This is a genomic window from Halomonas sp. HG01 (assembly GCF_000968715.2).
In the GTDB taxonomy this organism is placed as follows: Bacteria; Pseudomonadota; Gammaproteobacteria; order Pseudomonadales; family Halomonadaceae; genus Halomonas; species Halomonas halophila.
Map to the genome: position 1 here is coordinate 618487 of NZ_CP022134.1, position 115343 is coordinate 733829.

The window sequence follows — 115343 nt, forward strand, 5'->3', positions numbered from 1 at the left end:
TCCTGCGCGAACAGGGCACGCTCAACTGGTACAGCCTGGCCTACTGGAGCCGCGAGCTGGACGTCGACATCCTGGCGCTCAAGCGCGAGGTTCAGCACCTGATCGGCCTGCGCAGCGACGCCCTGGACTTCCTGCGCTGGCTGAAGCGCGCCCATCCGCGCGTGGTGCTGGCCACCAACGCCGACCGCGAGAGCCTGGCGCTGAAGCTGCCGCTCACCGGGCTCGAGGACTACCTGGACGCCATCGTCTCCTCCGCCGACCTCGGCGTGCCCAAGGAGGCCCAGGAATTCTGGTTCTCGCTGCAGGAGGTCGAGCCCTTCGACCCGGCCCGCACGCTGTTCATCGACGACAACGCGGCGGTGCTGGAGAGCGCCCGCGAGTACGGCATCCGCCACCTGCTGGGCATCAAGCAGCCCGACAGCCGGCGACCCGAGAAGGCGCTCGAGGAATTCATCGCCCTGGACCGCTTCGCCGCCATCCTGCCCGAGGAGCGGCCCGACGACGAGGAGAACGCATGAGCGGCGTGCGTCTCGACAAGTGGCTATGGGCGGCGCGCTTCTTCAAGACCCGGGCGCTGGCCAAGAAGGCCATCGAGGGTGGCAAGGTCCATTACAACGGCGGCCGCGCCAAGACCAGCAAGACCGTGGAAGTCGGCGCCCTGATCCGCGTGCCCCAGGGCTGGGACACCTGGGAGGTCGAGGTGGTGGCGCTGTCCGAGCAGCGCCGTGGTGCCCCGGAGGCCCGCGAGCTCTACCAGGAGACCGCGGAGAGCCAGGCGCGCCGGACCAAGGAAGCCGAGAGCCGTCGCCAGGCCAACCAGGCCATGCAGCATCCGCTCAAGCGCCCCGACAAGAAGCAGCGACGCGAGATCAAGCGCTTCATGCGTGGCGACTGAGCCGAGCGGCGCGAGACACCGGGGTCGCCAGAGAGGGAAGACGCGCAGGGCGCGTCTTCTTCGCTCCAGTGTCGTGCCCCGTCCAACCTTCATTCCGTATTCCCGATTTCATTACGATCAGGCAAGCATCATGAGTGATCAGATTCAGCGTTTCCTCTTCGAGGAGACCAATGTCCGCGGCGAGATCGTCACCCTCCAGGAGGCGCACGCCGAGGTCATGGAGCGCCACGAGTATCCGCCGGCGGTGACCCGCCAGCTGGGCGAACTGCTGGCCGCGGTGGCCCTGCTCACCGAGACCGTCAAGCTCGACGGCACCATGAGCATCGAGGTGCGCGGCGACGGCCCGCTGTCGCTGCTGATGGCCGAGTCCAACCCGGGCGGCGAACTGCGCGCCATCGCCCGGCTCGACGAGGAGGCGGCGATCCCCGCCGAGGACGCGAGCTTCACCGAGCTGGTCGGCGAGGGCAAGGTGACCATCACCCTGGACCCGCGCGAGGGCCATCGCTACCAGGGCATCGTGGCGCTGACCCGCGACAGCCTGGCCGGCTGCCTGGAGGACTACTTCGCCCAGTCCGAGCAGCTGCCGACTCGCCTGTGGCTGGCCGACGACGGTCAGCGCGCCGCCGGCCTGCTGCTCCAGCGCCTGCCCGACGAGGCGCAGAATCAGGACGATGACGCCTGGGAGCGCACCGTTCACCTGGCCTCGACCCTCACCGACGCCGAGCTGCTCGAGGTGGAGCAGCGCGAACTGCTGCATCGCCTCTATCACGAGGAGACCGTGCGGGTCTTCGACCCCAAGGCACTGCGTTTCGCCTGCACCTGCTCCCGCGAACGCATCGCCGGCGCCCTGCTGTCGCTGGGCAGCGCCGAGCTGCGCGACATCCTCGCCGAGCAGGGCGGCATCGCCACCCAGTGCCACTTCTGCCACACCCGCTACGAGTTCACCCTCGCCGAGGTGGAAGCGATGCTCGAGGACCCCGAGGGTCCGCCTCCCACCGTCCACTGAGCCGGCGCCGGTGTGCTAGTAAAGTTACGAGAAAGTCGTTGATCTGACGGCATTTCCTGCCGCTCGACTTGTTTGCCATACTCCCCGGACTCATCCGCGTTCCGGTCGTCGCCTCACAAGACGGTCAACCGCATGCGGCCACCGGGGATGGGTCGAGACCGCATCGCGGACGCCCGGCAAACGAGAGAGAACGGCCTCGAGGCCCAGGAACTGCCACATGACAACGACACGACACGCGACCACCCACCTCAACCTGTCCCGCGCCGAGCTGATCGAGCGGGCGCTGGCGGCCGGCGAGGGCCGCCTGTCCGCCCAGGGGGCGCTGGTGGTCAATACCGGCGCGCGCACCGGACGTTCACCCAGTGACCGCTTCATCGTCGACGAGCCCTCGACCCGGGGCGAGATCGACTGGGGCAGCGTCAACCGGCCCTTCGACGCCGAGCGGTTCGAGACGCTGTGGACGCGCGTCGAGGCCTTCCTGGCCGACGGCGAGCGCTACGTCTCCGAGCTCCATGTGGGCAGTGATCCGGCTCACTACCAGCCGGTTCGGGTGACCACCGAGACCGCCTGGCACAACCTCTTCGGCCGTACCCTGTTCGTGCGCCCCGAGGCCTTCAATCCCTCGTCGAAGCCCGAGTGGCGCATCCTCAATGCGCCTGGCTTCGAATGCGATCCGGCACGGGACGGCACGAACTCCGAAGGCTGCGTGATTCTCGACTTCGCCGGCCGGCGGGTGCTGATCGCCGGCATGCGCTACGCCGGCGAGATGAAGAAGGCCATGTTCTCGGTGCAGAACTTCCTGCTGCCCGAGGCCGACGTGCTGCCCATGCACTGCAGTGCCAACGTCGGCGAGAACGGCGAGACCACGCTGTTCTTCGGCCTCTCCGGCACCGGCAAGACGACCCTCTCCGCCGACCCGTCGCGCTACCTGATCGGCGACGACGAGCACGGCTGGGGACCGGGCACCGTGTTCAACATCGAGGGCGGCTGCTACGCCAAGTGCATCGACCTCTCGGCGAAGAACGAGCCGGTGATCTGGAACGCCATCCGCTTCGGCACTGTGCTGGAGAACGTGGTGCTCGACGAGCACCGCGTGCCGGATTACACCGACGATCGCCTGACCCAGAACTCCCGCGCCGCCTATCCGCTCGAGCACATCGACAAGCGCGTCGCCGAGAACCGCGCCGGCGAGCCCAGCGCCATCGTCTTCCTGACCTGCGACATGAGCGGCGTGCTGCCGCCGGTCTCTGTGCTTTCCAAGGAGGCCGCGGCCTACCACTTCCTGTCCGGCTACACCGCCAAGGTGGGCTCCACCGAGATGGGCGCCTCCGAGGGCCTGGAAGCGACCTTCTCGACCTGCTTCGGCGCGCCGTTCTTCCCGCGGCCGGCCCGGGTCTACGCCGATCTGCTGGTCAAGCGCGTGGCCGAACAGGAGGCTCAGGTCTACCTGGTCAACACCGGCTGGACCGGCGGCGCCTACGGCGAGGGCGGCGAGCGCTTCTCGATTCCCACCACCCGGGCCATCGTCGAGGCGATCCAGAGCGGGGCGCTGCGCGGCGTGGAGACCCGCCGACTCGAGGGTCTCAATCTCGACGTGCCCACCGCCGTGCCCGGCGTGGACGCCACGCTGCTCGACCCGCGCGAGACCTGGGTCGACAAGGCCGCCTACGACCGCCGCCGCGACGACCTGGTCGCGCGCTTCGTCGACAACTTCCGCAAGTTCGAGGGCGTGAGCCCGGCGATCGTCGAGGCCGGGCCGCGATCCGCCTAACGCGGCCCGGCCGAACGCGGCCCGGCCGAACGCGGCCCGGCCCGATCGTTCGATGAACCGGCGCCTCGGTGTCGGGTCCCAGAGGGAGGCGCCATCCGGCGGCTCCCTCTCGTTTTTTCGGCAGAGAATCCGTCGGGAAGGTAAGGATGTCGTGATGGGGCCGACCAAGGGCCATCTCGCATCAACGGAGGCGCATCATGAAACGACGCATCTTTCTCGGGTTGCTGGGGATCGGCGGCCTGGCCGGCGCGATGCCGGGGCTGGTCTCGGCGCGGCCCAAGCTCGATCTCGCGCGTGCTCCGGGCATCGAGCCGCTCGCGCTCAGCGAGGCCGAGTGGCGCGAGCGGCTGTCCGAGGCTCGCTTCGAGATCCTGCGCGAGGCCGGTACCGAGCGGGCCTTCTCGAGCCCGCTGGACAAGGAGACCCGTGACGGCGAGTACCGCTGCGCCGGGTGCGATCTGCTGCTGTTCACCAGCGACATGAAGTACGACTCCGGCACCGGCTGGCCGAGCTTCTTCACCCATGTGGAAGGGCATCTGCTCACCGAGCTCGACCTGGTGATGCTGATTCCGCGCACCGAGTACCACTGCGCCCGCTGCGGCGGCCACCAGGGCCACGTGTTCGAGGACGGTCCCGAGCCCACCGGGCTGCGCTGGTGCAACAACGGCCTGGCGCTGCGCTTCGTGCCCGCCACCAGCGGCTAGGCAGCCCACAGGCGCCTGCGCCTCCCGGCGCCGCCGGGGGTGTGATACCTTGTCGCGATCGTCTGTCCCGGATTGCCAAGGATTACATGGACGCACAAGCCAAGATCATCGATCGTCTCGCCGAGGAACTCGGCGTTCGCGGCCCTCAGGTTTCGGCCACCGTGGAACTGCTCGACGGCGGCGCCACCGTGCCCTTCATCGCCCGCTATCGCAAGGAAGTCACCGGCGGGCTGGATGACACCCAGCTGCGCCAGCTGCACGAGCGGCTGGGCTATCTGCGCGAGCTGGAGGAGCGCCGCGAGGCGGTGCTGGCCAGCATCGACGAGCAGGGCAAGCTGACGCCCGAGCTGACCGCCAGCATTCGCGCCGCCGATACCAAGCAGCGTCTGGAAGACCTCTACCTGCCGTATCGCAAGAAGCGTCGCACCAAGGCGCAGATCGCCCGCGAGGCCGGCCTCGAGCCGCTGGCGGATGCGCTGCTGGCCGATCCCACGCTCGACCCCGAGGCCGAAGCCGCCCGCTACCTGCGTGCCGCCGATGGCGACATCCCGGCCATCGAGGACGCCAAGGCCGCCCTGGACGGCGCCAAGCAGATCCTGATGGAGCGCTTCGCCGAGGAGGCCGAGCTGGTCGGCCGTCTCCGCGAACGGCTGTGGAGCGACGGCGAGCTCTCCTCGCGGCTGATCGCCGGCAAGGAGCAGGAGGGCGCCAAGTTTTCCGACTACTTCGAGCACGACGAGCCGCTGGCCAAGGTGCCATCGCATCGGGCGCTGGCGATGTTCCGCGGCCGCAACGAGGGCGTGCTGGCGCTGACCCTGCGCCTGCCCGGCGAGGACGAGGCCCCGCTGCATCCGGCCCAGGTGGCGATCGCCAGGCACTTCGAGATCGCCGACCGCGGCCGTCCCGCCGATCGCTGGCTGGCCGAGGTGGTGCGCTGGACCTGGCGCGTCAAGCTCTACACCCATCTCGAGACCGAGCTGATGGGCCGGCTGCGCGAGCGCGCCGAGCTCGAGGCCATCGAGGTGTTCGCCGCCAACCTCAAGGATCTGCTGCTGGCCGCACCGGCGGGCCAGAAGGCGACGCTGGCCATCGACCCGGGCCTGCGTACCGGCTGCAAGGTCGCGGTGGTCGACGCCACCGGGCGTTTCCTCGAGCACGCCACCATCTTCCCCCATGCCCCGCGCAACCAGTGGGACGAGTCGCTGGCCGCGCTGGCACGGCTGGTGAACAAGCACGACGTGACCCTGGTGGCGGTGGGCAACGGCACCGCCAGCCGCGAGACCGACAAACTGGCGGGCGACCTGGTCAAGGCCCTCTCTTCAAGCACCGGGGCCAGTCAGAAGCGGCTGTCCAAGGTGATGGTCAGCGAAGCCGGCGCCTCGGTGTACTCGGCCTCGGAATACGCCGCCCGGGAGCTGCCCGAGCTCGACGTGACCATCCGCGGTGCGGTCTCCATCGCCCGTCGGCTGCAGGACCCGCTGGCCGAGCTGGTCAAGATCGAGCCCAAGTCGATCGGCGTCGGTCAGTACCAGCACGACGTCTCCCAGGTGCAGCTGTCGCGCAGCCTGGAGGCGGTGATCGAGGACTGCGTCAACGCCGTGGGCGTCGATCTCAACACCGCCTCCAGCGCGCTGCTGTCGCGGGTGGCCGGCCTCAACGCGGGGCTGGCCGAGAACATCGTCGCCCGTCGCGACGCCGAGGGAGCCTTCGCCAGCCGCAAGCAGCTGCTCGACGTCAGCCGCCTGGGGCCGAAGACCTTCGAGCAGTGCGCCGGCTTCCTGCGCATCATGGGCGGCGACAATCCGCTGGATGCCAGTGCCGTGCACCCCGAGGCCTACCCGCTGGTCGAGCGCATCGCCAAGCAAAGCCAGCGCGAGCTGGGCGGGCTGATCGGCGACAGCGCGACCCTCAAGGCCCTCAAGCCCGCCGACTTCGCCGACGAGCGCTTCGGCGTGCCCACCGTCAGCGATATCCTCAAGGAGCTCGACAAGCCGGGTCGCGACCCGCGTCCCGAGTTCAAGGCGGCCGAGTTCCGCGAGGGCGTCGAGACGCTCAAGGACCTGGAGCCCGGGATGGTGCTCGAGGGCAGCGTCACCAACGTCACCCACTTCGGCGCCTTCGTCGACATCGGCGTGCACCAGGACGGCCTGGTGCACATCTCGGCGCTGTCCGACACGTTCGTCGAGGATCCGCGCTCGGTGGTCAAGGCCGGCGACATCGTCAAGGTCAAGGTGATGAGCGTGGATCTCGAGCGCGCCCGCGTCGGGCTCTCCATGCGCCTCGACGACCAGCCCGGCGAAGACGGCCAGCCGACCCGGCGCGGCGGCGAGCGCCAGGGCCAGAAGGCCCCACGCAAGGGCGGCGGTCGAGGCCAAGGTCAGGGTAGCAAGGCCCAGGGCGGCAAGGGCCAGCAGGGCGGCGGCCAGAACGACGGCCAGCTCGGTGCCCTGGGCGCGGCGCTGCTCAAGGCCAAGAAGGGGCAGTAGGCCGGGCGATCGATTAGCCGGCTTACCTTGAATCGCCGAGTTTCGGCACCATAATCTGAGGTCTTTGCGGGTGCCGCGGCGCCCGAAACGTCCACCGGGACGCCGGCATCGGCGTCCCCGACACGGGGTGATCACCTTGTCCGAATCGCTTTCCCCCCACATCGAGCGCCTCGGCCGGCTGGCCGACCAGGGGCGTTTCGGTCGTCTGCGCCGCGGTATCGAGAAGGAAGGGCTGCGCGTCGACGGCGCGGGGCGCATCGCTCAGAGCCCGCATCCCCGGGCGCTGGGCTCCAAGCTCACCCATCCGCACATCACCACCGACTATTCCGAAGCGCTGCTGGAGTACATCACCCCGGTCTACAGCCGCCCGGAAGACGCCCTGGATTTCCTCGCCGACCTGCATCGCTTCAGCTATCGCCAGCTGGGCGAGGAGCGGATCTGGCCGGCCAGCATGCCGGCCCGGCTCGACGGCAACGACAGCGTGCCGATCGCCGACTACGGCGACTCCAACGTGGGTCGCATGAAACACGTCTATCGCCGCGGCCTGGACGTGCGCTACGGGCGCATCATGCAGGCGATCGCCGGGGTGCACTACAACGTCTCGCTGCCCGACGACCTGTTCGCGCTGCTGCGCGAACTCGACGGCGAGGGCGAGACGGCGATACAGGACTATCGCTCGGCGCGCTATTTCGCGCTGATCCGCAACTTCCGCCGCCACAGCTGGCTGCTGCTGTACCTGTTCGGCGCCTCGCCGGCGGTGGACCGCAGCTTCCTGCCCGACGGTCGGGTGCCGGAGGGGCTCGAGCCCCACGCTGACCAGACGCTGGTCTCGCGCTACGCCACCAGCCTGCGCATGTCCGACCTGGGCTACCAGAACAAGGTGCAGGAGCAGCTCAAGATCTGCTTCAACTCGCTGTCGAACTACGTCAACACCCTGCGCCACGCTATCTTCACGCCCTGGCCGGACTATGAGGCCCGCGGCGTGCGCGTGGACGACGAGTGGCGCCAGCTCAATGCCAACATCCTGCAGATCGAGAACGAGTACTACAGCGACATCCGGCCCAAGCGGGTGGCGCGCCACGACGAGACGCCCAGCCAGGCGCTGGAGGCCCGCGGCGTGGAGTACATCGAGGTGCGCTGCCTCGACCTCAACCCCTTCGATCCGCTCGGCATCGACGCCCACCAGAGCCGTTTCATCGACGTCTTCCTGCTGTGGTGCCTGCTCACCGAGAGCCCCTGGATCTCCGACGAGGAGTGCGAGCACCTGGACTTCAACCGCCGCCTGGTGGTGTCCCGCGGGCGCGATCCCGAGCTGCGCCTCGATCACCATGGCGCCAAGCGCTCCATCGCCGACTGGGGCGGCGATATCTTCAAGGGGCTCGGCGAGATCGCCGCGCTGCTGGATCGTCTCGAGGAGGGTGCGCCCCACGCCGCCGCCCTGGCGGCACTGGCGCCACGCCTCGAGGATCCGTCGCTGACGCCGTCCGGGCGGATGCTCGAGCGCCTGGAAACCGGCGGCGAGGAGTTCGTGGAGGCGATCCTGGCGCTGGCCGGCGAGCAGGGCGAGCGCCTGCGGGAGGAGCCCATCGAGCGCGCCCGCGAGGCGCTGTTCGACCAGCTGGTGGAGACCTCCCATCAGCAGCAGGGCGACATCGAGGCCGCCGACGTCGAACCCTTCGCCGACTTCCTGGCCGACTACTTCGCCCGGGCGCGTGAGTCTCGCGCCTTCAGCCCGCTGCGTTCGGGGGGTGCAGCATGATCGATGCGATGCGCGAGGCGCGCGTGCGCGGCTGGAGCCTGGTGGGCCTGGCCTTCTGCGTGATGATGATGGCGGTGGCCCTGGGCCTCGAGCACCTCGGTGGGCTAGAGCCCTGCCCGCTGTGCATCTTCCAGCGGGTGGCGGTGATCGCCGCCGGTGTGGTGTTCGCCGTGGCGGCACTGCACGACCCGAAAGGGCGCCTCGGTGGGGCGCTCTACGGGTTGCTGTCGCTGGGGGCGGTGGGCACCGGCATCGGCCTGGCCTGGCGTCACCTGTGGCTGCAGTCGCTGCCCGCCGACGAGGTGCCGAGCTGCGGCCCCGGCCTCGACTACATGATGGAGGTGCTGCCCCTGCAGCAGGTGGTGTCCATGGTGCTCAACGCCTCCGGCGAGTGTGCCGAGATCAGCGCGCGCTTCCTGGGGCTGTCGCTGCCGGGCTGGACGCTGATCGGCTTCGTGATGCTGGCGGTGGTGCCGCTGGGGCTGCTGTGGCGTGCCTGCCGGTCGCGCACCGGCTATCGTTGGTCGGAGGATGCGCCGCAGGATTGACAGCGCCCGCCCCCAGGGAGGACTCTGAGTCTCCACCGGGCGGTTGGGTGTCCGAGGTCGGATTCATCGAGCGAGGGAAGCACCATGCTGGAAGACTGCAAGAGCGCGCAGGAGCGCTGGGGAGGCGTTCACAGGCTGATCGATCGCTGGCTCGGCGAGCGGCGCACGCTACTGGCGCACTTCGACGAGCTCAAGGCGGCCTGTGACGCCGACCTGGAGGAGATCACCAAGCCACGCATCGATGCCTTCAGCGAGCTGCTGATGGACTACATCAGCGCCGGGCACTTCGAGATCTACCCCCAGCTCAAGGCCGAGGCCGAGGCCTTCGAGGACGGCGGCGCCCTCGAACTCGCCGATCGCCTGCTCGAGCGTCTCGAGATGTCCACCGAGCTGGTGCTGGCCTTCGACGAGGACTACGCCACGCCGGTCCGCTGCCAGCATTATCTGACGCGGCTGCCGGCCTGGCTGGATCGCCTGTCCAAGGGGCTCGGCGAGCGCTTCTCCCTGGAGGACCGCCTGATCGCCCGACTGCACGCGGCACACGCCCCCGAGGTTCGCGCCTCCAGCGGCGCCTGATCCTGGCCTCCTGCGAGTGCGTCGCACGTCGAATTGAGTTTTGTGCAGCGCAGGCATACCATTTCCCTCGGTTTTGATCCTGGCCGGGCCGCTCAGGCGCCCCGGCCGATCCTCACGGCGACAACCGAAGGAGCCACGATGAAAGACCCCGTCCGTATTGCCATTACCGGCGCTGCCGGCCAGATCAGCTACTCCCTGGCGTTCCGCATCGCCTCCGGCGACATGCTCGGCAAGGACCAGCCGGTCATCCTGCAGCTGCTCGAGATCACGCCGGCCATGGACGCGCTCAACGGTGTGGTGATGGAACTCAACGACTGCGCCTTCCCGCTGGTGCAGGACATCGTCGCCTCCGACGACCCCAACGTCGCCTTCAAGGATGCCGATTTCGCCCTGCTGGTCGGCGCCCGTCCGCGCGGTCCGGGCATGGAGCGCAAGGACCTGCTGGAAGCCAACGCCGCCATCTTCTCTGCCCAGGGCAAGGCCCTGAACGACGTCGCCAGCCGCGACGTGCGTGTGCTGGTGGTGGGCAACCCGGCCAACACCAATGCCCTGATCGCGTCCTGCAACGCGCCGGACCTCGATGCCGGCCAGTTCACCGCCATGATGCGTCTGGACCACAACCGCGCCCTGACCCAGCTGGCCCAGAAGACCGGCAAGCACAGCACCGACGTCGAGTCGATGATCGTGTGGGGCAACCACAGCGCCACCCAGTATCCGGATCTGGCCCACTGCAAGGTCGACGGCAAGCCGGCCCTGGAGCTGGTCGAGCGCGACTGGTACGAGAACGACTTCATCCCCACCGTGCAGCAGCGCGGCGCGGCCATCATCAAGGCCCGCGGTGCCTCTTCCGCCGCCTCCGCGGCGTCCGCGGCCATCGACCACATGCGTGACTGGGCGCTGGGCAGCGACGGCATCGTCAGCATGGGCATCCCGGCCGACGGCAGCTACGGCATCGAGCCGGGCATCATGTATTCCTACCCGGTGGTGTGCAAGGACGGCAAGTACGAGATCGTGCAGGACCTGGCGGTCGACGACTTCAGCCGCGAGCGCATGACCGCCACCGAGAACGAGCTGCGCGAAGAGCGTGCCGCGGTGGAGCATCTGCTTGGCTAAGCTCTAAGCCTGAAGCTTGAAGAGCGGCGCTGCGCGCCTGGAAGGAAAAACAGAAAACCCCGCTCAGGCGACTCCTGGCGGGGTTTTCTTATGGCTTCGAGCTTCGAGCTTCGAGCTTCCGGCGAAGCCGGGCCGGCTCAGTCCCGCAGGCTGATGATCCGCCAGTCGCGCTGCTCGGCGGCCTGGCGAAGCGAGTCGTCCGGGTCCACGGCCACCGGGTGGTCGACGAGCTCCAGCAGCGGCAGGTCGTTGTGGGAATCGCTGTAGAACCAGGCGCCGTGCAGGGAGAGTTCGCGTTGCTCGAGCCACTGCTCCAGGCGCGTCACCTTGCCTTCACGAAAGCTCGGTACGCCGCTGACCCGGCCGGTGTAGCGCCCGTCGACCATCTCCGGTTCCACGGCGATCAGCTCGTCGATGCCCAGGCGCTCGGCGATGGGGCCGGTGATGAAACGGTTGGTGGCGGTAACGATCAGCAGGGTGTCGCCGCTGGCCCGGTGGCGGGCGATCAGCTCTTCGCCGCGGGGCAGGATGTGCGGCTCGATCTTGCTGGCCATGAACTGCTGGTGCCAGGCCGCCAGCTGTGCAGGAGAGTTGTCGGCCAGAGGCTTGAGCGCCACCGCCAGGAATTCGTTCATGTCCAGGGTGCCGGCCTCGTAGTCGGCCATGAAGCGGTCGTTGGCTTCCTTGTAGGCCACCGGGTCCACGGCGCCCTGCTCGAGCAGGAACTCCCCCCAGGCGTGGTCGCTGTCGATGGAGAGCAGGGTGTTGTCCAGGTCGAAGATGGCGAGGCTCACGGCTTTCCTCTTGGTTGTCGGGCGCGCGTCGCGGGTTGGGGCGCGTCGGTATCGTTGTCGCGTCGAGCCCGGGATTATGGCAGAACCGCCCGGCCCCTACGAGCATGGCCCCATTGGTGTATTGATACGTTTCACGGCCTTGTGGAAGAATGCAGTGAAGACTGGATTCATAAGGTGAAGTCCGTGATCGACGCAGATGGCTTTCGCCCCAACGTTGGCATCATTCTCGCCAACGACGAAGGGCAACTGCTATGGGCGCGTCGGGTAGGGCAGAATGCGTGGCAGTTTCCCCAGGGAGGCATCAAGGCGAACGAGACACCGCAACAGGCACTGTTTCGCGAACTCTACGAGGAGGTCGGCCTGACGGCCGATGACGTCGAGGTGCTTGCCTGTACCCGAGGCTGGTTGCGCTACCGCCTACCGCGCCGCATGGTAAGAACCCGTTCCCGGCCGGTGTGCATCGGCCAGAAGCAGAAGTGGTTCCTGCTCAGGATCCGCTGTGGCGAGACCCGCATCAGCATGGATGGCGGTGCGGCCAAACCGGAGTTCGACGGCTGGCGCTGGGTCAGCTACTGGTACCCGCTGGGCCAGGTGGTGCCCTTCAAGCGCGAGGTCTACCGGCGCGCGCTGCGCGAGCTGTCACCGCGCGCCCAGCGCCTGGCGCTGGGGCATGGCTGACGCCACGACACGCGCCGGGCTCGGCCCCGGCTATACCCTCAGCGAGGCATAACGACAATGGACAGTAAAACGCCGATGCTCGAGGTACTGCGCCGCATCATCCTGGAGGTCAACGGGGCTCGCAATCTGGAGGCCGCCCTGTCGACCATGGTGCGGCGCATCCGCAAGGCCATGCGTACCGACGTATGCTCCTTCTACCTCTTCGATACCCAGCTCGACCGCCTGGTGCTGATGGAGACCATCGGCCTGCGCACCCAGGCCGTGGGCCATGTGAGCCTGCCGGTGGGCGAGGGCTTGGTCGGGCTGGTGGCCCAGCGGGAGGAACCCCTCAATCTCGAGGACGCCCGGGCCCATCCCTATTTCCGCTACTTCGAGACCACCGGCGAGGAGCGCTATTCCAGCTTCCTCGGCGTGCCGATCATCCATCAGCGTCGCATGCTCGGCGTGCTGGTGGTTCAGCAGGCCGACAAGCGTCGCTTCGACGAGGCTGACGAGGCCTTCCTGGTCACCATGGCCGCACAGCTCGCCGGCGTGCTGGCTCATGCGCTGGCCACCGGCAGCCTGACTCGGCCGTCGCTGCCCGGCGGTCAGGCCACCTTCACCGGGGTCGCGGCCTCGCCGGGCATGGCCATCGGCGAGGCGGTGGTGATCGCGCCGCCCGCCGATCTCGACAGCGTGCCCGACCTCATTCCCACCGACGAAGAGTACGAGATCGAGCGGCTCAGCGAGGCGATCGGTCGGGTTCGCGACGAGATACGCGCCGCCGGCGAGCGCCTGGCCAACCGCATTTCCGCCCAAGAACTGGCGCTGTTCGACGTCTATCAGCAGATGCTCGGCGAGGAGGCGCTGTTCCAGGAGGTGGTCAAGCGCATCCGCGAGGGACAGTGGGCCCCCGGGGCGCTGGCCGACGTGGTGCGTCGCCACGTGCAGTACCTGGAGCGAGTGAGCGACGACTACCTGCGCGAACGGGCGGCGGACGTGCGCGACCTGGGGCGGCGCGTGCTGGCCCATCTGCAGGAAAACACCTCCGCGACGCCCGACGTGTATCCGGAGCGCACCGTGCTGGTCAGCGACGAGATCAGCGTGGCGATGCTCGGCGAGGTGCCGCGGGACAAGCTGGCGGGCATCGTCTCGGTGCGCGGCTCCAGCACGTCCCATGTGGCGATCGTGGCCCGCGCCATGGGTATTCCCACCGTGCTGGGCATGGTCGATCTGCCGCTGCCCAGGCTCAACGGCGCCAGACTGGTGCTCGACGGCCACCGCGGGCGGCTGTTCGTGCGTCCGAGCCCCGATATCGAGAGCCACTACGAAGGCCTGATCGAGGAGGAGCGGGCGCTCTCGGAGCTGCTCGAGCACGAACAGGATCTGCCGAGTCGCACGCCGGACGGTCACGACGTGCGGCTGCTGGTCAACACCGGCCTCGCGGTGGACGCCATGGCATCGCTCAAGTCGCGGATCGGCGGGGTGGGGCTGTATCGCACCGAAGTGCCGTTCATGATCACCGAACGTTTCCCCGGGGAGCAGGAGCAGACCCGGCTCTACCGCGAGCAGCTGGAGGGCTTCGCCCCGCTGCCGGTGGTGATGCGCACCCTGGACATCGGCGGCGACAAGGACCTGCCCTATTTCCCCATCGAGGAGGCCAACCCCTTCCTCGGCTGGCGCGGCATCCGCGTCACCCTGGATCACCCCGAGGTGCTGATGGTCCAGCTGCGGGCCATGCTGCGGGCGTCACAGGGGCTCGATAACCTGCAGATCCTGCTGCCGATGATCACCAACGTCGACGAGGTCGACGACGCCCTGCGGCTGCTGGAACGGGCCATTCGCGAGCTCGGCGAGGACGGCGTCGAGGTGGCCAGGCCTCAGGTCGGGGCGATGATCGAGGTGCCGGCGACCCTCTATCAGCTCGATGCGCTGGCCGAGCGGGTGGACTTCTTCTCGGTGGGCAGCAACGACCTGACCCAGTACCTGCTGGCGGTGGATCGCAACAACCCCCGGGTGGCGGATCTCTACGACGCCTGTCATCCGGCGGTGCTGTCGGCCATGGCGCGTCTGGCGCGGGAGGCGACGGCGCTGAAGGTGCCGATCTCGGTGTGCGGCGAGCTGGCGGCCGATCCGGCCGGGGCGCTGTTGCTGATGGGCATGGGCTTCGATGCGCTGTCGATGAACGCGCCGAGCCTGCCCAAGGTGCGGGCCGCCATCCGCCGCGTCAGCCTGACGTCGGCGCAGACGCTGGTGGAAGACGCCCTGGCCGAATCCTCGCCGCTGGGCGTCAGGCGCTGCCTGGAGGCGAGCATGAGCGATTGGCAGCTCGCCCACCTGCTGCCGCCCAAGGATGCCTGACGCTCGGTCAGGCGCCAGTGCCGCCGGCAGGCGGTGGCGTGTCGAGCGTCAGCCGATGCTCGCCGAGTGAGGTGCCGTTCGGACCGAAGCGCCGTTCGCCGAGGGTCAGTCGGCCGTCGGCGCGCCATTCCAGCCAGCTGGTGGCCCGGGTACCGTAGTCTTCACCGACGATGAACGCCGCCGAGAGGCGGCGTTCGAGTGCCTGGCCCACGCCGGTATCCGGCAGCCGTGCGTCCTCTGCCTCGCGAGCGTCGGCGAGCGGCGCCAGGGCGTCATCCGGCCAGCGTCTGTTGCCCAGGCTGTCGGCAAGCCCGCGGCGCGCGGCCATCAGCTTCGGCCAGGGCGTGTCCCGTTCGGCATTGGAGAGGCCGTGCAGGCCGGGGGCGAGGCGCTCGAGCCGAACACGATCGCGGCCGCGATGGAGATACCACAGTCGCTGGCCGTCGCCGACCAGCAGGTTGAAACCCGCGTAGCGTCGGGCGTCGCCGTCGGCGAGCGCGCCCAGCCAGCCTTCGAGATCATCGGCCTCCAGGGCCGAGCGCACCAGGTCGCCGCGGCTGGGGGCGTCTTCGGGGGCCGAAAGCGCCGGGTCGCGGACGTTGGTCACGGCGGAGAAGCGTCCGCGCCGGTGCACGGCGAGCCAGCCGCCGCCGGCCTGCAGGTCGCGGCCGCCGACGATGCCGGGAGCGTCGTCCCACGCCGCCAGCGGCGCGGTGGGGCGGGCGTGGAACTCGTCACGGTTGGCCACCAGGCGCAGCACGACGGAGGCGTCGGGCCGGTGGGCGAGGGCAATCAGGCACATGGCTGCCAGACTACCCCGCTCGTCGGCACGCGCAAAGCCCCGTCATGACAGGGTCGGCCCGGCATCGTACACTCTGCCGACGACAATCGACGCGATACAGGGATGACAATGAGTGTCGAGACAAGCAAGGAGCGAGCCTGGCCACGTCTGGTCACGCCGATTCTCTGGCCATTGCTGGCCCTCCAGGTGGTGCTGGTGGGGCTGTGGCTGGCGGTAGGACTGAGCGGCCGCTGGCCGGTGCTGTCCCCGGTCTCCTGGGGCGATACGTTCTGGTGGCTGCTGGTGCTGGCGGTCGGCAGCGGCCTCAACGTGACGGCCTTCCTGATGCTGCTGCGCCAGCGCCTCCGCGCCGAGGAAGCCCGAGTCGAGGCGGCCTTCGGCCGGCTCAACGAGCGGCTGGTCGCCATCGGTGGCGACGATGCCCCCGGGGCGGGACGGCTCCAGGATGCCGGCCTGCCGCTCGAGCGACGCCTCGAGGCCGTGGCGGAGAGCTGCGATGCCCTCGGCGCACGCTGGCGGGCCGAGCTGGAGGCCGTGCGCGGCGTGGAGCGTCGCCTCAATGATGATCTTCAGGCCCAGCAGGGCCGCCTGGCTCGGCTCGAGACCGGACGCGTGCGCGCCCAGGAGGAGTCGCGGCTCAAGTCCGGCTATCTCAGCCACCTGCAACAGATGCTGCAGCCGCTGATGGCTTCCGTGTCCGAGGTGTTGCAGGGCGAGCGTTTTCAGCGCCCGGACGGAGACGCCGAGCGCAACGCTCTGGCGGGGCTGCGGGAGCGGCTGGCGGAGACCGCGGTGCTGCTGGAGAACCTCGGCGACCCGGAACCGACGGAGGCAGCGCTGCCGACAGCGTCCGCCCCCCGGGTGCTGGTCGTCGACGATGGTCCGGTCAACCTGATGCTGGCGCGCAAGGTGCTGGAGGGGCGGGGGCTCGAGGTGGTCACGGCCACCAGCGGCCGGGAAGCCCTCGACAGCCTGGAGGCGTCGCCTTTCGACATGGTCTTCCTGGATATCTACATGGCCGGCCTGGACGGCGTGGAGACCTGTCGTGCCTGGCGGACCCGGGAAGCCGAGCGTGGCGATCGGGGGCGCAGCGTGCTGGTGGCCTTGACCGCCAATGCCGGCGAAAGCGATCGCCGCCGCTTCCGCGAGGCCGGCATGGATGACTACCTGGCCAAGCCTTATCGTCCCCAGGACCTGCTGGATCGCGTGCAACACTGGTTGCCCGGGCGCCTGATGGGGGAGGAAGACGCATGAGCCGCCTCCCGTTCGCCAGCGGTGCCTCTCCTTCGCCGGCCAGCCGGTGACGGTCGCCCCCGGCTTGCTGCTATGATCCCGACCGCGGCGCCACCGCGGTCTGCCCCTGTCCTTACCTTTCTTCCCCGCATCGTTCGAGGCCCCCATGCTGCGCTATCCCGATATCGACCCCGTGGCCATCTCGCTTGGTCCGCTCCAGGTTCACTGGTATGGCCTGATGTACGTCATCGGCTTCATCGCCGCCTGGTGGCTGGGCCGCCGCCGCGCCGCTCGCATCGGCCTCAATGGCGACGATGTGGGTGACCTGATCTTCTATGCCGCCCTGGGCGTGGTGCTCGGCGGACGGCTGGGCTATGCGCTGTTCTACGGCCTCGACCAGTGGCTGGGCGATCCGCTTTGGATCCTGCGCGTCTGGGACGGCGGCATGAGCTTCCACGGCGGCCTGATTGGCGTGCTACTGGCCTCGCTCTACTTCGCTCGCAAGAAGCGGCTGGCGTTCTTCACCCTCACCGATTTCGTCGCCCCGCTGGTGCCGATCGGCCTGGGAGCCGGGCGCATCGGCAACTTCATCAACCACGAGCTGCCGGGCCGGGTCACCGACCTGCCCTGGGGGCTGGTGTTCCCCGGTCTGGGGAACGAGCCGCGCCATCCTTCATCGCTGTATGAGGCGGTGCTGGAAGGGGCGGTGCTGTTCGCGGTGCTGTGGTGGGTCTCGGCCACGCCGCGCCGTCGCGGCCTGGTGTCGGGGCTGTTCCTGACGCTCTACGGCGTGTTCCGCTTCGGCGTGGAGTTCGTGCGTCGCCCGGACCCGCAGCTCGGCTTCATCGCCTTCGACTGGCTGACCATGGGCATGCTGCTGTCGCTGCCGATGATCATCGCCGGCGTGGCGCTGATGGCCTGGTCCCGCGGCCGGCCAGTGGATGCCAGGGTCGACGCTGCGGCCTGAGCGCAGCAGGGCGGTGGCCGCTATGGGCGGCCACCGCCCGGGCATGTAGAATGTGTGGCCCATTTTCAGCCGTCGACCATGCCCGTGACCGCCAACGCCCCTCCCGCCCTCGAACAGCCCTATCTGGACCTGATGCGCGCCGTGCTCGATCACGGCGTGGAGCGCGACGACCGCACCGGCGTCGGCACCCGCTCGCTGTTCGGCCACCAGATGCGCTTCGACCTGTCCCGTGGTTTCCCGCTCGTCACCACCAAGAAGCTGCACCTGCGCTCGATCATCCACGAGCTGCTGTGGTTCCTGGCCGGCGATACCAACATCGCCTACCTCAAGGACAACGGGGTGCGCATCTGGGACGAGTGGGCCGACGAGAACGGCGAGCTGGGCCCGGTCTATGGCTATCAGTGGCGTAGCTGGCCGGACCCGCGCGGCGGGCACGTCGACCAGATCGCCAATCTGCTGGAGCAGCTGCGGACCAATCCGCGCTCGCGCCGGCTGATCGTCTCGGCCTGGAATCCGGCGCTGGTCGACGAGATGGCGCTGCCGCCGTGCCACTGCCTGTTCCAGTTCTACGTGGCCGACGGCAAGCTCTCCTGCCAGCTCTACCAGCGCAGCGCCGACATCTTCCTCGGCGTGCCCTTCAATATCGCCAGCTACGCGCTGCTGACGCAGATGATCGCCCAGGTGGCAGGCCTCGAGCCCGGCGACTTCGTGCACACCCTGGGCGACGCCCATCTCTATCTGAATCACCTGGACCAGGCCCGGGAGCAGCTGTCGCGTGACCCGCGCCCGGCGCCGCGACTGGCGCTCGACCCGAGCGTGACCGATCTGTTCGACTTCCACTTCGAGCACATCGCCATCGAGGGCTACGACCCGCACCCCCACATCAAGGCAGAGGTGGCCGTATGAACGACGAGACGCTCGTCCCGGTGGCGATGATCGCCGCGATGTCCGCGAACCGGGTCATCGGCGTGGACAACCAGCTGCCCTGGTACCTGCCCGAGGACCTGAAGTTCTTCAAGCGCATGACCCAGTCCAAGCCGCTGGTCATGGGGCGCAAGACGTTCGAGTCCATCGGCCGGCCGCTGCCCGGGCGGCTCAACATCGTCGTCACGCGTGATTCCGGTTTCCAGCCCGAGGGCGTGCGGGTCTGCCACGACCTCGATGAAGCGCTGGCGCTGGCCGACCGGCAGGCCACCATCGACGGCGTCGACGAGATCATGGTGATGGGCGGCGGCCAGATCTATGCCCAGGCGCTGCCGAAGGCGAGCCGGCTCTATCTCACCGAGGTGGGCGTCGAGGTGGAGGGCGATGCCCGCTTCCCCGAACTGGACGAGGCCGAGTGGGAAGAGCGGCAGCGCGTGCCGGGCCAGCCCGCCGAGGGGCAGCCGGCCTATGACTTCGTGCAATACCGGCGCCGGGGTTTGCCAGACGCCGCGGAGTGACACAGACTGACGACTGGCGCCGCCGGCCCTGAGGCGACGTCATATGGACCCCAGTCGTCTTACCCCGGGCATGCATGGAGGATCCGGAGTTGATCGATGAACGCCCCCGTCGTCTCATGGCGACCCTGGAATCTCGCGTCGAGGCATTGCTCGAGGCGCGCGTCGAGGGTCGGGTGCAGCATCAGGCCCTGCAGAACCGGCTGAGCGAACTGGAGCAGAACCGTCAGGCCCTGGAAGCGCGCAACGCCGAGCTGCAGGCGCGATCCGTGGCGGCCCAGGAGCAGCGCGATGAGCTGGCGCGGCGCATCAAGGCGCTGGAGGCGACGCTGGCCGAGTCCGAGGCGGCGCGGCTGGAACTCGTCGAGGAGAACCGCGAGCTCGATGAGCAGGGCCGTGAACTCGAGGCGCATGCCCAGCGGCTCCAGGCCCGGCTCGACGAGACCGTGGCGGAGCCGCCCGTTTCGACGCACCGCCAGGGCCTCGGGCTCTCCGCCCTGATGGGGCATCATCGTGCCGCGGCGCCGGCGGCCGATGAGGCGGATGCCGAAGAGACTGCCGCCGTTTCCGCCTCGTCCGATGCCCCACAGCAGGCCGCGCTGCCCGTCGAGGAGGCGCCTTCTCCCCAGGCCCTGCTCGCCCAGTGGTATCAGCGCTACGGCGACGCCTTCTTCAAGGGCCATACCCGGCCGCTCAAGGTCGGCATCCACGAGGATCTGAGCGCCCTGGAGCCCTGGCCCGAGAAGCTGGTACGCCGCGCCCTGGCCTGCTACGTCAACCTGCCGCGCTACCTGAAATCGGTGCGTGAGGGTGCCGAGCGGATCGACCTCGAGGGGTCGCCGGCGGGGGTGGTGGATCGCGGTGCCGCCGAGCATGCTCACCGGAAGCTGGAACGCCTGCAGGCCGAGCGTCAGCGCAAGGGCAAGCCGGCGAAGGCGCGCAAGCCTCGCCAGTCGCGTACCGACGAGCCTTCCTCTCAGCCGAAGGAAGCCAGCGGCGCGCCCGATGCTGCCTCGCCTGCCGCCGCTCGAGCGACGGCCGAGCCTTCCCCCCAGGACGAGCCCGCCGATGACCGGCTTCACCGCAAGCTCGGTGAGCTGATGGCACGCCATAACGGGCGTTGAAGAGGGGGCCGCCAGCGTTGACGGTGGGCCTTGTTTCATCGTTCGTCTGACTTGAAACCGTCATATCCCCGGGGCATGATGAGTCCGCTCATCGCTGCCGAACGCTGTTTTAGGACACGGTGAAGCGTGGCGAGGTGCCGTTGCCCTGCCGCGCTTGACGAACGGTAGCGGCGGAGAGGCGCCGTGAGGCGACTCGGCCTCGATCGTGGCGGGAACTGACGGTGATCGGGGGATGTGACGAAGGAAAACAGTGTTTTTTTCTTGTTGCGCTCCTGCAAATCCCGGTATAGAGTTTCTTCTGCGAGCATTGGACTATAACAAGGTTTCGCCGTGGTCAGGCTCGCTGCTGCCGCTTCCCGAGAGGAGGCGAGCAACAACGAGAACCGGCACCAAGACCGGCAAACCCGCCGCAAAGACTCGAAAAGAGCGCGCGGCTATCGATCGAAACAGCAAGCTAGTCAAAAGGATTATCGCAATGAAAAAGACACTGTTAGCGACTGCCATCGCCGGTGCCATGGCTGCCTCCGGCGCCCAGGCCGCCACCGTCTACAACCAGGACGGCACCAAGCTCGACATCTACGGCAACATCCAGCTGGCTGTGGCCAGCTTCGATGAGGCCGAGCGTGATGAGGCTGGTAACCTGAGCTCCGAGAGCACTGACTCCCTCTTCGATAACGGCTCGACCTTCGGCTTCGCCGCCGAGCACGTGATCTACGACGGTCTGACCGGCTACCTGAAGCTCGAGTTCGACGACTTCCAGGCCGACGAGAAGAAGATCACCGGTCGTGATACTGGTGACCAGGCTTATATTGGTCTGAAGGGCAACTTCGGTGACGTTCGCCTTGGTTCTTACGATCCGCTGATCGACGACTGGTCTCAGGACTGGATCACCAACAACGAACTGGCCGATGTGTCAGACTCGACCACTGACCTGGGCAACGCTTTCGATTTCCTGGGTATTGACGGCGGTGATCGTGAAGGCGACAAGCTGACCTACACTTCCCCGGTGTTCAATGGCCTGCAGTTCGCCCTGGGTACTCAGTATAAAGGCGATGGCGAAGACGTTAACTCCAACTTCAAGTATGACTCCAGCGGTCGCATGGAGCGTAATGCCTCCTTCTTCGGCGGCGTGAAGTATACGGTTGGCAACCTGCAGCTTTCTGCCGTCTATGACGATCTCGAGACTCATAGCGTCGAGGTCGGTAGCAATGACATTGCCGATTTTGATGCCTACAGCTTCGCTGCCAACTACTCCATGAACGCACTGCGCCTGTCCTTCAAGTATGAGCGCACCGATATCGACTTCATGGATGAGTCTGGTGAGATCGATCGTTATGGCCTGGGTGCTCGCTACGGTTACGGTCCCGGCGATGTCTACCTGGCCTACCAGCGCGTCGAGGCAGATGACGATCTGGCGGGGGTTGTTGCCAACCCCAATGGCTTCAACCCGGTGTCCGGCCAGTATGAAGGTGATGACTCCTTCAACGAAGTGCTGGGCGGCGTGACCTATAACATCTCCGATGCCATGTATGTCTTCGGTGAGGCCGGCGTCTACGACCGTTCTGGCGATGACGGTGACTTCATCGGTACCGGTGTCGTATACCTGTTCTGATCCCATGCGCAGGGTTACCCTGCACTAGGGTGTGAACATCGAAAGCCGATCCCCCGGGGTCGGCTTTTTTCATTGAATGCAAAGCAAGTCATCAAGTGAGGTGTTATGAAACGGCCGATCGTGACCGCGAGCCTGCTGGCGCTGGGCGTGGCGCTCTCCGCCGGGACGGCGCTTGCCAGCGAGATGGAAGAGCGCTTCCGCGAGGAAGGCAAGGGCATGGACCTGACGGGCTTCTTCAATGCCGAGACCGATGCCCATAGCCGCAGCTTCCTGTTCGGTAGTACCAACGAGCATGCCTTCGAAGTCACCGAGGCGGGGAACTATCGCTTCACCAGCCGGGTGACCTCCGGCTACTCAGACGACTACCGCATCGCCGCGGTGCTGGAAGACGAGAACGGTGACGTGATCGCTCGCGGCGAGGCGCTGGGCCAGAACGGCGGCCTGGAGATGCGCCAGCGGCTGGCGCCCGGCGACTACGTGCTGCGCGTCGAGGGGCAACGCTTCGGCACCCGTGGCCGTGCTGGCGACGGCTACTCCGTGCATGTGGCCGGGCTGGACGACCAGGGTCGCGTCATCGAGGACAGCGTCAGCGACGGCGAGGGCATCTTCTTCACCGGCACGAACCGGCAGGGCGGCGATTCCGTATTCGTGCGCGGTGATGACGCCGTGGCCACCCTCGGCGGCGGCGCCGCTGGGGCTCAAGCCGAGGCGACGGCCTCGGCCGGTGAGGCCGCCAACGCTTCCGCAAGCGCCGAGCCGGTGGCTCAGAGCACACAAGAGGGCGAATCCGCCCAGCGCTCCGGCTTCGAGACCATCGTCACCGACGTCAAGATCCGCGCCCGCGGTAAGGTCATGACCTTCGAAATGGCCGAGCAGGGCAGGGTCGCCATCACCACCTCGACTTTCCCCACCGGTTACGAGGACACCTACCGGATCGAACTCGAGGTGCTCGACGACGCGGGCCGAGTGGTGGCCGAAGGCGCCGGGCAGGGCTTCGACGGCGATGTCGACCTGACCACCGAGCTGGCGCCGGGACAGTATCGCATCCAAGTGCAGGGGCAGAAATTCGGTTCAGGGATGACAGGCGTCAATAACTACGAGCTTCGCGTCGAGAAGCGCTGAGTGGCAGGCGGGGCGACCGGTCGTCCCGCCTCTTTCGTGTTTTCCATCATCCTGCCGGCCTGCCGGTGGAGTCACCTAATCCGTGCTGCGGGCTTCGATGCGTTGCTCGGCGTTTAGGCTTCTGCTGCTGAGCTTCTCGTCCGGCTTTCCTCTGCGGTCTTCGAATACCCTGACATGGCGTGCAGTGCCGATTATCGGTGCGCATGGTGATGTTCACGGGGCCCCGGGTTGCGTAACGTGCGCGGCCTCCGAATCTTTCCCTGTCGGGCATCCTTGCCATGCCGTCTTTCCTTGCCCTTGCGTTGCCGTTTCCGCCTGGGGCGGGGATCAATCGGTGGCTTGTGTCAGGTGCCGACAAAAGGGGAGAAGTAAGTTTAGTTTAGTCTGATACAGTAGTGACGGCCCCGTCATATGGAGGTGATCCGTGCCGTTCCGACTCTCGACCTACTGGCGCCATGCCCAGTCGCTGAAGGGCCGTCTGATGCTGGGCCTGCTGTCGACTTGGATCGTCGTCATGGCCCTGTTGCTCACCTTTGGATGGCGAACCGGCGACAGGCTGCTCGAATCCTCCAGCAACACGCATCTGCGCTATGAGGCTCGGCTGATCGCCGATGACCTGACGAGCCAGGTGGCGTCGCGCCTCCGTTCGCTGGAGCGTCTGGCGACTCGGCTCGACGTGGATCGCGTTCCGTCGCCACAGCACGGACTTCGTCATAGCGAGGCGCTGCTCGAGTGGTTCGACTGGCTCATGGTCACCGATGCCGAGGGAAGGGTCTCGGCGCTTTGGCCGGAAAATCGGGATATGCAGGGGGTCGATCTGTCGTTTCGCGACTACTTCCAGCACGTTCGTGCCTTTCGTCGCCCCTACGTCAGCGAGCCTTTTCACTCGTTGCTGAGTGACATCCCGATGGTCGTGTTCGCCGTGCCGAGGCGGGACGAGCTTGGACGTTTCCAGGGCATGGTCGGCGGTGCGTTGCGGCTGAACGGGGGCAGCCAGGGGGGCGGGCTCTTCCAGCGACTGGATCGCCTTCGGCTGGGTGAACAGGGCTATGCCAGCGTGATGAGCGACAACGGAACCTACCTCTACCACCCCCGGGACGACAAGGTGTTGCACACGCTGCCCGAGGAGGAGCGGACGGACTGGCAGGAGCTGGCCCTGATGGGCTGGGAAGGCGAGGCGAGCGAGCTGCTGTCGGGCGAACGGGCGGGTTACAAGGCCTATCGTCAGATCTGGCCGGCGGGCTGGATCGTCAGCGTGACGCTGCCGCGCGACCAGGTGATCGCGCCGCTGGAAGGATGGCTGAGGCGCCTGGGGGGGGTGGTTCGTGTTGGTCGCCGGCCTGCTGCTGCCGCTCATTGGCTGGCTGCTGTGGCGGCTGTTGAGCCCTCTGTTACGGCTGAAGCGCCAGATGCAGGAGGTCGGGAGAGGGCATCGGCAACGGGTGTCGCTCGATACGCGCATGCACGAGCTCCAGCAGGTGGCCGATACCTTCAATCACGTCGAGGTGGAGCGCAGCCAGGCGCTGGCCAGCCTGGAAGGTCGCCAGGCCTTTCTGGATGCGGTGCTCGCCAGCTCGCCGGTCGGCATGTTCGTGACCGACACCGAAGGCGCCCTGACCTACATGAACCAGGCCCTCGTCGAGCTGACCGGCTTCAAGGTGTACCAGGAGGCACGTCACGAGTGGATGCGCCATATCCATCCTGACGATAGCGCCACGGTGCTGGAACTCTGGCATCACAGCATGGCGAGCGGCGAGGACTTCCTGCAGCAGTTTCGCTATTACCGTCGAAGCGGCGAGCCGCTTTGGCTCGAGGTGCATACTCGCCCCGCGATGGCGGAGGATCGTGTGCTGGGATTCGTCGGCACGGTGAAGGACATCACCGAGCGGCGCGAGGAGGAGGCGCTTCGTCAGTGGGAGGCCGAGCATGATCCCCTGACCGGACTGCTCAACCGCCGCGGCTTCGAGCGACGCCTCGAGGAAGCCCTGGCGGACTGGCGCAAGACCGGCAATCCGGCTTCCCTGATTCTCTTCGACCTGGATCACTTCAAGCCGATCAACGACGAGGGCGGGCATGCCCTGGGTGACGAGATGCTCAGGCGCATCGCCCAGGTGGTGGCGTGGGAAGTGCGCCGCAGCGATCACGTGGCGCGCCAGGGCGGCGACGAGTTCGCGGTCCTGCTGCCCAGCTGCACGGTGGCCCATGCCGAGCAGCTGGCCCAGTCGCTGGTAGAGGCGGTCGGCGAGGTCGAGGTCTCCCAGGGCGGGCGCGATTTCCGTGTCACGCTGAGCCTCGGCCTGACCAGCTTTCAGGAAGGGGACGAGCGTATCGCCACGGTCATCGAGCGCGCCGATGCTGCCGCTTACCGGGCCAAGCGGGAAGGGCGCAATCGTGCCGTCACCTGCGAGGTGTCTGCCGAGAGCGACGACGGCTAGGATGTTCTCGCGCTAAATGATAGAAAACGAAGGGGTTGTCCAGCAGGTGCATCGTCTCCATATCTCTCGTCAGGCTGATGCGGCTCTCGATCTGCATGCTGATGAGAGATCGCTCAGATCACCAGATTCTGTGCAAGGAGACGCGACATGTCCGTCGATACCCTGTTGACCCCGTTTCGCCTCGGCGAGCTGACGATGCCCAATCGTATCCTCATGGCGCCGCTGACTCGCGCCCGCACGCCGGACAGCGTGCCCGGCGAAGCGCAGCAGGCCTACTACGGTCAGCGTGCCGGGGCCGGGATGATCATCAGCGAGGCGACCAATATCTCACCCACGGCGCGCGGCTACGTCTACACGCCGGGCATCTGGACCGACGAGCAGGAAGCCGGCTGGAAGGGCGTCGTCCAGGCGGTGCATGCCAAGGGCGGGCGCATCGCGCTGCAGCTGTGGCACGTCGGCCGGGTCTCCCACGAATGGGTGCAGCCGGACGGCCAGGCCCCGGTGGCGCCCAGCGCGCTCGACGCCGAAGGCGCGCAGTGTTTCGTCGAGTTTCCGGACGGCAGCGCCGGCCGCCATCCCACCAGCACGCCCCGGGCGCTCGAGATCGATGAGCTGCCGGGCATCGTCGAGGACTATCGCCAGGCGGCACGCCGCGCCGATCGCGCCGGCTTCGACATGGTCGAGGTGCATGCGGCCAACGCCTACCTGCTCAACCAGTTCCTGGCCACCGGCACCAACCATCGCACCGACCGCTACGGTGGCACGCTCGAGAACCGGGCCCGCTTCCCGCTGGAGGTCATCGACGCCGTGGCCGAGGAAGTCGGTCCGCAGCGCGTCGGCGTGCGCCTGACGCCCTTCATCGAACTGTTCGGCCTCACCGATGACGAGTCCGAGGCCATGGCGCACTATCTGGCCGAGCAGCTCTCCGCCCGTGGCATTGCCTACCTGCACCTCAACGAGCCCGACTGGGCCGGCGGCGAGATCCAGTTCACCGACGACTTCCGCCGCAGCATGCGCGAGCGTTTCTCCGGCAGCCTGATCTTCTGCGGCCACTACGACGCCGAGCGCGCCGAGCGCCTGATCGAGGCGGGCATCGCCGACGCCGTAGCGATCGGCCGGCCCTATATCGCCAACCCCGACCTGGTCGAGCGCATTCGTACCGGAGCGGCCTGGAACGAGCCCAATCCCGACACCTTCTACGGTGGTGGCCTGGAGGGCTATACGGACTATCCGTTCCTCGGCAACGGCCACGACCGTCTGGGCCGCGAGGGCTGAATCGTCTTGCCGGCCGTCGGCGCTGTGGCGTCGGCGGTCGAGATCATCGGCGTGACTGTCGAGAAGCGCACGGTTTTACCGGCGAGCAGCACGGGCATCTTGTCGATAGCAGGACGTGTCGAGAGAAATGAAGAGGGGAGGAAGGCGTGGCGCCCCCATCAGGATTCGAACCTGAGACCTTCCCCTTAGGAGGGGGACGCTCTATCCAGCTGAGCTATAGGGGCGAAACGAGCGCTAGTATAAGCGCCTGAGCGGGCGAGATAAACCCGTCGCAGCGGTGCCGTGGCGGCGCCTTCCCGGGTAGAATGCCGGCATCACTCATGCGGATGACGTGGCATGCCCGAGCATTTTCTTTCCCCGGCGGGAGACCGCCACTTCGATGGCCTGGCCGACAAGTTCGCAGCCAGCCTCTACGGTGGCCTGCGCGGCGAGCTGCGCCTGGCGCTGCTCGACCGCCTGCTGCCCGAGATGCTCGATCTGCACGGCCAGCCGGCGCTGGAGGTCGGCGGCGGGCTCGGTCAGCTGGCCGGCTGGCTCGCCGAGCGCGGCCATGACGTGACCCTGTGCGAGCCCGCCGCCGAGATGCGCGAGCGCGCCCGGGAAGCGCTGGCCGGTCGTCCGGTGCGTTTCGTCGAGGCGCCGCTGCAGGCGCTGACCGAGGCGGCCCCGGGCCCCTGGCCGCTGATCACCTGTCACGCGGTGCTGGAGTGGCTGGGCGACCCGCGGGCGGCGCTGGCCACCCTGGCCGGCCTGCTGGCCCCCGGCGGCCAGCTGTCGCTGATGGTCTTCAATCGTGATGCGCTCAGGCTCTCCAACGTGGTCAAGGGCAACCTCGAGAAGGCCCTGGCCGACCGCCTGGAGGGCAAGGGGCAGCGCAAGCGCCTGACGCCCATCTCGCCGCTGACCCACGACCAGATCGTGACCTGGGCCGCGGAGCTGGGTCTCGAGGTGCACGCCACGGCCGGCGTGCGCGTCTTCCACGACTACCTGCGCCAGCCGCCGCAGACCGAGGCCGAGCGCCGCGACCTGCTGGCGCTGGAATGGCAGTACTGCCGCATCGATCCCCACTGGCGGCTGGGCCGCTATCTGCTCTACACCCTGATTCGCCCCGAGGAGCCCGTGCGATGAATGCCGAGACCCCCGTCTGCCAGCTGCTGCAGCGCCAGGACGCCGACTACCGCGGCTGGCTGTGGGTGGCGCCGCCCCGCGATGCCTGGCTGGAGGGCGGCGAGGGCGTGCTGCTGGCCGCCGATCAGGCGGTGCTGGCGGCCTGGCGCCAGCGCGGTCGCCCGGCGCTCTCGCCCTTCGACGACGACGCCCCGGCACCGCCAGGCGTGGTGCTGTTCTGGCCCAAGGCCCACGCCCTGGGCGAGTGGTGGCTGCTGTGGCTGTGCGCGCGGCTGCCGGCGGGCACGCCGCTGCAGGTGGTCGGAGAGAATCAGGGCGGTATCAAGCGGGTGCTCAAGGTGCTGGCGGCGCTGGGCCTGGGATGCCGCAAGGTCGACAGCGCGCGACGCTGCACCCTGTTCGCCTCCAGCCTCGACCGCGTCGCCCTCGAACCCGATGCGGCCTGGACCTCGTTCGAGGCGGAGATCGGCAGCGAGCGCCTGACGCTGGCCAGCCATCCCGGCGTGTTCGGCCACGGCAAGCTGGACGACGGCACCCGGCTGTTGCTCGAGCAGCTGCCCGCGGCATTGCCGGCGACGGGCGAGGTGCTGGACCTGGGCTGCGGCGACGGCATTCTCGCCGCCTGGCTGGCGCACCGCGGCCACGGGGTGACCGCCGTCGACGTCAACGGCTTCGCGGTCGAGGCCACGCGGCGCACCCTGGCCGTCAACGGACTCGATGGCGAGGTGCTGGCCGGCGATGTCTTCGACGGCCTGGGCGAGCGGCGCGGCGGCGCCCGGCGCTTCGATGCCATCGTCAGCAACCCGCCCTTCCATCAGGAGCGGGCCATCGACTACGGGCCGGCGGGGCGACTGATCGCCGAGGCGCCCAGGCATCTGCGCCCTGGCGGGCGGCTGGTGCTGGTGGCGAACGCCTTCCTGCCCTATCCCGACCTGCTCGAGCGGGCCTTCGGCGGCTTCGAGGTACTCGCCGATGACCGCCGCTTCAAGGTCTATTCGGCCCGGGTCTGATCGTGGCTCGTGCCCGATACCGCCCACGCCCGCCGGGCGTCCCCGGCGGGCGTGGGTCGAACGGGCCTGAGGGCCGGGCGTGCGGCCTACTGGGCGGTGGACTGACCGGCGGAGCCGCTCATTTCCGTGGAGCCGCTCATCTCGCCGGCGCCGCTCATGTCACCCGAGCCGGTCATGCTTCCCGAGCCACTCAGGCCGGCCGAGCCGCCCATCTCGCTCGAGCCGTTCATGCTGCCGTCGGCACCGCCGGGCAGCGACTGGCGCGCCGCCTCGTATTCCTCGCGGCTGAGGGCGCCGTCGCCGTTGGTATCCGCGGTTTCGAGGTCGATGCCGTCCACGGTGAGGGCTTCCTCGGCGCTCAGCATGCCGTCACCGTTGAGATCCAGCCGATCGAAGGACGGCGGGTTGGCGACGGCGGCGCCGGCACCGAGCAGGGCGAAGGTGAGCAGGGTCGTCTTCAGCAGCGTTTTCATGGGAATCCTCCTGGAATGCGTGCTTGGCGTACCACGAGCCGATGGGCTCGTCTGCTTCCTATCAAGCCAGTCTCATGCCATTGATGAGGTTTCTTCTTGCATAACATGAGGTTGTGTTTCATGGCATGGGGCCGTGTCGGGTGTCTGCCGCGCTTCGAGCGACGCAAGGCGTTGGCGTGTGGCGACGATGCCGCAAGTGCCATAAATACAGGTCACTGAATTTCAAGATGTTATTTCTGTCGCCATGGCGCGTCGCGGGGCGCTTGACGGCCTTCCCGCTAAGGCTGGCGGTAGTCGATCTCGGTGATGATGTAGGTGGTCTCGCCGCCCGGTGCGGCCACCGTCACCTCGTCGTCCAGCGGGCGGCCGAGCAGGGCCTTGGCCAGCGGCGCGTCGACGCTGATCCAGTGCTTGCCGGTATCGGTCTCGTCGTGGCCGACGATGCGCAGGCGCATCTCCTCGCCGTCCTCGTCCTCCAGGGTCACGAAGGCGCCGAAGAACACCCGCTCGGTGTCCTCGGGCAGCCGGTCCACCACCGTGAGTTCGTCGAGCCGCTTGGTCAGGTAGCGGATCCGGGCGATCACCCGGTTGAGCTCCTTCTTGTTGTAGGTGTAGTCGGCGTTCTCGCTGCGATCGCCCAAGGCAGCGGCTTCGCCGACCTTGGTCGAGAGGGCGGGACGCTTGACCCGCGACAGGTGATCCAGGATGCCGCGCAGGCGCTCGGCGCCCTCGGCGGTGATCAGGTTGCTCTTGGGCTCCTGGCGCGGGTCCTTGGCGGGATCGCGCCAGCGAGTCATGTTGCGGCCTTTCATCGGCAGCGCCCTCCTGTGGGATGCGAAGCAAAGGCCTTCATTGTGAGGCGAGGGCACGGTCGAGGCCAGACTGGCGGCTGATTCAAACGTTCGTTACATTCTCGTGGTGTCGCCTCGACCATCACAACCACAATGCATGAGGAAAGCGCCATGTCTGCACGCCGCCTGCCGACCGTCGTTCTCGGGATGGGGCTCGCGTTCGCCCCGCTGCTCCAGGCCCAGACGCCGCAGGACGACCTGTTCTCGCTGCGCAGCCGCTGGGAGCACACCACCACCGCCATGCCGGAGACGCGTCGCGTCGACGCCCTCGAGGCCCTCGCCGCGGAGGCGAAGACCCTGGCCGAGTCTCATCCCGAGAGGGCGGAGGCGAGCGTGTGGCGCGGCATCATCCTGGCATCCCTGGCCCGGGAAAGCAGCGGCCTCGACGCCCTGGGGGCGGCCAAGGAGGCGCGTCGGGTGCTGGAGTCGGCCCTCGAGCGGGCCCCCGGCGGGCTCCAGGGGTCGGCCTATGTGACGCTCGGGGCGCTCTACGATCGTGCGCCGGGCTGGCCGGTGGCCTTCGGCGACGAGGAAACCGCCGAGCGGATGTTCCGGCGCGCCGAGGCGATCCGCCCCGAGGGCATCGACGTCCACCTCTACTACGCCGCCTTCCTCGAGGGTGAGGGACGGGAAGCCGAGGCGCTGGTGCATGCCCGGCGGGCCGTCGATGGCCCCCTGCGCGAGGGGCGTGAGGCCTCCGATGCGGCGCTGCGTGACGAGGCCAGGGCCATGGTCGCTCGACTCGAAGAGTAGGGCGCGAGGCCGGCGGCGAGGTTGGCACGCCGTCGCCACGCCGGGATAATGAGCACTTTCGCGATCATCGGAGGGCTCATGTCGCAACACGATCCACACCAGGCCGCCGATGCCCTCGACGCCGCCCCCTTCGACGCCGGCGACGTGGAGCTGATCGAGCGGCGCTGCCTGCATCAGGGCTTCTTCCGGCTCGAGGAGCTGCACCTTCGGCACCGCCTCTTCGAGGGCGGTTGGAGCGCTCCGGTGGTGCGCGAGGTGCATCGCCGGCATGACGCCGTGGGCGTGCTGCTCTACGATGTGGAGCGGGACGCCGTAGCGCTGGTGGAGCAGTTCCGCGCCGGTGCCCTGGACGACCCTGCCTCGCCCTGGAAGCTGGAAATCGTGGCGGGGCTGGTCGAGCGCGGCGAGTGCCGCGCCGACGTCGCCCGCCGCGAGGCCGAGGAAGAGGCCGGCTGCCCGGTGGGCGAGCTGATCGAGCTGCATACCTACTACCCGAGCCCGGGCGCCTGCGACGAGCGGGTCACCCTGTTCTGCGGGCTCATCGACAGCCAGGGCCTGGGCGGCATTCACGGCCTCGACGAGGAGCACGAGGACATCCGCGTGCAGGTGATGCCCTTCGCCCGGGCCTGGGAACTCATGCGGGCCGGAAGACTCGACAATGCCATGTGCCTGATCGCCTTCCACTGGCTGGCGGCGGAGCGGGCCTCATTGCGAGCGAGGAGGTAGCGTGTCGAGAAACGCCTATGTGACTGACCTGAAGACCCTGCAGGGCGAGTGCACCGCCAACTACGTGCGGCTGACCCGTCTGCTGGGCGACATGGAGGTCGGCGAGACGCGCGAGGTGGAGCTGGTCAGCCATGGGCGCCGAGTCGGCGCGCTGTGCCTGGAGCTCCTCGAGCGAGCGCCCTACACCAGCATCGTGCGGGTCTCCCAGCGGGGCGTGCTCGACGGCGTGCTCGAATCGCCGCGCATGCGCGTGCACCTCTATCACGACGTGCGCATGGCCGAGGTCAACGACTTCCAGCGCCAGCGCCACTTCGATGGCCGCTACCGCTATCCCAACGCGCGCATGCACCAGCCCGACGAGAAGCTGCAGCTCAATCGTTTCCTGGGCGAATGGCTCGACCACGGCCTGGCCCACGGCCACTCCATGGACCTGCCCGAACTCCCTTGAACCTTCTGCCACTCCCAAGGCCCCGCCAGAGGGCCGTCATCAAGGACGCCCCGGCTCGATGCGACTGATCCAGATCACCGACTGTCATCTCCACGCCGATGCCCAGGCGCGCTCGCGCACCGGCCTGCCCCATCGCCAGCTCGAGCGCGTGGTGGCCGCCGCCGCCGGCCTGCGGCCCGACATGGTGCTGATGACCGGCGACATCAGCGAGGATCGCACCGCCGCCTCCTACGCCGAGGCAGAGCGACTGCTGGCGCCGCTGGCGTGCCCCTGGTTCTGGCTGCCCGGTAATCACGACGAGCCCGGCCTGATGGCCGACTGCCGGCCCTTCCACGAGACCCTGGACTTGGGCCGGCGCCGCCTGCTGCTGCTCGACACCCAGCGCATCGGTCAGGAGGCCGGCGAGCTCGGAGAGGCCCGGCTGACGGCCCTGGCGGAGCGTCTCGCCGAGGACGACCGGCCGACGCTCGTGGCCATGCATCATCCGCCGGTGGCGGTGGGCTCCGCCTGGATGGACGCGCTCGGCCTGACCGACGCCGACGCCTTCTGGGACGTCGTGGCCGGTCATGCGCACGTCGAGGCGGTGATCTGCGGGCATATCCATCAGGCCTTCGTCGGCCGTGGCCCCGAGAGCGCTGGCGGCGTGCCCGTCTACGGTTGCCCCTCGTCCAGCGACCAGTTCCTGCCCGGCGCCGAGGACTTCGCCGTGGACGAGGCCTCGCGCCCCGGCTTCCGGGTCATCGATCTGACGCGGGAAGGCCTCTCCACCTGGGTCGAGCGCGTCGACCTCTGAGGGAAAAGGCCAATAGCGCTTTTGCGTCTAAAAAGATAGATATTAATTCTTTTACGTTATTATTGCTTAGGCGGTAACCTGCGGCGCATGATCCTTTTTCCGCCCATGTCATGCGAGGTAGCCGGGCCATGAACAGTCTTCATGCACCGACACGCGAGAGTGCCGTCACGGCCGAAGGCAGCAGTGCCGCTGCCGGTCTGACGCCGCGGCGGCTGACGCATCTGCAGCAGCTGGAAGCCGAGTCCATCCACATCATCCGCGAGGTGGCGGCCGAGTTCGCCAACCCGGTGATGCTCTACTCCATCGGCAAGGACTCCTCGGTGATGCTGCACCTGGCGCGCAAGGCCTTCTATCCCGGGCCGCCGCCGTTCCCGCTGATGCACGTCAACACCACCTGGAAGTTCCGCGAGATGATCGAGTTCCGCGACCGCATGGCCGCGGAATCCGGCATGGAGCTGATCGAGCACATCAACCAGGAAGGCGTCGAGGCGGGCATCAACCCCTTCGATCACGGCTCCAGCGGCTACACCGACGTGATGAAGACCCAGTCGCTCAAGCAGGCGCTGGACAAGTACGGCTTCGATGCCGCCTTCGGCGGCGCGCGCCGCGACGAAGAGGCCAGCCGCGCCAAGGAGCGTGTGTTCTCCTTCCGCGACAAGCATCACCGCTGGGACCCGAAGAACCAGCGTCCCGAGCTGTGGAACCTCTACAACGCCCGCGTCAACAAGGGCGAGTCGATCCGCGCCTTCCCGCTCTCCAACTGGACCGAGCTGGACATCTGGCAGTACATCTACCTCGAGTCGATCCCGATCGTGCCGCTGTACTTCTCCGCGCCGCGTCCGGTGGTCGAGCGCGACGGCATGCAGATCATGGTCGACGACGACCGCCTGCCGCTCGAGGAGGGCGAGGTGCCGGAAGAGAAGTGGGTGCGTTTCCGCACGCTCGGCTGCTACCCGCTGACCGGCGCGGTGGAGTCCACCGCCACCACGCTGCCCGAGATCATCCAGGAAATGCTGCTGACCCGCACCAGCGAGCGCAGCGGCCGCGCCATCGACCACGACCAGGCCGGCTCGATGGAGAAGAAGAAGCGCGAGGGGTATTTCTAAACATGTCACATCAGTCCGAACTCATCGCCGACAACATCGAGCAGTACCTGCACGAGCACGAGAACAAGGACCTGCTGCGCTTCATTACCTGCGGCAGCGTCGACGACGGCAAGTCGACCCTGATCGGCCGGCTGCTGCACGACTCCAAGATGATCTTCGACGATCAGCTGGCGGCCATCACCCAGGCGTCGAAGAAGAGCGGCACCACCGGGGAAGAGGTGGATCTGGCGCTGCTGGTCGACGGCCTGCAGTCCGAGCGGGAGCAGGGCATCACCATCGACGTGGCCTATCGCTTCTTCTCCACCGACAAGCGCAAGTTCATCATCGCCGACACCCCGGGCCACGAGCAGTACACCCGCAACATGGCCACCGGCGCGTCTACCGCCGGCCTGGCGGTGATCCTGATCGACGCCCGCTACGGCGTGCAGACCCAGACCAAGCGCCACAGCTTCATCGCCGACCTGGTGGGCATCCGCCACCTGGTGATCGCGGTCAACAAGATGGACCTGGTCGAGTACAGCCAGGCGCGCTTCGACGAGATCGTCGCCGAGTACCGCGCCTTCGCCGAGCAGCTGGGCGCCGACGACATCCGCTTCGTGCCGCTGTCCGCGCTGAAGGGCGACAACGTCGTCAACCAGAGCGAGACCATGGGCTGGTACGACGGCCCGGCGCTGCTCGAGCTGCTCGAGAGCGTCGAGGTCCGCGCCGACCACAACCTCACCGACCTGCGCCTGCCGGTGCAGTACGTGAACCGCCCGAACCTGGACTTCCGCGGCTACGCCGGCACCCTGGAAGCGGGCGTGCTGCGCCCCGGCCAGGCGGTCAAGGTGCTGCCGTCCGGCAAGACCTCCACGGTCGAGCGCATCGTCACCTTCGACGGCGACCTGGACGACGCCTACCCGGGGCAGGCGATCACCGTGACCCTCGCCGACGAGATCGACATCTCCCGCGGCGACTGGATCGTGGCCGCCGATGCCGAGGTGACCGAGGCCGCGGCCTTCGACGCCGACATCGTGTGGATGAGCGAGCAGGCCCTCGAGCCGGGTCGCCAGGTCGACATCCGCCTCGCCGGCCGCTCGGTGGCGGGCAACGTCGACACCATTCACTACCAGGTGGACGTCAACACCCTGGAGCAGCATCAGGCCGAGCGCCTGGAGCTCAACGCCATCGCCCGCTGCCGCGTGGCGCTGACCGGCGAAGTGCCGATCGACAGCTACGACCGCAGCCCGGGCACCGGCAGCTTCATCGTCATCGACCGGCTGTCCAACATCACCGTGGGTGCGGGCATGATCCGCGGCGCTGCCGAGGCCGGCAGCGTGGCCGCGGGCGATGTCGACTGGGCCGGCTTCGAGGTCGAGCTCAACGCCCTGGTGCGCAAGTACTTCCCGCACTGGGAGGCCAAGGACATCAGCCAGCTGCTCGGCCGTTGATGCCCTGATCCGCCCTGCGGATAACACGAGGCCCCATCGCGCAAGCGACGGGGCCTCGTTGCTTTCAGGGCATGAAGGCACGGGCTTTTATGGGGTCAGACCCCGGCCAAGCCGCCAGGCCCGTCATGGTGCACTTCGCCCGCCGTATCGACGCCGCCGGGGTCTGACCCCATGGCGGCAGCCGAAAGCGGTATCAGCGTGGCCGGTTGGCGACCAGCACCGCGCGGCGCGGCGCGGGGTGGCCCTCGCGGGTCCTGGTCGGATCGTCGGGGTCGAGGAAGTCGGCCAGCGACTGGAAGGTCATCCACTCGGTGGCGCGCTGCTCGTCCAGCGAGGTGTCGGCCTCGTCGACCACCCGCACGTTGTCGAAGCCGGCGCGCTCGAGCCACTGGCACAGCGCGGCGGAGGAGGGCAGGAAGTAGACGTTGGGCATGGCGGCGTAGCGGTCGCCCGGCAGCAGCACCGTGGTGGCGTCGCCCTCGACCACCAGGGTCTCCAGCACCAGCTCGCCGCCTGGGCGCAGCGCGGCCTTGAGCTGGGCCAGATGCTCCAGCGGCGAGGGGCGGTGGTAGAGCACGCCCATCGAGAACACGGTGTCGAAGAAGGCCAGCGCCTCAGGCACGTCCTCGATGCCCACCGGCAGGAAGTGAACCGCACCGTCATCGGCGTCGCCGACGAAGTGGCGCACCGCCTGGAACTGCCAGTAGAAGCGCGGCGAGGGGTCGATCACCAGCACGAAGCCGGCGCCGTCGCCGGCCATGCGCCAGGCGTGATAGCCGTTGCCGCCGCCCACGTCGAGCACCCGCCGGCCGGCCAGCGGCGCCAGGTGCGGCGCCACCCGCTGCCATTTCCAGTCGGAGCGCCATTCGGTGTCGATGGTCACGCCGCCGAGCTTGTACGGCCCCTTGCGCCACGGCGCCAGCACGCGCAGCAGGCTCTCGCTCTGGCGGCGGCGCGAGGCGTCCAGCTCGGCGTCCACCGTGACGTGGTCGGCGTCGAGGCGCACCTCGCGCCGTTCCGGCAGCGGCGGCAGCTTGGCCACCGCCTTCTCCCAGGCCGGCAGGTCGCCGAAGCGCGAGCGGTCGAGGCCGCGGGCCAGCTGCTCGGGCAGCCGGGCCAGCCAGGTGTCGAGCCCCTGATCGAGGAAGGCCCGGTAGAGCGGGCGATGGGCATCGGGAATCGGCACGTCAGTCTTCCTTGAAGGCGATCAGCGAGGCGAAGTTCAGGTACTGGAACCACACCAGCGAGCGCGAGAAGCCGGCGCGGGCCAGCCGCTCCTTGTGCGCGTCCAGGGTGTCCGGCACCAGCACGTTCTCCAGCGCGGTGCGCTTCTGGCTGATTTCCAGGTCGCTGTAGCCGTTGGCGCGCTTGAAGTCGTGGTAGCGCTCCACCAGCCAGGCGTTCTCCTGCTCGTCGGCGGCCTTGATCTTCTCCGAGAGCACCAGCACGCCGCCGGGCTCCAGGGCCTCATAGAGCCGGGCGATCACGGCGTCGCGATCTTCCGGCGCCAGGAACTGCAGGGTGAAGTTGAGCAGGATCATCCCCGACGGCGCGTAGTCGAGGACGCGGATATCGCCCTCGATCACCGTCAGGTCGTGATCCGGGCTCTCGGTGGCCAGCGTCTCGCGGGCGCGCTCGACCATGGCCGGGGACAGGTCTACCCCGGTATAGCGAAAGGCCGCCGGCGGCAGCTGACCGGCCAGGGCGAGTCCGGAGGCGCCCAGCGAGCAGCCCAGGTCATAGACGTGGCCGCCGTGACGCAGGTGTCGCCGGGCCAGCGGGCCGAGCATGGCCAGTATCTGGCCATAGCCCGGCACCGAACGCCGGATCATGTCGGGGAAGCAGGAGACCACCCGCTCGTCGAACGAAAAGCGCGCCACCCGGTCCAGGGGTGTGGAAAAGATGGCGTCACGGTAAGATGCGTCACTCATATCGCAGGGATTCATGGGCTGGAAGCCCGACATTCTACTCCCCTGTTGTCGGCTACACGACAGGATGTCCAGGAGAAATTCCATGAGCCATACCCCCATCGATCAGCAGAGGGCCTGGTGTGCCCTCGCCGAGCATGCCGCGGGCATGGGGCGCCGGCACCTGCGCGACCTCTTCGACGAGCAGCCGAGCCGCTACGAGACCTTCGGCCGTAGCGCCGCGGGTCTGACCCTCGACCTTTCCAAGCAGCGTTGGACCGACCAGACCCTCGAGCTGCTGCTCGACCTGGCCCGCGAGGCCGACGTGCCCGAGGCGATCCGCGGCCTGCTGGCCGGCGAGCGCGTCAATCGCAGCGAGGACCGCCCGGCGCTGCACACCGCCCTGCGCCTGCCCGCCGACGCCCGCCTCGAGGTCGAGGGCCAGGATCTGGTCGCCTCGGTCCACGCTACCCTGGATCGCATGGAGGCCATGGTCGAGCGCTTCCACAACGGCCAGTGGCGCGGCGCCACCGGCAAGCCGATCCGCGACGTGGTCAACCTCGGGGTCGGCGGCTCCGATCTGGGGCCGCTGATGGTCACCCATGCCCTGGCCGACTATCGTCCCGACGTCGAGCAGCACATCGACGTGCACTTCGCCTCGACCATGGACGGCTCCCAGCTGGCCGACTATCTGGCGCGGCTGAATCCCGAGACCACGCTGTTCGTGCTGTCGTCGAAGTCCTTCACCACCATCGATACCCTGTCCAATGCGCGCACCGCGCGGGACTGGCTCAAGGCGCGGCTGCTGGGCGGCGCTCGCCAGGAGGGCGTCGACGAGGCGCTGCTGATGCGCCAGCACTTCATCGGCGTCTCGGCGAGCCCCGAGAAGATGAGCGAATGGGGCATCGCCGACGATCACCAGCTGGAGTTCTGGGAATGGGTCGGCGGGCGCTACTCGCTGTGGGGCGCCATCGGCCTGCCCATTGCCCTGGTGGTGGGCATGGAGCACTTCCGCGGCCTGCTGGCCGGCGCCCACGAGATGGACCGCCACTTCCGCGAGGCGGAGCTTGCCGACAACCTGCCGGTACTGCTGGCACTGGCCGGCATCTGGAACGTCAACTTCCTCGACATCCGCGCCCACTCCATCCTGCCCTACGACGGCCGGCTCGAGTATTTCGCCGCCTACCTCGAGCAGCTGGAGATGGAGTCCAACGGCAAATCGGTGACCCACGACGGCGAGAGCGTGAGCTACTCCACCTGCCCGGTGCTGTGGGGCCAGCTCGGGCCCAACGCCCAGCACGCCTTCTATCAGCTGCTGCACCAGGGCACCCAGGCCGTGGAGTGCGATTTCATCGCGCCCAAGGTGCGCTACGACGACGTGCCGGATCCGGCCACCCGCGACCATCTGATGGGCCAGCACCGGCTGACGCTCGCCAACTGCTTCGCCCAGTCCCGGGCGCTGATGCTCGGCGACGCCGCCGTGGCCGACGACGAGGACGGTCCGCGCCCGGGCCACCGTCGCTATCGCGGCAACCAGCCCTCCAGCACCCTGCTGCTGGATCGCCTCACGCCCCGGACCCTGGGCGCGCTGGTGGCGCTCTACGAGCACAAGGTGTTCGTGCAGGCGACGATCTGGGACATCAATCCCTTCGACCAGTGGGGCGTGGAGCTGGGCAAGACCATGGCCGGCGAGACCCAGCGCATCCTCCAGCACGAGGCCGGGCTCGAGGGCATGGACGACTCCACCCGCGGCCTGATCGAGGCGGTATGGGCGGCCGAGCCCCGGGCGGACGCGTGAGCGTCATGATGCCCGTTCCTCGTGACGGGCTGGCCATTTATACAGGGGTTCGGGTATGCTGAGCGCCGCTCTGCCGCGCGAGCCGGCCAGCGGCGTGCTCTACCTGCACGGCTTCAACAGCGGCGCCGCCTCGCCCAAGGCGGCGCTGATGCGCGAGGCCTGCGAGATGCTCGGCCTGCCCTGCGCCGCGCCGGACCTGCCGCATCGCCCCGATCGGGCCCTGGAAGCGGCCGAGGCCCGGCTCGCTGAACTGGGCGACCGGCCGCTGGTGGTCGGCAGTTCACTGGGTGGCTTTCTGGCCACGGTGCTCGCCGAGCGCCATGATCTGCCGGCGGCGCTGATCAATCCGGCGGTGGCGCCGGCGCGGCTGGTCGAGGCCTGGATCGGCGAGATCTTCGTCAACCCCTACCACGGCCAGCGCTTCACGGTGGACATCGCCCATCGGCGGGCGCTGGAGACGCTGGCCCCCGAGCGGGTCACGCCGGCACGCTACCTGCTGCTGCTGGGCACCGCCGACGAGACCCTGGACGCCGCCGACGCCTTCGCGCTCTATCGCGGCGCCCGGACGATCCTCGAGCCCGGCGGCGATCACGGTTTCTCGACGCTGGCCGACTACCTGCCGGCGATCTTCGCCCAGGGCGGCCATGCCCTGGAAGCCGGGCGGGTGGCGCCCCGCGGCTGAGCGTGCGGATTCGAACATGCATAGGACACAGACGACGCCATGACCCAATACAGTGCCAGCTCGATCGAGGTGCTCGCCGGGCTCGAACCGGTGCGCAAGCGCCCCGGGATGTACACCGACACCGCGCGCCCCAACCATCTGGTGCAGGAGGTCATCGACAACAGCGTCGACGAGGCGCTGGCCGGCCACGCAAAGAAGATCGGCGTGCGGCTGTTCGAGGACGGCGGCGTCGAGGTCAGCGACGACGGGCGTGGCATGCCCATCGACATCCACCCGGAGCACGGCGTCTCCGGCATCGAGCTGATCATGACCAAGCTTCACGCCGGCGGAAAGTTCTCCAACTCGAGCTACCGCTTCTCGGGCGGCCTGCACGGGGTCGGCGTCTCGGTGGTCAACGCGCTCTCCAAGCGCCTCGAGGTCGAGGTGCTCAAGGGCGGGGAGCGCCACGGCATGGCCTTCGAGCACGGCGAGCTGGCCTCGCCGCTGGAGGTGATCGGCAGCGCCGCCAAGCGCGCTACCGGCACCATCCTGCGCTTCTGGCCGGAGGCGAGCTACTTCGACTCGCCGAAGCTGTCGCTGTCGCGGCTCAAGCACCTGCTGCGCGCCAAGGCGGTGCTGTGCCCGGGACTCGAGGTCTCGCTGACCGAGGCCGACGGCACCCGGAGCGTGTGGCAGTTCGAGGACGGTCTGCGCGATTACCTGGCACAGGCCACCGACGGCTATGAGGTGCTGCCGGCCTCGCCCTTCGTCGGCCACTTCGCCGACGAGGAGCACGGCGTCGACTGGGCCGTGCAGTGGCTGCCGGAGGGCGGCGAGCCGCTGCTCGAGAGCTACGTCAACCTGATCCCCACGCCCCAGGGCGGCACCCACGTCAACGGCCTGCGGGCCGGGCTGCTCGAGGCGCTGCGCGAGTTCTGCGACTACCGAAGCCTGCTGCCGCGCGGCGTCAAGCTGACCGCCGAAGACCTGTGGGAGCGAGTCTCCTTCGTGCTCTCGGTGAAGATGCTCGACCCGCAGTTCGCCGGCCAGACCAAGGAGCGACTGTCGTCGCGCACCGTGGCGGGCTTCGTCTCCGGGGTGGTCAAGGACGCCTTCTCGCTGTGGCTCAACCACCACGTCGACCAGGCCGAGGCGCTGGCCGAGCTCGTCATCAGCGCCGCCCAGCGTCGTCAGAAGAGCGCCAAGAAGGTAGCGCGCAAGAAGGTCACCTCCGGCCCCGCGCTGCCCGGCAAGCTGGCCGACTGTTCCGGCCAGGATCCGGCGGCCAGCGAGCTGTTCCTGGTCGAGGGCGACTCGGCCGGCGGCAGCGCCAAGCAGGCCCGCGACCGCGATACCCAGGCCATCCTGCCGCTGCGCGGCAAGATCCTGAACACCTGGGAGGTGGAGTCCCACGACATCTACGGCTCCCAGGAAGTCCACGACATCGCCGTGGCGATCGGCATGGACCCGGGCAGCGACGATCTGGGCAAGCTGCGCTATCACAAGATCTGCATCCTCGCCGACGCCGATTCCGACGGCCTGCACATCGCCACGCTGCTGTGTGCGCTGTTCGTGCGCCACTTCCCGGCGCTGGTCGATGCCGGCCACGTCTTCGTCGCCATGCCGCCGCTGTACCGCATCGACCTCGGCAAGGAGGTCTTCTACGCCCTGGACGAGAGCGAGAAGGCGGCGATCCTCAAGCGCCTCGAAGGCAAGCGCGGCACGCCCAACGTGCAGCGCTTCAAGGGCCTCGGCGAGATGAGCCCACTGCAGCTGCGCGAGACCACCATGGCCGCCGATACCCGCCGGCTGGTGCAGCTGACCCGGGAGGAGGGCGACGGCACCCTCGAGATGATGGACATGCTGCTGGCCCGCAAACGCGCCTCCGACCGCAAGAGCTGGCTCGAGGATTACGGCAACCTCGCCGAGATCGAGGTGTGAGCTGGAAGCTTGAAGCCGGAAGCTGGAAGAAAGCCCGCAATGTTCCGGGGGCAACTTCCAGCTTCAAGCTTTCAGCTTCGAGCTTTTCCAGAACGTATCGTGCGGGCACGGCCCGCGAAGTTTCCATGATGGCAGATAGGGCCCCGAACCCATGACCATGGATATCCAGGTGGCGGAGGGCGACGTCGAGCGCCTGTCCCTCCGCGAGTACACCGAGAAGGCGTACCTCGACTACTCGATGTACGTCATCCTCGACCGGGCGTTGCCGCATATCGGCGACGGCATGAAGCCGGTCCAGCGGCGTATCGTCTACGCCATGCGCGAGCTGGCGCTGAACGCCAACGCCAAGTACAAGAAGTCGGCGCGCACCGTCGGCGACGTGCTCGGCAAGTTCCACCCCCACGGCGACAGCGCCTGCTACGAGGCCATGGTGCTGATGGCGCAGCCGTTCAGCTATCGCTATCCGCTGGTGGACGGCCAGGGCAACTGGGGCAGCCCCGACGACCCCAAGTCCTTCGCCGCCATGCGCTACACCGAGGCGCGGCTGTCCAAGTTCAGCGAGACCCTGCTCAGCGAGCTGGGGCAGGGCACCGTGGACTGGACCGCCAACTTCGACGGCACCATGCAGGAGCCGGTGGTGCTGCCCTCGCGGCTGCCCCATGTGCTGCTCAACGGCGGCACCGGCATCGCCGTGGGCATGGCCACCGATATCCCGCCGCACAACGTGGGCGAGGTGGTCGAGGCCACCTGCCACCTGCTGCGCCATCCCGAGGCCACCACCGTCGATCTGATGGAGCGCCTGCCGGGGCCGGACTTCCCCACTGCCGCCGAGGTCATCACCCCGCATCGCGAGCTGCGCAAGATCTACGAGAGCGGCCGCGGCTCGGTGAAGATGCGCGCCCGCTACGGCCTGGAGGAGGGCAGCGTGGTGATCTCCGCGCTGCCCTACCAGGTCAGCGGCGCCAAGGTGCTCGAGCAGATCGCCGCCCAGATGCAGGCCAAGAAGCTGCCCATGGTGGCCGACCTGCGCGACGAGTCGACCCACGAGGAGCCCACCCGGCTGGTCATCGAGCCGCGCTCCAACCGGGTCGACATCGAGGCGCTGATGGCGCACCTGTTCGCCACCACCGATCTCGAGAAGAACGTGCGCGTCAACATGAACGTGATCGGCCTCGACGGCCGGCCGCGGGTCATGCCGCTGCCCGACCTGCTCGGCGAGTGGCTGCGCTTCCGCCGCAGTACCGTGCGTCGTCGTCTCGAGCATCGGCTGGGCAAGGTCCAGGATCGCCTGCACATCCTCGAGGGCCTGCTCACGGCCTACCTCAACATCGACGAGGTGATCCGCATCATCCGCGAGGAGGACGAGCCCAAGGCCGCGCTGATCGAGGCCTTCGGGCTCAGCGAGCGCCAGGCCGAGGCGATCCTCGAGCTGCGCCTGCGCCACCTGGCCAAGCTCGAGGAGATGAAGATCCGCGGCGAGCAGGACGACCTCGAGGCCGAGCGCGCCCGCCTGGAGGAGCTGCTCGGCTCCGAGGCCGCGCTGACCGACCTGATCGAGGAAGAGCTGCGCCAGGCCGCCGCGGACTACGGCGACGCGCGTCGCTCGCCGCTGGTCGAGCGCGAGGAGGCCAAGGCGCTGTCCGAGGTCGAGCTGCTCGGCGCCGACCCGATCACCGTGGTGCTCTCCGAGAAGGGCTGGATCCGCGCCGCCAAGGGCCACGAGATCGATCCCGAGGGGCTCTCCTACAAGGCCGGCGACCGCTTCCACCTGGCCGCCCGCGGCAAGACCAACCAGCCGCTGGTGCTGCTCGACGACACCGGCCGCGCCTATACGTTGAGCGCCCACAACCTGCCCAGCGCGCGCAGCCAGGGCGAGCCGGTCACCGGCCGGGTCAACGTGGCCGCCGGCGCCCACATGGCCGGGGTGCTGCTGGCGCCACCGACCACCCGCTACCTGCTGGCCACCGACGGTGGTTACGGCTTCGTCGCCCACCTCGAGGCGCTGACCGCCAAGAACAAGGCCGGCAAGGCGGTGCTCAGCGTGCCCCAGGGCTGCAACGTGGTCGCGCCGCGGGCGGTGCCGGAAGGGGAAGGCGTCAGCGTGGCGGCGGTCTCCAACGAGGGGCGGCTGCTGGTGTTCCCGCTCGACCAGCTGCCGGAGATGGCCAAGGGCAAGGGCAACAAGATGCTCGACATCCCCGGCGCTCGGGCCGCGCGGCGCGAGGAGTTCCTGCGCGACCTGACGCTGCTGGCACCCGGCGATACCCTGGTGGTGCACGCCGGCAAGCGCAAGCTGACGCTCAAGGCCGACGATCTCGACTACTATCGAGGCGAGCGCGGCCGGCGCGGCAGCAAGCTGCCCCGGGGCCTGCAGAAGGTCGATCGACTCGAAAGCTTGAAGCAGGAAGCTTGAAGCGTGAAGAAAACCCGGCTCGGCGCTGGAAACCGGCACACTTCCGGCTTCCAGCTTCGAGCTTCTAGCTATCGGGGTTGCAATGACTAGACGACTACTCATCCGCGCCACCGGCGCCGCCCAGCCCGGTCAGCTGGCCGGCCTGGGCCGCGCCCTGGCCCAGAGCGGCGCGCGGCTGCTGGACATCAACCAGAGCGTGACCTTCGGCATCGTGTCGCTGGAGGCCCTGGTGGGGCTCGACCGCGACAGCGACCTGGAAGGCGCGCTGTCCGCCGCCGGCGATCGGCTGGGGCTCGACGTCCAGGCGATCCAGGTCGGCGCCGAGGACTATCACCGCTGGAGCGTGCAGGCCAGCCAGCCGCGGCTGATCCTGACTCTGCTGGCGCCTCATCTGCCGGCCGGCATCCTGGCCGAGGTCGGCGCGCTGACCGCCGAGCAGGGCCTGACCGTGGAGCTGATCCACCGGCTCTCCGGCCGTGAGCCGCTGGACGGCGGCGTGCCCGGCGAGCATGACGCCATCCAGGGCGCCTGCGTGGAGTGCTGGCTGCGCGGCGACAACGTCGATCTCGAGGCCCTGCGCGAGAAGGCGCTGGCGCTGGGCGCGGCCCACGGCGTCGACATCGCCCTGCAGGAAGATTCCATCTGGCGCCGCCATCGCCGGCTGGTGTGCTTCGACATGGATTCGACCCTGATCCAGGCCGAGGTGATCGACGAGCTGGCGCGCCGCCACGGCGTCTTTGAGGAGGTGGCCGAGGTCACCGAGCGGGCCATGCGCGGCGAGCTGGACTTCCAGCAGAGCTTCCGCGAGCGCATGAGCAAGCTCCGCGGCCTCGACGAGTCGGTGCTGGCCGAGATCGCCGAGGCACTGCCGCTGATGGACGGGCTGGAGCGGCTGATGAGCCAGCTCAAGCGGCTCGGCTATCGCACCGCGATCCTCTCCGGCGGCTTCACCTACTTCGCCCATTACCTCAAGGATCGCCTTGGTTTCGACGAAGTTCACGCCAACGAGCTGGTGATCGAGGACGGCAAGGTCACCGGCGAGGTGCGCGAGCCGATCGTCGACGCCGACCGCAAGGCCGAGCTGCTGTGTCAGATCGCCGAGCGCGAAGGGCTCTCCATGGAGCAGACCATCGCCGTGGGCGACGGCGCCAACGATCTGAAGATGCTGGCCGCGGCCGGCCTCGGCATCGCCTTCCGTGCCAAGCCGCTGGTCCGCCAGCAGGCCCGTCACTCGCTCTCGACCCTGGGGCTGGACGCGGTGCTCTACCTGATCGGTTATCGTCAGGGCGACCTGGAGGAGCGTTGAGGCGGTTTTCGCTGGCGTCGTCGGCTCAGTCGGGGTAGCGTCGAAGGAGGCTCACGACAATGACAAGGAATGCGCCATGCCTCAGCCCAGCTACACGCCGGAACTGCTAGACGAACTCAAGATGCTTGGTCTGTTCAATCCGAACAATCATCAGGAGGGCATCAAGGTGCACTCCAGCGCCGAGCCGGCGATGATCGAGGCCGCACGGCGTCTGCATCGCAAGGGCCTGGTGACACAGGACGATGGCGGCTATCTCACCGCCACCGGCCAGGAGGCTGCCGAGCATGCCCGCGACCTGCTGACCCTGCTCGGCACGGCAGATGCCACGACCTGAATGACGGCCCGTCGGCCGGCGAGAGTTGACAAGGCGTCCGCGGGCTGATTTTCTAGAGAGCATGAACATGACATCGTACAGCCTCGTCCTCGACCTACGACTACTAGCCCGCCGCTGAGCGCGCCGGGCGATGCCGTCTGCATCGCCCATCTGTCCAGGTCGAATTCGAGGTTGTCACATGTCCCGCACCGCTACCGTCATTCCCATGAACATTGCCCCTGTCTGTGTCGTACGCGCCGCCCGACCGGTCCGTGGGGTCGCGATGGTCATGACCGAACACTTCGACGACGCCCCGACTGCCTTACGGCAGTCGGGGCGTCGCCGTTTCTGAATCCGATAAACGCTCCGGGAGAACGCCGCCATGATGCTCGATAACCCCTCCGCCAAGTACCGTCCCTTCGTGGCCGTCGACCTGCCCGACCGCCAGTGGCCGAGCAAGCGCATCGAGACGCCGCCCCAGTGGTGCGCCGTCGACCTGCGCGACGGCAACCAGGCGCTGATCGATCCCATGGACCAGGAGCGCAAGCAGCGCTTGTTCGACCTGCTGGTGAAGATCGGCTTCAAGCAGATCGAGGTGGGCTTCCCCTCGGCCTCCCAGACCGACTTCGACTTCGTGCGTTCGCTGATCGAAGACGACAAGGTGCCGGAAGACGTCACCATCCAGGTGCTCACCCAGGCGCGCCCGCACCTGATCGATCGTACCTTCGAGGCGCTCAAGGGAGCGAGGAACGCTGTCGTCCACGTCTATAACGCCACCGATCCGGTGTTTCGCCGCGTGGTGTTCAACGTCAGCAAGCCCGAGTGCATCCAGATCGCGGTGGACGCCACCACCCGCATCCGCGAACACATGACGGCGGCCCCGGAGACCCACTGGACCTTCCAGTACTCGCCGGAGCTGTTCTCCACCACCGAGATGGACTTCGCGGTGGAGATCGTCGATGCCGTGGAGGCCACCTTCGGCGCCAGCGCCGACAAGCCGATGATCGTCAATCTGCCGGCCACCGTGGAGTGCGCCACGCCGAACAACTACGCCGACCAGGTGGAGTGGTTCTGCCGCCACGTCGCCAAGCGCGATCATCTGATCGTCAGCGTGCATCCGCACAACGACCGCGGCACCGGCGTGGCCGCCGCCGAGCTCGCGGTGATGGCCGGCGCCGACCGCGTCGAGGGCTGCCTGTTCGGCAACGGCGAGCGCACCGGCAACGTCGACCTCGTCACCCTGGCCATGAACCTCTACACCCAGGGCGTGCACCCGAACCTCGACTTCTCCAACATCACGCCGATCATGCGCGAGGTGGAGTACTGCAACCAGCTGCCCGTGCACCCGCGCCATCCCTATGTCGGCGATCTGGTGTTCACCGCCTTCTCCGGCTCCCACCAGGATGCGATCAAGAAGGGTATGGCCGAGCGTCGTGAGCACCCCGATGCCGTCTGGGCGGTGCCCTACCTGCCGATCGATCCGCTCGACGTGGGCCGCAGCTACGAGGCGGTGATCCGCGTCAACAGCCAGTCCGGGAAGGGCGGCGTCTCCTATCTGCTCGAGCAGGAGCATGGCATCGAGCTGCCGCGCCGCCTGTCGATCGAGTTCAGCCAGGTGGTGCAGGAAGTGGCCGATCGGCTGGGCAAGGAGATCACCTCCGAGATGATCTACCAGGCCTTCGTCGACGAGTACCTCGAGCAGCGCGAGCCCTTCGCCCTGATCAGCCATCGCATGTCCTCCGAGCCGGACAGCCCCACCGTGACCCTCGACGCGACCGTCGAGGAAGGCGGCGAGCGCCGCGTCATCCAGGGCCAGGGCAACGGTCCGCTGGCGGCCTTCGTCAAGGCGCTGGCCGGCGAGGGCCATGACGTCGAGATCATCGACTACCACGAGCACTCCCGCGGCCAGGGCGCCGATGCCGAGGCGATTGCCTACGTGGAGGTACGCGTCAACGGCGAGGCGGTGTTCGGCGTCGGCACCGACGAGAGCATCACCAGCGCCTCGATCAAGGGCGTGCTGAGCGCGATCAACCGCAAGCACTCCACCGAGGAGCCGGCGGCCAACGTGACCGCCGAAACGCTGGCTTAACAGCGCCAAGCTACAAGCGCCGAGCTACAAGAAAACCCGAAGGCCCAGACCTTCGGGTTTTCTTTAAGCCCGCTGTGGGGTCAGACCCTTAAGCCCCCTTAGGAACTCCGTTCCTAAGGATGCTTAAGGGTCTGACCCCGTGCCGCCATCCGCCACCCGTGCCGTCTTATCCGGGCCGCCTACAGCGGCGTCTTGCTCGCCTCGCCCGGCACCTCGCGGACCAGCGTCGGCATCAGGAAGCCGGGCAGATGCCGGCGCAGCTCGGCGACCAGCGCGCGGGCCGCCTCGTCGGTCACGTCGAAGTGGGCGGCGCCGGCCACCGGGTCCAGCACGTGCAGGTAGTAGGGCAGGATGCCGGCCTCGAACAGCCGCTCGGAGAGCTCGGCCAGCGACGCGACGTCGTCGTTGACCCCTCGCAGCAGCACGCTCTGGTTGAGTAGTGTCACGCCCGCGGCCTGCAGTCGTCGGCAGGCCTCGACCACCGTCTCGTCGATTTCCCGGGCGTGGTTGATATGCAGCACCATGACCTTCTGCAACCGCGTGCCGCCGAGCCACTCGAGCAGGGCGCCGTCGATGCGGTCGGGGATCACCACCGGCAGCCGGGTGTGGATCCGCAGCCGCCTGAGGTGCGGGATAGCCTCCAGGCGTTCGACCAGCCAGGAAAGCTGGCGGTCGCTGGCCGCCAGCGGGTCGCCGCCGGAGAAAATCGCCTCTTGAATGGAGGCGTCGTCGCGCAGGTAGGAAAGCGTCTCCTCCCACTGGGCACGCGAAGGCGCGTTCTCTTCATACGGGAAGTGGCGGCGGAAGCAGTAGCGGCAGTTCACCGCGCAGGCGGGACTCGCGATCAAGAGTACCCGGCCGGCGTACTTGTGGATCAGCCCGCGCCGAGGGCTATGGTCGGCCTCCTCGAGCGGGTCGGCGACGAAACCGGGGGCGGCCTCGGCCTCCTCGCCGAGCGGCAGCACCTGGCGCAGCAGTGGGTCGCTTGGGTCGCCGGGGCGGATGCGGGCGAGATAGGCTTCCGGCACCCGCACCTCGAACAGCGCATGGCCGGCCTCGGCGCCGGGCATCCACTCCGGGGCGAGGCCCAGGCGGCGGCAGAGTTCGTGCGGGTCGCGGATCGCGCCGGCCAGCTGCGCCTGCCAGGCGCCGGGCGCAGGCGTGGCGGGCCGGCACTGCAAAGGAATCGGGCTTCGGGTTATCATGCGGGGCACACTTCGAGGCGAGCGAGGGCTTGTCCCTCGGCCATTGTCATTTGCTTGCTCGCGCCCGCGGCTTCGGCCGCCGGCGCGCTGGAATATGGAACGATCATCATGGCGAACTATTCTACCAACGAATTCAAGGGCGGTCTGAAGGTCATGCTGGATGGCGACCCCTGCGCCATCCTCGAGAACGACTACGTCAAGCCGGGCAAGGGCCAGGCCTTCAATCGCGTCAAGCTGCGCAACCTGATGACCGGTCGCGTCTGGGAACGCACCTTCAAGTCCGGCGAGTCCCTGGAAGGCGCCGACGTGCTCGAGCTGGACATGGAGTACGTCTACACCGACGGCGACATGTGGCACTTCATGAAGACCGATGGTTCCTTCGAGCAGTACGCCGTGGAGAAGAAGGCCCTGGGCGAGACCGACAAGTGGCTCAAGGAGCAGGTGGTCTACACCGTGACCCTGTGGAACGACAACGCTATCGCCGTGACCCCGCCGAACTTCATCGAGCTCGAGGTCACCGAGACCGACCCCGGCCTCAAGGGCGACACCGCCCAGGGCGGCTCCAAGCCGGCGACCCTGTCCTCCGGCGCCGTGGTGCGCGTGCCGCTGTTCATCAACCAGGGCGAAGTCTTGAAAGTCGATACGCGGACCGGCGAGTACGTCTCTCGCGCTTGATTTCGGGCTTCGCCCGGGCTCGAGCTCGAAGCTGGAAGAGCGGCGCTTCGCGCCTGGAAGCTGGAAGTAAAGCCGACTCGGCTTCGCCGGGAGCTTGAAGCGCGAAGAAGCACCCTTGACTCAAGGGTTGGGCGACAAGCTGTTTTCCAGCTTCCAGCTTCCAGCTTCCAGCTTCCAGCTTCCAGCTTCCAGCTTCCAGCTTCCAGCTTCCAGCTTCCAGCTTCCAGCTTCCAGCTTCCAGCTTCCAGCTTCCAGCTTCCAGCTCCGAAGGCCACGTGTGCATGCGTGGCCTTTGTCGTTTGTGGAGAAAGATCGATGACCATTGATTGGCGGCCCACCGCCGATATCGCGACGCTGCGCGAGCGCGCGCGGCTGATGGCCGAGGTGCGGGCCTTCTTCGCCGAGCGCGACGTGTGGGAGGTGGATACGCCGGTGCTCGGGCATGGCGGCAGCACCGACGTGCACCTGGCCTCGCTGTACTGCGAGGCCGTGACGCCGGCCGGCCGCGAGCGGCTGTGGCTGCAGACCTCGCCGGAGTTCGCCATGAAGCGGCTGCTGGCCGCCGGCAGCGGGCCGATCTTCCAGATCGCCCGCAGCTTCCGCGACGGCGAGGTGGGCGGGCGTCACAACCTCGAGTTCAGCATGCTGGAGTGGTATCGCCCGGGCCTCGACCTGGACGGCCTGATCGCCGAGACTGATGCGCTGATCCGCCGGGTGCTGCCGTCCAATCCCGGCCCGCTGCGCCGTCGCCGCTATCGTGAGCTGTTTTGCGAACACCTCGGGCTCGATCCCTTCCGCGAACCGCTCGATGCCCTGCGTCGCCGGGCCGCCGAGACCGGCGGGCTCGACATGGCCGAAGCCTCGCGCGACGACTGCCTCGACCTGTTGATCAGCCTGGCCATCGAGCCGCAGCTGGGCCGCGATGGCATCGACGTGGTGGTGGACTATCCGGCCAGCCAGGCGGCGCTGGCGCGTCGACATCGCGACCAGGAGGACGGCGAGTGGGTCGCCTCGCGCTTCGAGGTCTACCGGCACGGCCTGGAGCTCGCCAACGGCTACGACGAGCTCACCGATGCCGCGGAGCAGCGCGCCCGCTTCGAGGAGGACAACGCCGCCCGTCGCGCCGCCGGCCTGGCCGAGGTCGACGTGGACGAGCGCCTGCTGGCCGCGCTCGAGGCCGGCATGCCGGCGGGCAGCGGCGTGGCCCTGGGGTTAGATCGTCTGTTCCAGCTGGCGCTGGACCGGGACAGCGTGGCCGAGGTGATGGCTTTCGCCACGCCTCGAGCTTGATGGAGAGCGAGCAAGATCTTGCCCGCCGGGCAACTTCTTGCTCGATCTGGGCAAGATCTTGCCTAAATACGTTTAGCCTCGTGTGGCGTGTTTTTTATAACACCATGATTTTAATGATATGCGGCTATTCTGGCCCGAGACGTGCTCCTTATTAGGTGTCCATCGGACATCGTCAATCATCGTCAAGGAGCAGACACATGCCCACGCCGTGTTATATCAGCATCGAAGGCCAGACCCAGGGCAACATCACCGCCGGTGCCTTCACCCCCGAGTCCGTCGGCAACATCTACGTCGAAGGCCACGAGGACCAGATGCTGGTGCAGGAATTCAAGCACATCGTCACCGTGCCGACCGACCCGCAGTCCGGCCAGCCCGCCGGCCAGCGCGCCCACAAGCCGTTCATCTTCACCGTGGCCCTGAACAAGGCCGTGCCGCTGATGTACAACGCCCTGGCCTCCGGCGAGATGCTGCCGAACGTCGAGCTGAAGTGGTACCGCACCTCCGTCGAGGGCAAGCAGGAGCACTTCTTCACCACCTCGCTGACCGACGCCACCATCGTCGACATCAACCTGCGCATGCCCCACGCCCAGGACTCCAACAGCGCCGAGTTCACCCAGCTGATGGACGTGTCCCTGGCCTACCGCAAGATCGACTGGGAACACACCGTCGCCGGCACCTCCGGTTCCGACGACTGGCGCGCCCCGATCGAGGCCTGATCGCCTCGCGCCCCGGCGGTGCCCCGTCCATGCTCGCGCCGGCGGGCACCGTCTTCGTCGCCAGGGCCTCGGCCCTGGCGGCGGCATGTCTCAGCGCTGGTCGTTCCCGTCCGTCAGGCGAGCCCTGAGCCATGCCGCCGTTCGACTTGTGTCGGCGCCGCACTCGCGTAATCTACCCCTTTCGCCGGCCCTCGCGGCCGGTGATCCAAGGAACGGACACGGCCTCCAGGAGGGATGCCATGACCCAGGCCAATGGACTGCAGTTCACCCTGAGCCTCACGGGGGCCGAGGACGCCGATCTGGCCGTCGTCGACTTCACCCATGAAGAGGCGCTCTCGGCGCCCTTCCACCTGCGGGTGCGCTTCGCGAGCCGCGCCGCCGACCTCTCGCCACAGACACTGCTCGACCGCCCGGCGAGCCTCACCGTGTGGCAGGACGGCGTGGCCCAGCGCCGGGTCCACGGCATCGTGGCCGAATTCGGCCGCGGCGACCGCGGCCATCGCCGCAGCTTCTACGAGGTGGTGATTCGCCCCTCGCTGTGGCGGCTCTCGCTGCGCCAGAACTCGCGCATCTTCCAGCGCGTCTCGCCGCTCACGATCCTCAACACCCTGTGCGAGGAGCGCGGCCTGACCGACGTCGCCTTCGCGACGACCCGCGAGCCCGCCGAGCGCGAGTACTGCGTGCAGTATCGCGAGACCGACCTCGAGTTCCTCGAGCGCCTGGCCGCCGAGGAAGGGCTGTTCTATTTCCATGAATTTGAAGATGCTGACCTCGGCGCCCACCGGCTGGTGTTCGCCGACGATCCGCAGGTGCTCACCGGCCTCGGCGAGCGCAGCTATCACCATCGCGCCGGCGGCACGCCGCCCCAGCGCCATCTGCGGCGGCTGACCCAGACCGCCCGGGTGCGCCCGGCCCGGGCCCAGCTCAAGGACTACTCGTTCAAGCAGCCGGCCTATGCGCAGCTGCACGACCAACAGGGCCAGCGGCTGGAACAGCACAGCCAGCGGGAGGACTACGAGCACTACGACTACCCGGGCCGCTACAAGGCCGATGCCTCGGGCCGGGCCTTCACCCGCCACCGGCTCGAGCACCTGCGCCACGATGCCCTGACCCTCGACGGCGAGAGCGATCTGCCGGAGCTCACCCCGGGCGCGCGCTTCACCCTGGCCGACCACGACGTCGGCGAGTTCAACCGCGGCTGGCAGGTCATCAAGGTGGTGCACCAGGGCGATCAGCCCCAGGCATTAGAGGAAGATGCCGCTCAGGCGCAAGGCCTGCGGGGCCAAGGTGGGAAGACAGGCTCGGAAGCCATGACCCGCTACTACAACACCCTGAGCCTGACCCCGGACGATGCCGCCTGGCGCCCCGAACCCCGGCCCAAGCCGCGGGTCGATGGCCCCCAGGTGGCCTTCGTGGTCGGCCCGGAGGGCGAGGAGATCCACTGCGACGAACATGGCCGGGTGCGTTGCCAGTTCCCCTGGGACCGCTACGCCGAGCCCAATGAAACCGCCAGCGCCTGGCTGCGCGTTAGCCAGGGCTGGGCCGGCGGCGGCTACGGCATGATGGCGATCCCGCGCATCGGCCACGAGGTGATCGTCTCCTTCCTCGAGGGCGACCCGGACCAGCCGCTGGTCACCGGGCGCACCTACCACGCGGTCAACACGCCGCCGTATTCGCTGCCGGAACACAAGACGCGCACCGTGCTGCGAACCCAGACCCACCAGGGCGAGGGCTTCAACGAGCTGCGCTTCGAGGACCAGCACGACCAGGAACAGATCTGGTGGCACGCCCAGAAGGATCTGGAGCTGCTGACCGAGAATGACCGCACCGAGGAGATCCGTCGCGACAGCGATCTCGGGATCAAACGCGACCGCATCGGCGAGATCGACCGCGACGATCACCACACAGTGCACGGCGAGCGGCGCGAGAAGAGCGACGGCGCCCAGCACCTGACCGTCGACGGCAGCCTGCACCTGAGCGCCGGCCAGGCCTGGCTCACCGAGAGCGGCCGCGAGCTGCACATCAAGGCCGGCCAGAAGGCGGTGCTGGAAGCCGGCAGCGAGCTGACCCTGGCCGCCGGCGGCAGCTTCCTCAAGATCGACGGCGGCGGCATCACCATCGTCGGCCCCAGCATCAAGGTGAACGCCGGCGGCAGTCCCGGCAGCGGCACCGGGCAGGGCGCCCAGGCGCCGTTACGGCCCGGGCATGCCGAGCCGGAGGTGCATGAAGCGATCGCCCCCATCGCGCTGCCTCCGCTGCTCGACTATCGCCTCTCGGAAGCGGCGTTGATGCCGCTTTGCGGCAAGATCAGCGAGACCCAGTGCAGCCGGGAGGATTGCCCATGCCTGGCTGGCTAGCGCGCCTGCCCGAGCGGGCCTACCTCAGCGGCGAGCCCGAGGCCTGGCTGTCGACCGAACGCCCCCTGGTGATGGTCCTCGACCAGCGCCGCGCCTCCGAGGCGAGCCGCGCGCTGCTAGGCCACGAGGGCATCCATGAGCACGTGCCGCTGTTCGCCGCCACGTCGCTGGCCCCGCTGCAGGAGGCCGGCCCCTGGGCCGTACGTCTCGAGCCCGGCAGCGACGCCTGGCGCGTCGGCGAGGCGCTGTGTCGGGAACGCCGCCTGGGCTGGTGCTGTCAGCCGTTACCGACGACAGACGGTGACGACCTGATCGCGCATCTGCAGGGCCTGTTCGTGTGGGCCGATCCGCATGGCGGCCAGTCGCTGGTCAACCTGCAGGATCCGGCGGCCCTGACCGCCCTGCTGGCCGGCGCCGAGCCCGCGACGCTGGCGGATGTGCTGGGGCCGTTCGGCGAGCTCGCCACGCCCACGCCTTTGGGGCAGTGGCAGGCCTGGCAGTGCCCCGAGCCGAACGATGCGCTCGATGCCTCGCGGCGCCTGACGGTGGACATGGAAGCGGCGCTGAAAGAGGCCCCGCAGGCCTGGTTCCTGGCCGAACGGCAGGGGATTCGGCTCGACGAGGTCGACGCCATCTGGCTGGAAGGGCTGGCCGTGCTCAACCGCCATGGCATTACCCGGGCCCGCCATCTGGAGAGCCTGCTGCCCTACGTGCAGCAGATGGCATGGCGCGAGAGCGAGGAGAGCCGCAAGATCCTCGATTCGGATCAGCCGGCCTGGCGCAAGGTCAAGGCCCTTCGCAAACGGATGGAGATGCTTCAGGCACAGGACAGGGACACGTACGCATGGACGATGTGATCAGGGATAGCGATCAAACGGTGGACTCGGTGGGTCGGCCCAAGCCGGGCGACTGGGTAGCGGAGGCGGCTTCTACTGCCCCCTCGGCACCGGAGCCCATGGTGCATCGGTTGTCGACCTGCGAGGTAACGCCCGGTGGCGGCGAAGTGGGGCAGGATGCGTCTCATCCCTGCGAGGACGATACCTGGGCCGATATTCTTTACCTGAGCGGGACCGGCAACTTCTGGCTGCTGACCCAACCGGTTTCCGATGCCCTGCACGAGGCGGCCGATCAGCTTGCCCAGATCGTCGCCGATCCCGATCCTCAGAGCCGGATGGCGAAGTTGTCCGGCCAGGCCGGCATGACTGCCTGCATGATGCCGGCCCGGGTGGAAAACTTTCTGGATCAGGCGAAGTGTAAGGAATACGTCAATAAGTCGCAGGAGTTTGAAGCCCTTCAGGCCAGGGAAGAGCCGATCATCGGCGAGCCGGGATATGATTTCGATGCGAGCCAGAGACGTATGTATCGCCGCTATGAGCTCAAGGATCGCCTCGATGAGCTCGAACGAGAAGGGAAGAGGGCAGCCGAAGAGCAGGGTTTCGAGATCGATGGAGATCGTTTCTACGGTGCCTGGGAGCAGGAGATCGAAACGGCCCTGACAACCTATCGCGAGTGTCGTCAGGATTACGTCGAGCGCTTCGTCGAGGACGAGGTGCCTGTCGGTGACGCGATCCGTTATGCCTTCCAGTACACGTCGCTATGTGGCGGCGCCTCGCCGGTCGCGGCACTGCGAAGCTGCCCGGTAGAAGACTATGCGGACTATCTCGAGGAACAGAACGATAGCGCCGAGGCGGCCTATATCCAGAGCATTCTCCAACTGGCAGCGATAGGGATCGCCACGCCCGAGCTGGCGCTGGCCGATCCCTCTCGGCAGACGCCGGGCCTTCAGCCAGGCGTCTCCGATTTCGATGGCTACAATCGGCTGCTCAAGGAGTTGCCCGAGATCGCCGCGTCCATGGATGCCAAGCTCGAAGACTGGCGGGACAGTACCGCAGGGCAGGCGGCTTTGCCGATCTTCCTTCTGGAAGAAGAGCGCCGTCGATATGAAGACTACTGCCGACGTCTCGATGCCTTCTACGAGACCGCACGTCAAACGACCGAAGCCATGGAGCCGCGGCGAGTGCTGTATTGGAATGCCGACGTCACGGATGCACGGCATGCGCTCGGTTATCGGAAGCGCAGCGTCGATGTGCTGGTGCGCAACGACTTCCCCCTACGCGAGTTCAGTTCCCCGCTCGGCCCCCAGTCGCTCAGTCACTTGAGCCTGCACCAGCTGGCGGCCCTGGCCATGACGAAAGAAGAACACGAGCGCCTCAAGCGGAGTCTGCCGGGCGATGGCGCGCTGCCCGCCCAGCTGTGGGAGGCCCCCGAGAGTGCGCTCGCGGAATGGCTTACCGGGCGAGGGTGCCAGCGCATCGAGTGGGACCCCGATTGGCATGATGAGACGCTGGGGCTGTTCGAGCATGAGCGCTTCTTCGCCTATCTCGACGCGGAAGAGATTCGTGTCGCCGCCTTGGAAAGCAAGCGAGAGGCTTGGGGTGAGACCCTGCAACACCTGCTCTTTACCGGCCCCTCACACAAGGTGTTGCGACTCTTCGATGCCTCGGCTCAGGCCCAATACCTACGCATGGTCGGAATGAGCTATGGCGACCTCAAGGAGCAGGTCGCGCCGGACCGGCCTCAGGAAGTACAGGCCACTGGGCCGAGCCTGTCGCTCGAGGTCATGGACGGCAGCGTCTCGGCCGAGGCAGGTAGTAACCTCGAGGCCGAGGCCAAGGATATCGGTCAGCGGGTCGACGAGCAGGAGTTGACCACCAGACCCTCGGCCGGCTCGCCAGCGGCGGGAGGCCTGCAGAATCGACCGGATCGCGGTGCTAGTGCCAAGGCCAGCTATTCGGCCAAGGCGGAGGCCAAGTTCAACCTGGTGGCCGGCGAACTCTCTTTTGGGACCTTCTCGCTGCCGGAAGAGACTAGTGCCGAGCCCATTGAGGTGACGCTACACAACAAGGGTGATGAACGTCGCAGCCTGGGCTGCTATGCGCTGCGTCTCGAACCCGTGGCCAAGGGCTTCGCGGGAGCCAGCGCGGCCTTGGCCGCCGAGACCGGCCTCAGCGTCGATCAGAACGGCGTCTCTATCGTCGGCCTCGATCGCGCCACGCAGGCGGGGACAGCCGCCTCCTTCAAGGCCTTCGCCGGCGTCGGCATCACGGTACAGTGCAGCGTGGCGCTGCGCTGGAAGCCGCCGCAGGACATCCTGCAGCGCCTGCCCAAGTACGCCGCCCTGGACGAGCTGGGCATGCTCCGCGAGCCGCTCGACGACTGGGGCGAGCTATCCAAGGCGACCCTGGCCGCCGAGGCTCTGGCGGGTATCGGCGCCGAGGCGGACTTCCAGATCGGCCTGATCGACGGCAAGTTCGTGCTGACCCTCAAGGCCCGGCTGGTGCTCAAGGGCGGCGTTGGCGGCAAGTTCAGCGTCGAACTCGATCCCGACCGGTTGGACCCCTGGATGGGCATGCTGCACCAGGCGCTGGTGGATAACGACTACGAGGTCGTCGACTGGATCACGCCCGCCGCCTTCGACGGCTTCAGCAAGCTGTTCTTCATGCAGACGATGCTGATGGTGGACGTCGGCATGCTGGCGCTGCGAGGCATCGACTTCGTCAATGATCTATATACCGACTTCACCCGCTCGGATCGAGCCGGGCTTATAGCTTATGCATTGACACGTCCGTTGTCCCGGGCACAAGAGAATGAGCGTAGGGCCTGGGTGCAGCAATTGCCGCCTGAGGCCTTGGGCCCCCTGCTGCATGTGCTGGCCAGCGGTCCGGAATCCTTCGATGCTGACGGTGATCGGTTTAGTGAAGCCCAAGCCCAGGATTACCAGCAGATCGCCATCACCAACTGCTTGCAGTGGCTGGTAGAAGGGGCGACGAAAGGCGCCTATAACGACATGTGCTATCGATTCTCTGATACTGATCCCAATCCGGCGCAGATCCTCTTCGAGAAGAGCGTCGCGCGGATGGCGAGCGATGGGGAGAAGACCGATGATGATCGTTTGATGGCTTATCAAGAAAATCGACAGCGCTTGGATGATTGGATGTCGTTAGTATCAGACACAAAATCAGTGGCAAGCGATACGGCTAGACAAGAATACCGTGGATGGTCGGGCTCTTTAGGTCGGCACCTTGCAAGCTTTTAACAAGTGATTATTTATTTCGGTGTGCTTATGAAAAATAATTTAGCAGGTAAAGTTTCGTTTAAATTTAAGCCCTTCCTTATGCTTGTCGCTGTTTTTTCTTCCACTTTGTCTTGGGGGGTGGGTGCTGGAATTCAAGAAGAAAAAGAAGCGGGAATGATCGACTATAACCTTGGCTATGTCGTAGATGCTATCCCAAAGCTAGAGGAAGCAGCAGAGGAAGGTGATGTAGAGGCCATGTACTATTTGGGGGAATCTTACCGCCTGACACATATGGGGATGACAAGCGATGCCATGGAATGGTATCTGCAGGCTGCCGAGCATAGTGATCCCTATGCCATGCTGCGCTTATGGGGAGGAGGAGCCTGTGTTGCTGGAGACTACTGCCCCGAGGACGCTGATGGCTGGCGAGAAAAGGCGCTTGCTGAGCAGTTGCCCCTCGCCGAGGATGGCGATGCTGAGGCTATGCTGGCGCTGTATTACATCTATGGCGCATTGGACGACAGTGATGAAGGTAATGAGTGGCTGGAGCGTGCTGCAAATAAAGGTAATCCTGAGGCCCAGCACCGGTTAAGTACCATGATTCGCGATGGCTATGGCTTCTACTGGAGCGATTCCCACCGTTCGGATGCTGCGGTGGAGTGGGCACGCAAAGCCGCCGAGCAGGGTTACGTTCCTGCCATGAATACTCTGTTCGCCTTGTTAAGCAACATAGGGGATGTGAAAGATGGGTGGGATTGGCTTGTCAAAGCCTCTGATAGAGGCTTTCTTGATGCTCGATTGAATGTGGGGAGTTGTTATTTTAACCCGGATAAGAGAGGGGGTTTTTGTTTCGTCGAACAAGACAAGGTCAAGGGGTGGGCGATATTTCATGCAGCTAATGCTGAGACTGGAAGCAATACATCCCAGTCTCTTCTTCGTCTTAACAGGGATGATATAACATATGAAGAACGTCAAGAGGCCGAAGCGCTGGCCGAAGGCGAGTGGCTGAACCACGGACCACCTCTTTCCAACTTTCCCCCTAAATATGGTTTCTAGATCGTGAGGAAAAAGGTCTTAGACGGATTGCTTGGTGTTCTGATGTTTCTATCGCTGCCGGTATGGGCCCTCGAGCCCGAGGTTCAGGCCGCCAAGGAAGAAGGCATGCGCCTTTACAACATCCAGCACCCGACTGCGGCTTTGCCCTATCTAGAGCAAGCTGCCGAGGCCGGTGATGTTGAGGCCATGTATTACATGGGAGAAGCGGAGCGTCGTCAGCGCATGATGAATATGACGCGAGCGGCCCTGGACTGGTATCTCAAAGCTGCTGAGCATGGCGAACCCTATGCCATGCTGCGTCTGTTTCAGGGGGGCGCCTGCGTGGCGGGAGACTACTGCCCCGAGGACGCCGATGGCTGGCGCGAGCAGGCGCTCGCCGAAACCTTGCCCAAGGCCGAGGCAGGTGATACCGACGCCATGCTGGCGCTCTACCATATCTATCGACTTATGGACGATAGTGGAGATGGACAGGAATGGCTGGAAAAAGCGGCGGAAGCGGGCAACCCCGAGGCCCAGACGCGGCTAGGCATGAATATTCGTGGCGGGCAGGGCTGGTACTTCCTGGAGTCCAGGCGCCTGGAGGCTGCTGAGGAATGGTTACGTAAGGCCGCTGAGCAGGGCTATGTGCCGGCGATGGATGCGTTGTCTGCTGTTCTAAGCAATCTTGAGAGATATGATGAATCATGGGAATGGACGATAAAATCATCCGAGGGAGGAGATGTTAATGGCCGTAAATGGCTAGCAAGCTGCTACCTGAATCCTGATGACTCACCTCGCTGTAAAACTGATAAGAAACCTGTTTTAGGTTGGGCAATTCTATATGCCATTAATGAAGAGGTGGGGGGAGATGCATCTGAGTTGAGCATGCGGCTCCGTCGCGATCAAGTAACGAGTGAGCAGCGTAAAGAAGCTGAAGTTCTAGCTGACGAGTGGATAAACAAGCAGCCACCGCTGTCTAATTTTCCCCCACGTTTTGGCTTCTAGAGTGCGGCGGCCATGGTTCACAGCTTTGCTGATCTTTCCATGGCTGGCACGCTCTCTGTCGGCCTTCGCCCTTGAGCCCGAGGCTCAGGCCGCCAAAGATGAGGGCACGCGTCTCTACAATATCCATCAATCGACGGCGGCCTTGCCCTATCTCGAGCAGGCCGCTGCTGTCAGCAATCTGTCATCCATATACCACCTGAGCAAAGCGGTTAGTCCCTTTCCACGCGGCCTGCCTTATGACGCGATGGACTGATCTCTCCAGGCCGTCGAGCATGATTATCCCTATGCCATGCTCTGCCTGTTCCAGGGGGAGGCGCCTGCTTGGTCGGCAACGAATGCCCGGAGCTCTGGGGTGAGAAGCTCCTGATTGAACCGCAGGCCTTGGCCGACTCTGCGAGCCGTCGCACGTCCGACAGGTCGCATTGGCGTCCTGGCAGTACCTGAGCCCGGCCTTTCCCGCCTTTCCTGCCAGCGGCGCGACCTCTCGCCAGTCCCTATGCAGTAACCCGCGGAGGCTCGACAGGGCCGCGCTGACCCGCCTGTGCGATGCCATCGGGGACCTTCCGTCGTCAGTCTCTATTCATGAAACTGATTCTCATTTCTTTAGCGGCGTCCTACAGCTTCGACGGGTCATGTACGTAATCACATTGATCTAATGTAAGACATCTCTTACATGGCTGTAGGTCAAATCTGTCCTAATTTTGATTGTTGGTTTTTTGTCGAAAGATGGCGAATTTTAATGGATTTTTGGCGCAAAAATGCCGCTGAAACACTTTGAAACATGATGTGTCGCCACATGGCGTCACGCTGCAGAGCTGTGCCGTCGGGTGTTAGCGTCACGCACTTCCAAAAAGGCGGTAGCCGGTTCGTCAAGGCCGCTAGCCGAAATGAAATTTGCACACCACATCCCCGTTCATGCGATTCACATCGCCTGGAAGCGGAGGTGGTTCGTTGCGGTTCTAACACGTTCGAGTCGTCATTCGCAGGGAGAGGTTCGCCATGTCCAAGGAAGGCTCCGTTGCGCCGAAAGAGCGCATCAACATCAAGTACGTTCCTGCCACCGGGGATCAGCAGGCCGAGACCGAGCTGCCCCAGAAGCTGCTGGTGGTCGGCGACTTCAAGGGCGGCGCCGAGGAAACGCCCATCGAGGAGCGTGATGCCGTCTCGGTGGACAAGAACAACTTCCAGTCCGTGATGCGCGAGGCCGGTCTCGGGCTGCAGACCAGCGTGCCGAACCGCCTGGAAGAGGGCGCCGAGGAAGGCGGCCGCGAGCTGGGCGTCGAGCTCGAGTTCAACTCGCTGCAGGACTTCTCGCCGGACAGCGTGGCGCGCCAGGTGCCCGAGCTGCGCAAGCTGGTCGAGCTGCGTGAGGCGCTGGTGGCCCTCAAGGGGCCGCTGGGCAACGTGCCGGCCTTCCGCGAGCGCCTGCAGGCGCTGATCGAGAACCCGGAAGCCCGGGACCAGCTGTTGAGCGAGCTCCAGCTGCTCGACGACGAAGCCCCCTCGAAAGATTCCTGATTCCCCGCACGGAGGCGAGGTACGCACCATGACCGAATCGACCCAGACCCAGGCTCAGTCTCAGACCGCCGAGAGCACCGAGGACGTCTCCCTGCTCGACCAGGTGATGGCCCAGACCCGCATGGCGCCGGCCGACGAAGGCTACGACGTGGCCAAGCAGGGCGTGGCCGCCTTCATCGGCGAGCTGCTCAAGAGCGACGATGACCAGCAGGTCAACAAGTCGGTCGTCGATCGCATGATCGTCGAGCTGGATCGCAAGATCGGCCACCAGGTGGACGAGATCCTGCACGATCAGCAGTTCCAGCACCTGGAGTCGGCCTGGCGGGGCCTCAAGCTGCTGGTCGATCGCACCGACTTCCGCGAGAACATCAAGCTCAACGTGCTGCACGCCACCAAGGAAGAGCTGCTCGACGACTTCGAGTTCGCCCCGGAGATCAGCCAGAGCGGGCTCTACCAGCACGTCTACGCGGCCGAATACGGCCAGTTCGGCGGCGAGCCGGTGGCGGCGATGATCGGTCACTACGACTTCACGCCCTCCACGCCGGACATCAAGCTGCTGCAGTACACCGCCTCGGTGGGTGCCATGTCCCACGCGCCCTTCCTGTCCTCGGTGGCGCCGAGCTTCTTCGGCATCGACAGCTTCGAGGAGCTGCCCAACATCAAGGACTTCAAGGCGATCTTCGAGGGGCCCAAGTACGCCCGCTGGCGCAGCCTGCGCGAATCCGAGGACTCGCGCTACCTGGGCCTCACCGCGCCGCGCTTCCTGCTGCGCACGCCCTACGACCCGGTGGAGAACCCGGTCAAGTCGTTCCACTACGAGGAGTCGGTCAGCGAGAGCCACGACCACTACCTGTGGGGCAACACCGCCTATCTGCTCGCCGAGCGCCTGAACGACAGCTTCGCCAAGTACCGCTGGGCACCGAACATCATCGGCCCGCAGAGCGGCGGCGCGGTGGAGAACCTGCCGGTGCACACCTTCGAGGCCATGGGCCAGGTGCAGAGCAAGATTCCCACCGAGGTGCTGATCACCGACCGGCGCGAGTTCGAGATGGCCGAGGAAGGCTTCATCTCGCTGACCATGCGCAAGGGCAGCGACAACGCCGCCTTCTTCTCCGCCAACTCGGTGCAGAAGCCCAAGACTTTCCCCAACACCCCGGAAGGGCGCGAGGCCGAGACCAACTACAAGCTCGGCACCCAGCTGCCCTACGTGTTCATCGTCAATCGCCTGGCCCACTACATCAAGGTGCTGCAGCGCGAGCAGATCGGCTCCTGGAAGGAGCGCCAGGATCTCGAGCGCGAGCTCAACACCTGGATCCGCCAGTACGTCGCCGACCAGGAGAACCCGCCGGCCGACGTGCGCAGCCGCCGTCCGCTGCGCGCCGCCTCGGTGCAGGTCTCCGACGTCGAGGGCGATCCGGGCTGGTATCAGGTGTCGCTGGCGGTGCGTCCGCACTTCAAGTACATGGGCGCCAACTTCGAGCTGTCGCTGGTGGGACGCCTCGACAAGGACTGACGTCATGACCGCCTTCAGGGATCGAAGCGGACCTCTCGGCGCCCGACTGTTCGAGCGCCTGTCGACTCCGGCACGTCCCGTGCCGGAGGGCGACGCGGCGGTCGAGGCCACCCTGGCCTCGATCAAGCGCCATCTGGTCGACCTGCTCAACAGCCATCCGGGGCACAGCGAATGTGCCCCGGACCTGGGCCTGCTCGACTTCAACGACGCCACGCTCGGCGTGCTTGACCTCGAACTCAAGGTCGAGCGCGCCATCCGCGAGTGCATCGAGCGCTACGAGCCGCGCGTCCGCCGCGTCCAGGTCGAGACCCTGCCCAACGAGGGCAATCCGCTGCAGCTGCGCTTCCAGGTCCTGGCCATCCTCGATCTGGGGCGCGACACGACCCAGACCACCATCGACCTGCTGCTCAACGACAAGCGCTACCAGTGCCTGAACTGAGGCCGACATGCTGAACCGCTACTACCGGGACGAACTGGACTTCCTGAAGCGCCAGGGACGGGAATTCGCCGAAGGCAATCCCGGCCTCAGCCGCTTCCTGTCCGAGCAGAGCACCGACCCCGACGTCGAACGCCTGCTCGAGGGCTTCGCCTTCCTGTCCGGTCGGCTGCGCGAGAAGGTCGACGACGAGTTTCCCGAGCTGACCCACTCGCTGATCGGCATGCTGTGGCCCAACTACCTGCGCCCGGTGCCGAGCATGACGATGGTGCAGTTCACCCCGCACTGGCACGGCCTGAGTGCCGCCCAGCCGGTGCCCCGCGGTACCAGCCTGTCCAGCCGCGAGGTCGAGGGCACCGCCTGCGGCTTTCGCACCTGCCACGAGCTGACGCTCTATCCGCTGGCCCACGACGGCGTCGCGGCGCGTCACTCCCGCGAGGCCTCGGTGGTCGAGCTGGACCTGGCGGTGCACAGCGACCAGCCGCTCGACGCCCTGGGCGTGGGTGACCTGCGCCTGCACCTCGGCGGCAGCGGCTACACGGCGCGCACCCTCTACCTGTGGCTGAGCCACTACCTGGCCGGCATCGAGCTCGAGGTCGACGGCCAGCCGATGGCGCTGCCCACGCGGCTGATGGCGCCGGTGGGCTTCGCCGCCGAGGATGCCCTGCTGCCGTACCCACGCAACGTCTATCAGGGCTACCGCATCCTGCAGGAATATCTGTGCTTCCCCGAGGCCTTCCAGTTCTTCGACCTGCAGCGGCTCGGCGACTTCCTGCCGTCGCGCCCGGCCCAGCGCCTCAGGCTGCGCTTCACCTTCTCGCGCACCCTGCCGGCGGATGCCCGGGTCGGCGACGAGAGCCTGGCGCTGTACTGCACGCCGGCGATCAACCTGTTCGAGCATGACGCCGATCCGGTCGATCTCGGCGGCGAGCACAGCGCCTACCGCATCCGCCCCAGCAGCCGCTTTCCCGCCCATTACGAGGTGTTCAGCGTCGATGCGGTGGACGGCTGGCTCGAGAGCGAGACCGGCCGCATCCGCGGCGAGCCGCGCCGCTACGTGCCGTTCGAGAGCTTCGAGCATCAGATCGAGCGCGATCGCGGCCGCGAGGCCCGCTACTACCGGGTGCGGGTGCGCGACAGCCTGCGCGGCGACGGCTTTGATCACGACATTTCCTTCGTGCGCGGCGACGAGCAGGCCTGCCTGGGGCTGCGCGAGACCATCTCGCTGAGCCTCACCTGCAGCAACCGCGAGCTGCCCGAGCGGCTGACTGTGGGCGACGTCTGCGTGCCCACCGAGGACAGCCCGGCCTTCGCCGAGTTTCGCAACATCACCCGGCCGACCCCGGCCATGCGGCCGACCCTGGACGGCAGCCTGCTGTGGACGCTGATCTCCAACCTGTCGCTGAACTACCTGTCGCTGCTCGACCGCGACGCCCTGTGTTCGGTGCTGCGGGTCTACGACTTCCGCGCCCTGGTTGACCGCCAGGCCGAGCGCATCGCCCAGAAGCGCCTGGCCGGCATCGTCGACATCCAGACCCAGCCGGTGGACCGGCTGCATCGCGGCCTGCCGGTGCGCGGGCTGCGCTCCGAGATGACCCTGGACCAGGAGGCCTTCGGCGACGAGGGTAGCCTGTTCCTGTTCGCCAGCGTGCTGGCCCGGTTCTTCTCGCTGTACGCCAGCATCAACTCGTTCCACGAGCTGCACGTCATCAACCTTCATAACCGCGAGCGCTACGCATGGACCTTGCAGCCGGGCCAGCAGCCCCTGATGTAGCGCTCGCTCCCCTGGTCGACGGGGCCCGGCGCTACGACTTCTATCAGCTGGTGGAGCTGCTCCACCGGCATCACGGCGACGACCTCGAGGGCGACCGCGAGGCCGACCCGGCCGGCGAGCGCGTGCGCTTCCAGGCCTCGGCCTCGCTGGGCTTCCCGGGCAGCGACATCCTCTCGCTGACGCCGAGCCCGGCCGGCCACTACGACATGCGCGTCAGCTTCCTGGGGCTGCAGGGCGCCCAGTCGCCGCTGCCGGGCTACTACCTCGAGGCGATGGCCCACGCCGAGGCGCATCGCGAGGGCGCGGCCGGCGACTTCCTGAATCTGTTCAACCACCGGGTGCTGTCGCTGCTGCATCGCGGCTGGCGCAAGTATCGCCACCACGTGCGCTACCAGGACGGCGCGACGGACGGCTTCTCGGCGGCGATCTTCGCCCTGGTCGGCCTGGCCGACGACCGTCTGCGCGGCGAGACGCCGATCAACTGGAGCAAGATGCTGGCCTACGCCGGCCTGCTGGCCGGTCGCTCGCGCTCGCCGGACGTGGTGGCGGGCATCGTCGGCCACTGCTTCGACCTCGACGGCGTCGAGGTCGAGAGCTGGGTGCATCGGCGGGTCGAGATTCCGCCCGACCAGCGCACCCGCACCGGCCTGGGGGCCTCGACCCTGGGCCAGGACATGATCGCCGGCAGCCGGGTCGACGATATCAGCGGCAAGTTCGCACTGCGCCTGCACGGCCTCGACCTGGAGCGCTTCCGCGACTTCCTGCCCGACGGCCGCGACCACCAGGCACTGCGCACCCTGATGGAGTTCGTGCTGCGCGAGCCTCTGGCCTACGACCTGGAGCTCGAGCTCCTGGAAAGCGAAGTGAGACCCATGCGCCTGGGGGAGGGGGGCAGCTGCCAGCTGGGCTGGACCACCTTCGTGCAGCCCGAGGCCCACGCCACGGCCCGGCGCCGTCGGGTACGCATTCAGATGACACGGTGAACCCATGAACGCGACGCTCTCCCAGCAGCAGGCCATCACCCTGGTGGTCACCAACAGCGAACGGCTCGAGGGCCGTTCCACCAGCAGTCATGTCTTCCCGGCGGCCGGCGGCACCCTGGGCAGCGCGACGGCCGACGACTGGCTGCTGCAGGACCACGCCGGCCGGGTGCGGCCCGGCCACGCCGAGATCCAGCGCCTGGACGGGCGCTTCTGCCTGATCGATCGCAGCGGCCAGACCTTCGTCAACCACGCCACCCTGCCGATCGGCCGCGAACGCCGGGTGGCGCTGCGCGACGGCGACGAGCTGCAGGTGGGCGAGTACCACCTGCGCGTGCACCTGGGTGACCGCCAGGCCGACGCCGCCGGCGTGCAGCCGCTGGCGACCCTGGTCGACGACGAGCACGAGACCCTCGAGGCCACCGAGATCCTGCCCGCCGAGGCCGCCGCGCCCCGGGCCCAGCACGATCCGCTCGAGGCGCTGGGCGAGGCCTCTCCCGCCCGGCGGCACCAGGACCCCATGGCCGCGCTGGCCGACGACCCCATGGTCGGCGCGGACGATCATCACCAACTGCTCGATGCCCTGGACGGGCAGGGCGGCGCGGTCGGCATGACGGCCGCGCCGAGTAACCGACGCTACGAGGAACCCGACATGGACGAACGGCTGTTGAACGATCTGGAACGCTCGGTCGGCGAGCAGCTCGAGGATCGCTGGCAGGAACCGGCGGCGAGGGAGGTCGGCCACGTCGGCGCCTCGCCGCTGCTGCAGACCCTCGGCGGCGAGCTGCGCTTCCGCGACAGCGCCGAGCAGCACGCCTTCCTCGAGGAGGCCGGGCGCACGCTCAAGGCCACGGTGGATGGCCTGCTGGCGCTGCACCAGGTCCATGACGGCAGCCGCTATCCGCTGCGCGACCGGCGCCTGCAGCCGATCGAGGACAACCCGCTGCGCCTCGGCCAGTCCTACGAGCAGACCCTGACCACCCTGTTCGCCGCCCAGCGCAGCCCCGTGCATCTCTCCGCGCCGGCGGCGGTGGCCGAGTGCCTCGAGCATCAGCAGCAGCACCAGGCGGCGGTGGAAGAGGCCATCGGCACCGCGCTGCGCTCGATCCTCGACGCCTTCTCGCCGGATGCGCTGCTGCGCCGCTTCCAGGCCTACCGCGGCGCCGGTCGCCAGGGCGAGGACGAGGACGGCTGGGCCTGGGAGATGTATCGCCACTACTACCAGGAGCTCAACTCCGGTCGCCAGCAGGGCTTCGAGAAGCTGTTCTGGGAGGTCTTCGAGCAGGCCTACGACCAGTCGGTGCGCCGCCAGCAGCGGGAGGGGGCATGATCCCCCGCCCGGCCGGGATCGCGCCGCTGGCGCGGGGCCTGGCGCTGGCCGGTGCGCTGGCGATGCTGGCCGGCTGTGCCTCGACCTTCGAGGCCGCCGGCAAGACCTACGAGGTGATCAAGGATCCCTCGATCCCGGTCGGCTATCCGGAGGATCGCCCGTCGCGGGTCGACCTGAGCATGCTGGCGGCCGACGACATGAACCCCAATGTCGAGGGCGAGGGCACGCCGCTGCGCTTCCAGATCCTGCAGCTCAAGGACGACTCGATGCTGATGTCGGCGGACCATCGCCAGCTGCAGGAGGACCTCGAGGAGGCGCTCGGCACCAACTACCTGGCGCATGACGACTTCACCCTGCTGCCCGGCCAGTTCAAGTTCTACGAGCCGTTCGAGGTCGAGGAAGACACCCGCTACATCGGCATCATCGCCTTCTACGCCGACCCCAACCAGGCGCAGTGGAAGAAGGTGGTGAAGATCGACGCCCAGGGGCGCGACTACCACCTGCTGGTGCAACTGATGGAGCGCGAGGCCGCGCTGAGGAAGGAGACCTGATGGCCAGTCGCAATCCCGTGGTCTGGAGCGAGGGGCTGTTCATCAAGCCCCAGCATTTCCAGCAGCAGCAGCGCAGCCTCCAGGGGCTGGTCGATACCCGCCTGCGCGGCGTCGGCGGCTACCTGCATGGCTTCCTGACCCTCGAGCTCAACGCCGAGTACCTGAGCTTCGGGCGCATCGCCCTGAGCCGGGCCAGCGGCGTGATGCCGGACGGCACGCCCTTCCACCTGCCCGACGACGACCTGGAGCCGCCGGCGCTGGAGATCGACGACGCCTCGGTGGCCAACCAGGTGGTCTACCTGGGCGTGCCGCTGGCCACCGACGGCGTGGCCGAGGTGAGCTGGGAGGCCTCGTCGCTGGCCTCGCGCTATCGCGCCGAGCCGCGCGGCGTGCGCGACCTGCACTCGCGGGTCGGTGACATCGCCGACCTGGACCTGGCGCGGGTGGCGCCGCGGCTGCTGCTCGAGCAGGAAGACCGCAGCGCCTACGCCTGCCTGGCGGTGGCGCGCATCCTCGAGCGGCGCCCCGACGGCAGCCTGGTGCTCGACGAGAACTTCCTGCCGACCCTGCTCAACGTCCAGGCCGCGCCGGTGCTGCAGCGCTTCGTCGGCGAGATGGCCGGGCTGATGCGCGAGCGAGCGCGCAACCTGGCCCAGCGCCTGTCGACGCCGAACCAGTCCGGCGTCGCCGACGTCGCCGACTTCATGCTGCTGCAGTCGCTCAACCGCGCCCAGCCGCGCTTCCAGCACCTGGCCCGGCTCGGCCATCTGCATCCCGAGCGGCTCTACGCCGACATGCACGAGACCTGCTGCGAGCTGACCACCTTCACCGCCGAGTCGCGGCTGCCGCCGGAGTTTCCGGCCTACGACCACGACCGCCCGGAGGCCGCCTTCCGGCCGCTGATGCAGAGCCTGCGCCAGTCGCTGTCCACGGTACTCGAGCCGCGCGCCATGGCCATCCAGCTGCAGTCGCGCCGCTACGGGCTCAAGGTCGCCACCGTGGCCGACCGCAGCCTGCTCGAGGACGCCGACTTCATCCTCGCGGTGCGCGCGGATCTGCCGCCGGAGCGCCTGCGCAAGCTGTTCGTGCAGCAGACCAAGGTGGCCAGCGTCGAGCGCATCCGCGACCTCATCAGCCTGCAGCTGCCGGGCATTCCGCTCGAGCCGCTGCCGGTGGCGCCGCGCCAGCTGCCGTTCCATGCCGGCTACACCTACTTCCGCCTCGACCGTCAGAGCGAGGCCTGGAGCATGCTCAACGGGGCCAGCGGCTTCGCCTTCCACGTCGCCGGCGACTTCCCGGGGCTGGAAATGCAGTTCTGGGCGATCAGGAGCTAAGCCATGAACGATCTCGCTACCCGCGACGACGCGCGTCGCCACGAAGACAGCATCGACGTCCAGGGCCTCGAGCGGCTGATCCACAGCCATGCCAACCACCTGGACGCCGACGAGGACTACTGGTTCCGGCTGCGCGGCCACAGCCTCAACCCGCTGGTGGACGCCGCCAGCTCGCTGCTGGGCATGGTGGTGCGGGTTCGCCAGCTCGACCGGCTCGACGACATCGACCAGCTCTATCGCCAGGTGGTCGACGAGATCGCCGCCATCGAGGTCGAGCTCACCGAGCAGGGCTACGACCGGCCGACGCTGCTGGCCTATCGCTACGTGCTGTGCTCGTTCATCGACGAGGCGGTGATGAGCACCGGCTGGGGCCAGCAGAGCCAGTGGGCCGGCCACTCGCTGCTGGCGCGCTTCCACAACGAGACCTGGGGCGGCGAGAAGGTCTTCTCGATCCTCTCCCGGCTGCGCCAGGAGCCGCGCCGCTATCGCGACCTGCTGGCCTTCATCTACCTGTGCCTGTGCCTGGGCTTCGAGGGCCGCTACAAGGTCATGCCCCACGGCCGCGAGGAATACGAGCAGATCCTGCGCGAGCTGGGCGACCAGCTGGTGGCCCTCGACGAGCCCGGCGAGGACAGCCTGACCCGCCCGCTGGACAACGTGCTCGCCGCGGCGCGCCGCCAGGGCGACGGCCTGCCGCTGTGGGGCATCTTCGCTCTCTTCGCGCTGGCCATGGCGCTGGTCTACGTCGGCTTCTCGTGGACGCTGGGCGAGCAGGCCGACCAGGTCGGGCTGCTGCTGGAACGCATCATCGACTAGCCGCCGAGCGGCTCGAACCACCGCTTGCTTACGATATCGAGGGAGACACCATGCTCAGGGTAGAGCTACCGGCACTGATCGGCCGACTCAACGCCATCGCCCGCCAGGCACTGGAAGGGGCCGCGACGCTGTGCGCCGAGCAGCAGGCGCCGGAGGTGGGCGTGTCCCACCTGCTGCTGGCCGGCCTCGACCAGCCGCTGTGCGACCTGCGCGTGCTGCTGGAGGCCGAGGACATCGAGCCCGAGGCGCTGCGCCGTGCGCTCACCGAGGACGCCCGGCCGCCGCGCGACCTGGAGGTGGCCACGCCGAGCTTCTCGCCGCTGCTGGTCGAGCTGCTGCAGGACGCCTGGCTCCTGGCCAGCACCGAGTTCGGGCATCGCGAGCTGCGCACCGGGGTGATCTTCACCGCCCTGCTGCATCACGCCGAGCGCTATCTCGGGCCCCGCGGCGAGCGCCTGCTGGCCGGCATCAACCGCGAACGGCTGCGGCGCGACTTCGCCCGCCTGACTCGCGAGTCCGCCGAGGCCGCCAGTGCCGCCGAGGACGAGAGCCAGCGGCCGGCCCCGGCCCGAAGCGCGGGCGACGACAGCGCGCTGGCGCGCTTCGCCACCTCGCTCACCGAGCAGGCGCGCCGCGGCGATCTCGACCCGGTGCTGTGCCGCGACCCCGAGATCGACCAGATGCTCGACATCCTCGGTCGCCGGCGCAAGAACAACCCGATCGTGGTGGGCGAGGCCGGCGTCGGCAAGAGCGCCGTGGTCGAGGGCCTGGCAGCGCGCATCGTCGAGGGCCGCGTGCCCGCGGCGCTGGCCGGCGTGGAGCTGATGTCGCTCGACCTCGGCGCGCTGCAGGCCGGGGCCTCGGTCAAGGGCGAGTTCGAGAAGCGCCTCAAGGCGGTGATCGAGGAGGTCAAGGACGCGGCCGTGCCGACGCTGCTGTTCATCGACGAGGCTCACACCCTCATCGGCGCCGGCAACGCCGAGGGCGGTGCCGACGCCGCCAACCTGCTCAAGCCGGCGCTGGCCCGCGGCGAGCTGCGCACCATCGCCGCCACCACCTGGCGCGAGTACAAGAAGCACATCGAGAAGGACCCGGCGCTGTCACGGCGCTTCCAGCCGGTGGCCCTGGGCGAGCCGGACGTGGAGCAGGCGCTGATGATCCTGCGCGGCCTGCGCGACGTCTACGAGTCGACCCACGGCGTGCTGATCGGCGACAGCGGCCTGCGCGCCGCCGCCGAGCTCTCGGCCCGCTACCTGGCCGGCCGCCAGCTGCCGGACAAGGCCATCGACGTGCTCGACACCGCCGGCACTCGGCTGGCCCAGGCCCTGGACACGCCGCCGCGACGCCTCAGCCACCTGATGAGCGAGCAGCTGGCTGCCCGGCGCGAGCACGACCAGCTCGAGCGCGAGGCGCTGCTCGGCCGTCATCCCGACACCGCCCATCGCGACGCCCTGGCCGAGCGGCTGGCGCGGCTGGACGAGGAGCGTGAGACCCTGGAGGCCGCCTGGCGCGAACAGCGCGAGTGCGTCGACGCCATCCTGACCCTGCATCGCGAGCTGCTCGACGGCGCGGAAGACGACGCCAGCGATGGAGAGAGTCACGAGACGGAAGGCGAGAACGAGAGCGCCGACCAGGCACGCGCTCGCCGCACCGCCGCGCTTGCCGAGCACGAGGCCCGCCTCGAGGCGCTGCAGCGCGAGTTCTCGCTGGTCAATCCCAGCGTCGAGGAGGCCCAGATCGCCCAGGTGATCGGCGACTGGACCGGGGTGCCGGTGGAGCGCATGACCCGCGACGAGCTGGCGCGCCTCACCGAGCTGCCCGAGGAGCTGGGTCGGCTGATCAAGGGCCAGGACCTGGCCGTCGAGCGCCTTCACCGCCACCTGCTCACCGCCCGCGCCGACCTGCGTCGCCCCGGGCGTCCGCTGGGCGCCTTCCTGCTGGTCGGCCCCAGCGGCGTGGGCAAGACCGAGACCGTGGTGCAGATCGCCGAGAGCCTCTACGGCGGCCGCCAGTTCCTGACCACCATCAACATGTCCGAGTATCAGGAGAAGCACACCGTCTCGCGGCTGATCGGTTCGCCGCCCGGCTACGTGGGCTTCGGCGAGGGCGGCCTGTTGACCGAGGCGATCCGCCAGCGGCCCTACTCGGTGGTGCTGCTCGACGAGGTCGAGAAGGCCCACCCGGACGTGCTCAACCTGTTCTATCAGGCCTTCGACAAGGGCGAGCTGGCCGACGGGGAAGGGCGCGCCATCGACTGCCGCAACGTGCTGTTCTTCATGACCTCGAACCTCGGCTATGACGCCATCGTGCGCCACGCCGACGACCGCGCGGCGATGGACGAGGCGCTCTACCCGGTGCTGGCCGACTTCTTCAAGCCGGCGCTGCTGGCGCGCATGGAGGTGGTGCCCTACCTGCCGCTGTCGCGGGATATCCTCCACGACATCGTCGGCGCCAAGCTCGAGACCCTGGCCGGCCGCATCCGCGACCGCCATCGCCAGGCCGAGGTGGTGCTGGCACCGGCGCTGGCCGAGGCCATCTGCGAGCGCGCCACGCGTAGCGAGAACGGCGCGCGGATGCTCGAGTCGGTGATCGACGGCGAGCTGTTGCCACCGGTGTCCCGTGCGCTGCTCGAGCGCATGGCGCGTCGCGAGCCGGTGAGCCGCGTCGCGCTGGGCGTGGACGAGCACGGCTTCACCGCGGAGGTCGGCTGAGGTGAGCGATCACGGCGTGCTCGATGCGGCCCACGGCGAGGCCCCGGCGCTGGCCGGCATGGCCGAGGCGCTGCGGCTGGTCGAGGGCCACTCGCCCGACGAGCTGCGCCGGCGCGGGCTCTCGCTGCTGCGCGAGCGGCTGGGGCTGGCCTGGGCACGCTGCCTGTTCCTCGACGCCAGCGGTCGATGGCTGGGCGAGGACGGCGACGACGCCTGGCTGGCCTGCGACGACTTTCGCCATCCCTATGCCCATGCCATCCGCCGCGGCGAGGCGATGGACCTGGGGCTCGGCGAGGCGCGGCTGCGGCTCGATCATCCCGCCTTCCAGGCGGCCACCGAGGGGCTGCCGGCGGCCTGGCGGCTGTCGGTGCGCCCGCTTCGCGCGCGGGACGGCAAGCGCGAGTGGCTCGGGGTGCTGGCCCTGGCGGGCCCCGCCGAGCGCCTCTCGCCGCTGGCCGAGTGCGACGACTTCCTGGCCTTCGAGGCGCTGCTGTGTCGCCTGTGGGCCTGGCTGGCTCGCCAGCGCGACGAGCGCCGCCACCAGGCGCGCCTGCGCGACTCGCTGGCCGAGGCCAACGACGGCGCCCGGCGCCGCACCCTCAGCGAGCGCCTGGCCCAGCGGATTCTCGGCGACTCGCCGGCCATCGGCGCGCTGCGCGACCAGCTGGTGCGTGCCGCCGAGACCCATCTGGCGGTGCTGCTGCAGGGCGAGACCGGCACCGGCAAGGAGCTGGTGGCGCGCGGCGTGCACGAGGTCTCGGCGCGCAGCGACGGGCCCTTCATGGCGATCAACTGCGCGGCGATCCCCGAGAGCCTGCTCGAGGCCGAGCTGTTCGGCCACGTGAAGGGCGCTTTCTCGGGCGCCGAGCGCAGCCGCGAAGGGCTGTTCGGCCAGGCCGACGGCGGCACCCTGTTCCTCGACGAGATCGGCGACATGCCGCTGGCGCTGCAGGCCAAGCTGCTGCGCGTGCTCGAATCGGGGCGCTATCGCCCGCTCGGTGGCGACGACGAGCGGAAGGTCGATCTGCGCCTGGTAGCGGCGACGCACCAGCCGCTGCATCGGCGCATCCGCGAGGGTGCCTTCCGCGCCGACCTCTACTACCGCCTCGGCCAGTTCCCGCTCACGCTGCCGGCGCTGCGCGAGCGCCGCGAGGACATTCCGGCCCTGGCCCGGGCCTTCGTCGACGACTTCTGCCGGCGCGAGGGCCGCGAGGACATCGGCCTGGGGCGCGCGGTGCTGCGTGCCCTCGAGGCGCGCGACTTCCCCGGCAACGTGCGCGAGCTCAGGAACCTGATCGACTACGCCTGCGCCATGACCCGCGACGGCGAGGACATCGCCCCCGAGGCGTTGCCCGACGAGGCGCCTTCGGCGCCGGTCGACGACGCGGCCACCGACGCCACCCCGGCGCCGGCAGCCGAGCAGGACGACGTCTTCGACCTGCGCCGGGCGCTGCGCGACTACGAGGCGACGCTGATCCGCCAGCGCCTGGCGCGCTTCGACGGCAACCGCACCCTGGCCGCCGAGAGCCTGGGCCTGCCCAAGCGGACCCTGGCGCATAAGTGCCGACAGCTGCAACTGGATAGCCCATGAACGTGAACGATCGATTTCCCGCTCGGCCCGCTTGGTGGCACCGGCTGGCCGGTCTGGCCCTGCTGCTGGCCGCCGGACTGGCGCCTGCCGCGGGCCAGGCCCGGAGCGATGTCGAGGACAGCGCTCCGGCGTCGCGCCTGCAGGCCGCCGAGGCCTGCGCCGAACGGCCCTCGCGGCTGGGCCGGCTCGAGTGCTACGACGACCTGTTCCGCGACCGCCCCGCGGCGGTGGCGGACGCCTCGCGCTCGCCGCTGTGGCGCGCCGTGGCCGCCCAGGAGGCGGAGCGCGACGCCGATGACGTCGGCGTGATGACCCGTGAGACCGCCGACACCGTGCTGATGAGCGCCCCGGCGCTGGGCACGGTGCCGCCGCGCCCGCTGCTGGTGATCAGCTGCGACGACGCCATCACCCGCTTCCAGCTGCACCTCCACGAGCCGCTCGAGGGCTCGCGGGCGTCGCTCAGGCTGGAAGGCGAGGGCGTCGCCCTCGACCAGACCTGGCGGGTGCTCGACGGCGGCCACGTGATCAGTGGCGGGCGCGGGCTGCCGGCCATCGGCACTCTGAAGCGCCTGCTGGGCGGCGAAGACCTGCGGCTGTCGAGCGACACGGCGGTCATCGACGGGCTGCGCTTCGATCTCGATGGCTGGCGCACGGCGATCGCGCCGCTGCGCGCCATGTGCCGCTGGTAAGGGGGAAACGACATGCGCATTACCCAGCCCCATCAGCTCGAACCGCTGCTCGCGCCCCTCGCCGAGGGCGTCGGCGAACCGGTGGCCGACCACGAGGACTTCGACTGGCTCGACGAGCAGATGATGAAGGTCGGTTCGCTGCAGCACGGCGAGGTCGACTGGAGCGGCGCCGAGACCCGCGCCGCGCGGCTGCTGTCCGAGACCGGCAAGGACCTCAAGGTGCTCGGACACCTGCTGCACTGCCTGCAGCACGATGGCGATCCGGCGCGCTTCGCGCTGTCGCTGGAGCTGCTGGCCGGTGCGCTGGACGCCTGGTGGGAGGCCGCCTATCCCTTCGCCGGCCCGCGCGGCAAGCGGGCCCGGCCCAAGCTGTTCCAGCAGTTCACCCAGCGCGCGCTGTCGCTGGCCGGCGGCCTGGAGTTTCTCGGCGCCGCCGAGGATCACGCCGCCTGCCGTGCGGCGCTGGACCGGCTGCGCGAGCGGGCCGCCGGCCATGAGCTGCCGGACGAGGCGCTGGCGGATCTCTCGCGGCTGCTCGATCAGGCCACGCCCAGCGCCGAGGCGCCGTCGGCGTCCGGCGCCTCGGCGGCGCCCGCGGGCGGTGGCGAACCGAGCCGCGCGGCGGCGCCGGCCACCGAGGCCGAGCCCGCCGCGCCGAAGGCCCCGGAGGCGCGGCTCGAATCCGGCAACGATCGCGGCAACCGCCAGGCGCTGCTCAAGATGGCCGACTTCCTCAACGAGCAGTCGCCGGGCGAGGCGCTCGGCTATCGGCTGCGCCGCCACGCGGTGTGGCACGCCATCCAGGGCCTGCCGATGACCCGCGACGGCCAGCGCACCGAGCTGGCGCCGGTCTCCGCCGACCGGGTTGCCGAGTACCGCGAGGCCGCCGCGGGCCGGCCGACGCCGGAGGACTGGCGGCGCATCGAGAACAGCCTGGCGCTCAGCCCCTACTGGCTCGAGGGACATCGTCTGAGCGCGGAGGTGGCGCGGCGGCTCGAGCAGCCGCGCTGCGCCGAGGCGATCCGCGACGAGACGGCGCGCTTCGTCGACCGCCTGCCAGGCATCGAGGCGCTGACCTTCAGCGACGGCTCCGCCTTCCTCGACGGCGAGACGCAGACCTGGCTGACGGACGTGGCCGGCCCCGGGGCGCCGGCGGCCATGGGCGGGGGCGATCCCTGGCAGGCCGGCCTCGAGACGGCCCGCGAGCGGCTCGCCGAGGAGGGGCTGGCGCCGGCGCTCGCGGTGCTAGACGAGGGCCTCGCGGCGGCGGCGTCGCCCCGCGAGGGCGTCTACTGGCGCCTGGCCAGCGCCGACCTGCTGAGGGAGGCCGGCCTCGCCGCGCTGGCCCGGCAGCACTATCAGGCATTGCAGGACGCCGTGGCGAACCTCGCGCTGGAAGGCTGGGAGCCGGCGCTGCCGGCCCGCCTGGCGGCGGCACTCGAGGCATGACACACGGCGATCCGACGGAATCGACAGGGACGAGGGAGCAAGGCTCATGTGGAAACAACTGAAGGCCGGGCTGAGCCGCTGGATGCCGGGCATGTCCCGGGCCGACAGCCAGCTCAACCAGGCGCAAGGACACGCCAACAAGGCCAAGGGCCTGAAGCGGCTCGGTGCCTGGCTGTGGGCGCTGCTGGTGGTCGCGCTGCTGGTGGCGATCTGGTGGCTGGGGCCGCAGTGGGAGGTATTCGACAGTCGCCCGCTGGGCCCCTGGCTCAATCGCCTGCTGGCCAGCCTGGCGCTGCTGGGCGTGGTGGCGGTGGTGTGGGGCATCCGTCTGGCGCGGCGCCTGCGCGCCCTCGACGAGGAGCGCCGCCACGAGTCGCAGCGTCAGCAGGACCCGGTGCTCGGCCAGGTCGAGCGTCAGGAGGAGAGCCTGGACGCTACCCTGCATGAGCTCACCGACAGCCTCGGCGGCGGCGCCAACGCCCGCTACAAGCTGCCCTGGTACCTGGTGATGGGCGTCGAGAACGCCGGCAAGACCAGCCTGATCAACCGCTCGGGGCAGAACTTCGCCCTGACCCACGTGATGAAGGCGTCCGGCCAGGGCAAGCGCGGCCGGCTGGGCTTCGACTGGTGGATCGGCGACAAGGCGGTGCTGATCGACCCGGACGGCGAACTGCTGACCCAGGGCGCGCTGCAGGGCGGCGAGCCGGCCGAGCTCGAGAGCCGGCTGTGGGATCACTTCGTCGACTGGCTGGAGCGTCATCGCTCTCGTCGGCCGCTGGACGGCGTGGTGCTGGTGCTCGACCTGGCGCGGCTCAGCGACGCCGAGGTGGCGGTGCGCAAGGCCTACGCCTCGCTGCTGCGTGCCCGGTTGCGCGAGCTGATGGAGCGCCACGGCAGCCGCCTGCCGGTCTACGTCACCTTCAGCAAGATGGACCTGCTGCACGGCTTCGACGACTTCTTCCGTCACTACTCCCGGGCCGCCCGTCGCGCCCCGCTCGGCTTCACCTTCTCCGCCGCGTCCCTCGACAAGCCGGGCCGTTGGGAAGAAGAGTTCGCCGAGGCCTATGACGGCATGCTCGAGCGGCTGAACCAGACGCTGCCGACCCTGCTGGCCGAATGCCGCGATCGCGACGAGCGCGAGGCGGTGTTCCGCTTCGTGCGCCAGCTGGCCGGCCTGCGCGACGTGCTGCTCGGCTTCATCGGCGAGGCGCTGTCCAGCGACCGCTTCTCCACCGCGGCCATGGTGCGCGGCGCCTACTTCACCTCGGTCTACCAGCAGGGCGTGCCGGAGGACCCCTTCGTCGACGCCGCCGCGCGGCGCTACGGCATGAGCGACGGCGTGCAGCCGGCCCACCGCGCGACCAGCTCGGCGCTGTTCTTCACCGAGGAGCTGTTCGACCGCATCATCTATCCGGAGTCGGGGCTCGCCGGCGACAACGCCCGGGCGGCGCGCCGCCGCCACCGCCTCCGCCGCGCCAGCGCGCTGGCCTGCCTGTTCGGCGGGGCGGCCCTGGTCGGCGGCTGGTACCACTTCTACGACAAGAACGCCCAGGCGCTGGCCGCGGTGGAGGACAAGGCCGAGGCCTTCCTCGCCGTGCGCCCCAGCCACTGGCAGAGCGACGACCCCACCGGCCGGGCGCTGCTCGAGCCGCTGGATCGCCTGCTCGGTGCCACCCAGGAGTTCGGCGACTACCGCTCGCGGCCCTGGCTGCTGGCCGACATGGGCCTCTACCAGGGGCATGAGCTGGGCGTGGAGGTCGACAACGCCTACCTGCGCCTGCTCGAGCAGCAGTTCCTACCGGCACTGATGATCGGCATCATGGACGACATGAACCGCGCGCCGGACGGCAGCAACGACAAGCTGGCGCTGCTGCGCATCCTGCGCATGATGTCCGACGCCAGCGGCCGCCAGCCCCAGCGCGTGCACGACTTCATGGCCGACCGCTGGCAGGCGGCCTTCCCCGGGCAGGGCGACGTCCAGCGCCGCCTGCTGGCACACCTCGATTACGCCCTGGCCTACACCGACCTGGCGGGCCACGCCGAGGCCGGCACGCCCGGCGCCCGGGATGCCATGGCGCCGCTCGAGGGCAGCATCGAGGCGGCCCAGCAGGAGCTCGCCCGCCAGCCCATGGCCGAGCGTGTGTACGCCTCGCTCAAGGCCGGCATCTCCCAGGGCAGCGCCGCGCCGCTGGACCTGCGCTCGAGCGTCGGTTCGGCCTTCAGCCTGGTGTTCATGGCCCGCAACGACGAGGCCGAGCGGATGCGCATTCCCGGCCTGCTGACCCGCAACGGCTTCGAGGGCTACTTCCTCGAGCGGCTGGATCAGGCCACCGAGCTGGCGCTGATCGATACCTGGGTGCTCGGCCAGCGCGACGACATCGACTTCAGCGAGGCCGACCGCCGGCGCCTGCAGGAGGCGCTGCGCGAGCGCTACGCCAGCGACTATCACGTCACCTGGCGCGAGGCCCTGGCCGATATTCGCCTGGTGCCGCTGCCCGATCTCCATCAGGCGGTGGTGGTGGCCGATGGCCTGCTCGGCGCCAGCCGTCCGCTGGATCGCCTGCTGGGCGAGGTATCGCAGCAGACCCGCCTCTATCCCGAGCTGCCGGCGGACGACGAGGCCGCGCGCCAGGCTCTGCAGCAGTCGCCGCGCTATCGTCTGGCCAGCGAGATCGCGCGCCACTTCGCCGAACTCAACGCGCTCACCGAGTCGCGCGGCGACAACCCCTCCAACCTCGACGAGATCAAGGACGCCGTCGGCGACCTGCGCGACTATCTGCGCCAGGTCGACGAGGCCGGCGACCGCGGCCAGCAGGCCTTCCTGCTGGCTCGTGATCGCCTGTCCCTGCAGGGCGGCGATCCGATCGCGGCGCTGCAGCGCATCGCCGAGGACACCCCGGCGCCGGTGGGCGGCATGCTCGAGAGCCTGGCCGACCAGAGCTGGCAGCTGCTGATGGAAAGCGCGATCCGCCACCTGGAAAGCCAGTGGATGGACGAGGTCGTGGTGCCCTTCCAGCAGCGCCTGGCCGGCCGCTATCCGCTGGCGCCCCAGGCCGCCCGCGAGGTGTCGCTGGCCGACTTCGAGGAGTTCTTCGCCCCGGACGGCACCCTGGACGCCTTCTACCAGCAGAACCTCAAGCCGTTCATCGAGGGCGCGCCGGAGGCCCTGCGCAACGCCGAGGGCGACTCGCTGCTGCGCCAGGGCGTGCTCGACGCCGTGCAGCAGGCCGAGCGCATCCGCGAGGCCTACCTCAACCGCGACGGCGTGCTCGACGTGCCCTTCAGCCTGGAGCCGCTGAGCCTCAGCGCCGACAAGCGCCGCGGCGTGATCAGCGTCGACGGCCAGCTGATCGACTACGCCCACGGCGCCAGCCGCCGGGTGCCGATGATCTGGCCCAACGGCCTGCGCGACAGCAACGAGAGCCGCGTCACCCTGGTGCCGAGCCAGGTCAATCGCTCGCCGCGCACGCTGCGCCGCGACGGCCCCTGGGCCTGGTTCCGCCTGCTCGACGAGGCCCAGCTGACCGGCGCCGGCGAGCGCCAGCTGGAGCTGAGCTTCCAGGTCGACGGCGGCAGCATGCGCTATCGCCTGGTCGCCGACGGGCCGCGCAATCCCTTCACCCGGTCGCTGGTGGCGGGCTTCCGCCTGCCCAGGGCGCTCTACGCCGACGGAGGGCAGGACGATGCTGACGACGCTTAAGCGCTGGCTGGGCGCGTCGCCGAGCCGGCCCGCCGCGGCGCCCGCCGTCGACTCCGCGCCGCCTGAGGCGGCGCCGGGGCTGGCGGAGGCCGCCGCGGAAGACATCCCGCTGCTGCTCGAGGCCGCGCGGCGCGCCGAGGAGGAGGGGCTGTCCCCCTGGGTGCTGCGCGACGAGAGCCGCCTCGAGACCCTGCGCCGCTCGCTGGAGTTCGTGGTCCATCGCGGCCTCTGGCTGCAGCGCGAGGGCGACCGGGTCGCGCACTGGCAGGGCCGGCTGCTGGCGCTTCGCCACGGCGACGGCCCGGTGCTCGGCATGCTGCTGGTGTGTCGGCGCGACGAGGAGTCGGCCTGGCAGCTGCGCTTCTTCTTCATCGCTCCGGAGTGGCAGGGCCGCGGCCACGGCGCCCGGCTGCTGCTTGCCGCCCGCCGCGAACTGCAGGGCACGCCGCTGCAGACCCGGCTGCCGTTGCAGGGCGCCGCCCCGGTCAGCCTGGTGGCGGCGGGATTCCGGCGCATGCACGTGGACGCCGGCGGCGTGGCCAGCTTCGAGGCCCCGGTAGAGTGGAACGATCAACGCGAACGCACGCGCGGCGCCTGAGCGGCGGCGCGCCTCGCAAGGAGGACGCATGGGACGCAAGTTCGTATTGCTGGGGGATCTCGGCACCGACCACGAGGGCTTTCCGCCCACGCCGGTGATCGCCGGCAGCCCGACGACGATGATCGACGGCAAGCCGGTGGCACGCCTGGGCGATCCGCTGGAGCCCCACGACAAGCCCAACCACGGCCCCCACCCGCGCGCCATCGCCGCCGGCTCGGGCAGCATCCTGGTCGACGGCAAGCCGGTGGCGCTCACCGATCACGCCGTGGACTGCGGCGGCGTGGTGATCGGCACCGCCAGCGGGGAGGGCAGCTGACATGGCCGACCGTAGCGGACTGCAGTTCACCCTGAGCCTCACGGGGTCCGAGGACGCCGATCTGGCCGTCGTCGACTTCACCCATGAAGAGGCGCTCTCGGCGCCCTTTCACCTGCGGGTGAGCTTCGCCAGTCGGGCCGCCGACCTCTCGCCGGAGGCGCTGCTCGACCGCCCGGCGAGCCTGACCGTGTGGCAGGACGGCGTGGCCCAGCGCCGGGTCCACGGCATCGTGGCCGAGTTCGGCCGCGGCGACCGCGGCCATCGCCGCAGCTTCTACGAGGTGGTGATCCGCCCCTCGCTGTGGCGGCTCTCGCTGTGCCAGAACTCGCGCATCTTCCAGCGCGTCTCGCCGCTGACGATTATCAACACCCTGTGCGAGGAACGCGGCCTGACCGACGTGGCCTTCGCGGTGACCCGCGAGCCCGCCGAGCGCGAATACTGCGTGCAGTATCGCGAGACCGACCTCGAATTCCTCGAGCGCCTGGCCGCCGAGGAAGGGCTGTTCTATTTCCATGAATTCGAGGACGCCGACCTCGGCGCCCACCGGCTGGTGTTCGCCGACGATCCGCAGGTGCTCACCGGGCTCGGCGAGCGCCGCTATCATCATCGCGCCGGCGGCACCCCGCCCCAGCGCCACCTGCGGCGGCTGACCCATACCGCCCGGGTGCGTCCGGCCCGCGCCCAGCTCAAGGACTATTCGTTCAAGCAGCCGGCATACGCCCAGCTTCATGACCAGCAGGGCAAAGGGTTAGAGCAGCACAGCCAGCGTGAGGACTACGAGCACTACGACTACCCGGGCCGCTACAAGGCCGATGCCTCCGGCCAGGCCTTCACCCGCCATCGCCTCGAGCACCTGCGCCATGACGCCCTGACCCTCGATGGCGAGAGCGACCTGCCGGAGCTTGCCCCGGGCGCGCGCTTCACCCTGGCCGATCATGACGTCGGCGAGTTCAATCGCGGCTGGCAGGTTGTCAAGGTGGTCCACCAGGGCGATCAGCCTCAGGCCGTGGAAGAGGACGCCGTCGGTATCACGGCCAGTGATCAATCGGCCATGACCCGCTACTACAACACCCTGAGCCTGACCCCGGACGACACCGCCTGGCGCCCCGAACCCCGGCCCAAGCCGCGGGTCGACGGCCCCCAGGTGGCCTTCGTGGTCGGCCCCGAGGGCGAGGAGATCCACTGCGACGAGCACGGCCGGGTGCGTTGCCAGTTCCCCTGGGACCGTTACGCCGAGCCCAACGAGACCGCCAGCGCCTGGCTGCGCGTCAGCCAGGGCTGGGCCGGCGGCGGCTACGGCATGATGGCGATTCCGCGCATCGGGCACGAGGTGATCGTCTCCTTCCTGGAGGGCGACCCGGACCAGCCGCTGATCACCGGGCGCACCTACCACGCGGTCAACACGCCGCCGTATTCGCTGCCGGAGCACAAGACGCGCACCGTGCTGCGTACCCAGACCCACCAGGGCGAGGGCTTCAACGAGCTGCGCTTCGAGGATCAGCACGACCAGGAACAGATCTGGCTGCACGCCCAGAAGGACCTGGAACTGCTGACCGAGAACGACCGCACCGAGGAGATCCGTCGCGACAGCCACCTGGCCGTCAAACGCGACCGCGTCACCGAGATCGACCGCGACGATAACCACACCGTGCACGGCGAGCGGCGCACCCGGGTCGACGGCGACGACCATCTCACCGTGGGCCAGACCCGCCACGAGAAGATCGGCCGTTCCCAGCTCGTCGAGGCCGGCAGCGAAGTGCACCACAAGGCCGGCATGAAGGTAGTGGTCGAGGCCGGCGCCGAGATCACCTTGAAGGCCGGCGGCAGCTTCGTGAAGCTCGATCCCTCAGGGGTGACCATCGTCGGCCCGAGCGTGAAGATCAACTCCGGCGGCAGCCCCGGCAGCGGCACCGGGCAGAGCGCCCAGGCGCCGATCTTGCCGGGGGAGGCGACGGAGGAGACGCATGAGGCGATCGAGCCCATCACTCACGAGGCGCTGCTGTCGGCATCGGCCGAGGAGGCTAGCGTCGTGCAGCTTTGCCAGAAGCAGACCGACGGCAGTTGCCCCTTGTCGGACTGCCCCTGTCGTAACAGGGCGGGGTGATGCGCTATTCGCTGGGGCTGCCGGAGGCGGCAGGACGGCGTTACTGGCTGGTGGAGACCGCCAGCCTGCCGCAGCACGAGGTGCTGCGGCGATGTTATGAGGCGCTCGAGGCCCCCGAGTTTCGATGGCTCTATGAGGCAACGGCGCACGATGCCCTGAAGGACGTCGGCCCGGTGCTACTGGACGTGACCGAGGCAGCAGCGTTCCTGGCCGAGCGTCTGGATGCCTGGGGGGATCTAGCGATGGTCGTCATCGATACGCCGCTGTCGATCGATGAGGTTCAGGCCCATCTGGCCGGTTTCGTCACGGCACGACTCGAGCCGGAGGGCGAGGGACTATGGCGCTTTCATGAGCCGATGGCGCTGCATCTGCTGCTGGGAGAAGGGCTGCTGGGCCAGGACTCTCGCACCGCCATGTTGGGCCGCGAGGCGCGCTGGCATTGGCCGATCTGCCGCTGCCAAGGCGGCTGGCTCTTCGAGACTGTCACATCGGATCGGTCCGAGTCGGCCAGCGTGCCCTTGCCGCTGACGCTCGAGGCAGCAACGGTAAGGCGACTGTCCGGCCTTCAGCAGCTGACACGCCTCATGCCGGTGCTGGCCGAGGCGCTGGATCGCCATGCACTTCACGGGGATGACGACAGCATCTCCGCGCTGTGGCGGGAGCTGGAAAGCTATTGGCACGACGTGAGTGCAAAACGCATTCCGGCGCGCAAGGCGGCTCAGTTGCTGTCCGAGGCCGAGCGAGACGCCGGCTCGCTGGACGAATTTCGCGATTGCATGCAACGGCTGGCATTTACGGAATAGCCAGGCCATCAGGGAATGAGGAAACAGGGAATGTCATCGAATCACGCCTGCCGGCCCCGCAAGCTCTATCTCGAGATCACCGGTCGCCACGCGGATAACGAGCAGAACTCGTATGCGCTCTATCGCGACGATCAGCAAGTCGAAGCGCTGGCCGAGGACAGCGCCTCCGAGGGACGCTACGGGCCCATCGTCGAGACCGCCGCCGAGTATCTGGAAGACGAGCTGGCCGATGTCCGCCTGGTTCAGAACGTCGGCGAGATCGAGATCGAGCTGTTGCCCAGGGGGGAAGTCACCCAGACCGGGCTCGTTCCCAAGCAGCGGGACTTTCAACATCACCTGATGGTTTCCTGCGTGCCGATGCAGTACCTGGATCATGAAGAAATCGCCGCCGGCCCCTGCCGTGGTGGCTTCCTGTACGTGTTCCTCAACGGGCGGCTGATCCGCGAGCTGGCCATTCGCGTCGCGCCGGGCAAGGCGCCGGTCTTCATCGACAGCGACGTGGCGGGCTATCGCCAGCAGGGTGAGGTGCCGGTGGTGCGCGAGTACACCGGGCCGGAACTGGCTAGCCTGCACCTGCCGCTGCGACTGGACGGCGAATCGGCCGACGTGCGCCTGGCCTATTCGGACCACCCCTGGCCCTGGTCGCACGTTGTCGAGCTCGAGGCCGAGCCGATGCGCATCCAGCAGCGTGCCCAGCCGCTGCCACTGAATATCCCGGCCGTGACGGCCATGCTCGACGGCCATCTGCGCAACCAGTACGCGTATGGCCTGGAGATGGGCCGTGATGAGACACAGGGCAAGGCGACTCTGGAGTGGCTTCCGCCCATGCGCGATCGTGATCCGCTCTACGAGCAGGCCCGCGGCAGCGCCCGCGACTATCTGGAAGATATTTCGGGTGAGCAGTGGGCCGGGCTGGTCCAGCAACTGCAGGATGAACGGGCCTTCTTCGAGTCCGACGATCAAGAAGCGTCGTTGCCCGAACTCGATATGCGCCGCCGCCAGCGGGACTTCGCTCCGGCCCTGCGGACGACCCTGGTGCAGCAGTGGAACAACGTTCGCCGCAGCGACGAGGATCGTGCTGACGATGCGCTGCTGGAGCTGATTCCGTCACCGACCGCCGGCGAGGATGTCCTCGCTTCGCTCAAGGATCAGCAGCTGTGCGCGATCTTCCTGCGTGATCCCAAGCTGGCGGTCGAACAACTGATCGGCGATATCCAGACGAACCAGGAACTGCTCTGGGTGCTCTCCGAGGGCATGAAATACCATCCCCACGGGAAGTCGGCGGAGTTGGTGCTGGCCAACTGCTTCATGCCAACCGGTCCCGATGGGCAAGAGAATCCGGTCTACCTCGATGAGTGGTTCGATCAGCGCCTCGACCGTTCCCGGGAAAGCCTGTTCGCCCGCTTGACCAAGGAAGAGGAGCGTCGACTATCACGCCTGCGGCTGGACGAACGATTAACGTCGCTTGTCGAGATGCTCGAGGACACCTCGCCCGCTGCTTTCGGTTCGGCACTGCGCGATGCCATGCCATTCGATGACCTCAACCACATTGAGCCCTATGCCCTGCTGTCGCAGTGCCTCGAGCCGCTGATGGCAGGCATGGACTGCCTCGACCCCAAGGCCACGCCCGAAGAAGCCCAGCAGCTCCAGGCGCCGGCCAGATGTCGCCAGACCCTGGATGACTTGTTTATCGAGGCTTCTCATCCCTTGGCTTATCTGCTGTACGCGCCCGAGCATCGAGAAGATGATGGCTGGGGCGAGAGCCATGCCCGCAACCTGGCGAGGATCACTCAGGGCGGTACCCGGGTGGCCGATCAGGCGAGCAAGGTGGCCACCCATACCGGCGATATGTTGATAGCCCACCAGCAACGTCTCGACGAGGAGGCAGGCGATCTCGCCCCCGGGATGGGGGAGTTCCGCATGGCGCTGAATGGCATGGAATCCGTGTCGTCCAAAGTCGCACCACATTTTCTCACTGCCTGGTCGCGCCTCAAGCTGGGCGAGCGTCGTATCTCCCTGATCCTGGCCTCGGATCTCGCCGACCTTAACGGGACAATGATGGGGGGGCTGCCCGTTCGGGTGACCGAAAAGAATGGGCTTATCCTGATGATATTGCCCGATGAGGTTCGCCCGGTGACAGAGGAGATGGCCGCCGGGGGCGTCGCCCTCCAGGCCGCGTCGGCAAAAAATGCCTTGGGGGGCGAAGCGGTGGCCAGCTCCTCCGCCACCGCTCAGGCGCATCGGGTGTCGGGTCAGGTGACCAGCGAGCAGGCCTACCGCTGGACCCAAAGTGGCTATATCGGGCTCTGGTCTGGGCTGGCGGTGCTGGAAGCCTATAATTTGGTGTCATCGGGATATAAAGCTTACAAAGACTTTAACGCACGGACTGGGGCTGGGGTTATCAGTGCCGCTCTCGATGCCTCCATGCTGACATTTCAGGGCCTTAAGCTGGCCAATGTGCGCTGGGGATGGGCGGTGAAGGCCAATCAGTTCCTACATGGAAGCTTTATCGAAGATGTGATTTGGCGAGAGGCCATGGGTGAAGCCGGTCAGTGGCGAGGCGCATTTGCATTCGGTGCCGGGCTCTTGACCGCGACCCTGGTAGCTATTGATGCCTATCAGCTCTATCAGCAAGGGATGAAAGACTCGGCCTGGTGGACGGCGGGCGCCAGTGGTGCGATCGCCGTGGGTAGCTATGTAGGCTCCGGCTATGGCCAGGCGGCGGCCAATATCGCTGCAGCTAACCTGGCGCGTAATCGCTTCCTCAACGGTCTGCTGGGCCTGATAGGTACCCCGCGGCCAGTGCCGGTGATGGTAGTCAGCCTCGGCGTGGCACTGGTCTGCCAATATATGGCGATTAACTCCCGTGATGACCGCCTCTCTCTCTGGGTACGTTATGGTCCCTTCGGAGATGAAAGGGATGAGGTGGAAGGGCGGCTGGAGGCACTGGCCGAGGACGGTGAACAGGGCAAGCATGATTATCTTGAGCCGCTGCAATCGTCCTCACCTGAAGAGGCGTATTTTCAGCTATTGCAGGGGCTCTTTCAGGCGCACTTCGAGCTGGTGACGCCACGAGGACTGATCGAGCTCGATTCCGGTTTCCGCGACTGCGATATCGCCCTGCGATTGACCTGTCCCGCCTTGGAGTTTGGGGAGTTCTCCTTGCCCATCCCCCACCTGATGGCCGACTATTCGGCCCCGGTAGCTGACAGGCGGTTTACCTATCAGTATGCGCCCATGGATCGGCGTCGGCTCCTGGTGGAAGTCGATCGGCGAGATCCCAAAGATGACAAGGTGCGATACCTTGGCCTGCGGTTACCCGATAAGTGGCACCGTATGGGGGTGCCCACGGTGCCGGGGTTTGGCGATTTGCCCGCCGACTGGCTCGTGGCCAATCAGGCAAGCTTTCGCCACGAGCCGGAGTTTCAGAATGCCTACCACCGAGGGGAGTCGCTGGTACAGCTGAGCCTGGAAGATCTCGAGGGTGATGGCACCATCGAGTACTGGGATCCCATTGAGCGAGAACATCACCAATTGGAGGATCAGGTCAGTCTGCTGGCGCAGCCGGCGACTCTGACCTGGCGCTGGAACAAGCAAGGAGGCAGGACATGACAGATGCCGCGCAGTCGGGAGAACAGCAAGGGTACGAGGAGACGGCCTTCACGGCCGAGCGCATCCCCCGCCAGGCACCACCACCACCCAAGGGAACCCTCGGCATGCTAGGTGACGCCTTCGATATGGCGCGTTTGCCTTGGGGGAACTATGTGGGCGTCAACCCCTCGGAGTTTGAGTATGAGTATTTAGGTTCTTGGTATCGTGAATATAATTACATGGGGGAGGATGATTATCATGACTACAGTATGATCAATGAGGTTCGCTGGTCGAAGTTCGTCGATGAAAATGTCGGTCTGATGTATCGCTTCTTTCGATTCTGGTTTGTTTTTTGGACTCACCTTCTTAGTTTTATTGGTCCTGGAAAAAAAAAGGGGGGGGGATGGTTTATAAGTGGTATCGTGGCTGTTTGTACCATCTTGTTCCTTTTTGCCGCAGATACCATCCTGGCTGCACTAACACCGCTAGCGATTGTCGTGGCGGTTTGTGGGATATGTACTGTTCTGAGAAGGCTATATGAGACTCAGAGCATTCGTTTCTACAAGAGCAACAAGAACTGGTCGAACGATATCGCCTTCTGCCGTCGCTCCGGCCTGGTCAAGACCTTCCGTGGAAACTTTCCCTTCTACGAGTTCGATGCCTTCATCGAGATGGCGGCGGACATGAAGGGCAACCAGCGCCATACCCTCAAGGTACGCCATCGCTATCCGTATCACAGCCCGCATCCCAACAAGTCGGTCAAAGGACCGTTGGAGTTCACCTTTTCCACCGATACCGGCAGCATCGCCGAGCGCTATGCCATGTGGGATATGCTGAGCCGCTTCATGGACGTCAGCCAGCCGCTGCCGGACATTCCCCGGCTGGAGCCGTTCCGCCATCTCGACCCGACCACCCGAGCCTTCGACGACGCCGGCAAGCGCGGCCGCCCGGCCACCTACTGGCGCGATCTCTACGCCAAGGTGGACGAAAAGGAGCTGAACCGCCTTCGCGACGAGCATCACCAGAAGGTGAACGCCGCCCCCTGGGGCAGCCGCCCCGATCTGATGGCCCAGTCGGTGCCGGGCTATGAAGATAGCTACACCGCCGAGCCCGAGGACGTGAATGCCTACGCCCATGCGCCGACCAAAAACGTGCGTTTCGTGGAGCGCCCCGCGGCGGCCTCGTCGGATGACGTTTCCGATCAGCACGATTCACAGCGCTGAACCTCCCGAGCCTCGCTGGTGATCGACTCCAGCGAGGCACTGAGTTTTGACCGATTCACGCCGCAAGGCCGTTACAATAGGGCCATCATTCATCGTCTGGAAAGCGCATCATGAAAGATTCGGGTATCAAGGTCGCCACCTATGTCTGCCCGGCATGCCAGGAACGGGTCGGCCTGCGGCATCGCCATGCGCTGCGCCTGCTGCGCAACGAGACGGCCGAGTGCCCCAAGTGCGGGGCCGACGACCTCGTGGCAGGGGCGTCGCGCGAGACGCTGTCCAGCCATCTTCGCCAGATGGAAGAGGCGGCGAAGAAGTATTCTCGCGTAGTGCTGGTGACGGTGCCGATCATCCTGGCCACCCTGGCGGTGCATTTCTTCGGCAAGATCCCGACGCCGGTCTTTGCGGGGATCTTCATCGTCGCCATGGGCGTTCAAATCCTGGGCAAGCCGAAGAGGGCCGTGCGCTTGCCGGTCGAGATCGAACTGGAGCGCTCGAGCTGAGCCTCTGGCGATCGTGACGTGACATGATCGGCCGGAAACGACAGGGCCCACTCATCCGAGTGGGCCCTGTTCGTTGGCGGCTCGAGGGTGACGCAGGGAGCCGGACGGTTGGTGTCAGCCGAACTCGCCGAGCCGCTGGCCCATCCTGACCGTCTGTTCCGCGTCCAGGCCGTTGAAATCGACCGGCTCGGCGAAGGTCATCACCACGGTGGAGCCGAGCTTGAAGCGGCCCATCTCCTCACCCTGCTCGAGATGCACCGGGGAGTCGAAGCGGATGCGCTGCACGCCGCCGCGGGGCAGGGGCGTGATCTGCCCGGCCCACACGGTCTCGATGGCGGCGACGATCATGGCGCCGACCAGCACCAGCGCCATGGGGCCGTGCTCGGTGTCGAAGTGGCACACCAGGCGCTCGTTGCGGGCGAAGAGGTTGGGCACGTGGTGGGTGGTAGCGGCGTTGACCGAGAACAGCCGGCCCGGCACGTAGACCATCTCCTTGAGCGTGCCGGCCACCGGCATGTGCACGCGGTGGTAGTCGCTGGGCGAGAGATAGACGGTGGCGAAGCTGCCGTCGCGATAGCGCCCGGCGGCTTCCAGGTCGCCGCCCAGCAGGTCGGCGGCGGTGAAGTCGTGGCCCTTGGCCTGGATCAGCCGGCCGTGCTCGAGGCGCCCGAACTGCGAGAGGGTGCCGTCGGCCGGCGAGACCAGCCCCTCGCCGATGGGGCGGGCGCCGTCCTTCAGCGGCCGGGTGAAGAACGCGTTGAAGCTCGGATAGGCGCTCGGGTCCGGCTGGTGGGCCTCGCCCATGTCCACCTTGAACTGGCGGATAAAGGCGCGAATGGCGAGGTCCTTGACCCAGGACACCCGGCAGTCGGCGAGCCGGCCGATCAGCCGCGAGAGCAGGTGGTGGGGCAGGGGATACTGGATCAGGGCGAACAGCTTGGCTGGGGTCACGAGGAGAGCATTCCGGTTATGCGGTGAATCGGAGTTCGGCGATGTCGATGAGATCAATGATATGACCGGTTAGCTTGAAGCTGGAAGAGCGGCGCTTCGCGCCTGGAAGCTGGAAGAAAACCTTTGGCCGCTTGATGGCCGGGTTCATGCTTTTTTTCCAGCTTCCAGCTTCCAGCTTCCAGCTTCCAGCTTCCAGCTTCCAGCTTCCAGCTTCCAGCTTCCAGCTTATTTCTCGATCGGCGTGTCGTCGCGGTTGCCCCATTCCTTCCAGGAGCCGGGGTAGGCGCGCATCTTCTCGAAGCCGAGCGCCTTGCCCACCAGCCAGGTGAGGCCGCTGCGGTGGTGGGTCTGGCAGTGAGTGATCACTTCCATGTCCGGCGTCAGGCCCAGCGTCTCGAGCTCGGTGATGAGCTCCGCGTAGTCGCGGATGCGCAGGTCGCGCGCCTTGTCCATGGCGTCGAGCCAGTCTAGGTTCACCGCACCCGGAATGTGGCCGAGCCGCTTGTTGTCGCCCTTTTCGCCGTCGTATTCGGCGCGGGTGCGGGCGTCCCAGATCGCGAAGCCCTTCTCGCCCAGGCGCTCGGTCAGCTCGACGCAGTCGATCGCCACCTCGGGATGGAGGATCTCGGCCTGATAGTCGCTGGGCGCGGGGGCGGTCGTCTCGGTGGAGGTCGGCAGCCCGGCGGCGCGCCAGGCGTGAATGCCGCCGTTGAGATAGGAGTAGCGGGTGTGGCCGATCAGCTCCAGGGTCCACAGTAGCCGGCCGGCCCAGCCGCCGCCCTCGTCGTCGTAGGCCACCACGTGGGTGTCCCGGGTCAGCCCCAGCGACGAGAACAGCGCCGACAGCGCCTCGGCGTCCGGCGCCTCGTTGGGCACGTCGCCCTCGCCGCGGAGCAGCCGCTTGGGGTCCAGATAGACGGCGCCGGGCACGTGGCCCTGCTCATGGCTCTCGGCCTTCAGCGGCACGTCGATGATCAGCAGCGAAGGGGCGTCCAGCTGCGCTTCGAGCTGCTCGGGCTCGACGATCAGCGGCAGCAGGTTGTCTTCTGAACTCATGGGGCTCTCCTTGATCTTTCTGGCCTTAACGTCCTGGCTCGGGCGTGCCGTTGTGCTCTCAGCTCTCTTCGAGACTATCGACGATACGGCGGTAGCTGGCAAAGCGGTCGGCGTGAATCTCGCCGCTCTCGACAGCGGCCAGCAGCGCGCAGCCCGGCTCCTTGCGGTGGCGGCAGTCGCGGAAGCGGCAGCGACCGATGTGCTCGCGGAACTCGATGAAGCCCTCGGCGACCTGATCCTCGTCCAGGTGGATCAGGCCGAACTCGCGGATGCCGGGGGAGTCGATCAGCTCGCCGGCCTCGGCGTCGTCCTGCTCGCTGGAGGCGAAGCGGTAGAGCCGGGCGGTGGTGGTAGTGTGGCGGCCCTTGCGCGAGTCCTCTGACAGCGCGCCGATGCGCAGTTTCTCGTCCGGCAGCAGGCGGTCGATGAGCGAGGACTTGCCGACCCCGCTCTGGCCGACGAACACCGAGGTGCGGCCGGCCAGCCGCCGATGGAGGGCGTCCAGGCCGCCGTCGCGGGCGGTGGTGGTGGTCACCACCGGATAGCCCAGCGCCGCGTAGCGTTCCAGCAGCGCGCCGAGCTCGCCGCCGTCCTCGGGCAGCAGGTCGGCCTTGTTGAGCACCAGCACCGGCGCGATGCCGGTGGCCTCGGCGGCCACCAGGTAGCGGTCGATGAGGTTGGCGTGGGGCTCGGGCTCCACGGCGAACACGATCAGGATCTGGTCGATGTTGGCGGCCACCGGCTTGAGCTGGCCCCGGGGATCGGGGCGCTCGAGCACGCTGTCGCGCTCGCCGCGGGCCACCACCACGCCGCTGCCGTCCTCGCCGGCGCGCCAGATCACCCGGTCGCCGGTGACCAGCCCTTCCAGGTTGGCGCGCAGGTGGCAGCGCACCGGATCGCCGTCGCCCTCCGGGCGCACGTCCAGGGTGCGGCCGAAGTGAGCGATCACCCGTCCGGGCTGTTCGGCGCCGTATTCGCCGGCGTCGAGCTTGTCGGCATCCTGCTGGCCGCGTTTCTCGGCGCGCTTGGCGCGTTCGGCCTGGATCTTCTCGATGCGCCAGCGCTGCTGGCGGGTCAACTTGCGTTTGCTCATGAGGGCCCGAAGGTCGGTACAATGGCGGCATTGTACTCATCAACGGGGCCGGCTGTCGCCGGCCGCACGACCAAGGAACGTCCCATGGCCGCGAACCAAGATGCCCAGGATCCGCGCACCCAGCGCCTGGTGTGGATCGACCTGGAAATGACCGGGCTCGACCCGAACCGCGAACGCATCATCGAGGTGGCCACCCTGGTCACCGACGCCGAGCTCAACGTGGTCGCCGAGGGGCCGGTGATCGCCGTCCACCAGCCGGACGCCCTGCTCGAGGGCATGGACGACTGGAACCAGAAGACCCACGGCGCCTCGGGGCTGGTCTCGCGGGTCAAGGCCAGCACCGTCGATACCGCCAAGGCCGAGCAGGAGACGCTGGCGTTCCTGAAGGCGCACGTGGCGCCGGGCAGCTCGCCGATGTGCGGCAACAGCATCCACCAGGATCGCCGCTTCCTCGAGCGCGAGATGCCCGAGCTGCTGGCCTTCTTCCACTATCGCAACCTGGACGTCTCGACTGTCAAGGAGCTGGCCAAGCGCTGGAACCCGGGCGCGCTGGTCGGCTTCAGCAAGCGCAACGTCCACCTGGCGATGGACGACATCAAGGAATCGATCGCCGAGCTTTCGCACTATCGCCAGACCTTCCTGCGCCTCGAGGACGAGGACGGCGACGAGGAGGAGTAGTCCGGGCCCAGAATAATGAGGGGTCAGACCCTTAAGTGCCCTTAGGCGCGGAGCACCTAAGGGCACTTAAGGGTCTGACCCCGTGGCGCTTCTCCTTACCCCTCACCGGCAACCGCAATCACCCGCTGCCGCTTCTCTTGCTGCCGCGCCAGCGCCCAGCGTACATGTTCGCGGACCAGGTCCGACGGATACGCCAGCCGGGCGCGCAGCGCGGCCTCCACCGTCTCGCTCCAGGGCGCATTGCCGAGCCCCACCGCCAGGTTGCGCAGCCAGCGCTCATAGCCGATCCGGCGGATCGGGCTGCCGGCGGTCCTGTCCAGGAACTCCTCCTCGCCCCAGGCGAACAGCGTGACCAGATCGGCGCGATCCAGATCGTGGCGCGGCGCGAAGTCGGCCTCCCGGCTGGCCCGGGTGAAGCGGGTGAAGGGGCACACCAGCTGGCAGTCGTCGCAGCCGAACACCCGGTTGCCCATGGCGGCGCGGAATTCCTCGGGGATGGCGCCGTGCAGCTCGATGGTGTGGTAGGAGATGCAGCGTCGTGCGTCGACCACCTTGTCCTCGACGATGGCGTCGGTGGGGCAGGCCGTGCGGCAGGCGCTGCAGCTGCCGCAGTGCTCCGTCTCGAAGGGCGCGTCCACCGGCAGCGGCAGGTCGGTGTAGAGCTCGCCGAGGAAGAACAGCGAGCCGGCCTTGGGGTTCAGCAGCATGGCGTTCTTGCCGAACCAGCCGAGCCCGGCCTTGCGCGCCAGGCCGCGCTCCATCACCGGGGCGGAATCGACGAAGGCGCGATAGCCGAAGGGGCCGATCTTGGCCTGGATCTGCTTGGCCAGGCTCGCCAGGCGCTTGCGCATCAGCTTGTGGTAGTCGCGCCCGACCGCGTAGCGGGAGACGTAGGCCTTCTCCGGCCGGGCCAGCATCTTGGTGGTTTCCACCTCCGGCGGGAGGTAGTCCAGGCGCACGCTGATCACCCGCACCGTGCCGGGCTCGAGCTCCGCGGGGCGGGTGCGCTTGGTGCCGTGCTTGGCCATGAAGCCCATTTCGCCGTGATGGCCGGCGTCGAGCCAGCGCTGCAGGCGCGCCTCGTCCTCGGCCAGGTCGACGTCGGCGATGCCCACCTGCTGGAAGCCGAGTTCGCGGCCCCAGGTCTTGATGCGCTCGGCTAGCTGAGTGAGATCGGGGGCGTCGCCCGCGGGAGACGGCTGGGTCATGATTGAGGAAACACCGTTCGGAAAGGCGCCGCGACGCTTGGCGAGCGGCGGGAGACAGGACACACTTCGTGGAACGTCTATGGTAAAGCATCGCCTTGAAGGGAGACAGGGAATGACGGCATCGTCCGAGGCATCCGGCCGGGCGCTGTATCGCGCCGAGCAGGTCCGCGAGCTGGACCGTCGTACCATCGCCGCCGGCATCGCGGGCTTCGCGCTGATGCAGCGCGCCGCGGCGGCGGCCTGGCAGGTGCTGCGCGAGGCCTGGCCGGAGGCCCGCTCGCTCAGCGTGCTGTGTGGCGCCGGCAACAACGGCGGCGACGGCCACGTGCTGGCGGCGCTGGCCGCCGCCGAGGGCTGGACGGTGCAGCGTGTGGCGCTCAAGCCGGTGGAGGCGCTGACGGGCGATGCCCGTCTGGCCGCCGACATGGCCACCGCGGCGGGCGTGGGGCTCGAGCCATGGCGGCCGGGGCTCACGCTTGGCGGCGAGGTGGTGGTGGACGCGCTGCTCGGCACCGGGCTTGCCGGCGAAGTGCGCGGCGACTTCCGCGCGGCCATCGCCGCGATCAACGAAGCCGAGCGGCCGGTGCTGGCCATCGACATTCCCTCCGGCGTGCACGCCGATACCGGCGCCGAGCTCGGCGTGGCGGTCAAGGCCACGCGCACGGTCACCTTCATCGGCGACAAGCTGGGGCTGCACACCGGCCGCGCCCCGGCGCTGACCGGCGAGGTGAGCTTTCGCTCACTCGGGGCCCCCGCCTCGGCCGCGGCCGATATGGCGCCCGCGGCCGAGTTGCTGCACCGCGATGCCATCGCCGCGGCGCTGCCGCCGCGCCCGCTGGATGCCCACAAGGGCGATGCCGGCCATGCGCTGGTACTCGGCGGGGCGCCGGGCTTCGGCGGCGCGGCGCTGCTGGCCGCCGAGCACGCCGCCCGGCTGGGCGCCGGCAAGGTCAGCCTGGCCACCGCGCCGGAGCACGTCACCGCGAGCCTGGTGCGCCGCCCCGAGGTGATGGTCCATGGCGTGCGCGGCGCCGCCGATCTCGGCGAGCTGCCGGGTCAGGCCGATGTGCTCGTCGTCGGCCCCGGGCTGGGGCAGGGCAGCTGGGGCCAGGCGATGCTGCAGGCCGCCCTCGATGCTGGCCGGCCGCTGGTGGTCGATGCCGATGCCCTCAACCTGCTGGCCGGCCGCTTCGGCGGCCTGACCCGGGACGACTGGCTGCTGACGCCGCATCCCGGCGAGGCCGGCCGCCTGCTCGGCACGCGTGCGGCCGAGGTGGAGGCCGACCGCCCGGCGGCGGCCGCCGAGCTGCAGCGCCGCTACGGCGGCACGGTGGTGCTCAAGGGCGCCGGCAGCCTGATCGCGGGGCCTTCGGGGCTCGCCGTGTGTCCCTACGGCAATCCGGGCATGGCCAGCGGCGGCATGGGCGACGCGCTGTCCGGCATCCTCGGCGCGCTGCTGGCCCAGGGGCTCGACGGCGAGAGCGCCGCCCGGGTCGGCGTGATGGTGCACGCCCTGGCCGCCGACGAGGCCGCCGCGGCGGGCGGCCAGCGTGGCCTGCTGGCCGGCGATCTGGCATCCTGTGCGCGAATTCTGGTCAACCCGACGATGGGCGAATGACGATGCAGCTGCGACTCGATGACGAAGACCGCCAGGTGGCCTTCGGCGAATCCCTCGGCCGGGCCCTCGACGGCCACGGCCTGCTCTTTCTCGAGGGCGAGCTGGGCGCGGGCAAGACGACCCTGACCCGCGGCATCCTGCGCGCCTACGGGCATCGCGGCGCGGTCAAGAGCCCCACCTACACCCTGGTCGAGCCCTACGCGCTCGAGACGGTGCGCGTGAACCACTTCGACCTCTACCGCCTGGGCGACCCCGAGGAGCTCGAGTTCATCGGCGGCCGCGACCTGCTGGCCGACGATGCCCTGTGCGTGATCGAGTGGCCGGCCCGCGGCGAGGGCTGGCTGCCGACGCCGGACCTGACGGTGGCGCTGAGCCTGGACGGCGAGGGCCGCCGGGCGACGCTGGCCGCCGGCAGCGACCACGGCCGCGCGGTGCTCGAGCGCCTGGCCGCCGATGCCTCTTTGTCTGCAGCAGAGCGGCCCGAGGCAGAGCAGCCCGGGGCGATGGGTTCGCAAGGCGGCCGCCTCTCATGAGTCGGGGCAACGTGTCCCGGCGTCTGCTCGGCGGCCTGCTGGCGCTGGCGGCGCTGATGCCGTCCGCGGCCTTCGCGGCCAGCGTCGACAACCTGCGCCTGTGGGCGGCCCCCGACCATGCGCGGCTGGTGTTCGACCTGTCGTCCTCGGCCGAGGCCAATGTGTTCAGCCTCGACGATCCGCGCCGGCTGGTCATCGACCTTGCGGACACCCGCCTGGCCGCCGACGTCGAGCGGCTCGACCTCGAGGGCAGCGCCATCAGCGACGTGCGCACCGGCGTGCGCGACGGCGATGACCTGCGCGTGGTGCTGGAGCTCAATCGCGAGGTCGAGCCGCGCCACTTCAGGCTGGCGCCCAACGAACAGTACGGTCACCGCCTGGTGGTCGATCTCGAGTATCCCGGCGAGAGCGCCGTGGAGGACCCGATCGATCCCATCGAGGCGATGATCCGCGATCAGGAGATCGCCGCCGACCGCGCCCAGGCACAGGCTCGGGTGCAAGGGCGCGATGTCGTCGATTCGGCGCCGGTGCAGGAGCCGGCCCAGCCGCATCCCAAGCGCGATATCATCATCGCCGTGGACCCGGGGCACGGTGGCGAGGACCCCGGGGCGATCGGGCCCAGCGGCACCCGGGAGAAGGACGTGGTGCTGGAGATGGGACGCCGGCTGGCGCGCAAGATCAACGCCACCGAGGGCTTCAAGGCGGTGATGATTCGCGACGACGACTACTACGTCGGTCTGCGTCAGCGCACTCGCATCGCCCGGGAGCAGAAGGCCGATTTCTTCGTCTCGATCCACGCCGACGCCTTCCGCAGCCCGCGGCCCCACGGCAGCTCGGTGTTCGCGCTGTCCCAGAGCGGGGCGACCTCCGAGACCGCCCAGTGGCTGGCGGCCTCCGAGAATCGCTCCGACCTGATCGGCGGCGTCGACGGCAACCTGTCGCTGGACGACAAGGACGAGGTGCTGCGCGGCGTGCTGCTCGACCTGACCATGACCGCGACCCTGAACGACTCGCTGACCATCGGCGGTCAGGTGCTCGACCGGCTGGGGCGGATCAACGACCTGCACAAGCCGCGCGTCGAGCAGGCCGGCTTCGTGGTGCTCAAGTCGCCGGACATTCCCTCGCTGCTGGTCGAGACCGGTTTTATCTCCAATCCCGACGAGGAGCGTCGCTTGCAGCAGCCGGGCTATCAGGACCGGATGATGGACGCGGTGTTCGGCGGCATCCGGGCGCATTTCCGGCGCAACCCGCCGCCGGCCAGCCTGCTGGCCTGGCAGCGCGACCAGGGGCGTGGCACCGGGGGCAACGAATACCGTATCCAGCCCGGCGACACCCTGTCCGAGATCGCCGCCCGCCACGGCGTGCCGGTGGCGCAGCTGCGACAGGCCAACGAGCTGAACGGCGACGTGATCCGGGTCGGGCAGGTGCTGCAGATTCCCCGTTCGTGAGCGGAGCACGGGAGCGTTATGAGCGATAACTCACATATCCGGATCCTCGATCCCCGGCTGGCCAACCAGATCGCCGCCGGCGAGGTGGTCGAGCGGCCGTCCTCGGTGGTCAAGGAACTGGTGGAGAACGCCATCGACGCCGGCGCGCGCCGCGTCGAGGTGGAGCTGGAGTCCGGCGGCGCCCGGCTGATCCGGGTGCGCGACGACGGCGGCGGCATCGACGAGGACGACCTGCCGCTGGCGCTGTCGCGCCATGCCACCAGCAAGATCGCCTCCCTCGAGGACCTCGAGGGCGTGGCCAGCCTCGGCTTCCGCGGCGAGGCGCTGGCCTCGATCAGCTCGGTGTCGCGGCTCGAGCTGGTCTCCAATACCCAGGACGATCCCACCGGCGGCTGGCGGGTGGTGGTCGAGGGCCGGCGCATGGAGCCGCGGGTCACGCCGTCGCCGCATCCGCGCGGCACCTCGGTGACGGTGCGCGACCTGTTCTTCAACACGCCGGCGCGGCGCAAGTTCCTGCGCACCGAGAAGACCGAATTCGGCCACGTCGAGGAGGCCTTCCGCCGCCAGGCGCTGTCGCGGCTCGACGTCGGCTGGGTGCTGCGCCATAACCAGAAGACCATTCATCAGCTGCGCCCGGGCGGCGACCTGGTGGGCCACGAGCGGCGTCTCCAGGCGCTGCTCGGCAAGGGCTTCCTGGAGAATGCCCTGCACCTGGACCTCGAGACCGGCGGGCTGCGCCTGTGGGGCTGGGTCGGGCTGCCGACCCACTCCCGGGCCCAGGCCGACCAGCAGTACTTCTTCGTCAACGGTCGGGTGGTGCGCGACCGGCTGGTGGCCCACGCCATCCGCCAGGCCTACCGTGACGTGCTGTTCCACGGTCGCCATCCGGTGTTCGTGCTGTATCTCGAGGTCGACCCGACGGTGGTCGACGTCAACGTGCACCCGACCAAGCACGAGGTGCGCTTCCGCGACGGGCGCATGGTCCACGACTTCCTGTTCTCCAGTCTGCACCGGGCGCTGGGCGAGGCCCGTGCCGGCGCCAGCGCGGGCGGTGAAGCGGAAGAGGACGAGGCGAGCGAGGCCGGTGTCGTCACGCCGGGCGAGGCGACGCCCCAGGCCAACGAGGTCCGCGAGGGGGCGCCCCAGCCCGCCTGGCAGCAGCAGCCCATGGCGCTGCACGGCCGCGCAGAGGAGGGCGAGCGCAAGGTCTCGCCGGATCGCGTGCGTGCCTTCATGGAGGGCTATCGGGCGCTGCATCCCGAGCACGAGGAGAGCCTGCTGACGCCCCAGCCCGCCGCCCCGGGCGCCGGCGGGTCCGCCGCCGACGTGGCGCTGGCCGAGCGCCAGGCGCGCGCGCCGTTCGGCGCCACGGTCGCGGCGCCCGTCGAGAGTCCGGTGTCGCCAGAATCGACGCCCCAGGCCGCGCCGCGGCCGGCGATGCCGGAAGAGGACGCCACCAAGGCGCCGCCGCTGGGCTACGCCGTGGCGCAGCTGCACGGCGTCTATATCCTGTCCCAGACCGAGCGCGGGATGGTGATCGTCGACATGCACGCCGCCCACGAGCGCATCGTCTACGAGCGCATGAAGACCCAGGTGCACGGTGGGGCCGGGGGCGAAGGAGGATTGCAGGCGCAGCCGCTGCTGGTGCCGGTCTCGCTGGCGGCCAGCGCCGCCCAGGTGGCCACCGCCGAGGCCGAGCACGAGGCCTTCGCCCGGCTCGGCGTGGAGCTCGACGTGGCCGGCCCCGAGACGCTGCTGGTGCGCCAGGTGCCGACCCTGCTGGTCGACGCCGACGTCGAGCCGCTGATCCGCGACATGCTCGGCGACCTCGAGCGCTACGGCCGCTCGGATCGCCTCGAGGCGCATATCAACGAGCTGCTGGCCACCATGGCCTGCCACGGCAGCGTGCGGGCCAACCGTCAGCTGACGGTCGAGGAGATGAACGCCCTGCTGCGCGACATGGAGATCACCGAGCGCAGCGGCCAGTGCAACCACGGTCGGCCGACCTGGACCGAGCTGAGCATGAAAGAACTGGATCGCCTCTTCCTGAGAGGTCAATAAACGACGATGCATGACACCCGCCCACCCGCCATCTTCCTGATGGGCCCCACCGCCGCGGGCAAGACCGACCTGGCCATCGAGCTGCACGAGCGGCTGGGCTGCGAGCTGGTCAGCGTCGATTCGGCGATGGTCTATCGCGGCCTCGACATCGGCAGCGCCAAGCCCTCGGCGGACGAGCTTGCGCGCGCGCCGCATCGGCTGATCGACATCCGCGACCCGGCCGAGCCCTACTCGGCGGCGGAGTTCCGCGAGGACGCGCTGCGCGAGATGGCCGAGATCACCGCGGCCGGGCGAGTGCCGCTGCTGGTCGGCGGCACCATGATGTACTTCAAGCGCCTGGTCGAGGGCGTGGCCAACCTGCCGTCGGCGGACGCCGAGGTGCGCGCCGAGCTGGAGCGCGATGCCGAACGCCTGGGCCTGGCCGGCCTTCACCGGGAGCTGGCGCGGGTCGACCCGGCCGCCGCCGAGCGCATCCATCCCAACGACCCTCAGCGGCTGATGCGGGCGCTGGAGGTATATCGCGTCAGCGGTCGATCGCTCACCGAACTGTGGCACGAACAGCGCCCGGAAACCTTTCCCTGGCGGCCGCTGTCGATAGGGCTCGCACCCGCCGATCGCGCCGTGCTGCACGCCCGCATCGCCGGGCGTTTCGACGCCATGCTCGAGGCCGGCTTCCTCGACGAGATGGCCACGCTCAAGGCGCGCGGCGATCTGACGCCGGACCTCCCATCGATGAAGAGCGTGGGCTATCGTCAGGGGTGGGAATACCTTGAGGGCGAGGTCGACCGTGCGACCTTTCGTCACCGTGGCATCGTCGCCACCCGGCAGCTGGCCAAGCGGCAGCTGACCTGGATGCGCCGCTGGCCCGAGCTGCACTGGGTCGACAGTCTGGGCGCCGCGCCGCTCGACGAGCTCCTGAAACTGGTGCGCGAATTCGGGACTTAGCGTAAGATGGTCGTTTCGAGCGGCCGTACGACCGGGCTCATCGGTTACCCGTGTCGCCCCCGGACGGGGCGAGCACAGAATGATCAACTCCAGAAACAATTCAGGGAGAGCAACATGTCCAAAGGGCAGTCCCTTCAAGATCCGTACCTGAACATCCTGCGCAAGGAGCGCATTCCGGTCTCGATCTTCCTGGTCAACGGCATCAAGCTGCAGGGCCAGATCGAATCCTTCGATCAGTTCGTGATCCTGCTGCGCAACACCGTCAGTCAGATGGTCTACAAGCACGCCATCTCCACCGTTGTGCCGTCGCGCAACGTGCGGCTGCCGGCCCCCGACGCGCCGTCGGAAAGCAACGCGTGAGGTATTGATTGTTTTTTGAACGTCCCGACGCCGGTGAGACGGCGGTCCTCGTCCATGTCGACTTCCAGGACGAGCAGGAGCGCGAGGATCCAGGCGAGTTCCTCGAGCTCGTGCGCTCGGCCGGCGCGGAGCCGGCCACCCTGCTGACCGGTTCACGCAACCGTCCCGACCCCCGTTCCTTCATCGGTTCGGGCAAGGTCGAGGAGCTGCGCGAGGCGCTGCAGGTCCACAAGGCCGAGCTGGTGATCTTCAACCACGCGCTGAGCCCCTCCCAGGAGCGTAACCTCGAGCAGTCGCTCAAGTGTCGCGTGCTCGATCGTACCGGCCTGATCCTCGACATCTTCGCCCAGCGGGCGCGGACCCACGAGGGCAAGCTGCAGGTCGAGCTGGCCCAGCTCGAGTACATGTCGACGCGCCTGGTGCGCGGCTGGACCCACCTGGAGCGCCAGAAGGGTGGCATCGGCCTGCGCGGTCCCGGTGAGACCCAGCTCGAGACCGACCGCCGCCTGCTGCGCGGGCGTATCAAGGCGATCCACAAGCGCCTCGACAAGGTGCGCAGCCAGCGTGACCAGAACCGTCGGGCGCGCTCCCGCGCCGAGGTCCCCAGCGTCTCGCTGGTCGGCTATACCAACGCCGGCAAGTCGACGCTGTTCAACGCCGTGACCGCCTCGCAGGTCTATGCGGCCGACCAGCTGTTCGCTACCCTCGACCCGACGCTGCGGCGCCTGGAGATCGAGGACGTGGGGCCGGTGGTGCTGGCCGATACCGTGGGCTTCATCCGCCACCTGCCGCACAAGCTGGTGGAGGCCTTCCAGGCCACCCTTCAGGAGGCCGCCGAGGCCAGCCTGCTGGTGCACGTGATCGACGCGGCGGACGCCGACCGCGATCTCAACGTGAGCCAGGTGGAAGAGGTGCTGGACGAGATCGGTGCCCTGGACGTGCCGACGCTCAAGGTGATGAACAAGATCGACATGTTCGACAGCGCCCCGCGCATCGAGCGCGGCGCCGACGGCATGCCCGAGACGGTGTGGCTGTCGGCCCGCGACGGCAAGGGCCTGGAACTGTTCGAGCAGGCGCTTTCCGAGTGCCTGGCCGATGACATCATCGACTTCGACGTCACCCTGGAGCCGCACCAGGGCAAGCTGCGTGCCGGCCTGCACGAGCTGGGCGCGGTGCGCGAGGAACGCTTCGACGAGATGGGCCGTACCCAGCTCGAGATCCGCCTGCCGCGTCGCGATTTCCTGCAGCTGATGGCACGGCTCGGCGAGCGCGCCGATGACTACCTGCCGGAGGCGCTGCAGGATCGCCCCCTCTGGGAGCAGTGAACGGGGAACCGCGAGGCGCGGATGAGACAGGAACGAGCCCGGAACAGCGAGCCCGGTATCACGAGCACGTAATAAAGAGTCGCCTTCGGGTGCCGACACACCAGGGTCGGCACCACAAGGATCGCAACCGATGCCCGTCGCGCCGCAGCGCGCGGCGGAACGCAACGCAGAGTGGAGACGACGTATGGCCTGGAATGAGCCCGGTGGCGGCGGCAACCAGCACGACCCCTGGAGCGGGGGAGGGCGCCGCGGCGGTAACGGCGGCGGTGGCAACCGCGGCGGTGGCGGCAACAATCAGGGGCCGCCCGACCTCGACGAGGCCCTGAAGAAGTTTCAGGACAAGCTCAACGGCATGCTGGGCGGTCGCGGCAAGCGCGGCGGCAACGGTGGCAAGGGCGGTGGCGGCGGCAAGCCGCGCAACGCCTTCGCGCTGCCCGGCCTGCTGCTGATCGTGGCCCTGGCCATCTGGGCCGCGTCCGGCTTCTACCTGGTCGACCAGTCCGAGCGCGGCGTGGTGCTGCGGTTCGGCAAGTTCCAGGAAGTGGTCACCCCCGGCCTGCAGTGGAACCCGCCGCTGATCGATGACGTGCGCATGGTCAACGTGACGCGGGTGCGCTCGGTCAGCCAGACCCAGTCGATGCTCACCCAGGACGAGAACATCGTCTCCGTCGAGATCTCGGCCCAGTATCAGGTCGCCGATCCGCGCGGCTACGTGCTCAACGTGCGCAATCCGGAGCTCTCGCTCGAGAATGCCCTGGACAGTGCGCTGCGCCACGTGGTCGGCGGCACCGACATGATCGACATCCTGACCTCCGGCCGTGAGATCCTCGGCACCGCGGTGGCCAGCCGCCTGCAGTCCTACCTGGACAGCTACGGCACCGGCATCCGCCTGCAGACCCTGAACGTCGAGTCCACCTCGCCGCCCGACGCGGTGCAGGACGCCTTCGACGACGTCATCCGGGCCCGCGAGGATCGCCAGCGCACCATCAACCAGGCCATGGCCTATGCCAACGCCGTGATCCCGGCCGCCCAGGGCCAGGCCCAGCGCATCGTCGAACAGGGCCAGGGCTATCGCGAATCGGTGGTGGCCGAGGCCCGCGGTCAGGCCAACCGCTTCAACGCGCTGCTGACCCAGTACCAGGATGCGCCGGCGATCATGCGCGAGCGCCTCTACCTCGACGCCCTGACCGACGTCTACGGCGACACCGCCAAGGTGATGGTCGACGTCAACGACGACGCACCGCTGATGGTGCTGCCGATGGATCGCCTGAGCCGCGGCAGCACCGGCGCCGCCGGCAGCCAGGGCGACGACCGCGTGTCGATGGACCCTCAGCTCCTCGAGCGCCTGAGCGCCAGCCAGGCCGACGGCAGCAGTGACAGCCGCAGTGCTCGCAGCAACGGAATCAGCCGGGAGGGCCGTTAACGATGATCAATAACCGTTCCCTGCTCATCGTCGGCGGCCTGGCCGCCGTGGCCTGGCTGGCCAGCAACAGCCTCTACGTGATCGACGAGACCGAACGCGCCGTGAAGTTGCGCTTCGGTGAGGTGGTCGAGGAGAACATCCAGCCGGGTCTGCACTTCAAGATCCCGATCACCCAGACCATCCGCAAGTTCGACACCCGGGTGCTGACGCTGGACACCGATGCCAGCCGCTACCTGACTCTCGAGCAGAAGGCGGTGATCGTGGACTCCTACGTCAAGTGGCAGGTGGTCAACCCCACCCGCTACTACGAGGCCACCGCCGGCGACGAACTGCAGGCCGTGCGGCTGATCCAGCCGCGGGTCGACGAGAGTCTGCGTAACGAGTTCGGCCGTTTGAACCTCTCGCAGATCATCTCCGAGCAGCGCGACGAGCTGATGACCGGGCCCACCGAGGAGCTCAACGATCTGATGCGCGACGAGCTCGGCGTGGCGATCCTCGATATCCGGGTCAAGCGCATCGACCTGCCCGAGGACGTCTCCTCGGCGGTCTACGACCGCATGCGCTCCGAGCGCGAGCGCGAGGCCCGCGAGTGGCGTGCCCAGGGCCAGGAAGAGTCCGAGCGCATTCGCGCCAACGCCGACCGCCGCCGTCAGGTGCTGCTGGCCCAGGCCAACGAGCGTTCCGAGACCCTGCGCGGTGAGGGCGACGCCGAGGCCGCGGCCATCTATTCCGAGGCCTACGGCAAGGACGAGGAGTTCTTCTCCTTCTGGCGCAGCCTGGATGCCTATCGCTCGAGCTTCGAGGGCGACGGCAACATGCTGGTGCTGGACCCGTCCAGCGACTTCTTCCAGTACCTCAAGAGCCCCAACGCGCAAGCTGGCGAATAAGCGCGGTGAGTGAGGGCTCACAGGGGCGGCCTCGGCCGCCCCTGGCGCTTTCGCGGGGTTCCTCCTGCCGCCAAACGTGATAGACTCCTGTAACCGGGCGTGGCCCGGTTTTTTTGTGGCCGTTTTTTGTGGCCGACCACTCCCGGCATTCCCCTCCGGCGCTCCGCCAGGCGTGTGATTCACCCTGCCGCCAGGCTTGCCGAAGGCCAATCATCGTCTTGCAGGAAGAACGACATGACCATCGCTGACCGCTGGCTACTGCCCGACGGCATGGACGAGGTGCTGCCTCCTCAGGCCAGCCGCATGGAGGAGCTGCGCCGGGCGTTGCTCGATCTCTACCATCGCTGGGGCTACGACCAGGTGATGCCGCCCCCCGTGGAGTTCCTCGACTCCCTGCTCACCGGCACCGGCACCGAACTCGATCTGCAGACCTTCAAGCTCACCGACCAGATGACCGGTCGGATGATGGGCGTCAGCGCTGATGTCACGCCCCAGGTGGCGCGCATGGATGCCCACTCGCTGAAGCGCCAGGGCCCGGTGCGGCTGTGCTACTGCACTACCGTGCTGCGCGCCAAGGCCGACCCCCATCAGGGCGGTCGCAGCCCGGTTCAGGTCGGTCTCGAGCTGTTCGGCCACGCTGGCCTGGAGGCCGACATCGAAATCCTGCGCCTGGCGCTGACCAGCCTGCAGGTCGCCGGCGCCGGGGAGATCCACCTGGCGCTGGGCCACATCGGCATCTACCGTAGCCTGGTGGAAGCCGCCGAGCTGAGCGCCGAGCAGGAGAAGGCGGTGTTCGAGGCCCTCGAGCTCAAGTCGCCCGGCGAGCTGGCCGCGCGGGTCGAGGAAAGCGTCAGCGATCCGGCCATGGCGGCCATGCTGTGCGCCCTGGGCGAGCTGCACGGCGGTCCCGAGGTGCTGGAGCAGGCCCGCGAGGCCTTTGCCGAGGCGCCCCAGGCGGTGGGGGCGGCGCTCGATCAGCTGCGTGCCCTGCACGCCGGCGTGGTCGCCGAGCACCCCGACGTGGCGCTCTACTTCGACCTGGCCGAACTGCGCGGCTACCAGTACCACACCGGCATGATGTTCGCCGCCCACGTGCCCGGCTACAGTCAGGCGCTGGCCAAGGGCGGCCGCTACGATGACACCGGTCGCGCCTTCGGTCGCGCCCGTCCGGCCACCGGCTTCTCCCTGGAGCTCAAGCTGCTGGCCAACCTGGTGCCCAGCGAGCCGCCCCATGACGGCATCTGGGCGCCGGCCGAGGGCGAGGGCCTGGCCGAGGCCATCACGGCCCTGCGCGAGCAGGGCGAGCGGGTCGTCCAGGCGTTGCCCGGGCAGCGCACCGGTCCGCAGGAACACCGCTGCCGGCGGCACCTGGTTCCCGCCGACGGCGGCTGGCAGGTCGCGCCGCTGGCTGCGGCCAGCGATCAGGCCTGATCTCAGGCAGACACGATATCGGCACCGCCCGACGCTGGCGGCGCAGCAACGAGAGACGAGCAAATGGGCAAGAACGTAGTCGTACTGGGCACCCAGTGGGGTGACGAAGGCAAGGGCAAGGTCGTCGACCTGCTCACCGAGTCCGCCGGCGCCGTCGTGCGCTTCCAGGGCGGTCACAACGCCGGTCACACCCTGGTCATCGATGGCGAGAAGACCGTCCTGCACCTGATCCCTTCCGGCATCCTGCGTGACGACAAGACCTGCGTGATCGGCAACGGCGTGGTGCTGTCGCCGGAGGCGCTGCTCGAGGAGATCCGCGAGCTGGAAGCCAAGGGCGTGCCGGTGCGCGAGCGCCTGCGCCTGTCGCCGGCCTGCCCGCTGATCCTGCCGTACCACGAGCGCCTCGACCAGGCCCGCGAGAAGGCCCGCGGCGTGGCCAAGATCGGCACCACCGGTCGCGGCATCGGCCCGGCCTACGAGGACAAGGTCGCCCGCCGCGGCCTGCGCCTGGGCGACATGCTGCACCGCGAGCGCTTCGCCTCCAAGCTCGGCGAGGTGCTGGACTACCACAACTTCGTGCTGACCAAGTTCCACGGCGAGGAGCCGGTGGACTTCCAGCAGGTGCTCGACGACGCCATGCGCATGGCCGACGAGCTGCGCTCCATGGTCTGCGACACCGTGAGCCTGGTGCACGACGTGCGCAAGGCCGGCGACAACATCCTGTTCGAGGGCGCCCAGGGCTCGCTGCTGGACATCGACCACGGCACCTATCCGTTCGTGACCAGCTCCAACACCACCGCCGGCGGCACCGCCACCGGCTCCGGCGTCGGCCCGCTGTATCTGGACTACGTGCTGGGCATCACCAAGGCCTACACCACCCGCGTCGGCTCCGGCCCGTTCCCGACCGAGCTGTTCGACGAGCACGGCCGTCACCTGGCCGAGAAGGGCCACGAGTTCGGTGCCACCACCGGCCGCGCGCGCCGCTGCGGCTGGTTCGACGCCGTTGCCCTGCGCCACGCCGTGCAGATCAACTCCGTGTCCGGCATCTGCCTGACCAAGCTCGACGTGCTCGACGGCCTGGAGAACATCCGCGTCTGCGTGGGCTATCGCAGCAAGGACGGCGAGCTGCTCGACAACCCGGTGGACTCCGAAGGCTACGAGGCCATCGAGCCGGTCTACCAGGACCTGCCGGGCTGGAGCGAGTCGACCCTGGGCATCAAGAGCGTCGAGGCACTGCCGGCCAACGCCCGCGCCTACATCAGCTTCCTCGAGGAGCAGGTGGGCACCTCCATCGACATCATCTCCACCGGCCCGGATCGCAACGAGACCATCGTGCTGCGTAATCCTTTCGGTGAGTAAGCCGTTCGCTGAATGAGCGCCGCGGCGGGTAGGCCTTCGGGCCTTCCCCCGAACGACGACGGGCCGGCAGGAAACTGCCGGCCCGTCGTCGTTGGTGGCCTCTCGACATGAGAGGCCGATCGGTATCAGCGTTCGGCCGATGCCACCTGCAGCGCCTGCATGGCGTCCTGGTCGGACAGCAGGTCATGCAGCGTCTGGGCGGCCATCTCGCCGTCGCCGTCCATCACCTCGTCGAGCCACAGCAGCGCCTGCTCGCGGTTGGCGTTCTCGAGCCCGTTGGCGGTGAGATAGGCCTTGGCCAGGGCCAGGCGCGCGGTCTCGTGGCCCTGACGCGCGGCTTCCAGCAGGTAGTCGGCGCCCTGGCGAAGATCCTGGCCGAGGGTCTCGCCGCGCAGCAGCTCCCGGCCAAGGGTGGCCTGGGCCCCGGCGTGGCCCTGCTCGGCGGCCTGTTCGAGCAGGCGGCGTCCCCGAGCGGCGTCGACGCTCATGCCGCCTTCCCCGCGCAGCAGCGCGGTGCCGAGCAGGGTGCGCGCCGAGAGGCTGCCGGCCTCGCTGGCCTGAGTGAGCCAGGTCTTGGCCTGCTGCGGATCGGGCTCGACGCCCTTGCCTTCGAGATAGGCGGCGCCGAGGCGCTGGGCGGCATGGTCGTTGCCGGCCTCGGCGGACTCGCGCAGCAGCTCGATGCCGCGCTGGGTGTCCTGGGCGACGTGCTCGCCCTCGAGCAGCGCATCGGCCAGGGCCAGGCGGGCACCGCTGTTGCCGCGGGCGGCGGCCTGCTCGAGCATGCGCATGCCGCGCTCGGGGTCGGCGCTGACGCCCTCGCCGGTGAGCAGCAGCTTGCCCAGGTCGCCGCGGGCCCCGACGTGGCCGCCGGCGACGGCTTGCTGCAGGTAGCGGGCGCCCCTGGCCGGGTCGCGTGCCACGCCCTTGCCCTCCAGATACATCCGCCCCAGATCGGCGCTGGCGCCGGGATGGCCCTCGCTGGCGGCGCGCTGCAGCCAGGAGCGCGCGGCGCCCAGGTTCTGCTGCACGCCGCGGCCGTTGAGGAAGGCTTCGCCGAGCCGCGCCATGGAGCCGGGGTGGCCGTCTTCCGCGGCCTGCACCAGGGCTTGGATGTTGCCGGCCTTGCCCTGGTCGTAGCGCAGCCGTGACAGGGCGTCCTCGGCCGAGCCGTGCCCGGCCTCCCGGGCGCGGTTCAGCCACTCGCTGGCCTTGCCCAGGTCGCGGGGCACGCCGTCGCCCTTGCGGTAGGCACGGCCCAGCACCACCATCGCGTAGGCGTCACCCTCGCGGGCGGCCTCCTCCAGCAGGGCGACGCCGCGCGAGGGCTGACGCTGCTGGAGCGTGCCCTCGAGATAGCCGGCGCCCAGCGCCGTCTTGGCGGAGGCGTCGCCGGCGTCGGCGGCCTGTGTCAGCAGCTCCTCGGCCTTCGACGGATGGTAGGGCAGCACCTCGCCTTCCAGGTAGGCCTCGCCGAGCATGCGCAGGGCGGCGGTCTGGCCCTGGTCGGCGGCGTCCTTCAGCAGGGCCTCGGCGCGCTGGCCGTCGGCCGGCACGCCGTTGCCTTCCAGGTACATCTGCCCCAGCTGCTGGGTGGCGTAGGGATGGCCCAGCTCGTTGGCGCGCTCCAGGTACTCGCGCGCCTGCATCGGCTGGCTGGCATGGCCCTCATCGCCGAGGTAGTAGGCGCCGAGCAGCGCCAGCGCCAGGGCGTCGTCCCGTTCGCCGGCCTTCTTGAGCAATTCGACGCCGCGGCGCGGATTGACGGGCAGCCCCTCGCCCTCGAGCAGGGCGCGACCCAGAGTGACCTGGGCATCCACCGAGCCTTGGGCGATGGCCGCGCTCAGCCAGTGCTGGGCCCGCTCCGGGCTGGCGGGCACGTTGGCATTGCCTTCCAGCATCAGCTTGCCCAGCGTTTCCATGGCCGAGGTATCACCGTCCAGCGCGGCCTGCTCGAGCATCGCCAGGCCACGCTGGGGCGCGTTGCCTTCCACCAGCGCGCGTCCGGCGCGACTCAGGGCGCCGGGATCGCCGGCCTCGGCGGCCTTGTTCAGCCAGTGCATGTGGCGCTGGGGCTGGCTGCCGAGCAGGCCGCCTTCGGCGAACACGCCGGCCAGCTGATTCATGGCGCCGACGTCGCCGGCGCGGGCGTCCTGCTCCAGCAGCTCGGCGTAGCGCTGGGCGTACTGGCTGGCCAGGCCGCGATCTTCCGCCAGCCAGCCGCCGGGACCGTGGGCCTTGGCCAGGGCCTCGAGGGCGGTGGCGTTGTCGGCCTCCGCGGCGCGCCGGTATAGCGCCGCGGCCTGCTCGGGGTCGGCCTTGACGCCGTTGCCGCCCTCGACGAGCAGCTCGGCCATGGCGGCCTGTGCCCGGGGGCCGACCTCTTCCTCGATGGCCTGCTGGATCAGGTAGTAGGCGAGCACGTCGTTGCGCTCGACGCCGCGCCCTTCGCGGTAGAGCTTGGCCAGGTTCAGCGAGGCGTTGCCGGTGATGTAGGAGGGCGTCTTGATGGCCTCGGAATAGAGCCGTGCCGCGCGCTCCGGGTCGGGAGGCACGCCCTTGCCCTGATCGAAGATCTTGGCCATCTCGTAGTAGCCCTTGGGCAGCCCCTTCTGCATCAGCGTCTCGAGCTCGGCGATGGCCTGCTGGCTGCGGCCCTGCTCGAGCAGCTGTTGAGCCTTCTCCACGGTGTTCTTGTGCATCCATTCCAAGGTGCGCGGCTGCCCGCCGTCGAACCAGTCCGCATACTGAGGCGGCACGGGAGCGGTGACGTGGGCGTCGGGCTGCGGCGTGGTGGCGCAGCCGCCGAGCCAGGCCACGAGGGTGGCCGAGGCGGCCAGTCTCAGACCCGTGGGCTGGCGAGGGGATGAGATGTCGCGTGGAATCTGGATCATGATGTCAGTTTGCCTCGAAGTGATGGATGAACGTCGGGGCGAGCGTTCACTGCTCGCTCAGGCCCTTGAACGCGGCGTCCTCGCGCTGGGTCTCATCCATGACGATGTTCTGCTGGGCGTCGGGGGCCATGAAGTAGAGCGTCATGTAGCCGCCGGCACTGCGGTTGTAGATGGGACGCTGCCGCTGGACGAAGTCGGCGATCCGCGAGTCGTGGTAGCGGGTCTGGTAGATCTCCATCCAGGCGAAGTACTGGTTGTCCTTGAGGAAGCCGGTGTACTGCTCGTGGGGCGCCATGTCGCCGAGAGCGGCCGGGTCCTCGAAGATATCCAGGGCGAAGTCGACGGCGTCGTGGATGCGGTGGCCGTCCACTTCCAGATCGAAGATGTCGTAGCCCTGGCGCGCGATGACCTGCATGTTGGTGATCAGGTAGAGCAGCGCGTAGTTCTGGTAGTGGGTCGCGCGGCGGCCGCGGGCGATCTCCATGGGCAGGGCGCCTTCGTCGGTGATGTCGTGCAGCGCGGAGTAGATGGCGCTGACGCCGAAGCGGAACAGCTCGTTGTCCTCGGTCAGCACGCCGACCATGCTGGCGTAGAGGGCCCGGCGGTAGAAGTGGTTGTTGCAGCAGCTGTTGCCGGGCTGCCCCTGGATGTCGGAATGTTGATGGGCCAGCTCGTTGAGCCAGGCCTCGATCCGCTCGCGCTCCTCCTGCATGCCCTCGATCTCGGGGCGCACCACCGAGTAGGCCATGGCCGCGGCGAAGATCATCGACTCGGTGGCGAACCAGGCCTGGGGCTCCATGGAGTCGTAGTAGAAGTTGGTCAGCGCCTCGTCCTGGGACCACTTGTCGAGGAAGCGCACCAGGCACTCGGCGTAGTACGCATCGCCGGTGGCGACGTAGCTGCCGGCCAGGTGCGAGACGTTGTCCTCGAACTGGAACAGCGGCTCCGAGGCCAGCTCCCACTCCTTGGGGCTGGGGTAGTAGCCCGGGATCCGCATGCGGGTGTCGATCGGCTTGTACTGCAGCAGCTGCGAGCAGCTGGTGCCCGTGGACAGCTGGTCGATCTCCTGCAGCAGGATCGCGTTGTCGGTGCCCTCGAGCAGCGCCATGCGCTTCTCGACGTCGAAGTAGGAGGCGTCGGGAGCCGTCACCTCGTAGTTCGACAGATCGAGCTCGGCGCGCGCCTCGAGGGTCATGGCCTGGGCCGTGGACAGCCCGCCCGCGCCCAGCCCGCACAGGGCCAGGGACAGGCCGGCGAGCAGGCGACGGGGCAGGGCGCCGCGGCGTGGGCCGGTGGAAGGGGACAGAGACATCGGGATTCCTCGGGATCAGGATCGGGGGGCATAGAAGCGGAAGCCGGCGAAGTCGACGTGCTGGTCGCGGGGCGTGCGCCAGTCCTTGCCGTGCCCGCCGAAGAAGGTGGAGAACATCAGGCCGTCGATGGTCACCGACTCGCTGGTGCGATAGACGATGCCGCGCTGTTCGAGGATCGGATGGCCGTCCACCCACACGCGGGCCATGCCGTTGTCCTGGCCGGGATCGTTGAGGATGATCTCCTGCTCGAGGGTCACCCACTGGCCGGTGGGGAAGGTCCAGCGGCCGCGGCCGACCGACTTGCCGTAGTCCTCGTGCTGGTCGACGGCATATTCGTACAGCTCGCCCTGGCCGTTGGCCCGCCACATGTAGCGCATGGAAAAGCCGTTCTCGCCGTCGGCCTCATCGCCGCCGCTGGGCGCCTCGCCGCCGTACAGCCCGGGCAGCTTGCCGCCCTTGACGAAGTCGAAGCCCGGCTCGAAGCGCACCCGGTACTGCAGGCAGGCGCGCTCGGCGCCGGCCAGGGCATCGGGGGCGGCGTAGAAGCCGGCGCCGCCCTTCTCGGTGTCGCCGGGTGACGAGGTGCCCTCGGGATAGTGGATGCGCAGGCCGGCCTCATCGAGGCCGGTCTCGCCGGTCGCGAGGCGCTCGGCGTTCTCGGTGCCCCAGTCGCGCTGGGTGCCGAAGCCTTCGCGGATGGCGGCCTGGGCATCCTCGGCCTGCCGGGCGGGGGAGGGCGCGGCGACCTGCGGATAGCGGGTCGAGCAGGCGGCCACGCTCGGTGCGGTGATCGCGGGCCCCTTGCCCTCGGCCAGGGCCGGGGCGCTCAGGCCGGGCAGCAGGGCCAGCATCAGCAGGGCCAGGGGGCGTTTTCTCGGGATGACGTGTTCGGCTGACATATCGGGCTCCGGTCGTGGGCCGCCGCGAGGGCGGCCGGGATGTCCTCGTGAGAGGCCGCGCGGGCTTAGCTCGCCTGGCGTTCGCTGTCGGCGAGCGGTGTCTCGTCGTTGGCACCGGTGACGCTGTCGACCAGGCCGCCGACCAGCTGGCCGACCGAACGGGCGCCCTGCCAGACCCACTCGGCGGCGCTGCCGACCAGCGGGGTCTCGGTGAAGCGCACGTCCACCGGGGTGCCGACGCTGTCGGCCGGCAGCGGCTCTTCAGGCACCAGCAGCACGCTGGCCACGTTCTGCTGCTGACGCACCCAGCTCGGGAAGCCGGCGCGTGGCTGGCGCTCGATGTCCAGGGCCACGCTGCGCACCCGGGCACTGATCGGCCCGGCGGTGTTGGGCAGCGAGATATAGGCCTGCTGGTCCGGGCCGATGCGGTCGATGTCGTCCATGTGCACCAGGGCCTCGACCATGATGTCGTTCTCGCCGGTGCGGATGAGCGTCATGATGCGCTCGCTCTCGTTGATGTAGGTGCCGTCGGAGCTGCTCAGCGCCCAGGCCACCAGGCAGTGGCAGGGGCTGTAGACCTCGTTCTGTGACTGGCGAGCCTCCAGGGCGGTGATCCGTGAGTTCTGGAAGTCGCGTGCGGTCTCGAACTGGTCGATGCGCGCCCGGGCGATCTCCGGTGACACCGTCTCGAAGCTCACCGATTCGCCGTTGGCCGGCTTGGCGGAGTTGGCCAGGCTGACCTGGCTGGCGCCGCCATCGATGTTGTTCTGCAGGTTCTCGATCAGCTGGCTGTTATAGCTCTGGGCGGCCTGGGCCAGGATCAGGTCCGATTCGAGATCGACGTTCTTGACGCTGGTCAGCTTCGCGTCGCGCTCGACCCGATCGCCGGCCTTGAGGTCATGGGCCTGCAGGATGCCCGGACCCGGCGCGCGGATGTCGATGCGCGGCGCGGTCACCGCGGCGAAGCTCGGCTCGATCAGCATGAAGTTGCGATAGGCGGTGGCCGCCGCCACCAGGCCCAGCACGCCGATGGCCATGAACAGCGCGACATAGCGGCCCAGCGGCTTGGGCGGACGCTGGGCCGGCTGCGGCTGGCCGGCGCCACCGCGCTTGCGCGGCGTCTGCGGGTCCTCGCCGGCCATCAGGCCTTCCAGGTCCATCTCGCGGCCGCTCAGGCTGGCGCGGATCAGGCGGCGCAGCAGTTCCTGGTGGCCGGGGCTGATGTCGGTGAACTCGAAGCCGGCGGTGTAGCCCTGCTCGCCGGTCGTGCAGTGCCGGCACTCGGCGGACACGGGCACGGTCATCTCGGCGCCGCCGGCCTGGATCAGCAGTGAGGCCTGGACCCGGGCGCCCTCACGGATCGGCCGCTGGCTGCGGATCGCGAAGCCGCCCTGGGACAGGTCGACGCCGTCGAAGACCTGGCCGTCATCCATCTTGACCTGGAAGGCACGTTTTACACGCAGGTAGCGCCGTTCGTCGCGGCGCTCGTGGGCGATGCCGGCGCCAGGCGTCTGGTCGGGGCCCCGGCCTCGATGGCCTGCCTGGCCGCGGCTGTCATGGCTGTCCTGGCGCCGATCGCCCAGGGTGGGCTCGCTTCGATCGTGGTTGTCGGCGTAGTAATCGGTCATGGGGAGTCTCTCTCCAATGGTTGCCTCCCGGCGGCGTCCTGCGAGGTCAGGAGCGGCCGGGTTGCACGCTGATATTCAGGTCGACGAGGGCCACCTTGCGGCCGTCGAGTTCGAGGGCGCAGCCCAGGGTCGTGTGGCAGGTCGCGAGCTGTCCGGCATCGAGCGGGCTGCCGCTGGCGTCGTGGATATGACGGGCCAGGTCGGGGCTGATCTCGAGCGTGGTCGGCTCGTCGCCGGGCGCGCCGGTGAGGCGCTCGGTCCGCATGCGCTCGGTGGTGGCCACGATGTCCAGCAGATTCTCGTCCAGCGTGAGGCGCTCCGGCGGCAGCGTGACGTCACCGCTCGGAGAACCGTCGGCGAGGGTCATGGCCAGCCAGCGGTTGTCCGTGCCGGTCCCCGCCTGGCCCTCGGCGGCGGGGCCATGGAGGATGGCCATGGCGGTGCGATCCGGCGGCTGCAGCACGCCGGTGGCCAGCACCAGCACGTAGAGCATCACGGCGACGAAGGCGCCGTGCAGCACGTG

At 68.3% G+C, this 115343-nt stretch carries 95 protein-coding genes, 1 tRNA gene and 1 pseudogene (2 of these 97 only partly in view); 79 read left to right on the top strand and 18 right to left on the bottom strand.

Annotated features, from left to right (window positions below; all coding sequences use genetic code 11):
* From yrfG to UN84_RS02855, 10 genes are all read left to right on the top strand, one after another.
* A protein-coding gene (yrfG, locus tag UN84_RS02810; protein WP_046079210.1) for a GMP/IMP nucleotidase crosses the window boundary here: on the top strand, positions 1 to 518 show its 3' portion. It extends 160 nt beyond the left edge of the window; only the last 518 of its 678 coding nucleotides appear in the window; its start codon lies beyond the left edge, outside the window; the stop codon is at positions 516 to 518.
* The gene (hslR, locus tag UN84_RS02815; RefSeq protein ID WP_035594179.1) at positions 515 to 895 is read left to right on the top strand and encodes a ribosome-associated heat shock protein Hsp15; all 381 of its coding nucleotides are present in this window, start codon (positions 515 to 517) and stop codon (positions 893 to 895) included. Before yrfG ends, hslR begins: the two co-directional genes overlap by 4 nt.
* 130 nt (positions 896 to 1025) lie before the next feature.
* The gene (gene hslO / locus UN84_RS02820; protein ID WP_046079209.1) at positions 1026 to 1901 is read left to right on the top strand and encodes an Hsp33 family molecular chaperone HslO; all 876 of its coding nucleotides are present in this window, start codon (positions 1026 to 1028) and stop codon (positions 1899 to 1901) included.
* Between the two features lie 217 nt (positions 1902 to 2118).
* A complete protein-coding gene (locus UN84_RS02825) occupies positions 2119 to 3672 on the top strand; it encodes a phosphoenolpyruvate carboxykinase (protein ID WP_046079208.1) in 1554 nt (517 codons plus the stop codon).
* A gap of 197 nt (positions 3673 to 3869) precedes the next feature.
* The gene (gene msrB / locus UN84_RS02830) at positions 3870 to 4376 is read left to right on the top strand and encodes a peptide-methionine (R)-S-oxide reductase MsrB (protein ID WP_046079207.1); all 507 of its coding nucleotides are present in this window, start codon (positions 3870 to 3872) and stop codon (positions 4374 to 4376) included.
* A gap of 86 nt (positions 4377 to 4462) precedes the next feature.
* Positions 4463 to 6862, top strand: a complete 2400-nt coding sequence (locus UN84_RS02835) for a Tex family protein (RefSeq protein WP_046079206.1) — start codon at positions 4463 to 4465, stop codon at positions 6860 to 6862.
* Positions 6863 to 6989: 127 nt separating this feature from the next.
* The gene (gene gshA / locus UN84_RS02840; RefSeq protein WP_046079205.1) at positions 6990 to 8621 is read left to right on the top strand and encodes a glutamate--cysteine ligase; all 1632 of its coding nucleotides are present in this window, start codon (positions 6990 to 6992) and stop codon (positions 8619 to 8621) included.
* Entirely contained in the window at positions 8618 to 9169 is a 552-nt protein-coding gene (locus tag UN84_RS02845) for a disulfide bond formation protein B (RefSeq protein WP_152662861.1), read from the top strand. Before gshA ends, UN84_RS02845 begins: the two co-directional genes overlap by 4 nt.
* A gap of 84 nt (positions 9170 to 9253) precedes the next feature.
* The gene (gene rsd, locus UN84_RS02850) at positions 9254 to 9745 is read left to right on the top strand and encodes a sigma D regulator (protein WP_035594197.1); all 492 of its coding nucleotides are present in this window, start codon (positions 9254 to 9256) and stop codon (positions 9743 to 9745) included.
* A gap of 138 nt (positions 9746 to 9883) precedes the next feature.
* The gene (locus UN84_RS02855; RefSeq protein ID WP_046079203.1) at positions 9884 to 10858 is read left to right on the top strand and encodes a malate dehydrogenase; all 975 of its coding nucleotides are present in this window, start codon (positions 9884 to 9886) and stop codon (positions 10856 to 10858) included.
* Positions 10859 to 10995: 137 nt separating this feature from the next.
* On the opposite strand, the gene UN84_RS02860 is transcribed toward UN84_RS02855, so the two are convergent.
* Positions 10996 to 11652, bottom strand: a complete 657-nt coding sequence (locus UN84_RS02860; RefSeq protein WP_035594203.1) for an HAD family hydrolase — start codon at positions 11650 to 11652, stop codon at positions 10996 to 10998.
* 183 nt (positions 11653 to 11835) lie between these two features.
* On the opposite strand from UN84_RS02860, the gene UN84_RS02865 reads away from it, so the two are divergent.
* Both UN84_RS02865 and ptsP read left to right on the top strand, forming a co-directional pair.
* Positions 11836 to 12330, top strand: a complete 495-nt coding sequence (locus UN84_RS02865; RefSeq protein ID WP_035594262.1) for an RNA pyrophosphohydrolase — start codon at positions 11836 to 11838, stop codon at positions 12328 to 12330.
* 75 nt (positions 12331 to 12405) lie between these two features.
* Complete coding sequence (ptsP, locus tag UN84_RS02870) at positions 12406 to 14670, top strand: phosphoenolpyruvate--protein phosphotransferase (protein WP_046079202.1); 2265 nt, start codon at positions 12406 to 12408, stop codon at positions 14668 to 14670.
* Between the two features lie 7 nt (positions 14671 to 14677).
* Here the strand turns inward: ptsP and UN84_RS02875 are convergent, their stop codons facing one another.
* A complete protein-coding gene (locus UN84_RS02875) occupies positions 14678 to 15472 on the bottom strand; it encodes an NRDE family protein (RefSeq protein WP_046079201.1) in 795 nt (264 codons plus the stop codon).
* A gap of 108 nt (positions 15473 to 15580) precedes the next feature.
* On the opposite strand from UN84_RS02875, the gene UN84_RS02880 reads away from it, so the two are divergent.
* The 10 genes and pseudogenes from UN84_RS02880 to UN84_RS02920 all read left to right on the top strand — a co-directional run bounded on the left by UN84_RS02880 (position 15581) and on the right by UN84_RS02920 (position 26679).
* Positions 15581 to 16726: a response regulator gene (locus UN84_RS02880; protein WP_046079200.1), complete on the top strand. Its 1146-nt coding sequence runs from the start codon at positions 15581 to 15583 to the stop codon at positions 16724 to 16726.
* A 145-nt stretch (positions 16727 to 16871) separates the two neighbouring features.
* Positions 16872 to 17672, top strand: a complete 801-nt coding sequence (gene lgt, locus UN84_RS02885) for a prolipoprotein diacylglyceryl transferase (protein ID WP_046079199.1) — start codon at positions 16872 to 16874, stop codon at positions 17670 to 17672.
* Positions 17673 to 17750: 78 nt separating this feature from the next.
* A complete protein-coding gene (locus UN84_RS02890; RefSeq protein WP_107182270.1) occupies positions 17751 to 18578 on the top strand; it encodes a thymidylate synthase in 828 nt (275 codons plus the stop codon).
* Positions 18575 to 19114 carry a dihydrofolate reductase gene (locus tag UN84_RS02895; protein WP_046079198.1) on the top strand — a complete coding sequence of 180 codons (540 nt, stop codon included), beginning with the start codon at positions 18575 to 18577 and terminating at the stop codon, positions 19112 to 19114. Before UN84_RS02890 ends, UN84_RS02895 begins: the two co-directional genes overlap by 4 nt.
* An 89-nt stretch (positions 19115 to 19203) precedes the next feature.
* Positions 19204 to 20235: a ProQ/FINO family protein gene (locus UN84_RS17360; protein WP_237022352.1), complete on the top strand. Its 1032-nt coding sequence runs from the start codon at positions 19204 to 19206 to the stop codon at positions 20233 to 20235.
* Positions 20236 to 20710: 475 nt separating this feature from the next.
* The gene (locus UN84_RS02905) at positions 20711 to 21847 is read left to right on the top strand and encodes a porin (RefSeq protein WP_046079197.1); all 1137 of its coding nucleotides are present in this window, start codon (positions 20711 to 20713) and stop codon (positions 21845 to 21847) included.
* Positions 21848 to 21952: 105 nt separating this feature from the next.
* Entirely contained in the window at positions 21953 to 22969 is a 1017-nt protein-coding gene (locus tag UN84_RS02910) for a hypothetical protein (protein WP_046079196.1), read from the top strand.
* A 514-nt stretch (positions 22970 to 23483) separates the two neighbouring features.
* Positions 23484 to 24011 (top strand): annotated as a pseudogene (locus UN84_RS17500) (PDC sensor domain-containing protein); the annotation flags it as partial.
* A gap of 283 nt (positions 24012 to 24294) precedes the next feature.
* Positions 24295 to 25404: a sensor domain-containing diguanylate cyclase gene (locus UN84_RS17505; protein WP_336885234.1), complete on the top strand. Its 1110-nt coding sequence runs from the start codon at positions 24295 to 24297 to the stop codon at positions 25402 to 25404.
* A gap of 147 nt (positions 25405 to 25551) precedes the next feature.
* Positions 25552 to 26679, top strand: a complete 1128-nt coding sequence (locus UN84_RS02920; protein ID WP_046079195.1) for an alkene reductase — start codon at positions 25552 to 25554, stop codon at positions 26677 to 26679.
* 147 nt (positions 26680 to 26826) lie between these two features.
* On the opposite strand, the gene UN84_RS02925 is transcribed toward UN84_RS02920, so the two are convergent.
* Positions 26827 to 26903 (bottom strand) — tRNA-Arg (locus tag UN84_RS02925).
* 112 nt (positions 26904 to 27015) lie between these two features.
* Here UN84_RS02925 and UN84_RS02930 point away from each other — a divergent pair.
* Together UN84_RS02930 and UN84_RS02935 are read left to right on the top strand one after the other, a co-directional pair.
* On the top strand, positions 27016 to 27807 hold the full coding sequence (locus UN84_RS02930; RefSeq protein ID WP_046079194.1) for a methyltransferase domain-containing protein: 792 nt from the start codon (positions 27016 to 27018) through the stop codon (positions 27805 to 27807).
* Positions 27804 to 28817 carry a class I SAM-dependent methyltransferase gene (locus tag UN84_RS02935; protein ID WP_046079193.1) on the top strand — a complete coding sequence of 338 codons (1014 nt, stop codon included), beginning with the start codon at positions 27804 to 27806 and terminating at the stop codon, positions 28815 to 28817. Before UN84_RS02930 ends, UN84_RS02935 begins: the two co-directional genes overlap by 4 nt.
* An 86-nt stretch (positions 28818 to 28903) precedes the next feature.
* Here the strand turns inward: UN84_RS02935 and UN84_RS02940 are convergent, their stop codons facing one another.
* Positions 28904 to 29290: an EF-hand domain-containing protein gene (locus UN84_RS02940; RefSeq protein WP_046079192.1), complete on the bottom strand. Its 387-nt coding sequence runs from the start codon at positions 29288 to 29290 to the stop codon at positions 28904 to 28906.
* A gap of 278 nt (positions 29291 to 29568) precedes the next feature.
* A complete protein-coding gene (gene greB, locus UN84_RS02945) occupies positions 29569 to 30102 on the bottom strand; it encodes a transcription elongation factor GreB (RefSeq protein ID WP_082090894.1) in 534 nt (177 codons plus the stop codon).
* Positions 30103 to 30252: 150 nt separating this feature from the next.
* Here greB and UN84_RS02950 point away from each other — a divergent pair, with 150 nt between their 5' ends.
* The 6 genes from UN84_RS02950 (at position 30253) to cysN (ending at position 35397) form a co-directional block, all read left to right on the top strand.
* A complete protein-coding gene (locus UN84_RS02950; protein WP_046079191.1) occupies positions 30253 to 30894 on the top strand; it encodes a hypothetical protein in 642 nt (213 codons plus the stop codon).
* Positions 30895 to 30972: 78 nt separating this feature from the next.
* Positions 30973 to 31620, top strand: coding sequence for an NUDIX domain-containing protein (locus tag UN84_RS02955; protein ID WP_237022353.1), 648 nt, complete (start codon positions 30973 to 30975; stop codon positions 31618 to 31620).
* A 1-nt stretch (position 31621) separates the two neighbouring features.
* Positions 31622 to 32068 (top strand): DUF1249 domain-containing protein, encoded by a 447-nt coding sequence (locus UN84_RS02960; RefSeq protein WP_035594237.1) that lies wholly within the window; start codon positions 31622 to 31624, stop codon positions 32066 to 32068.
* 58 nt (positions 32069 to 32126) lie between these two features.
* Positions 32127 to 32861, top strand: coding sequence for a metallophosphoesterase (locus UN84_RS02965; protein WP_046079189.1), 735 nt, complete (start codon positions 32127 to 32129; stop codon positions 32859 to 32861).
* Positions 32862 to 32989: 128 nt separating this feature from the next.
* The gene (gene cysD / locus UN84_RS02970; protein ID WP_081945790.1) at positions 32990 to 33967 is read left to right on the top strand and encodes a sulfate adenylyltransferase subunit CysD; all 978 of its coding nucleotides are present in this window, start codon (positions 32990 to 32992) and stop codon (positions 33965 to 33967) included.
* Positions 33968 to 33969: 2 nt separating this feature from the next.
* Positions 33970 to 35397, top strand: a complete 1428-nt coding sequence (gene cysN / locus UN84_RS02975) for a sulfate adenylyltransferase subunit CysN (RefSeq protein WP_046079188.1) — start codon at positions 33970 to 33972, stop codon at positions 35395 to 35397.
* A gap of 193 nt (positions 35398 to 35590) precedes the next feature.
* On the opposite strand, the gene cmoB is transcribed toward cysN, so the two are convergent.
* Together cmoB and cmoA are read right to left on the bottom strand one after the other, a co-directional pair.
* The gene (gene cmoB, locus UN84_RS02980; protein ID WP_046079187.1) at positions 35591 to 36583 is read right to left on the bottom strand and encodes a tRNA 5-methoxyuridine(34)/uridine 5-oxyacetic acid(34) synthase CmoB; all 993 of its coding nucleotides are present in this window, start codon (positions 36581 to 36583) and stop codon (positions 35591 to 35593) included.
* A 1-nt stretch (position 36584) separates the two neighbouring features.
* Positions 36585 to 37328 carry a carboxy-S-adenosyl-L-methionine synthase CmoA gene (gene cmoA, locus UN84_RS02985; protein WP_046080386.1) on the bottom strand — a complete coding sequence of 248 codons (744 nt, stop codon included), beginning with the start codon at positions 37326 to 37328 and terminating at the stop codon, positions 36585 to 36587.
* Positions 37329 to 37410: 82 nt separating this feature from the next.
* On the opposite strand from cmoA, the gene pgi reads away from it, so the two are divergent.
* The 7 genes from pgi (at position 37411) to leuA (ending at position 47825) form a co-directional block, all read left to right on the top strand.
* On the top strand, positions 37411 to 39102 hold the full coding sequence (gene pgi / locus UN84_RS02990; protein ID WP_082090893.1) for a glucose-6-phosphate isomerase: 1692 nt from the start codon (positions 37411 to 37413) through the stop codon (positions 39100 to 39102).
* Between the two features lie 55 nt (positions 39103 to 39157).
* Complete coding sequence (locus UN84_RS02995; protein WP_046079185.1) at positions 39158 to 39784, top strand: YqiA/YcfP family alpha/beta fold hydrolase; 627 nt, start codon at positions 39158 to 39160, stop codon at positions 39782 to 39784.
* A gap of 39 nt (positions 39785 to 39823) precedes the next feature.
* Positions 39824 to 41704 (top strand): DNA topoisomerase IV subunit B, encoded by a 1881-nt coding sequence (parE, locus tag UN84_RS03000; RefSeq protein WP_046079184.1) that lies wholly within the window; start codon positions 39824 to 39826, stop codon positions 41702 to 41704.
* Between the two features lie 151 nt (positions 41705 to 41855).
* Positions 41856 to 44117 (top strand): DNA topoisomerase IV subunit A, encoded by a 2262-nt coding sequence (gene parC / locus UN84_RS03005; RefSeq protein WP_046079183.1) that lies wholly within the window; start codon positions 41856 to 41858, stop codon positions 44115 to 44117.
* A gap of 82 nt (positions 44118 to 44199) precedes the next feature.
* Positions 44200 to 45423, top strand: a complete 1224-nt coding sequence (serB, locus tag UN84_RS03010; protein ID WP_046079182.1) for a phosphoserine phosphatase SerB — start codon at positions 44200 to 44202, stop codon at positions 45421 to 45423.
* A gap of 76 nt (positions 45424 to 45499) precedes the next feature.
* On the top strand, positions 45500 to 45757 hold the full coding sequence (locus UN84_RS03015) for a TIGR02647 family protein (protein WP_046079181.1): 258 nt from the start codon (positions 45500 to 45502) through the stop codon (positions 45755 to 45757).
* A 361-nt stretch (positions 45758 to 46118) separates the two neighbouring features.
* The gene (leuA, locus tag UN84_RS03020; RefSeq protein WP_046079180.1) at positions 46119 to 47825 is read left to right on the top strand and encodes a 2-isopropylmalate synthase; all 1707 of its coding nucleotides are present in this window, start codon (positions 46119 to 46121) and stop codon (positions 47823 to 47825) included.
* Between the two features lie 179 nt (positions 47826 to 48004).
* Here leuA and epmB read toward each other — a convergent pair whose 3' ends face one another.
* The gene (gene epmB / locus UN84_RS03025) at positions 48005 to 49030 is read right to left on the bottom strand and encodes an EF-P beta-lysylation protein EpmB (protein WP_046079179.1); all 1026 of its coding nucleotides are present in this window, start codon (positions 49028 to 49030) and stop codon (positions 48005 to 48007) included.
* 108 nt (positions 49031 to 49138) lie between these two features.
* Here epmB and efp point away from each other — a divergent pair, with 108 nt between their 5' ends.
* The 30 genes from efp (at position 49139) to UN84_RS03175 (ending at position 89710) form a co-directional block, all read left to right on the top strand.
* A complete protein-coding gene (gene efp, locus UN84_RS03030; protein ID WP_046079178.1) occupies positions 49139 to 49705 on the top strand; it encodes an elongation factor P in 567 nt (188 codons plus the stop codon).
* Positions 49706 to 50020: 315 nt separating this feature from the next.
* Positions 50021 to 50995: an EF-P lysine aminoacylase EpmA gene (gene epmA / locus UN84_RS03035; RefSeq protein WP_046079177.1), complete on the top strand. Its 975-nt coding sequence runs from the start codon at positions 50021 to 50023 to the stop codon at positions 50993 to 50995.
* Positions 50996 to 51192: 197 nt separating this feature from the next.
* Complete coding sequence (locus UN84_RS03040; protein WP_046079176.1) at positions 51193 to 51711, top strand: Hcp family type VI secretion system effector; 519 nt, start codon at positions 51193 to 51195, stop codon at positions 51709 to 51711.
* Between the two features lie 239 nt (positions 51712 to 51950).
* Complete coding sequence (locus UN84_RS03045) at positions 51951 to 54068, top strand: type VI secretion system Vgr family protein (protein ID WP_046079175.1); 2118 nt, start codon at positions 51951 to 51953, stop codon at positions 54066 to 54068.
* On the top strand, positions 54053 to 54925 hold the full coding sequence (locus tag UN84_RS03050; protein WP_052719351.1) for a DUF4123 domain-containing protein: 873 nt from the start codon (positions 54053 to 54055) through the stop codon (positions 54923 to 54925). The genes UN84_RS03045 and UN84_RS03050 overlap by 16 nt, the downstream gene beginning before the upstream one ends.
* Entirely contained in the window at positions 54913 to 58164 is a 3252-nt protein-coding gene (locus UN84_RS03055; protein ID WP_046079174.1) for a hypothetical protein, read from the top strand. The genes UN84_RS03050 and UN84_RS03055 overlap by 13 nt, the downstream gene beginning before the upstream one ends.
* A gap of 3 nt (positions 58165 to 58167) precedes the next feature.
* Positions 58168 to 59199 carry a tetratricopeptide repeat protein gene (locus UN84_RS03060; protein WP_152662860.1) on the top strand — a complete coding sequence of 344 codons (1032 nt, stop codon included), beginning with the start codon at positions 58168 to 58170 and terminating at the stop codon, positions 59197 to 59199.
* A gap of 42 nt (positions 59200 to 59241) precedes the next feature.
* Complete coding sequence (locus tag UN84_RS03065; protein WP_082090891.1) at positions 59242 to 60183, top strand: tetratricopeptide repeat protein; 942 nt, start codon at positions 59242 to 59244, stop codon at positions 60181 to 60183.
* A 25-nt stretch (positions 60184 to 60208) separates the two neighbouring features.
* The gene (locus UN84_RS03070; protein ID WP_152662859.1) at positions 60209 to 60436 is read left to right on the top strand and encodes a hypothetical protein; all 228 of its coding nucleotides are present in this window, start codon (positions 60209 to 60211) and stop codon (positions 60434 to 60436) included.
* A 746-nt stretch (positions 60437 to 61182) separates the two neighbouring features.
* Entirely contained in the window at positions 61183 to 61701 is a 519-nt protein-coding gene (gene tssB, locus UN84_RS03075) for a type VI secretion system contractile sheath small subunit (RefSeq protein WP_046079171.1), read from the top strand.
* A 28-nt stretch (positions 61702 to 61729) separates the two neighbouring features.
* Positions 61730 to 63214 carry a type VI secretion system contractile sheath large subunit gene (tssC, locus tag UN84_RS03080; protein WP_046079170.1) on the top strand — a complete coding sequence of 495 codons (1485 nt, stop codon included), beginning with the start codon at positions 61730 to 61732 and terminating at the stop codon, positions 63212 to 63214.
* Between the two features lie 4 nt (positions 63215 to 63218).
* On the top strand, positions 63219 to 63653 hold the full coding sequence (gene tssE, locus UN84_RS03085; RefSeq protein ID WP_035594083.1) for a type VI secretion system baseplate subunit TssE: 435 nt from the start codon (positions 63219 to 63221) through the stop codon (positions 63651 to 63653).
* Between the two features lie 7 nt (positions 63654 to 63660).
* Positions 63661 to 65424: a type VI secretion system baseplate subunit TssF gene (tssF, locus tag UN84_RS03090; RefSeq protein ID WP_046079169.1), complete on the top strand. Its 1764-nt coding sequence runs from the start codon at positions 63661 to 63663 to the stop codon at positions 65422 to 65424.
* On the top strand, positions 65388 to 66407 hold the full coding sequence (gene tssG, locus UN84_RS03095; protein ID WP_046079168.1) for a type VI secretion system baseplate subunit TssG: 1020 nt from the start codon (positions 65388 to 65390) through the stop codon (positions 66405 to 66407). The genes tssF and tssG overlap by 37 nt, the downstream gene beginning before the upstream one ends.
* 4 nt (positions 66408 to 66411) lie before the next feature.
* Positions 66412 to 67734 carry a type VI secretion system-associated FHA domain protein TagH gene (tagH, locus tag UN84_RS03100; protein WP_052719350.1) on the top strand — a complete coding sequence of 441 codons (1323 nt, stop codon included), beginning with the start codon at positions 66412 to 66414 and terminating at the stop codon, positions 67732 to 67734.
* Positions 67731 to 68285 carry a type VI secretion system lipoprotein TssJ gene (tssJ, locus tag UN84_RS03105; RefSeq protein WP_046079167.1) on the top strand — a complete coding sequence of 185 codons (555 nt, stop codon included), beginning with the start codon at positions 67731 to 67733 and terminating at the stop codon, positions 68283 to 68285. Before tagH ends, tssJ begins: the two co-directional genes overlap by 4 nt.
* Positions 68285 to 69619, top strand: coding sequence for a type VI secretion system baseplate subunit TssK (gene tssK / locus UN84_RS03110; RefSeq protein WP_046079166.1), 1335 nt, complete (start codon positions 68285 to 68287; stop codon positions 69617 to 69619). Before tssJ ends, tssK begins: the two co-directional genes overlap by 1 nt.
* Positions 69620 to 69622: 3 nt before the next feature.
* Positions 69623 to 70435 carry a type IVB secretion system protein IcmH/DotU gene (icmH, locus tag UN84_RS03115; protein ID WP_146910239.1) on the top strand — a complete coding sequence of 271 codons (813 nt, stop codon included), beginning with the start codon at positions 69623 to 69625 and terminating at the stop codon, positions 70433 to 70435.
* A 50-nt stretch (positions 70436 to 70485) separates the two neighbouring features.
* Positions 70486 to 73146 (top strand): type VI secretion system ATPase TssH, encoded by a 2661-nt coding sequence (gene tssH / locus UN84_RS03120; RefSeq protein ID WP_046079165.1) that lies wholly within the window; start codon positions 70486 to 70488, stop codon positions 73144 to 73146.
* Position 73147: 1 nt separating this feature from the next.
* Positions 73148 to 74737 carry a sigma-54 interaction domain-containing protein gene (locus UN84_RS03125; RefSeq protein ID WP_237022354.1) on the top strand — a complete coding sequence of 530 codons (1590 nt, stop codon included), beginning with the start codon at positions 73148 to 73150 and terminating at the stop codon, positions 74735 to 74737.
* Positions 74734 to 75426: a type VI secretion system-associated protein VasI gene (gene vasI / locus UN84_RS03130; RefSeq protein ID WP_082090890.1), complete on the top strand. Its 693-nt coding sequence runs from the start codon at positions 74734 to 74736 to the stop codon at positions 75424 to 75426. The genes UN84_RS03125 and vasI overlap by 4 nt, the downstream gene beginning before the upstream one ends.
* A gap of 12 nt (positions 75427 to 75438) precedes the next feature.
* The gene (gene tssA, locus UN84_RS03135) at positions 75439 to 76875 is read left to right on the top strand and encodes a type VI secretion system protein TssA (protein ID WP_173834950.1); all 1437 of its coding nucleotides are present in this window, start codon (positions 75439 to 75441) and stop codon (positions 76873 to 76875) included.
* A gap of 46 nt (positions 76876 to 76921) precedes the next feature.
* The gene (gene tssM / locus UN84_RS03140; RefSeq protein ID WP_046079162.1) at positions 76922 to 80575 is read left to right on the top strand and encodes a type VI secretion system membrane subunit TssM; all 3654 of its coding nucleotides are present in this window, start codon (positions 76922 to 76924) and stop codon (positions 80573 to 80575) included.
* Complete coding sequence (locus UN84_RS03145) at positions 80559 to 81173, top strand: GNAT family N-acetyltransferase (protein WP_046079161.1); 615 nt, start codon at positions 80559 to 80561, stop codon at positions 81171 to 81173. The genes tssM and UN84_RS03145 overlap by 17 nt, the downstream gene beginning before the upstream one ends.
* A gap of 28 nt (positions 81174 to 81201) precedes the next feature.
* Positions 81202 to 81489: a type VI secretion system PAAR protein gene (locus UN84_RS03150; protein WP_046079160.1), complete on the top strand. Its 288-nt coding sequence runs from the start codon at positions 81202 to 81204 to the stop codon at positions 81487 to 81489.
* A gap of 1 nt (position 81490) precedes the next feature.
* The gene (locus UN84_RS03155; protein WP_046079159.1) at positions 81491 to 83593 is read left to right on the top strand and encodes a type VI secretion system Vgr family protein; all 2103 of its coding nucleotides are present in this window, start codon (positions 81491 to 81493) and stop codon (positions 83591 to 83593) included.
* On the top strand, positions 83593 to 84396 hold the full coding sequence (locus UN84_RS03160; protein WP_046079158.1) for a DUF4123 domain-containing protein: 804 nt from the start codon (positions 83593 to 83595) through the stop codon (positions 84394 to 84396). The genes UN84_RS03155 and UN84_RS03160 overlap by 1 nt, the downstream gene beginning before the upstream one ends.
* A gap of 30 nt (positions 84397 to 84426) precedes the next feature.
* Complete coding sequence (locus tag UN84_RS03165) at positions 84427 to 88008, top strand: hypothetical protein (RefSeq protein WP_046079157.1); 3582 nt, start codon at positions 84427 to 84429, stop codon at positions 88006 to 88008.
* Positions 88005 to 89210, top strand: coding sequence for a hypothetical protein (locus UN84_RS03170; RefSeq protein WP_152662858.1), 1206 nt, complete (start codon positions 88005 to 88007; stop codon positions 89208 to 89210). The genes UN84_RS03165 and UN84_RS03170 overlap by 4 nt, the downstream gene beginning before the upstream one ends.
* A 110-nt stretch (positions 89211 to 89320) precedes the next feature.
* Positions 89321 to 89710, top strand: coding sequence for a hypothetical protein (locus UN84_RS03175; RefSeq protein WP_046079156.1), 390 nt, complete (start codon positions 89321 to 89323; stop codon positions 89708 to 89710).
* A gap of 114 nt (positions 89711 to 89824) precedes the next feature.
* Here the strand turns inward: UN84_RS03175 and asd are convergent, their stop codons facing one another.
* The 4 genes from asd to rsgA form a co-directional block, all read right to left on the bottom strand.
* Entirely contained in the window at positions 89825 to 90661 is an 837-nt protein-coding gene (gene asd / locus UN84_RS03180; protein ID WP_046079155.1) for an archaetidylserine decarboxylase, read from the bottom strand.
* A gap of 16 nt (positions 90662 to 90677) precedes the next feature.
* On the bottom strand, positions 90678 to 90809 hold the full coding sequence (locus UN84_RS17455) for a hypothetical protein (protein WP_258393786.1): 132 nt from the start codon (positions 90807 to 90809) through the stop codon (positions 90678 to 90680).
* Positions 90810 to 90886: 77 nt separating this feature from the next.
* Positions 90887 to 91717, bottom strand: a complete 831-nt coding sequence (locus UN84_RS03185) for a sulfurtransferase (RefSeq protein ID WP_046079154.1) — start codon at positions 91715 to 91717, stop codon at positions 90887 to 90889.
* A gap of 58 nt (positions 91718 to 91775) precedes the next feature.
* Positions 91776 to 92810 (bottom strand): small ribosomal subunit biogenesis GTPase RsgA, encoded by a 1035-nt coding sequence (gene rsgA / locus UN84_RS03190; protein ID WP_046079153.1) that lies wholly within the window; start codon positions 92808 to 92810, stop codon positions 91776 to 91778.
* A gap of 84 nt (positions 92811 to 92894) precedes the next feature.
* Here rsgA and orn point away from each other — a divergent pair, with 84 nt between their 5' ends.
* A complete protein-coding gene (gene orn, locus UN84_RS03195) occupies positions 92895 to 93488 on the top strand; it encodes an oligoribonuclease (protein ID WP_046079152.1) in 594 nt (197 codons plus the stop codon).
* Positions 93489 to 93583: 95 nt separating this feature from the next.
* Here orn and queG read toward each other — a convergent pair whose 3' ends face one another.
* On the bottom strand, positions 93584 to 94696 hold the full coding sequence (gene queG, locus UN84_RS03200; RefSeq protein ID WP_046079151.1) for a tRNA epoxyqueuosine(34) reductase QueG: 1113 nt from the start codon (positions 94694 to 94696) through the stop codon (positions 93584 to 93586).
* Between the two features lie 112 nt (positions 94697 to 94808).
* Here queG and UN84_RS03205 point away from each other — a divergent pair, with 112 nt between their 5' ends.
* The 11 genes from UN84_RS03205 to UN84_RS03255 all read left to right on the top strand — a co-directional run bounded on the left by UN84_RS03205 (position 94809) and on the right by UN84_RS03255 (position 108086).
* Positions 94809 to 96314 (top strand): bifunctional ADP-dependent NAD(P)H-hydrate dehydratase/NAD(P)H-hydrate epimerase, encoded by a 1506-nt coding sequence (locus UN84_RS03205; RefSeq protein ID WP_046079150.1) that lies wholly within the window; start codon positions 94809 to 94811, stop codon positions 96312 to 96314.
* A gap of 2 nt (positions 96315 to 96316) precedes the next feature.
* The gene (tsaE, locus tag UN84_RS03210) at positions 96317 to 96847 is read left to right on the top strand and encodes a tRNA (adenosine(37)-N6)-threonylcarbamoyltransferase complex ATPase subunit type 1 TsaE (protein WP_046080379.1); all 531 of its coding nucleotides are present in this window, start codon (positions 96317 to 96319) and stop codon (positions 96845 to 96847) included.
* Positions 96844 to 98295 carry an N-acetylmuramoyl-L-alanine amidase gene (locus UN84_RS03215; RefSeq protein WP_046079149.1) on the top strand — a complete coding sequence of 484 codons (1452 nt, stop codon included), beginning with the start codon at positions 96844 to 96846 and terminating at the stop codon, positions 98293 to 98295. Before tsaE ends, UN84_RS03215 begins: the two co-directional genes overlap by 4 nt.
* Positions 98296 to 98313: 18 nt before the next feature.
* A complete protein-coding gene (mutL, locus tag UN84_RS03220) occupies positions 98314 to 100356 on the top strand; it encodes a DNA mismatch repair endonuclease MutL (RefSeq protein ID WP_046079148.1) in 2043 nt (680 codons plus the stop codon).
* Between the two features lie 6 nt (positions 100357 to 100362).
* Complete coding sequence (gene miaA, locus UN84_RS03225) at positions 100363 to 101301, top strand: tRNA (adenosine(37)-N6)-dimethylallyltransferase MiaA (RefSeq protein ID WP_046079147.1); 939 nt, start codon at positions 100363 to 100365, stop codon at positions 101299 to 101301.
* Between the two features lie 114 nt (positions 101302 to 101415).
* Complete coding sequence (gene hfq, locus UN84_RS03230; RefSeq protein ID WP_016855436.1) at positions 101416 to 101661, top strand: RNA chaperone Hfq; 246 nt, start codon at positions 101416 to 101418, stop codon at positions 101659 to 101661.
* Between the two features lie 8 nt (positions 101662 to 101669).
* The gene (gene hflX, locus UN84_RS03235) at positions 101670 to 102986 is read left to right on the top strand and encodes a ribosome rescue GTPase HflX (protein WP_035598046.1); all 1317 of its coding nucleotides are present in this window, start codon (positions 101670 to 101672) and stop codon (positions 102984 to 102986) included.
* A gap of 184 nt (positions 102987 to 103170) precedes the next feature.
* A complete protein-coding gene (gene hflK / locus UN84_RS03240; RefSeq protein ID WP_046079146.1) occupies positions 103171 to 104409 on the top strand; it encodes an FtsH protease activity modulator HflK in 1239 nt (412 codons plus the stop codon).
* Positions 104410 to 104411: 2 nt separating this feature from the next.
* Positions 104412 to 105296, top strand: coding sequence for a protease modulator HflC (gene hflC, locus UN84_RS03245; protein ID WP_046079145.1), 885 nt, complete (start codon positions 104412 to 104414; stop codon positions 105294 to 105296).
* A 234-nt stretch (positions 105297 to 105530) separates the two neighbouring features.
* Positions 105531 to 106727, top strand: coding sequence for an ATP phosphoribosyltransferase regulatory subunit (locus UN84_RS03250; RefSeq protein WP_035598038.1), 1197 nt, complete (start codon positions 105531 to 105533; stop codon positions 106725 to 106727).
* A 63-nt stretch (positions 106728 to 106790) separates the two neighbouring features.
* Positions 106791 to 108086: an adenylosuccinate synthase gene (locus UN84_RS03255; protein ID WP_035598036.1), complete on the top strand. Its 1296-nt coding sequence runs from the start codon at positions 106791 to 106793 to the stop codon at positions 108084 to 108086.
* A gap of 125 nt (positions 108087 to 108211) precedes the next feature.
* On the opposite strand, the gene UN84_RS03260 is transcribed toward UN84_RS03255, so the two are convergent.
* The 5 genes from UN84_RS03260 to UN84_RS03280 form a co-directional block, all read right to left on the bottom strand.
* A complete protein-coding gene (locus UN84_RS03260; protein ID WP_173834951.1) occupies positions 108212 to 110980 on the bottom strand; it encodes a tetratricopeptide repeat protein in 2769 nt (922 codons plus the stop codon).
* A gap of 46 nt (positions 110981 to 111026) precedes the next feature.
* Positions 111027 to 112292, bottom strand: coding sequence for an alginate lyase family protein (locus tag UN84_RS03265; protein ID WP_237022355.1), 1266 nt, complete (start codon positions 112290 to 112292; stop codon positions 111027 to 111029).
* A gap of 15 nt (positions 112293 to 112307) precedes the next feature.
* Entirely contained in the window at positions 112308 to 113192 is an 885-nt protein-coding gene (locus UN84_RS03270) for a polysaccharide lyase (RefSeq protein ID WP_046079143.1), read from the bottom strand.
* Between the two features lie 65 nt (positions 113193 to 113257).
* Complete coding sequence (locus UN84_RS03275) at positions 113258 to 114820, bottom strand: PilZ domain-containing protein (RefSeq protein ID WP_046079142.1); 1563 nt, start codon at positions 114818 to 114820, stop codon at positions 113258 to 113260.
* A 46-nt stretch (positions 114821 to 114866) separates the two neighbouring features.
* On the bottom strand, positions 114867 to 115343 hold the end of the coding sequence (locus UN84_RS03280; protein WP_052719348.1) for a glycosyltransferase. The gene runs 1443 nt beyond the window's last position; only the last 477 of its 1920 coding nucleotides appear in the window; the start codon falls outside the window, past its right edge; its stop codon occupies positions 114867 to 114869.

What these genes read in the sequence shown, in the direction of transcription:
- hslR (WP_035594179.1), top strand. Translation starts at nt 515, where the DNA reads ATGAGCGGCGTGCGTCTCGACAAGTGGCTATGGGCGGCGCGCTTCTTC.
- hslO (WP_046079209.1), top strand. Translation starts at nt 1,026, where the DNA reads ATGAGTGATCAGATTCAGCGTTTCCTCTTCGAGGAGACCAATGTCCGC.
- UN84_RS02825 (WP_046079208.1), top strand. Translation starts at nt 2,119, where the DNA reads ATGACAACGACACGACACGCGACCACCCACCTCAACCTGTCCCGCGCC.
- msrB (WP_046079207.1), top strand. Translation starts at nt 3,870, where the DNA reads ATGAAACGACGCATCTTTCTCGGGTTGCTGGGGATCGGCGGCCTGGCC.
- UN84_RS02835 (WP_046079206.1), top strand. Translation starts at nt 4,463, where the DNA reads ATGGACGCACAAGCCAAGATCATCGATCGTCTCGCCGAGGAACTCGGC.
- UN84_RS02845 (WP_152662861.1), top strand. Translation starts at nt 8,618, where the DNA reads ATGATCGATGCGATGCGCGAGGCGCGCGTGCGCGGCTGGAGCCTGGTG.
- rsd (WP_035594197.1), top strand. Translation starts at nt 9,254, where the DNA reads ATGCTGGAAGACTGCAAGAGCGCGCAGGAGCGCTGGGGAGGCGTTCAC.
- UN84_RS02855 (WP_046079203.1), top strand. Translation starts at nt 9,884, where the DNA reads ATGAAAGACCCCGTCCGTATTGCCATTACCGGCGCTGCCGGCCAGATC.
- ptsP (WP_046079202.1), top strand. Translation starts at nt 12,406, where the DNA reads ATGCTCGAGGTACTGCGCCGCATCATCCTGGAGGTCAACGGGGCTCGC.
- UN84_RS02875 (WP_046079201.1), bottom strand. Translation starts at nt 15,472, where the DNA reads ATGTGCCTGATTGCCCTCGCCCACCGGCCCGACGCCTCCGTCGTGCTG.
- UN84_RS02880 (WP_046079200.1), top strand. Translation starts at nt 15,581, where the DNA reads ATGAGTGTCGAGACAAGCAAGGAGCGAGCCTGGCCACGTCTGGTCACG.
- lgt (WP_046079199.1), top strand. Translation starts at nt 16,872, where the DNA reads ATGCTGCGCTATCCCGATATCGACCCCGTGGCCATCTCGCTTGGTCCG.
- UN84_RS02890 (WP_107182270.1), top strand. Translation starts at nt 17,751, where the DNA reads ATGCCCGTGACCGCCAACGCCCCTCCCGCCCTCGAACAGCCCTATCTG.
- UN84_RS02895 (WP_046079198.1), top strand. Translation starts at nt 18,575, where the DNA reads ATGAACGACGAGACGCTCGTCCCGGTGGCGATGATCGCCGCGATGTCC.
- UN84_RS02905 (WP_046079197.1), top strand. Translation starts at nt 20,711, where the DNA reads ATGAAAAAGACACTGTTAGCGACTGCCATCGCCGGTGCCATGGCTGCC.
- UN84_RS02910 (WP_046079196.1), top strand. Translation starts at nt 21,953, where the DNA reads ATGAAACGGCCGATCGTGACCGCGAGCCTGCTGGCGCTGGGCGTGGCG.
- UN84_RS02920 (WP_046079195.1), top strand. Translation starts at nt 25,552, where the DNA reads ATGTCCGTCGATACCCTGTTGACCCCGTTTCGCCTCGGCGAGCTGACG.
- UN84_RS02930 (WP_046079194.1), top strand. Translation starts at nt 27,016, where the DNA reads ATGCCCGAGCATTTTCTTTCCCCGGCGGGAGACCGCCACTTCGATGGC.
- UN84_RS02935 (WP_046079193.1), top strand. Translation starts at nt 27,804, where the DNA reads ATGAATGCCGAGACCCCCGTCTGCCAGCTGCTGCAGCGCCAGGACGCC.
- UN84_RS02940 (WP_046079192.1), bottom strand. Translation starts at nt 29,290, where the DNA reads ATGAAAACGCTGCTGAAGACGACCCTGCTCACCTTCGCCCTGCTCGGT.
- greB (WP_082090894.1), bottom strand. Translation starts at nt 30,102, where the DNA reads ATGAAAGGCCGCAACATGACTCGCTGGCGCGATCCCGCCAAGGACCCG.
- UN84_RS02950 (WP_046079191.1), top strand. Translation starts at nt 30,253, where the DNA reads ATGTCTGCACGCCGCCTGCCGACCGTCGTTCTCGGGATGGGGCTCGCG.
- UN84_RS02955 (WP_237022353.1), top strand. Translation starts at nt 30,973, where the DNA reads ATGTCGCAACACGATCCACACCAGGCCGCCGATGCCCTCGACGCCGCC.
- UN84_RS02965 (WP_046079189.1), top strand. Translation starts at nt 32,127, where the DNA reads ATGCGACTGATCCAGATCACCGACTGTCATCTCCACGCCGATGCCCAG.
- cysD (WP_081945790.1), top strand. Translation starts at nt 32,990, where the DNA reads ATGAACAGTCTTCATGCACCGACACGCGAGAGTGCCGTCACGGCCGAA.
- cysN (WP_046079188.1), top strand. Translation starts at nt 33,970, where the DNA reads ATGTCACATCAGTCCGAACTCATCGCCGACAACATCGAGCAGTACCTG.
- cmoA (WP_046080386.1), bottom strand. Translation starts at nt 37,328, where the DNA reads ATGAGTGACGCATCTTACCGTGACGCCATCTTTTCCACACCCCTGGAC.
- pgi (WP_082090893.1), top strand. Translation starts at nt 37,411, where the DNA reads ATGAGCCATACCCCCATCGATCAGCAGAGGGCCTGGTGTGCCCTCGCC.
- UN84_RS02995 (WP_046079185.1), top strand. Translation starts at nt 39,158, where the DNA reads ATGCTGAGCGCCGCTCTGCCGCGCGAGCCGGCCAGCGGCGTGCTCTAC.
- parE (WP_046079184.1), top strand. Translation starts at nt 39,824, where the DNA reads ATGACCCAATACAGTGCCAGCTCGATCGAGGTGCTCGCCGGGCTCGAA.
- parC (WP_046079183.1), top strand. Translation starts at nt 41,856, where the DNA reads ATGACCATGGATATCCAGGTGGCGGAGGGCGACGTCGAGCGCCTGTCC.
- serB (WP_046079182.1), top strand. Translation starts at nt 44,200, where the DNA reads ATGACTAGACGACTACTCATCCGCGCCACCGGCGCCGCCCAGCCCGGT.
- UN84_RS03015 (WP_046079181.1), top strand. Translation starts at nt 45,500, where the DNA reads ATGCCTCAGCCCAGCTACACGCCGGAACTGCTAGACGAACTCAAGATG.
- leuA (WP_046079180.1), top strand. Translation starts at nt 46,119, where the DNA reads ATGATGCTCGATAACCCCTCCGCCAAGTACCGTCCCTTCGTGGCCGTC.
- epmB (WP_046079179.1), bottom strand. Translation starts at nt 49,030, where the DNA reads ATGATAACCCGAAGCCCGATTCCTTTGCAGTGCCGGCCCGCCACGCCT.
- efp (WP_046079178.1), top strand. Translation starts at nt 49,139, where the DNA reads ATGGCGAACTATTCTACCAACGAATTCAAGGGCGGTCTGAAGGTCATG.
- epmA (WP_046079177.1), top strand. Translation starts at nt 50,021, where the DNA reads ATGACCATTGATTGGCGGCCCACCGCCGATATCGCGACGCTGCGCGAG.
- UN84_RS03040 (WP_046079176.1), top strand. Translation starts at nt 51,193, where the DNA reads ATGCCCACGCCGTGTTATATCAGCATCGAAGGCCAGACCCAGGGCAAC.
- UN84_RS03045 (WP_046079175.1), top strand. Translation starts at nt 51,951, where the DNA reads ATGACCCAGGCCAATGGACTGCAGTTCACCCTGAGCCTCACGGGGGCC.
- UN84_RS03050 (WP_052719351.1), top strand. Translation starts at nt 54,053, where the DNA reads ATGCCTGGCTGGCTAGCGCGCCTGCCCGAGCGGGCCTACCTCAGCGGC.
- UN84_RS03055 (WP_046079174.1), top strand. Translation starts at nt 54,913, where the DNA reads ATGGACGATGTGATCAGGGATAGCGATCAAACGGTGGACTCGGTGGGT.
- UN84_RS03065 (WP_082090891.1), top strand. Translation starts at nt 59,242, where the DNA reads ATGTTTCTATCGCTGCCGGTATGGGCCCTCGAGCCCGAGGTTCAGGCC.
- tssB (WP_046079171.1), top strand. Translation starts at nt 61,183, where the DNA reads ATGTCCAAGGAAGGCTCCGTTGCGCCGAAAGAGCGCATCAACATCAAG.
- tssC (WP_046079170.1), top strand. Translation starts at nt 61,730, where the DNA reads ATGACCGAATCGACCCAGACCCAGGCTCAGTCTCAGACCGCCGAGAGC.
- tssE (WP_035594083.1), top strand. Translation starts at nt 63,219, where the DNA reads ATGACCGCCTTCAGGGATCGAAGCGGACCTCTCGGCGCCCGACTGTTC.
- tssF (WP_046079169.1), top strand. Translation starts at nt 63,661, where the DNA reads ATGCTGAACCGCTACTACCGGGACGAACTGGACTTCCTGAAGCGCCAG.
- tssG (WP_046079168.1), top strand. Translation starts at nt 65,388, where the DNA reads ATGGACCTTGCAGCCGGGCCAGCAGCCCCTGATGTAGCGCTCGCTCCC.
- tagH (WP_052719350.1), top strand. Translation starts at nt 66,412, where the DNA reads ATGAACGCGACGCTCTCCCAGCAGCAGGCCATCACCCTGGTGGTCACC.
- tssJ (WP_046079167.1), top strand. Translation starts at nt 67,731, where the DNA reads ATGATCCCCCGCCCGGCCGGGATCGCGCCGCTGGCGCGGGGCCTGGCG.
- tssK (WP_046079166.1), top strand. Translation starts at nt 68,285, where the DNA reads ATGGCCAGTCGCAATCCCGTGGTCTGGAGCGAGGGGCTGTTCATCAAG.
- icmH (WP_146910239.1), top strand. Translation starts at nt 69,623, where the DNA reads ATGAACGATCTCGCTACCCGCGACGACGCGCGTCGCCACGAAGACAGC.
- tssH (WP_046079165.1), top strand. Translation starts at nt 70,486, where the DNA reads ATGCTCAGGGTAGAGCTACCGGCACTGATCGGCCGACTCAACGCCATC.
- vasI (WP_082090890.1), top strand. Translation starts at nt 74,734, where the DNA reads ATGAACGTGAACGATCGATTTCCCGCTCGGCCCGCTTGGTGGCACCGG.
- tssA (WP_173834950.1), top strand. Translation starts at nt 75,439, where the DNA reads ATGCGCATTACCCAGCCCCATCAGCTCGAACCGCTGCTCGCGCCCCTC.
- tssM (WP_046079162.1), top strand. Translation starts at nt 76,922, where the DNA reads ATGTGGAAACAACTGAAGGCCGGGCTGAGCCGCTGGATGCCGGGCATG.
- UN84_RS03145 (WP_046079161.1), top strand. Translation starts at nt 80,559, where the DNA reads ATGCTGACGACGCTTAAGCGCTGGCTGGGCGCGTCGCCGAGCCGGCCC.
- UN84_RS03150 (WP_046079160.1), top strand. Translation starts at nt 81,202, where the DNA reads ATGGGACGCAAGTTCGTATTGCTGGGGGATCTCGGCACCGACCACGAG.
- UN84_RS03155 (WP_046079159.1), top strand. Translation starts at nt 81,491, where the DNA reads ATGGCCGACCGTAGCGGACTGCAGTTCACCCTGAGCCTCACGGGGTCC.
- UN84_RS03160 (WP_046079158.1), top strand. Translation starts at nt 83,593, where the DNA reads ATGCGCTATTCGCTGGGGCTGCCGGAGGCGGCAGGACGGCGTTACTGG.
- UN84_RS03165 (WP_046079157.1), top strand. Translation starts at nt 84,427, where the DNA reads ATGTCATCGAATCACGCCTGCCGGCCCCGCAAGCTCTATCTCGAGATC.
- UN84_RS03170 (WP_152662858.1), top strand. Translation starts at nt 88,005, where the DNA reads ATGACAGATGCCGCGCAGTCGGGAGAACAGCAAGGGTACGAGGAGACG.
- UN84_RS03175 (WP_046079156.1), top strand. Translation starts at nt 89,321, where the DNA reads ATGAAAGATTCGGGTATCAAGGTCGCCACCTATGTCTGCCCGGCATGC.
- UN84_RS17455 (WP_258393786.1), bottom strand. Translation starts at nt 90,809, where the DNA reads ATGAACCCGGCCATCAAGCGGCCAAAGGTTTTCTTCCAGCTTCCAGGC.
- UN84_RS03185 (WP_046079154.1), bottom strand. Translation starts at nt 91,717, where the DNA reads ATGAGTTCAGAAGACAACCTGCTGCCGCTGATCGTCGAGCCCGAGCAG.
- rsgA (WP_046079153.1), bottom strand. Translation starts at nt 92,810, where the DNA reads ATGAGCAAACGCAAGTTGACCCGCCAGCAGCGCTGGCGCATCGAGAAG.
- orn (WP_046079152.1), top strand. Translation starts at nt 92,895, where the DNA reads ATGGCCGCGAACCAAGATGCCCAGGATCCGCGCACCCAGCGCCTGGTG.
- queG (WP_046079151.1), bottom strand. Translation starts at nt 94,696, where the DNA reads ATGACCCAGCCGTCTCCCGCGGGCGACGCCCCCGATCTCACTCAGCTA.
- UN84_RS03205 (WP_046079150.1), top strand. Translation starts at nt 94,809, where the DNA reads ATGACGGCATCGTCCGAGGCATCCGGCCGGGCGCTGTATCGCGCCGAG.
- tsaE (WP_046080379.1), top strand. Translation starts at nt 96,317, where the DNA reads ATGCAGCTGCGACTCGATGACGAAGACCGCCAGGTGGCCTTCGGCGAA.
- UN84_RS03215 (WP_046079149.1), top strand. Translation starts at nt 96,844, where the DNA reads ATGAGTCGGGGCAACGTGTCCCGGCGTCTGCTCGGCGGCCTGCTGGCG.
- mutL (WP_046079148.1), top strand. Translation starts at nt 98,314, where the DNA reads ATGAGCGATAACTCACATATCCGGATCCTCGATCCCCGGCTGGCCAAC.
- miaA (WP_046079147.1), top strand. Translation starts at nt 100,363, where the DNA reads ATGCATGACACCCGCCCACCCGCCATCTTCCTGATGGGCCCCACCGCC.
- hfq (WP_016855436.1), top strand. Translation starts at nt 101,416, where the DNA reads ATGTCCAAAGGGCAGTCCCTTCAAGATCCGTACCTGAACATCCTGCGC.
- hflK (WP_046079146.1), top strand. Translation starts at nt 103,171, where the DNA reads ATGGCCTGGAATGAGCCCGGTGGCGGCGGCAACCAGCACGACCCCTGG.
- hflC (WP_046079145.1), top strand. Translation starts at nt 104,412, where the DNA reads ATGATCAATAACCGTTCCCTGCTCATCGTCGGCGGCCTGGCCGCCGTG.
- UN84_RS03250 (WP_035598038.1), top strand. Translation starts at nt 105,531, where the DNA reads ATGACCATCGCTGACCGCTGGCTACTGCCCGACGGCATGGACGAGGTG.
- UN84_RS03255 (WP_035598036.1), top strand. Translation starts at nt 106,791, where the DNA reads ATGGGCAAGAACGTAGTCGTACTGGGCACCCAGTGGGGTGACGAAGGC.
- UN84_RS03260 (WP_173834951.1), bottom strand. Translation starts at nt 110,980, where the DNA reads ATGATCCAGATTCCACGCGACATCTCATCCCCTCGCCAGCCCACGGGT.
- UN84_RS03265 (WP_237022355.1), bottom strand. Translation starts at nt 112,292, where the DNA reads ATGTCTCTGTCCCCTTCCACCGGCCCACGCCGCGGCGCCCTGCCCCGT.
- UN84_RS03270 (WP_046079143.1), bottom strand. Translation starts at nt 113,192, where the DNA reads ATGTCAGCCGAACACGTCATCCCGAGAAAACGCCCCCTGGCCCTGCTG.
- UN84_RS03275 (WP_046079142.1), bottom strand. Translation starts at nt 114,820, where the DNA reads ATGACCGATTACTACGCCGACAACCACGATCGAAGCGAGCCCACCCTG.